Here is a 111,892-nt window from a genome sequence, read left to right on the forward strand (position 1 = left end):
GCGCCGGCCTTGACGTCGCGGCCGCTTCGGGTGCGCCGGCCATTTCGCTCGCCATCCTCTGCAACGCGGCGATGCGGTTTTCTGTGCTCGGGTGAGTGGAAAACAAACTGTCCATGCGCTCGCCGGAAAGAGGATTGATGATGAAGAGATGGGCGGTTGCCGGATTGCGCTCGGCATCCGGGTTGCGGATGCGTTCGGCGCCCCGCGCGATCTTGTCAAGCGCCGAGGCGAGCCACAGCGGGTGTCCACAGATTTCGGCACCGCGCCGGTCGGCCTCGTATTCGCGGGTCCGGCTCACCGCCATCTGCACGATCATGGCGGCCAGGGGCGCAACGATCATCGCCACCAGCACGCCGACGATGCCAAAGGAATTGTTATTGTCGCGGTTGCCGCCGAAAAAGAAGGCGAAATTGCCGAGCATCGAAATTGCGCCGGCAAAGGTGGCGACGATCGTCATGGTCAGCGTATCGCGGTGCTGCACATGGGCGAGCTCGTGTGCCATCACCGCCGCGACTTCTTCATGCGATAGCCGCTCGAGCAGGCCGGTGCTGGCGGCGACAGCGGCATTTTGCGGATTGCGGCCGGTGGCGAAGGCATTGGGCTGCGGATTGTCGATGAGATAGGTTCTCGGCATCGGCAGGCCGGCACGTTGCGCGAGACCCTTCACGATGGCGTAATATTCAGGCGCGTTGCGTTCGTCGACTTCGATCGCACGGTGCATCGACAGCACCATCTTGTCGGCGTTCCAATAGCTGAACAAATTGGTGCCGGCGGCGATCAGCAAGGCAATCATCATGCCGCCGGATCCGCCGACCAGATAGCCGACGCCCATGAACAGGGCCGTCATTGCGGCCAAAAGCATGGCGGTGCGAAGGGTGTTCATCGTCTGCTCCATTTTGGCCCAACAAAGGAGTCGATCCTTGTGGGCCCATCGCTATAGGATGGGAAACAGCGGTTCCCGTTTCAATCGGGGCCTGTTTCAATCTAGCGGAAGATCGCATGTTCGACAAAACCAGCCAAACGCATGCTAACGGCTCGCCGCAAAAGCCGCTGACCCCGGCAGCCAGGCGCGCCTTGGTCGAGGCCGAGGTCCGGCGGGAGAAATATCGCGAGCAGGAAGCCACGCTGCCGAGGGAGATCGGCGGGCGCGGAGGCAAGGAGCCCGGCCGCTACGGCGACTGGGAGGTCAAGGGCCTGACCAGCGACTTTTAGCCCAGGCAGGGTGCTAGTCAAACAGGCAGCGCGGCCCGCTCCACTCCGATGGCAATCCAGCCGCTGGAATCGACGGCGATGCCGATCGCGTCATAGCCGACGATGGCGGCATGCGGCGTCTCCAACGGATGCCGGTGCGTGGCGCTGATCACCACGATTGCAGCGCCCGCGGCTTCGGCCGCCGCTATGCCGGCCGGCGCGTCCTCGAAGACGAGGCAGTCGCCCACATCGACGCCGAGCCGTTCGGCCGCCAGCCGGAAGCAGTCGGGCGCCGGCTTGCCGCGCGATACATCCTCCGCCGCAACAATCACGGCGGGAGCCGGAATACCCGCGGCCTGCAGGCGCAGCAGGGCGAGCTCGCGCGGTGCCGAAGTGGCGATCGCCCAGCTTCCAGGCGGCAGCGACGCCAGGAAGGCCGCGGCGCCGGCAATCGGGCGAATGCCCTCGACATCGGCCGCCTCGGCCTGCAAAAGCGAATCGGCTTCGCGGGCAGGATCGACGCCTGGGAGCGCCAGCCGGCCGATGGTCTCGATCGCCCGCACGCCGTGGATGGTCGGCAGGAATGCGGCGACGTCAAGACCTTGCCGATGCGCCCACGCTGCCCAGACCCTTTCCGCTGCGGCGATCGAATTGAGAATCGTGCCGTCCATATCGAACAGGAAGGCCGCGAATTTTCTGCCTGCAAACATCGGTTTCCCGGGGTCATCTTGGAGGGATTATTTCGAAAGACGCGTGTCAATCGACCGTAACGTTGCCGCGTCCGTATGGGAAGCCGCGAGGCGTCGTTTTTGACGACCACAAGGAACCGCCACGCACTGTCCCGCGTTGATCGGCACTATCTTCCATGACGATCGTAGGGGAGGGCGATGCTGATTCGGCTCGGCTATGAAATTGCCATTGAATGCGTTGCAGCAACGCCGGTCGTTTCATTGCTCGATATCCACAGGGATCGCCAGGCCGACATCAAGCGGCAGACGCGCGTGCTGACCTCGCCGTCGGTCCCGACCAGGGTCTACCACGACCTTTTCGGCAATAGCTGCCGCCGCTTCACGGCGCCGGCCGGAAGCTTTCGCATCCTCTATGACGCGGTGGTCGAGGACAGCGGCGAGACGGACGAAGTCAACACGCTGGCCAGGGAAGTCCCGGTTGCCGAATTGCCGGACGAGGTGCTCGGCTATCTGCTCGGCAGCCGTTACTGCGAGACCGACCATCTCGGCGATCTGGCCTGGCAACTTTTCGGCCAGCTTCCGCCGGGCTGGGCGCGGGTGCAGGCCATCGTCGACTATGTCCACAACCGCCTGTCCTTTGGCTACGGCTATGCGCGCTCGACCCGCACGGCGGCGCAGGCGCATGAGGAACGCGTCGGCGTCTGCCGCGACTTTGCCCATCTGGCGATCACGCTCTGCCGCTGCATGAACATCCCGGCCCGCTACGTGAACGGCTATCTCGGCGATATCGGCGTGCCCGCCGATCCGGCGCCGATGGATTTCTCGGCCTGGTTGGAAGTGTTCCTCGACGGCAGGTGGTACACTTTCGATCCTCGCCACAATGTGCCGAGGATCGGCCGCGTCGTCATCGCCCGCGGCCGCGACGCCACCGACGTGCCGCTGCTGCACAGTTTTGGCCCGCATCGGCTCACCCTGTTCAAGGTCTGGACGCACGAGCAGGAAGGTAATCTGTTCAAGCCGCCTTATCGTGGCGTCGACAAGACGGTCAGCGCACGGATGCTGGCCTAGTCTTTCGGGACACATTCACAGTCCGTGTTTCCATTTCCCGCCACCGCGATCGTGCTGAACCGGTTCGATACATCTCGTCTGTACCGGATTGGGACGCAGTCCAGTCGTCCTGAATTGCGAGCCTGTTCGTGGTAAGCGCTTTGTCAACAAAGCCGTGCCGGCGCAGCTTTCGTTTACCCGCTGTTTACCCTGCCGCCGCTCGAAACCGTTTGGAAACAATGACCTGATCGCGGGCCGGTCGCTTTCCCGGGCCTTGCGGCGCGATCCGGCCGGATTCCTGCAATGCGCGTTCGGACAGCTGCAGGCTGTAGCGAATGGAGGCGGAAGGAATGCGGCGTTTCGGGGGTCTTGGTCAGACGATCGGCGGCTTTGCCGGGGATCGCAGCGGAAATTTCGCGGTCCTTTTTGGGATAGTCGGCTCAGTGCTGGCACTGAGTGTCGGCCTTGCGGTCAACGTGTCCCAACTCTACAATGTAAAATCGAGCCTGCAAGGCGTGGTCGATGCAGCGGTCACCTCGACGGCCCGCGACCTGACAACCGGCGTCATCAGCGAGGCCGACGCCAGCAAATCGGTGCAGGCCTTTCTCGATGCCAACAGCACGGCGGGTATCCTCCAGGACAACCAGATCGTCCTCGACAATCTGGTTGTCGACAGGACAGCCAAGACTGTCCAGGCGGACGTCCATGTCAACGTCAACTACTATTTCCCGCTTTTCAGCACGGTTGGCATGCAACGCGTCCCCGCATCGACGATGGCGCTCTATTCGGACAAGCAGATCGAAGTCGCGATGATGCTGGACGTGACCGGTTCGATGGCCGGCCAGAAAATCATCGATCTACGGGCGGCCGCGGCGAATGCCGTCGACAGTTTCCTGGGCGGCCAGGACCCTGCCAACCCGCGAGTGCGCGTCTCCATCGTGCCCTACGCGAATTCGGTGAATGCCGGCGCGCTTGCCGTCAGCAGCGTCTATGTGGAAACCACCGCCAGTCAACGCAAACAGGCGCCGGCCAATGACGCCGTGCAGTATGTCTCGGGCTTTATCCGTCCCGATAATTGCGCCACCGAGCGCAAGGGGATCTATCAGTATTCGGACGCAGGCCCCGACGCCAGCATGGTCAACCGCGACTACCTGCTGTCGTCCTTCGCCTGGCAAACCGGCACCGCCGCCTGCCCGAGCGCCGCGCTGATGCCGCTGACAGCGGATGCGACGGCGCTCAAGACGGTCATCAAGAATTTCGTCGCCTCCGGCGGCACCGCCGGCCATATCGGCGTGCAGTGGACCTGGTACATGCTCTCGGAGAACTGGGGGGGCATCATGAGGACTTCGCAGCGGCCGGCCAAGATGGATCCAAAAAAGGTCGCCAAAATCGCGATCCTGATGACCGACGGCGAATTCAACCTGTCCTACTTCGATGCGAGCACGGTGAGCGACGTTTACAATGACGCTGGCAAGGAGCCGACCCGCACGGCAGCCAAGAAACTTTGCGCTGCCATGCGCGACAAGGGCATCGAGATCTTCACTATTGGGTTTGACCTAAACGAAACGAATGCCAAGGCGACGCTCCAGGATTGCGCGAGCCCGGACACCGCCAAGATCAAGCACTTCTACCAAGCTGCCAATGGAACCGAACTCAACCAGGCTTTCCAGGACATAGCGCGCAACGTCGAGATGTTGACCGTAACCAAATAAGGGACAACAGCCCAAAAAGGAAAAGGCCGCCGCTTCTTGCGAAGTCGGCGGCCTTCCGTGTTTCCGTCCATGGCGCGGCTCCTGGCGGCGACGGTTGGTCGCCAGCCGCGCATCTCGCGCCTTAACGGGAAGACTGCTTCCCGAAAGTGCAATCCGCTGAGGCCACGTTCTGGAAAACGAAATCACTCGACATCGGATCACCTCCTTTCGATTTGTTGAACACTTCCTCATGATGGGGTGTCATCCGGCAAATGGCAAGGCGCGGCACCCGAAAATCCTGAACAACCGTGCTTGCGCACCCAAGCGGCTTGCGGCCGGCCGATCGGGCAGGCAAGATCGAGCCGCTATTGTTCCGGGCCACTATTTTGCCGGGTAAGGGAGGACGGGGATGGAGGCAGCCGAGAGAGCGGCCCGGATTGTTCGGACGGTCATCGAGACGCTGAAGCCGGGTTTTGCGGTGAGGCTGTGGACAGGCGAGCGGATCGGCCCGGCTGCCGGCCCGGTGCTCACCATCAACGACCAGGACATCGTCTGGCAGATCGTACGTCGGCCCTCTTTATCGACGCTGATCGAGATGTGGATTGCCAAGGCGGTCGACGTCGAAGACGGATCGCTGTTCGATTTCTACGCCTTGCCCACGCAGGGCAAGCTCAGGACGAAGCTCAAGACATTGCCGAAGCTGGCGATCCTGCGCGACCTGCCGGCGGTGCTGTTTTCGCGAAAACAGATGACGACGCGAACCGATCTTTCCGGCCGCAATCCTTTCGTCAGCGGTTCGAGCAAGGAGGCGATCCAGCATCATTACGACATTTCCAACGCATTCTACCGGCTCTTCCTCGACGAGCGCATGGTCTATAGCTGCGGCTACTTCAAGGATTTCGCCAACGATATCGATCAGGCCCAGAGAGACAAGCTCGACCATATCTGCCGCAAGCTTCGGCTGAAGCCCGGCGATAGATTGCTCGACATCGGCTGCGGCTGGGGAGCGATGCTCATCCATGCGGTGAAGAATTATGGCGTCGTCGGCCACGGCGTCTCGCTATCGGAAGCACAGACCGAGCTCGCCCGTGAACGCATCCGCGCCGAGGGGCTGGAGGACCGCATCACCATCGAGATAAAGTCCTATGCCGAGCTGTCCGGCTCCTTCGACAAGATCTCGTCGATCGGCATGTTCGAGCATCTGGGGCTTGCCAACCATGCGGCCTATTTCTCGAGGATCCATCGCCTGCTCAAGCCGGGCGGCATCTATCTGCACCACGCCATCACCCGGCGCGACAAGGGCAGCTTGAAGAAGACGCTGCGCAAGGGGCCGGAATTCAAGGCGCTGATCAAATACATTTTTCCGGGCGGCGAACTCGATACGATCGGCATGACGCTGGGCAATCTCGAGGCGCACGGCTTCCTCGTCTACGACGTCGAAAATTTGCGCGAGCACTATGCGCGCACCTGCAGGCTATGGGCCGAGCGCCTCCACGCACGCTTCGACGAAGCTATCGCCGAGGTCGGCGAAGCCAAGGCGCGGCTCTGGCTGCTTTATCTCACCGGCTGCTCGATTACCTTCGAACGCGCATCGGCGCAGGTTTTCCAGACCGTCGCCACAAGGCGCGCGCGTGGGCCGAGCGGCCTGCCGCCGACGCGGGCGGATTTGTACCGATAGCTACAGGAGGCGCATCGTGGCGCCGATCTCGACGCGGCCCGGTCGATCGACGGTGCAGTAGACGCCGAGGTTATGGGCGTTGTGGCGGACCAGGCTGCGCAGGATTGCCGGGTCGTGGTCGAACCCGTCCTGGCCAATGATGGTGAAGCCGCAGCGGCGGCACGGCTCGGAGATGGTCAGGAGCAGGTCGCCGATTGCCAGCTTGCGCCCGATCCATTCCGTCTCGGGGAACGATCCCTCGACCTCCGGCATATCGACGACGATGTTGGGGCGGAAGCGGCGCGCGTCGGCGGTGCCCTCTGGATGCAGCACTTTCAAACGCGCCAGTGAGGCGGTGGTCAGCAGATGAATAGGGGCTTTGACGTAGCGTTCCGTCAGCAGAGGGCCGGCGTAATCCGGAGCCGCATTTTCCCGACGGAACGGCCGGATGGAAGCCGCAAAGCCGAGATAGGCGCAAATGGCGCGGTCACTTTGCGCGCCAGGTGCCGAAAGCCAGCGTCCGTCGGGGATGGCGACCTCCAGCCTGCCGGCCTGCGACAGCCGGGTGCGGATGCGGGGCACCTTGTGCCATTTCGCTTCGCGGTCGGGCCGTGCGATTTCATCGGTCGAGGTATCGACAAGACCAAACAGGCGGTCGCCTTCGACGGTATGCCAGTCGACGGAGATCGCCTGCTGAAACTCGCCGGCGAGCGAGCTCGCGGGATAGCGCCAAAGCTCGGTGACGGCGCCCAATGCGGGTTGCATCAGCCCTTCTTGTTTTGCCGGTTGGCGATAAGGTCGTCGACGACCGCCGGATCGGCCAGCGTCGAGGTATCGCCGAGCGCGGCAAAATCATCCTCGGCGATCTTGCGCAGGATGCGCCGCATGATCTTGCCGGAACGCGTCTTCGGCAGGCCGGGCGCGAACTGGATCTTGTCGGGCGAAGCGATGGCGCCGATCTCCTTGCGGACATGGGCGACGAGCTCCTGGCGCAATTCCTCGCTTGGCGTCTCGCCGGCCATCAGCGTGACATAGCAGTAGATGCCCTGGCCCTTGATATCGTGCGGGTAGCCGACGACGGCGGCCTCCGAGACCTTCCCATGCGAAACCAGCGCCGATTCGACCTCGGCGGTGCCCATGCGGTGGCCGGAGACGTTGATGACGTCGTCGACGCGGCCGGTGATCCAGTAGTAGCCGTCAGCATCGCGGCGGCAGCCGTCGCCGGTGAAGTATCTGCCCTTGTAGGTCGAGAAATAGGTCTGCACGAAGCGGTCGTGATCGCCATAGACGGTGCGCGTCTGGCCCGGCCATGAGTCGGCAATACAAAGATTGCCGCTGGCTTCGCCTTCGAGCACCTTGCCGTCGGTATCGACCAGCAGCGGCTTGACGCCAAAGAAGGGCCGCGTCGCCGAACCCGCCTTGAGGTCGGTGGCGCCCGGAACCGGCGTGATCATGATGCCGCCGGTCTCGGTCTGCCACCAGGTATCGACGATCGGCACCTTGCCGTTGCCTACGACGTTGAAATACCACTCCCAGGCTTCCGGATTGATCGGCTCGCCGACGGTGCCGAGCACGCGCAGCGACTTGCGCGACGTTTTGGTGACATGGGCATCGCCGGCGCCCATCAGCGCGCGCAACGCCGTCGGCGCCGTGTAGAAGATGTTGACCTTGTGCTTGTCGATCACGTCCCAGAAACGCGACTGCGACGGGTAGTTCGGCACGCCTTCGAATATCAGCGTGGTGGCGCCGTTGGCGAGCGGCCCGTAGACGATATAGCTGTGGCCGGTGACCCAGCCGACATCGGCGGTGCACCAGTAGATATCGCCGTCATGATAGTCGAAGACATATTGGTGGGTCATCGAGACATAGACGAGATAGCCGGCGGTGGTGTGCAGCACGCCCTTCGGCTTGCCGGTCGAGCCGGATGTGTAGAGGATGAACAGCGGGTCCTCGGCGTTCATCTTCTCGGGCTTGCATTCGGCCTTAACCGTGGCGACCTCGTCATGGTACCAGACGTCGCGCCCGGCGGCCCAGCCGGTCTTGCCGCCGGTGCGGCGCACGACCAAGACCTTTTCGACTTTCGTTCCGGCCTTGGCGGCGATCTCGATCGCCTTGTCGGTGTTCTCCTTCAGCGGGATAGGCTTGCCGCCCCGCAGGCCTTCGTCGGCGGTGATGACGAAGGTCGACTTGCAGTCATCGATGCGTCCGGCCAGCGCATCCGGCGAAAAGCCGCCGAAGACGACCGAATGAATGGCGCCGATGCGCGTGCAGGCGAGCATCGCATAAGCGGCCTCCGGGATCATCGGCATGTAGATGGTTACGCGGTCGCCCTTCTTGATGCCGTGCTTTTTCATCACATTGGCGAGGCGGCAGACATGCGCGTAAAGCTCGTTATAGGTGATCTTCCTGTCGTCGTAGGGATTGTCGCCTTCCCAGATGATGGCGGTCTGTTCGCCGCGCTTCTTCAGATGCCGGTCGATGCAGTTCCAGGAAACGTTGGTCTGGCCATCCTCGAACCATTTGATTGAGACCTGGCCGTCGAAGGACGTGTTCTTGACCTTGCTGTAGGGCTTGAACCAGTCGATGCGCTTGCCGTGCTTGCCCCAGAACTTGTCCGGGTTCTTGACACTGTCGGCGTACCATTTCAGGTAGGTGTCGTTGTCAATCAGCGCGTTCTTCTTCCACGCCGGCTGGACGCGATGGACATGAACATCGGACATTTCTTCGCCTTCCTCCCCAAAACCAAACCGCCGGCTTGACTGCCGGCAGGATCGCGGCGATGCGGCCGCGAATTCGCGCGCATTATTAACAGTTCGGCCGCGACGGCAACATTAGACGTTGGATTCGCGCGGCGGGATGCCGCAGGTGCTTTGCCGGGTCGTGTCAGCACTCTCGTGAGGCGGCTGCTAAGCGCATGTTTTTGCGGGAGGAATCTGGTTCGATCATAGAAATATCAATAGACGATTAAGCAAATGGGGTGCACAATTTCAGCCTGGGAGGAAGGAGAATCAACCAGGGGACCGCAATGCGCGACCATTCCGAAATGGACCTGATGCTCAAGGGCTATGGCTTGACCACGGCCAAGATTCTTTATCATTTTCCAGATCATCCGCATCTGCTGCAGAGCTTCATCTGGCAGGATTACGACATCGCCCCGAAATTTCCCGTGCTGATCCGTTTCATCGAGTTCTGGAAGGCCAAGCTCGAAGGCCCGCTGCATTCGGTCAGCTACACGCACCAGAAGCTGATCGCGCCGAACGAATGGCGCAAGGTCGACGGCGAGTTCGTTCTGCATTAGCCGGGCGGGCGGCAGCCTGGGAGCCGCCGCCCAGCTTTTGGAGCGTCAGACTGCGGGCGGGTTCAGCCGGGCAAAACCCTCCTGCCGGCGATAGGGAAAATACGGATAGGGTGCGGTGACCTCACTTGCCGTGTCGAGCTTCTTCATCTGCTCGGCTGTCAACGACCAGCCGACGGCGCCGAGATTCTGGCGCAACTGCTCCTCGTTGCGCGCGCCGACGATGACGGAGGCGACGGTCGGCCGCTGCAGCAGCCAATTGATGGCGATCTGCGGTATGGTCTTGCCGGTTTCCTCGGCGACAACATCAAGCGCGTCGACGACCCGATAGAGATGCTCATCCTCGACGGGCGGTCCGAAGCTTGCCGTGTCGTGCAGCCGGCTTTTCTCAGGCAGCTTCTGGCCACGGCGGATCTTGCCGGTCAGGCGGCCCCAGCCGAGCGGGCTCCACACCAGCGCACCGACACCCTGGTCGAGGCCGAGCGGCATCAACTCCCATTCATAGTCGCGTCCGACCAGCGAGTAAAAGACCTGATGGGCGACGTATCGGGGATAGCCGTATCTGCCCGCCAGGCCGAGCGATTTCATCACTTGCCAGCCGGAAAAATTGGAGACGCCGACATAACGCAGTTTGCCGGCGCGCACGAGACTGTCCAGTGTCGACAGCACCTCCTCGATCGGTGTTGCTGCGTCGAAGGCGTGCAGTTGCAGCAGGTCGATGTAGTCGGTGCCAAGGCGCCCCAGCGCGTCTTCGACGGCCTTGATCAGGCGTGAACGTGACGATCCGGCATCGTTGGGACCGTCGCCCATCGGCAGCGAGGTCTTGGTCGAGATCAGCACGGCGTCGCGGCGGCCCTTGATGGCAGCGCCGAGCACTTGTTCGGAAGCGCCATTCGAATAGACGTCGGCGGTGTCGAACAGGTAGACGCCGGCCTCAAGGCAGATGTCGACCAGCCGCCGTGCTTCCGTCGCATCGCTGTTGCCCCAGGCGCCGAACAGCGGGCCTGAACCGCCGAAGGTTCCAGCGCCGAACGAGAGCGCCGGGACCTTCAGGCCTGATGCGCCAAGATTTCGATAATCCATGGGTTTGCTCCTTGTGGAAGGATGGCTGTTTCAAAGATTGGTTGAGGTTTGCGTTCTATGACCGCGCGATTTCCGGTGTAGCGAGGACAGGATCTCGGTCGAGACGCAGCGCAAACGCCGCCACGGCAAGCGCTGAAAGTGGCAACAGCGCCGCGACCCAGGTGACGGCACCGAGGCCGGGACCATGGGCGATGACCACGCCGCCGAGCCAGGCGCCGGCCGCATTGCCGAGGTTGAAGGCGGCGATGTTGAAGGATGAAGCTAGGCTCTGGCCGGCGCCTTGCGCTTTCTGCAACACCCATAACTGTAGCGGCGCGACGGTGGCGAAGGCGGCGGCGCCGAGCAGGCCGACATAGATAACGGCCATGACCTGGCTGTGCAGGGCGAAGGTCATGGTGCCGAGCACCAGCGCCAGCACGACGAGACTGCCGAGAACGGACGGTACCAACCAGCGGTCGGCGAACTTGCCGCCGGCGAGGTTGCCAGCGATGAGGCCGCCGCCGAAGACCAGCAGGATCGGCGACACCGCTGCCTCGTCAAAACCGGTGATCTCGGTCAGCAACGGGGCGATGTAGGTGAAGACGGCGAAGACGCCGGCATAGCCAAGCACGGTGGTAGCAAAGCCAAGCAGGACCGGCGTGCGGCCGAGCAAGGCGAGATCGGCGCGCAAATTGCTCTTCTCAGGCTCTGTTCGGCTGCGCGGCACCAGCAGCAGAATGATGGCAAAGGCGGCGATGCCGACCAGGGTCACCGCCCAGAAGGTCGCGCGCCAGCCGAAGGCTTGGCCGAGCCATGTGCCGAAGGGCACGCCGAGGATGTTGGCGATGGTCAGGCCGGTGAACATCAGGGCGATCGCCGAGGCTTTCTTGTTGGGCGCCACCAGTCCGGTCGCCACGACCGAGCCGACGCCGAAGAAGGTGCCGTGGGCGAAGGCGGTCAGTACGCGCGCACCCATCAGCGTCCAGTAGTCTGGGGCAAGCGCACAAGCGAGGTTGCCCAGCGTGAAGATCGCCATCAGCGCCAGAAGCACGGTCTTGCGCGGCCAACGGCCGGTCGCGATCGTCAGCAGCGGCGCGCCGATGACGACGCCCAGCGCATAGCCGGAAATCAGCTGGCCGGAAGCCGAGATCGAGACGCCGAGATCAGTGCTGACGTCGAGCAGCAGGCCCATGATGACGAATTCGGTGACGCCGATGCCAAAGGCACCGGCGGCAAGAGCGTAAAGAGCAAGGGGCATGGCGGTTCCCACTTCGATGACGACCAGTTTTGACGACGGGCGCCGTGTCCTCCCACGCCCCGATCCGGAAGATCGTGCCGCGATGTGCTGTGAACCAGCCTTGCATCGGGCACATCGTCTGTGAAATAGATTCACCAATGGCCAGGCCCGACATCAATCGCTCCGGCGAGATCGAAGTGTTCGTCCGCGTCGTCGAGGCGGGCAGCTTTTCAGCCGCTGCCCGCGCGTTGCGGATGACGCCGTCGGCGGTGAGCAAGCTGATCGCGCGGCTGGAGGCGCGGCTTGGTACGCGGCTGGTCAGCCGTTCGACGCGCAAGCTGCAACTGACGCCGGAGGGGGCGGCGTTCTTCGACAGCGGCGTGCGCGTCCTGGCCGACATGGCGGCGGCCGAGCGCGAGGCAGCGGCGGGTGCCGCGCCGCGTGGCCGGCTGCGGATCAACAGCTACGTGCCTTTCGGGCAGCATCGGCTGATCCCGCTTTTGCCGCGTTTCCTAGAGCGCTACCCCGAAATCTCGGTCGATCTGGTGTTGACCGACGATGTCATCGACCTGATGGAGGAGCGCGCTGACGTCGCCATCCGCGCCGGGCCGCTCGGCGAATCACGGCTGGTGGCGCGCAAGCTCGGGCAGAGCCGGGTGGTCGTCGTTGCGGCGCCATCGTATCTCGAAGCGCGTGGCACGCCCAAGACGCCCGCCGACCTCGATCGTCACAACCGGATGGGCTTCCGTTTCGTTCGTCACCTCGAGGGCTGGCCTTTTATCGACGCGGCCGGCAAACCGATCACCCTGTCGATCATCGGAAATACGCTGGTCAGCGACGGCGAGGCGATGCGGCTGATGGCGCTCTCGGGGGCGGGCATCGCCCGGCTGGCACGCTGGCATGTGGAGGCCGACATTGCCGCCGGCCGGCTGCTGCCGCTGCTGGAAGAGTTCAATCCCGGCGACGAGGAACTCACCCACGCCGTCTATGTCGGCCAAGGCAAGTATCTGCCGGCGCGGGTGCGGGCGTTTTTGGACTTTTTGGTCGAGACTGTCCGGCTGACTTGAGCCCAAAAAAAGATCGGGAGCCTGCCGGCTCCCGAAGCATCGAATCGAAGGTAAATTGAACTACTTTTTCGGCACAAAGGGCGCCGGCCGCCGGCCGGCCGCCTGACGCTCCAGCATCCAGCCGGGGTATTCGGCGGGCAGGGCACTGACTTCGTCGAGGCGAACAAGATCATCGGCATCGAGCTGCAACTCGGTGGCTGCAAGGTTCTGTTCCAGCTGCTCGATGCGGCTGGCGCCGATGATGACGCTCATCACGAATGGCTTGGCCAGGACATAGCCGAGCGCCACCGTGGCGACGCTGACGCCGTGCTTGACGGCGATCTCGCGCATGACAGCGACCGCTGCCCAGGCACGGTCCTCATTGACCGGCGGGAAATTGAAGCTGGCGCGGCGGCCCTCGCCATTGCCGGGGGCGCCCGGTCCGTATTTGCCGGAGAGCAGGCCGCCAGCCATCGGCGACCAGACCATCAGCCCGAGCTTCTCCTCGTTGAGCAGCGGCACGATTTCGCGCTCGAGATCGCGGCCGGCGATCGAGTAATACGACTGCACGGTCTCGAAGCGGGCAAAGCCCTTGCGCTCGGCAATACCCAGCGCCTTGGCGATGCGCCAAGCCTGCCAGTTCGAGACGCCGACATAGCGGACCTTGCCGGCGGCAACCAGGTCGTCGAGCGCCCGCAGCGTTTCGTCGATCGGCGTCACCGTGTCGGTGCCGTGCAGCTGGTAGAGATCGATGTGATCGAGCTGCAGCCGCTCGAGGCTGCCTTCGACCGAATCCATGATGTGGCCGCGCGAGGAACCGCGCTGGTTCGGGCCGCCGCCCATGGCGCCATGAACCTTGGTGGCGATGATCACGTCCTGACGGTTGACGCCAAGGTTCCTGAGCGACTGGCCGAGAAGCCGTTCCGAGGCGCCGAAGGAATAGACATCCGCCGTGTCGAAGAAATTGACGCCGGCGGCGAGCGAGCGGGCAACGATCTCGTCGACGCCCTTCTGGTCGAGGCTGGCGATCAGGCCCCATTGGGCATTCTCGCCGGCCGCGCCGAACGTCATCGTGCCGAGGCAAAGTTCGGAGACGAACATCCCCGTATTTCCAAGTTGATTGTAACGCATGGTGGCTCCAGACGGGTTGAGAATAACTCGACCGATATAGGAACGAAACGTTCCGTTTCTATATGCTGGCTTAGTCAATGTCAGCCTGTGGCCTAAGGTCGGCTGCGCCTCATCTGGCGCCGAAAATCGCCGATCCAACCCTGACACTGGTCGCGCCGAAGGCGATCGCGATTTCGTAGTCGCCGGACATGCCCATGGAGAGCTTGTCGACGCCGGCCTCAAGCCCAAGCTTTTCCAGCAGCGCGAAATGCGGACCGGGGTTCTCGTCGGCCGGCGGAATGCACATCAGCCCTTCGATGGCGAGGGCGTGAACCGAGCGGCAACGGGCCACGAAGGCGACAGCCTCGCGCGGCTCGATGCCGGCCTTTTGCGGCTCGGAGCCGGTGTTGACCTGGACATAGAGCCTTGGTGACCGGCCTTGCCTGGCGATCTCCTTGGCCAGCTCTGCGGCGATCTTTTCACGGTCGACGGTTTCGATGACGTCGAACAATGCCACCGCTTCCTTGGCCTTGTTCGATTGCAGCGGACCGATCAGATGCAGCTCGATGTCGGAAAATGCCTCCTTCAGCACCGGCCATTTGGCTTGTGCTTCCTGGACGCGGTTTTCGCCGAAGACGCGCTGGCCGGCCTCGATAATCGGGCGGATGTCGGCGGCGTCGAAGGTTTTCGAGACTGCGACCAGCGTCACCGCTCCGGCCTCGCGGCCTGCCTCGCGCTCGGCGGCAGCGATCCTTGCCTTGACCGTGAAAAGCTGTTCGACGGCGCTCGCCATGCCTATATCCTGCCTGTGTTTGGCTTTTCGCCGGATCGCCGCAGTTGACGGGTCCGGCAATCCATGGTGAACACCGCGACGACATTTCCTGAGCCGCCCGGGCATTGTCCGGCGGCTCGCGCATGCTTTTAAGTGAAAAACACCCGATGGCAACCGAACGATACAATCCGCGCGCGTCAGAGCCCAAATGGCAGAAGGCCTGGGACGCCAAGAAGCTGTTCGAAGCCGACAATGACGACCCGCGCCCGAAATACTACGTGCTGGAGATGTTCCCGTATCCGTCGGGGCGCATCCATATCGGCCATACCCGCAACTATACGATGGGCGACGTGGTGGCGCGCTACAAGCGGGCCAAGGGTTTCAACGTGCTGCACCCGATGGGCTGGGACGCCTTTGGCATGCCAGCCGAAAACGCGGCGATGCAGAACAAGGTCCATCCCAAGGACTGGACCTATCAGAACATTGCCGCCATGCGCGAGCAGCTCAAGGTCATGGGCCTGTCGCTCGATTGGGCGCGCGAGTTCGCCACCTGCGATGTCGACTACTATCACCGCCAGCAGATGCTGTTCCTCGATTTCGTCGAGAAGGGGCTGGTGACGCGCAAATCCTCCAAGGTCAACTGGGATCCGGAGGACATGACGGTGCTTGCCAACGAGCAGGTCATCGACGGACGCGGCTGGCGCTCAGGCGCGCTGGTGGAACAGCGCGAGCTGACGCAGTGGTTCTTCAAGATCACCGATTACGCGCAGGATCTGCTGGATTCGCTCGATCAGCTCGACGACTGGCCGGAAAAAGTAAAGCTGATGCAGGCGAACTGGATCGGCCGTTCGGAAGGGCTGCTGATCCGCTGGCCGCTGGCCAAGACAGTCGGCGGCGAGCATGATCTCGAAGTCTATACGACCAGGCCCGACACCATCTTCGGCGCGTCCTTCATGGCGATTGCGGCCGACCATCCGCTGGCCAAAAAGGCCGCCGAGGACAATCCGGCGGTGGCAAAGTTCATCGACGAAGTCCGCCATATGGGCACTTCGGTGGCGGCATTGGAGACGGCCGAGAAGAAGGGTTTCGATACCGGCATTCGCGTCGTCCATCCGTTCGACGAGAGGTGGACGCTACCCGTCTACGTCGCCAATTTCGTGCTGATGGACTATGGCACCGGCGCCATCTTCGGCTGCCCGGCACATGACCAGCGCGACCTCGACTTCGCCAACAGATACGGCCTTCCGGTCATCCCGGTGGTGATGCCGGAAGGCGAGAATCAAGGAAGCTTCCAGGTCATCGACGAGGCTTATGTCGATGATGGCGCGATGATCAATTCGCGCTTCCTCGACGGCATGAAGCCGGATCAGGCATTCGACGAGGTGGCAAAGCTGCTGGAACAAAGGACCATCGGCAACCGGCCGATGGCAGAGCGCAAGGTGAATTTCCGCCTGCGCGACTGGGGCATTTCGCGCCAGCGCTATTGGGGCTGCCCGATCCCGATGATCCATTGCGAGGATTGCGGCGTGGTGCCGGTGCCGAAGGCCGACCTGCCGGTCAAGCTGCCGGACGACATCGAGTTCGACCGGCCGGGCAATCCGCTCGATCGCCATCCGACATGGCGGCACGTCAAATGCCCGCGTTGCGGCAAGGATGCGCGGCGCGAAACCGACACGATGGACACATTTGTCGATTCGTCGTGGTATTTCGCGCGCTTCACCGCGCCCTGGGCCAATGATCCGACCGATCCCAAGGCCGCGACTGAATGGCTGCCGGTCGACCAGTATATTGGCGGTATTGAGCATGCGATCCTGCATTTGCTCTATTCGCGCTTTTTCACCCGCGCCATGCGCGAGACCGGCCATGTCGATCTCGCCGAGCCGTTCAGGGGCCTGTTCACGCAAGGCATGGTGGTGCACGAGACCTATCGGGTTGGCGGCGCCTCGAACGGCCGCTGGCTTGCGCCAAGCGAGGTCAGGCTGGAAGACGCCGACGGCAAGCGCCGCGCCTTCGAAATCGCCACCGGCGAAGAGGCGGTGATCGGTCCGCTCGAAAAAATGTCGAAGTCGAAGAAGAATACGGTGAGTCCGGAAGAGATCACCGACGGCTACGGCGCCGATACGGCGCGCTGGTTCATGCTGTCGGACTCGCCGCCCGAGCGCGATGTCGAATGGACCGACGAGGGCGCAGCCGGCGCGCACCGCTTCATCCAGCGCATCTGGCGGCTGGTGTCGACGGCTGCCGAATCGCTCGCCGGAGTCCGGCCAGAGGCGGCGAAGGACGGCGAGGCCGGGACAGTGTCCAAGGCCGCGCACAAGATCCTGAAGTCGGTCGGCGAGGATATCGAAAAGCTCGCCTTCAACCGCGCCATCGCGCGCATCTACGAGCTCGCCAATGCCTTGACCGTGCCGCTCAACGAGGCGGCAGAGGGCAAGGCCGGTCCGGCGCTGCAAGCGGCCTGCCGTGAGGCCGTCGAGATCCTGGTGCACCTGATCGCGCCGGTCATGCCGCATCTGGCCGAAGAGTGCTGGGAGACGCTCGGCGGCACCGACCTTGTCGCCGAACGGCCCTGGCCGGTCTACGATCCCTCGCTTGTCGTCGACGCCGAGATCGTGCTGCCGGTGCAGGTCAACGGCAAGAAGCGCGGCGATTTGACAATTGCCCGCGACGCGGACCAAGGTGCGGTCGAAAAAGCGGTTCTGGCCCTCGACTTCGTGCAGAGAGCGCTCGAAGGTAAGGCGCCGCGCAAGGTGATCATCGTGCCGCAGAGGATCGTCAATGTCGTTGCCTGATCCGCGAAAGACAGAGCTGACGCTGCGCCGTATCGTGCTTTGCGGGCTGCTCGCGTCGGTGGCGCTGGTTTCCGCCTGCACGGTGCGGCCGCTCTATTCGAGCGCGCCGCTGGTCGCCGGCTCGCAGGTCGGTGCTGCTGCCGAACTGGCATCTATCTCAGTCAAACCGGTCAAGACCCGCTACGCCCAGCAGGTCCGCAACAATTTGATCTTCGCGCTCGGCCAGGGCGCCGGCGAGCCGGCTTCGCCCGTCTATTCGCTTGATCTCGGCGTCTCCGAACTCGTCGAATCGGCGGCAATCGAGCAGGTCACGACCGACGAGGACGAGCCGACCGCCGGCACTGTAACGCTGACCGCCAACTATGTGCTCAGCGATGCCAAGACGGGCACGGTCATCGCGAGAGGCAAGCGCTCGATTCCGTCGTCATACGACAGGCCGCGCCAGGAATTCGCGTCATACCGGGCCCAGATCGACGCCGAGAACCGTGCGGCGCGCGAGCTGGCAGATGTGCTGCGGCTGTCGATCGCCCAGGATCTGATCAAGCACGGCAAGCCGGCGGCAAGCTAGGTCTTTCCGGAGTGCGCAATCTGCAAAAAAAGGCCGATTGCTCGGCCTTTTTTTGTTCGTAGGATAGTCGCTTCAGCCGATCTTCTGCCCGGTCTTTGCCCAGTCGGCGAGGAACAGTTCCAGGCCCTTGTCGGTCAGCGGGTGTTTGACCAGTGCCTTGAGCGTCGCCGGCGGCGCGGTGATGACATCGGCACCGATCAGCGCCGCCTGCTTGACATGGTTCACGGTGCGCACAGAAGCGGTCAGGATCTCGGTCTGGAAGTCATAATTGTCGTAGATGGTGCGGATATCGGCAATCAGCTCCATGCCGTCCCAGCCGCTGTCGTCGATGCGGCCGACGAAGGGCGAGATGAAGGAGGCGCCGGCCTTGGCGGCGAGCAGCGCCTGGGTGGCCGAGAAGCACAGCGTGACGTTGACCATGCGGCCGTCCGACCGGATGTCCTTGCAGGCTCGCAGGCCGTCGAGCGTCAGCGGCACCTTGATGCAGACATTGTCGGCGATCCTGGCCAGGATCTTGGCCTCCGCCATCATGTCCTTGTATTCGGTGGCGACGACTTCGGCCGAGACCGGGCCCTTGACGATCTCGCAGATCTCTCTTGTGACGTCGGCGATCTTGCCGCCGGATTTCAGGATCAGCGACGGATTGGTGGTTACGCCGTCGAGCAGCCCCAAATCGTTCAGCTCGCGGATTTCCTTGACATCGGCGGTGTCGACAAAAAATTTCATGGCGGTCTCCTGAAGATTTTTCATGTGCACGTCATGCACATTCGGGGTCGGACTTTGATCTAGACCAAAGTCGGGGCAAGGTCACGCCTCATGATCGAAGATTCGCCCTTTGTCGCGGCCGCACCGGTGCTGGTGCCGATGCCCGCCGAGCGCCCCTACACCTATGCCGTGCCGGCTGGCATGCGCGTGGTGCCGGGCTCGATCGTGCGCGTTCCGCTTGGGCCCCGCCAGGTCGCCGGCATCGTCTGGGACGGCGCCGTCGAAAAGGTCGACGCGAAGAAATTGCGGCCGATCGAGCAGGTTTTCGACTGCCCGCCGATCGACCGCGCGATGCGGCGTTTTGTCGATTGGGTGGCGCAGTACACGCTGTCGCCGCCCGGCATGGTGGCGCGCATGCTGCTCAGGGCGCCGGAGGCGTTCGACCCGGAGCCGTGGATCGAAGGGCTGCAGCGCACCTTCGCCAAGCCCGACCGGATGACGGAGGCGAGGACGCGCGTGCTGGAGACGGCCGAAGGCGGACTTGCCTGGACGCGATCCGGCCTGGCGCATGCGGCAGGCGTGTCGTCGACGGTGGTGGACGGGCTGAGGGCGCAGGGCGTATTCGAGACGGTGATGATACCCCCGCGGCCGGTGGTCGCAGCACCCGATCCCGGCTACACCGTGCCTTCACTGATGCCTGACCAGAGCGATGCCGCCGAGATGCTGCGCGCCAATGTCGCGACCGGCACATTCGGCGTCACCCTGCTCGATGGTGTAACCGGATCCGGCAAGACGGAGGTCTATTTCGAGGCGGTTGCGGCCGCGCTCGATCGCGGCAAGCAGGTGCTGATCCTGCTGCCGGAAATTGCGCTGACCCACGCTTTTCTCGAACGCTTCCAGGAGCGGTTCGGTGCCAAGCCGGCGGAATGGCACTCGGATCTGCCGCCAAGGATGCGCGAAAAGGTCTGGCGGCAGGTAGCGGAAGGCGGCGTGCGGGTCGTCGCCGGCGCGCGCTCGGCGCTGTTCCTGCCGTTCAGGGAGCTTGGATTGATCGTCGTCGACGAAGAGCACGATCCCGCCTACAAGCAGGAGGATCGCGTCTTTTACAATGCGCGCGACATGGCCGTGGTGCGCGGCCATATCGGCGGCTTTCCGGTCGTGCTCGCCTCGGCGACACCGTCGGTCGAAAGCCGGGTCAATGCCAGCCGGGGCCGCTACAGCAGGGCGGTGCTTTCGGCGCGCTTTGCCGAGGCGGCACTTCCCGATCTCAAGACGATCGACATGCGCCGCGCGCCGCCGGCACGCGGCGGTTTCCTGTCGCCGGTGTTGCTTGGACAAATGCGGCAGACACTGGCAAAACAGGAACAGTCGCTGCTGTTCCTCAACCGGCGCGGTTATGCGCCGCTGACGCTCTGCCGCGTCTGCGGCCACCGCTTTGGCTGTCCGGTCTGCTCGGCCTGGCTGGTCGAGCACCGCTTTCGCGGCCAGCTCGTCTGCCACCACTGCGGGCACAATGAACGCCGGCCCGAAGCCTGTCCGGAATGCGGCACGCTCGATCATCTGGTCGCCTGCGGGCCAGGCGTCGAGCGCATCGCCGAGGAGGTCGTCGCGCATTTCCCCGATGCCCGCACCATCGTACTGTCGTCCGACCTGATGGGCGGCGTGCGCCGGCTGCGGCTCGAGCTTGAAGCCATCGCCAATGGCGAGGCCGACATCGTCATCGGCACGCAACTCGTCGCCAAGGGCCATAATTTTCCCAACATGACGCTGGTCGGTGTGGTCGATGCCGATCTCGGCCTTGCCAATGGCGACCCGCGCGCCGCCGAGCGCACCTTCCAACTGCTCAGCCAGGTGACCGGCCGCGCCGGCCGCACCGGCAAGAAAAGCCTCGGCCTGCTGCAGACCTTCCAACCCGACCACCCGGTGATGCGCGCGATCGTCTCAGGCGATGCCGAGGCCTTCTACGAGCGCGAGATCGCCGAGCGTGAGCGGGCGGGGCTGCCGCCCTTCGGCAGGCTCGCCGGCGTCATCGTCAGCGCGGCGACACGGGCCGAAGCCGAAGGGCACGCCCGTGGCCTGCGTCGCGCCGCGCCGCAAGCCAGCGACCTGTTCGTGCTCGGCCCGGCCGAAGCGCCGCTGTCATTGATCGGCGGCCGCCATCGCTTTCGCCTGCTGATCCAGGGCGAGCGGCGCGCCGACATGCAAGGATTCATTCGCACCATGTTGGCCGAGGGACCGAAGATAAGGGGCTCGGTGCGAGTCCAGGTCGACATCGACCCGCAGAGCTTCTTGTGAAGGGGCTCAGAGGACAGGCTTCCGCAAATTGCCGATGCCCATCTGGCGTATGTCTCTTGCTTCGCTAGAATGCCGGAAATTTCGACTATGCATTTAAGAGGGGACAAGATGGAATTTGCGTTTCCGTGGCCGATGAGCCAGGGCGAGTGGCTGGCGTGGTCGAGCGCGGTCGCGACCCTATTGCTCGGCCTATTGCTATTCCTGGCGCCACAGCTGGCATTCCGCATCCTGCGGCTGCAGGTCAGACCGGAGAAGGCAGCGGCGATCGCCGAGGGGCGCGGCCGGATGTCGGGCTTCTATCTCGGCGTCAGCCTGTGCTGCATCCTCCTGGCGCAGCCGCTGCTCTATATGGCGCTCGGCTTCTCCTGGCTGTTCACCGCCTTCGGCCGGCTGCTGTCGATGATGTCGGACGGCGCCAACACGCCGTTCAACTGGGCTTCCATTGTCGTCGAACTGGTGCTGGCGGCGCTGCCGCTTGCCTTCGCCTTCGGCTTTTTGCCCTGAATCAGGGATCAATCCGGGGTTGGTTGCTGAACTCGCCCGGCGGATGCGACAATAGTGCCTGAAAACCATGCCGGACGACGCATTGCGGTCTGAAAATGCCTGTGCTAGACGGCAATCGACTTTCGACCGGGGATAGCGGAAGCCGCGCCTCCGTGCTTGGAAAAATGCAGTAAGGTCAAAGATTTAGCCAGAGTTTTTGCTCGCGCCAACAATCTGCGGCCTGTCAGACAAGAGAAAAGACGGTCCGTGGCCCAATCGTCATCGCCAATCTCAGGTGTCGCAGAACGCTATGCGGGTTCGCTGTTCGAACTCGCGCTGCAGACCAATTCGGTCGCCAGCGTCGAGGCCGACCTCAACAGGTTCGAAACGATGCTCGAAGGCAGCGCTGACCTTTCGCGGCTGATCAGGAGCCCTGTCTTCTCCAGCGAGGACCAGGCCAAGGCGATCGCCGCGATCGCCGACAAAGCGGGGATCGCCGGCCTCACCGGCAATTTCCTGCGCGTCGTTGCCCAGAATCGCCGGCTGTTTGCCGTGCCCGGCATGATCAAGGCGTTCCGCCAGATCGCCGCCGAACACCGCGGCGAGACCGCCGCCGAGGTCACCTCGGCGCATGCGCTGACGCCTGCCCAGGAAACCGAGCTGAAAGCAGCGCTGAAAAGCGTCGCCGGCAAGGACGTGGCGATCACGGTCACCGTCGATCCGTCGCTGCTCGGCGGACTGGTGGTCAAGATCGGCCCGCGCCAGATCGATACGTCGCTCAAAACCAAACTCAATTCGCTCAAGCTTGCACTGAAAGAGGTCGGCTGATGGACATCCGCGCCGCGGAAATTTCCGCAATTCTGAAAGACCAGATCAAGAATTTCGGCAAGGAGGCCGAGGTCTCCGAAGTCGGCCAGGTGCTGTCCGTCGGTGACGGTATCGCCCGCGTCTACGGCCTCGACAATGTCCAGGCCGGCGAGATGGTCGAGTTCCCCGGCGGCATCCGCGGCATGGCGCTCAACCTCGAAGCCGACAATGTCGGCGTCGTCATCTTCGGCGCCGACCGCGACATCAAGGAAGGCGACACCGTCAAGCGCACCGGCGCCATCGTCGATGCGCCCGTCGGCATGGGCCTGCTCGGCCGCGTCGTCGACGCGCTCGGCAACCCGATCGACGGCAAAGGCCCGATCCAGGCCACCGAACGCAAGCGCGTCGACGTCAAGGCGCCCGGCATCATCCCGCGCAAATCGGTGAACGAGCCGATGTCGACCGGCCTCAAGGCCATCGACGCGCTGATCCCGGTCGGCCGCGGCCAGCGCGAGCTGGTCATCGGCGACCGCCAGACCGGCAAGACCGCGATCATCCTCGACACCATGCTCAACCAGAAATCGGTGCACGACAACGGCCCTGAGAAGGAAAAGCTGTACTGCGTCTATGTCGCCGTCGGCCAGAAGCGCTCGACGGTGGCGCAGTTCGTCAAGGTCCTGGAAGAGCGCGGCGCGCTCGACTATTCGATCATCATCGCCGCGACCGCCTCCGATCCGGCGCCGATGCAGTTCCTGGCGCCGTTCACCGCCTGCACCATGGGCGAATATTTCCGTGACAACGGCATGCACGCGCTGATCAGCTACGACGACCTGTCGAAGCAGGCCGTCGCCTATCGCCAGATGTCGCTGCTGCTGCGCCGTCCTCCGGGCCGCGAGGCCTATCCCGGCGACGTCTTCTACCTGCACTCGCGCCTGCTCGAGCGCGCCGCCAAGCTCAACGACGAAAACGGCGGCGGGTCGCTGACGGCGCTGCCGATCATCGAAACGCAGGCCAACGACGTTTCGGCCTATATCCCGACCAACGTCATCTCGATCACCGACGGCCAGATCTTCCTGGAAACCAATCTGTTCTTCCAGGGCGTCCGTCCGGCGGTCAATGTCGGCCTGTCGGTGTCGCGCGTCGGCTCCTCGGCGCAGATCAAGGCGATGAAGCAGGTTGCCGGGTCGATCAAGGGCGAGCTCGCGCAGTACCGCGAAATGGCTGCTTTCGCCCAGTTCGGCTCCGATCTCGACGCCGCCACGCAACGCCTGCTCAACCGCGGCTCGCGTCTGACCGAGCTGTTGAAGCAGCCGCAATTCTCGCCGCTCAAAGTCGAGGAGCAGGTCGCGGTGATCTTCGCCGGCGTCAACGGCTATCTCGACAAGCTGGCGGTCAACCAGGTCGGCAAGTTCGAGCATGGTCTGTTGTCGCATATGCGCTCGGCCGGCAAGGACGTGCTCGACGGCATTCGCAAGGAGAAGGCGCTGTCCGACGATCTGCGCGCCAGGCTGAAGGCAGAAATCGACGCCTTCGCCAAGACCTTTGCTTGAGCAGGACGGACGGGATCAGGTTTGAAGCATGCCTTCGTTAAAAGACCTTCGTAACCGTATCGCCTCGGTCAAGGCGACGCAGAAGATCACCAAGGCGATGCAGATGGTCGCCGCGGCGAAGCTGCGTCGCGCGCAGGAAGCGGCGGAAGCGGCGCGTCCCTATTCTGAGCGCATGGGCGCGGTGCTGGCCAATATCACCCAGGCGATCGGCGGCGGCGGCGATGCCCCGGCGCTGATGACCGGCACCGGCAAGGACGACGTGCATCTGCTTGTCGTCTGCACGGCCGAACGCGGTCTGTGCGGCGGTTTCAATTCGCAGATCGCCCGCTTTGCCCGCGACCACATCCGCAAGCTTCTGGCCGACGGCAAGCAGGTCAAGATCATCTGCGTCGGCAAGAAGGGGTTCGACATATTGCGCCGCGACTACGGGGCGCTGATCATCGAGCGTGTCGATCTGCGCGAGGTCAAGACGCTGGGCTTCGTCAATGCCGATGCCATCGCCAAGAAGGTGATCCACCTGTTCAACGAAGGCGGCTTCGACATCTGCACGCTGTTCTATTCGCAGTTCAAGTCGGTGATCAGCCAGATCCCGACGGCGCAGCAAATTGTCCCGGCGGGCGCGCCTGCGGCTGCCGCGGAAGTGAAGGACGGCGGCAGCGCCGTCTACGAATACGAGCCGGAGCCGGGCGAGATCCTCTCCGATCTCATCCCGCGCAACATTTCCGTGCAGGTTTTTCGCGCGCTGCTCGAGAATGCTGCCGGCGAGATGGGCGCCAAGATGAGCGCCATGGACAATGCGACGCGCAACGCCGGCGACATGATCAACAAATTGTCGATCACCTACAACCGCCAGCGGCAGGCGCAGATCACCAAGGAATTGATCGAAATCATTTCGGGCGCCGAGGCGCTCTAGGCACGCCCACAAGGAGGTCATCGACCTCAAGCGTGTGAGAAACAAAGAGACGAAAAGGGTAAAGACGATGGCGAAAGCAGCGACCCCGAAGACGGCAGCCCCTAAGGCCGCGGCACCAGCGAAGGCTCCGGCAGCAGCAAAGGCCGCTCCGGCCAAGAAGGCGGCAGCAACCAAGGCCGCCGCTGTGAATACGCCGGCCGCCACCATCAAGAAAACCGGTCTGGCAGGCAAGGTTCGCCAGGTCATCGGCGCCGTTGTCGACGTCCAGTTCGGCGAACATCTGCCGGCGATCCTGAACGCGCTTGAGACGATCAACGTCGGCAATCGCCTGGTGCTAGAGGTGGCTCAGCATCTGGGCGAAAACACCGTGCGCTGCATCGCCATGGACTCGACCGAAGGTCTGGTCCGCGGTCAGGACGTCTATGACACCGGTGCACCGATTACCGTGCCGGTCGGCCCGGGCATGCTCGGCCGCATCATCAACGTCATCGGCGAGCCGGTCGACGAGGCAGGCCCGGTCGACGGCATCGAGATGCGCTCGATCCACCAGCCGGCGCCGACCTATGTCGAGCAGTCGACGGAAGCGCAGATCCTGGTCACCGGCATCAAGGTGCTCGACCTGCTGGCCCCCTATGCCCGCGGCGGCAAGATCGGCCTGTTCGGCGGCGCCGGCGTCGGCAAAACGGTGCTGATCCAGGAACTGATCAACAACGTCGCCAAGGCGCATGGCGGCTTCTCGGTGTTCGCCGGCGTCGGCGAGCGGACCCGCGAAGGCAACGATCTCTATCACGAGTTCATCGAGTCCGGCGTCAACAAGAAGGGCGGCGGCGAAGGCTCCAAGGCGGCGCTCGTCTATGGCCAGATGAACGAGCCGCCGGGCGCCCGCGCCCGCGTCGGCCTGACCGGGCTGACGGTCGCCGAATATTTCCGCGACCAGGGCCAGGACGTGCTGTTCTTCGTGGACAACATCTTCCGCTTCACGCAGGCGGGCTCGGAAGTGTCGGCGCTGCTCGGCCGCATTCCTTCGGCCGTGGGCTACCAGCCGACGCTGGCCACCGACATGGGCGCGCTGCAGGAGCGTATTACCACGACGACCAAGGGCTCGATCACCTCGGTGCAGGCGATCTATGTGCCGGCCGACGATCTGACCGACCCGGCGCCGGCGACCTCGTTCGCCCACCTCGACGCGACGACCGTGCTCAACCGCGCGATTTCGGAGAAGGGCATCTATCCGGCGGTCGATCCGCTCGATTCGACTTCGCGCATGCTCGACCCGATGGTCGTCGGCGAAGAGCATTACCAGGTCGCGCGCCAGGTGCAGTCGATCCTTCAGCGCTATAAGTCGCTGCAGGATATCATCGCCATCCTAGGCATGGACGAGCTGTCGGAAGAGGACAAGCAGACGGTTGCCCGCGCCCGCAAGATCGAGCGCTTCCTGTCGCAGCCCTTCTTCGTCGCCGAAGTGTTCACCGGCGCGCCGGGCAAGCTGGTCGACCTCGCCGACACCATCAAGGGCTTCAAGGGCCTTTGCAACGGCGACTACGACCATCTGCCGGAGGCCGCCTTCTACATGGTCGGCGGCATCGAGGAAGCGGTCGAGAAGGCACAGCGCCTGGCCGCTGAAGCGGCCTGATGGTGAATGGTCAATAGTGAATTGTGAATGGGGAGTAGCGGATAGGAAATCGGGGCTGAGTGAAGGTCATTCTTTCTGACCGTTCACCATTCACCATTCACCAGTCGCTAAATTGATCATGCCTGAAGCTTTCAAATTCGAACTGGTCTCGCCGGAGCGCCTCTTGGTTTCCGAGCAGGTCGAATCCGTCGTCATTCCGGGCGCCGAAGGCGAAATGACTGTCATGGCGCATCACGCACCGGTCATGACCACAATCAAGCCGGGCGTAGTTACGCTGAAGACCGCGCAAGGCAAGGAAGAGCGCTATGTGGTGTTCGGCGGCTTTGCCGACATCGTTCCGGCCGGCTGCACGCTGCTCGCCGAATCGGCTGTGGCCGTCGGCGACATCGACCGCGCCGACCTTGCCCGCCGCATCCAGGAGGCAAGGGAAGACGCCGCCGACGCCAAGGACGACCAGACCCGCAGCAAGGCCGAGCAGTTCCTCAACCAGCTTACGACGCTTGAAGGTGCGCTGTTGCCGGCGTGAGTTCCGCTCAAATGACTAACTGAAAAAGCGGGCTTGCCCCGCTTTTTTGTTTGGTGGACAGTCTGGCTGCCTTGGCGTGGGGGTTGGCCGATGACAGAACAAGCAGTGCAACAAGAAACTATCTCGCGATCCAGATGGTCGACGGCCCTGGTTTCGGCCTTTGGCGGCCCGTTTGGCGGGTTCCTGTGGATCGGCAGTGGCAAACTGGCGGTCGCCAGCCTGGTGGTGATCAGCGTCGTCGTTTTCGCGCTTATTTACATTGGCTTTCCGGTATTGCCTGGCGTCGATCTTGCTTGGTGGGCCAATTTTTCAGGGATCGGTTTGATGGCCCTGTGGGCAGCGATCGTTGTTCCCTTCGCGCACCGGTTCAAGCCGGACAGATGGTACGCGCGTGGGCTTTCGGTGCTGGTGCTCGTCTTTCTGACCTCGTATCCGGCTGCATTCGCAATACGCGCATTCCTGCTCCAGCCTTTTTCGATTCCCTCCAGCAGCATGGTGCCGACGTTGCAGGAAGGCGACTATCTCTTCGTCTCCAAAATGGCATACGGCTACAGCCGCTACAGCGTGCCGTTCAACTTGCTTCCCGTTGATGGACGTATATTCGGCGCGGAACCCAAAAGGGGAGATGTGGTTGTCTTCAAGTTCCCGCCCGATCCGAGCGTGGACTACATCCAGCGGATCGTCGGCCTTCCCGGCGAGAAGATCCAGATCATCGACGGGGTGCTTCACATCAACGATGTCGCGGTGGGACTCGACGATATCGGCACTTTTTCGTCCGAAGAGTTCTCGAAAGCCAAACTTCAACGCGAAACCTTGCCGGGGGGTGTCACTCATTCCGTTCTCAACCTCACCGACAACTCGATCGGCGACAATACGCGCGTGTTTGAGGTGCCCGAAGGCCACTACTTCGTGCTTGGCGACAATCGCGACAATGCCTCCGACAGCCGGTTCAGTGTCGGGTTTGTTCCCTATGAAAATCTGGTCGGCAAGGCTGTACGGTTGTTCTGGAATTCCAAAGGCACCAATTATTCGTCTCGACAGACGCTGAACGGCCGGGCGAGCAAGTAACTCAGTCGGTCAGCGTCTCTACTGCGCGCATCACGCCGCGCAGTTCGGCAAGGCCCTTCAGGCGGCCGATGCAGGAATAGCCGGGGTTCACCTTCTTGCCGAGGTCGTCGACGATGGCATGGCCATGGTCCGGACGCATCGGCACCTGCCAGTCCGCCCTGCCTGCCGCCTTGCGCCGCCGCTCTTCGCCAATCAGCGCCGACACGACCGCCACCATGTCGGTGTCGCCGTCGAGGTGCTCGGCTTCGTGGAAGGAGCCGTCTGGCTCCTTGGTGACGTTGCGCAGATGGGCGAAATGGATGTTTTCGGCGAAGGCCTTGGCCATTGCCGGCAGATCGTTCTGCGCGCCCGCGCCGTACGAGCCGGTGCACAGCGTCAGCCCGTTGGCCGGCGAAGCGACCGCGTCGAGCAGCGCGCGGGCATCATTGGCGTTGGAAACGATGCGCGGCAGGCCGAACAGCGAAAAGGGCGGATCGTCGGGGTGGATCGCCATCCTGACGCTGGCCTCTTCGGCCACCGGCACGATCTCGCGCAGGAAGGCAAACAGGTTTTCGCGCAGGCCTTCGGTGGAGACGTCCTTGTAGAGGTCGAGGGCGCGGCGGAAGCTTGCCCGATCGAAGATGAATTCGCGCGCCGGGACCCAGCCGATCAGGTTGCGCTCCAGCCTTGCCTTGTCGCTGTCGCTCATCCCTTGCAGTCGCACACGCGCGGCCTCGATACGGGCCGGTGGGTGATCGGCCTCCGCCCCTTCTCGCTCAAGGATGAAGACGTCATAGGCGCAGAGCTCGACGACATCGAAGCGCAGCGCCGTGCCGCCATGCGGCATCGGGTAATCGAGGTCCGTCCGCGTCCAGTCGGTGATCGCCATGAAATTATAGCAGACGGTGTTGATACCGGCGGCGGCGACGGCGCGGATCGAGGCCTTGTAATTGTCGATCAGGCTGCGCCAGTCGCCGCTGCGGGTCTTGATGTCCTCGTGCACGACGATGCTCTCGACCACGTCCCAGGTCAGCCCTGCTGCCTCGATCTCGGCCTTGCGCCTGGCGATCTCGTCTGCCGGCCAGGCGCGGCCGTCGTTGAGGTGGTGCAGCGCGCTGACGATGCCGACGGCGCCGGCCTGACGGACATGGGCAAGCGTCACCGGATCGTCCGGCCCGAACCAGCGCCAGGTCTGTCTCATGGCTTCTCACTCCCTATGCCAAGCGCCGCCAAAGCTGCGGCAGTGCCGCCCCGCCGCAGGCGCTCGAGATGGGCTGCCGTCAGATCGATCAGTGTCATGCGGTGGGCATGGTCCTTGGCGAAGCCGGCGAGATCGAATATCGCTGTCACCGTTTCATCAGCCGGCCGGCTGCCGAGCGCCGTAAGCCGAGCGTCGATCGGGTCGGCAAAATGGGCTTCCGGCAAGGTTTTGCCGCGCGCCTCGCAAGCGGCGATCCAGGCCGCCACCACCAGCATGAGATGCGCGGGCGGGTCACCGGCGCCCAGTCGATCGAGGGCCGAGGCGACGATGCGCTGCGGCAGCTTCTGGCTGCCGTCATTGGCGATCTGCGCCGTGCGATGGGCGAGCGCGGTGTTCGAATAGCGTTCGGCGAGCTGGGCCGTGTAGCCGGCCGTATCGAGCCCGGCGTCCTGCGGCAGCGTCGGGATGGCCTCGGCCCATAGTCCGTCGACGAATTGCCGGATCGCCGGATTGGCAAAGGCGCGGTCGACCGTGTCGTAGCCGCTGAGCAGGCCGAGATAGGCGATTGCCGAATGCGAACCGTTGAGCAGCCGCAGCTTCATGTCCTCGAAGGGCCCGACGTCGCCGACCATGGTGACGCCGAACTTTTCCCAGGCCGGTCTGCCAGCCGGGAAATCGTTTTCGACCACCCATTGGCAGAACGGCTCGGTCATCACCGGCCAGGCATCCTCGACGCCGAGCTCGACGGCGATACGCGCCCGCTCGGCGTCGGTAGTCGCCGGCACGATACGGTCGACCATGCTCGACGGAAAGGCGACGCCGTCGGCAATGTGTGCGGCGAGCCTGGCATCGCCTGAAGTGGCGAGCCTGGCATCGCCTGAAGTGGCGAGCCTGGAATCGCGCAGTGCGGCGAATTCGACCAGCAGGCGGTGCAGCGTGGCGCCATTGGCCGGAAGGTTGTCGCAGCAGAGCACGGTGAAAGGCTGGATGCCGGCGGCACGGCGGCGCGACAGCGCCTCGGTCAGGAAACCATGCGCCGTCCGTGGCATTTGCGGGTTAGCCAAATCATGGGCGATGTCCGGATGGGTGCTGTCCAGACCGCCGCCGGCTGCTCTCAGATAAGCCTTTTCGGTGATCGTGAGCGTGACGATGCGGGTGCGCTGATCTGTCAGAGCGGCGAGCACCGCAGCCGGATCTTCCGGCGCCACCAGCAGCGACAGGATCGAACCGATGACGCGTAGCTCTTCGCCGATGCTGCTCCTGATCGCCAGCGCGTAGAGGCCATCCTGCGGCGCCAGTGCGTCGCGCGTGTCTGGACTGCGCAAGGACACGCCGACAATGCCCCAGTCCGCCTCGCCCGCCGCCAGGCAGTCGTCGACATAGGCCGCCTGGTGGGCGCGATGGAAGGCACCGACGCCGAGATGGACGATGCCAGGTGCGACGCCGCCGCGGTCGTAGCGCGGGGCCGCGACCGAAGCCGGCAGTGCCTTCAGCGTGCTGTTGGAAAGGCGTCTATTGGTCATTGCGCCACGTGTCTGATCGAGATTGTTGGGTCACTGCTGGCAGGCGGCGTAGCACCCGATGCCGTCACGCACAATGGGCAATGGCCGAAAAGTCATCATACAACAACCCAGTTTTTGTATGTTGACATTATTTCTTTTCAACCCTACCGATGTCCGGATTGGGAGGATTTGCGTGGCCGCATTGACGGATCCGGATTTGCTGTTTGCCGCCGAGGCGCGCCCGCTTTCGCTGGCCCGCGATCTCTACGCCACGGTCAAGGACCTGCCGATCGTCAGCCCGCACGGCCACACCGATCCGCGCTGGTATGCGCTCAACGAGGCGTTTCCCGATCCGGCGCAGTTGCTGATCGTGCCGGACCACTACATTTTCCGCATGCTGTTCAGCCAGGGCGTTCGGCTTGAGGAGCTTGGTGTGCCGACGCTTGACGGCTCGCCGGTGGAAACCGACGGCAGAACGATCTGGCGGCGCTTCGCCGAGCATTATTACCTGTTCCGGGGTACGCCGACCCGGCTGTGGTTCGACCATGTGCTTGCCCACCTGTTCGGCATCGACGAGCCGTTGACGGCCGCAACCGCCGACCGCCATTACGACATGATCTCGACCTTGCTGCAGTGGGAGAATTTTCGCCCGCGAGCGCTGTTCGAGCGCTTCAACATTGAAGTCATCGCAACGACCGAAGGCGCGCTCGACGATCTCAGATGGCACCAGATGATCCGCGACAGCGGCTGGGAGGGCCGCGTCGTCACCGCCTATCGGCCGGATGCGATCGTCGATCCCGACTTCGAAGGGTTCTCGGCCAATCTCGACCGGCTTGGCGAGATCACCGGCTGCGACACCGGCAATTGGGCCGGCTATCTCGATGCGCATCGCCAGCGGCGCGCCTTCTTCAAGAGCTTTGGCGCGACTTCCTCCGATCACGGCCATCCGACGGCCGAAACCGCCAATCTCTCGGATGCCGCCGCGCAGGAGCTGTTCAACCGCATCCGCCGGGGCTCGGACGACGAGCGCGAGCGAAAGCTGTTCCGCGCCCAGATGCTGACCGAGATGGCCAAGATGAGCCGCGACGACGGGCTGGTCCTGCAGATCCATCCCGGCTCCTGGCGCAATCATTCGCCGGCTATCTTTCGGAAGTTCGGCAGGGACAAAGGCTTCGATATTCCGACGCGAACCGACTATGTGACGGCGCTGAAGCCGCTGCTCGACTGCGTCGGGCTGGAGCGCGACCTCACCATCATCCTCTTCACCCTCGACGAGACCAGCTATGCGCGCGAGCTGGCGCCGCTCGCCGGCGTCTACCCGGCATTGAAGCTCGGGCCGGCCTGGTGGTTCCACGACAGCCCCGAAGGCATGCGCAGGTTCCGTGAGATGACCACCGAAACCGCCGGTTTCTACAACACCGTCGGTTTCAACGACGATACCCGCGCCTTTCCATCCATACCGGCCCGCCATGATGTGGCGCGCCGGGTCGATTGCGCTTTTCTGGCGCGTCTCGTCGCCGAGCATCGGCTCGGCGAGGACGAGGCGCACGAGCTGGCGCAGGAACTTGCCTATACGCTCGCGAAAAAGGCGTACCGGCTCTAACGGCGCTTGCCGCCATCGTTCAAAAAGGGAGGAAACCAATGCTGCATTTTTCGAGACTGGCGGGAGCTACGCTAGTTGCCGCCGCACTGCTGGCCGGATCGGCAAGCGCCCAGACGGTCCTGCGCTCGTCCGACACCCACCCGGATGGCTATCCGACGGTCGAGGCGGTCAAATATTTCGGCGAGCTGGTGAAGGAGCGCACGGCCGGCCGCTATGTGATCGAGATCTATCCTTCCGCGCAACTCGGCGAGGAAAAGGACACGATCGAGCAGGTGCGTACCGGCGTGATCGATCTCAACCGCGTCTCGATGGCGCCGTTCAACGGGCTCATCCCGGAGACCACCGTGCCCTCGCTGCCCTACATCTTCCGTTCGGAAGAGCATATGCACAAGGTCATGGACGGGGCGATCGGCGACCAGATCGCGGCGGCGTTCGACCAGGTCGGGCTGGTGCTGCTCGCCTTTTACGACGGCGGCTCGCGCTCCTTCTATAATTCGAAGAAGCCGATCAACACTGTAGCCGATATGGCCGGCATGAAGTTCCGCGTCATCCAGTCCGACATCTTCGTCGACATGGTGGCGGCACTCGGCGCCAACGCGACGCCGATGCCGTATGGCGAGGTGTATTCTGCGATCGAGACCGGGGTCATCGACGGCGCGGAGAACAATTTTCCGAGCTACGACACCGCCAAGCATGCGGAAGTCGCCAAGTACTATTCGCTCGACGAGCACACGATGGTGCCGGAAGCCTTCGTCATGGCGAAGTCGAGCTGGGACAAGCTGGCGCCGGAAGACCAGGCGATCTTCAAGGCGGCCGCCAAGGAAAGCGTCGCCAAGCAGCGCGAGCTGTGGACCGCCAAGGTCAAGGAATCGCGCGCCAAGGTCGAGGCGGCCGGTTCGCAGATCACGACGCCGGACAAGCAGCCCTTCATCGACGCGATGGGGCCGGTCTACGAGAAGCACGTCAAGGATGACAAGCTGAAGGCCATGGTCGAAGCCATCAAGGCCGTGCAGTGATCAAGCGGCGGCGCGGACATTCCGTGCCGCCATCCTCCTGGGGAGAAAACCGGTGACTTCCAGCCCAAGACCAACACCGCTCCTGTCCGGCGTCGCGCAAGTGATGTCGCGCGTCAGCACGGCGGCGCTGTCGATCGCCGGCATCGGGCTGGTGCTGATGACCGCCTTCGTCGCCTGGCAGGTGTTCGGCCGCTATGTTCTGAACCGCTCGCCGAGCTGGACCGAGCCGGGCTCGGTGATGCTGATGAGCTGGTTCATTTTCCTCGGCGCTGCCGTCGGTGTGCGCGAGAACTACCATCTTGGCTTCGACGTACTGCTCTACGTGCTGCCGAAAGGCGGCAAGCGCTGGCTGCGGATGATTTCGGATCTTGTCGCGCTCGCCTTCGGCATCGGCATGATCTGGTATGGCAGCCAGCTGGTCGCATTGACCTGGGGCTCCGTCTTGCCGTCACTCGGCATATCGGGGGGCTGGGACTATGTCCCGCTTGTCGCGGGAGGCGCGCTCATCGTGCTCTTCACGCTGGAGCGCATCGTGCTTCGCCTCTCCGGCGCGCCGATCGACGATGCCCTCGATGAACTGCCGCCGGCCGAAGTCGCGGCCGAACTCGACACCGCCAACGTGAAGGTCTGACGCCATGGAACTGTGGATTCTGTTCGGCGTCTTCACCCTGCTGATGCTTATCGGCACGCCGATCGCTTTCTGCCTGGGCGTCGCAAGCCTGGCCACCGTCCTCTATATGGGCCTGCCGCCGCTGATCGTGTTCCAGCGCCTGAATTCCGGCATGAGCGTCTTTTCGCTGCTGGCCATTCCGTTTTTCATCTACGCCGGCGACTTGATGGTGCGCGGCGGCATCGCCAGCAAGATCGTTGCCTTCGCTGGCTCGCTCGTCGGCCATTTGCGCGGCGGCCTCGGGCAGGTCAACATTGCAACCGCTACACTGTTCGGCGGCATTTCCGGCTCCGCGGTGGCGGAGGCAGCGGCGGTAGGCGGCCTGATGATCCCGCAAATGAAGGCGCGTGGCTATGGAGCGGACTACGCCGTCAACGTCACGTCGATGGCGGCACTGATCGCGCTGCTGCTGCCGCCGTCGCACAACATGATCATCTACTCGATCTCGGCAGGCGGAAAGATCTCCATCGCCGATCTGTTCACGGCCGGTATCATCCCGGGCCTGCTGCTGGCCCTGTCGCTGATGGTCACCGCCTATATCGTCGCGCGCTCCCGCGGCTATCCGACCGAGGCGTTTCCGGGCTTCACCGCAGTCGCGCATCTTTTCGCCGTCGCCGTGCCCGGCCTGCTGTTGATCGCGATCATCTTCGGCGGCGTGCGATCGGGCGTCTTCACCGCCACCGAGAGTTCCTGTATCGCCGTCATCTATGCGCTGCTCGTGACCGTCTTCGTTTACCGGCAGATGACCTGGGAAGGGTTCGTTCATGCCACCCATGGCGCCGTGCGCACCACGGCCATGGTGCTGCTCATCATCGGCATGGCGGCGGCGTTCTCGTGGCTGATGGCCTTCCTGAAAGTGCCGGCAGCGCTCATCGCCTCCATGAACGCGATCTCGGACGATCCGCTGGTCGTGCTTCTCCTGCTCAACCTCCTGATGCTGTTCCTCGGCACGTTCATGGACATGGGGCCAACGATCATCATTTGCACGCCTATCTTCCTGCCCGTGGCGCAGGCCTACGGCGTCGATCCGGTGCATTTCGGCGTCATCATGATCCTCAATTTCGGCATTGGGCTGAACACGCCGCCGGTGGGCGCAGTTCAGTTCGTGGCATGCGCAGTGGGCAAGATATCCGTCTGGGAATCGATGCGCTCGATCTGGCCGTTCTATGGCGCAGGCCTCGTGGTGCTGGCGCTCGTCACTTACATTCCGGCCATTTCGCTATGGCTGCCGAGCGTCTTCAAATAGGGGGTGCGACATGGCATCGGACACTGCCGTCGGGCTCCGCGTCGAACGAAGACCGAAGCTTTCGGAAACCGTCGTCGCGGCGATCCGCAAGCAGCTGCAGGCGGGCGAGATCCAGCCTGGGCAAAAGCTGCCGACCGAGGGCCAGCTGACGGAAACCTTCGGGGTCAGCCGCACCGTGATACGCGAGGCGCTGGCCAAGCTTGCCGCGGACGGCCTGGTCGAGCCGCGCCAAGGCGCCGGCGTTTTCGTCACCGAACATATCTCGACAGCGTTCGGTGCTCTGGCAGCGGAGATGGGCAGCAAGGATTCGATTGCCCTCAACGTGCTCGAAGTCAGGTTGGCGATCGAGATCGAATCCGCGGGGCTCGCCGCCATCCGGCGCAACGCCGCGCAGGAAGCGGCAATCCAGGAAGCCTTCTTCGAGTTCGAACGGCTGCTCCTCAACAGCGAGCCGACTGGACCGGCCGACCTTGCCTTCCACCGTGCAATCGCCAGCGCCACCAACAATCCGTTCTATGTCGAGATGCTCGACGTGCTCGGCCGCCGCGCCATTCCTTGCGACGTGACCTCGCCCTGGTCGACCGAGATCGCCCAATCGGACGCCTATCAGCGCGGCCTGCAGCGTGAGCATCTGGTAATCCTCAATGCTATCTCGTCAGGCGATGCCGAAGCGGCGCGGGAGGCGATGCGCGCGCATCTCGGTGCCAGCCAGCAGCGCTATCGCGAGCGCCTGCACGCGCGCCAGGTTTTTTATGCCGACTCGGTCAAGGCCGCGGCAACCGAATGAGCAATTGAGGCAGCAATGATTCAATCTGACGATCACACGGATTTCACCTCCCGCTTCGCCATCGACCCTGTTTCTGCCGCAGCCATGGGAACGGACGAGCTGCGACACAATTTCCTGATCGAGGACTTGTTCCAGCCCGGCCGCATCGGCCTGACCTACACCCATTACGACCGCATGATAGTCGGCGGCGCCATGCCCGCCGGTACACCGCTGCCGCTGCAGGCGATCAAGCCGACCGGGACCAAGAATTTTCTCGACCGCCGTGAGATGATCATCGTCAACATCGGCAGCGCGGGCGTCGTCAAAGCCGGCGGCCAATCCTACGAGCTGCAGGCGCGCGACATGCTCTATCTCGGCATGGGCACCGATGAGGTGTCGTTCGCTGCGACCAATCTGGCTGAGCCGGTTAAGTTCTACCTGCTCAGCGCGCCGGCGCATCAGAGCCATCCCAACCGGCTGATCCGCATCGGCGATGCCAAGCGGCTCGATCTCGGCAGCCAGGCAACCTCCAACGAGCGCTCGATCTTCCAGTTCATCCATGCCGATGGGGTAAAGACCTGTCAGCTTGTCGTCGGCATGACGCAGCTTGCCTCCGGTTCGGTCTGGAACACCATGCCATGCCATGTGCATGACCGGCGCATGGAAGCCTATCTTTATTTCGATCTGCCGGAGGCGGCGCGGGTGTTTCATTTCATGGGCGAGCCGGACGAAACGCGCCATCTCGTCATGCGCAACGAGGAGGCGGTGCTGTCGCCGGGATGGTCGATCCATTCGGGCGCCGGCACCTCCAACTACGCCTTCATCTGGGCGATGGCCGGCGATAATGTCGACTATACCGATGTCGACCTGGTGGCGATGGAGGAGCTCAAGTGAGCGATCTCTCGGCCTTCAGCCTTGCCGGCAAGCGCATCCTCGTCACCGGCGCCAATACCGGCATCGGCCAAGGCATCGCCGTGTCGATCGCGCGCGCAGGCGGCGCGGTCGTCGGCGTCGGCCGGTCGGCGATGGACGAGACGGCGGAGAAGATTGCGGCTGTCGGCGGCCGCTTCGAGGCGGTCCTCTGCGACCTTGGCGACGATGCCGCCGCCCAGGCGATGCTTGACCGCGTCTGGGCGGATACGGGGCCGCTCGATGGCCTGGTCAACAATGCCGGCATCATCCGGCGTGCCGACGCGGTCGACCTCACCGAAGCCGACTGGGACGACGTCATGGGCGTCAATCTGAAGACGGTGTTCTTCCTCAGCCAGAGTTTTGCCAGGCGCGTGCTTGCCGAGCCGGGACGGCGCGGCAAGATCGTCAACATCGCTTCGGTGCTGAGCTTTCAGGGCGGCATTCGCGTCGCCTCCTACACCGCCTCCAAACACGGCGTGCTCGGCATTACCCGGCTGCTGGCATGCGAGTGGGCGGCAAAGGGCATCAACGTCAATGGCATTGCGCCAGGCTATATCGAGACCAACAACACCGAGGCGCTGCGCGCCGATCCCGACCGCAGCGCCTCGATCCTGGCGCGCATTCCGGCGGGGCGCTGGGGCGCGCCGGAAGACATCGGCGACGCAGCCGTCTTCCTGCTGGCGCCGGCGTCGAACTATATGCATGGCGCGGTGATGCCGGTGGACGGCGGCTGGCTGGCGCGATGAACAGCGACGATGAGAGTCTGACGATGACCGGAACCAAAATCTTCTCGCATGCCGGCGAGGGTGCGTGGACGCCGACGCCGGATGGCAACCGCAGGCGCGTTCTCCTGCACACCGATGAACTGATGATGGTCGAGTTTGCCTTCGACAAGGGCGGCGTCGGTGCATTGCACTCGCACCCGCATGTCCAGGCGAGCTACGTCGCCGAAGGCCGCTTCGAAGTCACCATCGACGGCAGGACCGAGATCCTGGAAACCGGCAGCAGCTTCATCGTTCCTTCCAACCTTGTCCATGGCGTCAAGGCGCTGCAGGCGGGACGGCTGGTCGACAGCTTCACGCCGCACCGCGCCGATTTCCTCGACTGAGCTGCGGGCCCGAAGATCAGGCAGCCGGTTCTCAGAAAAAAACCCGCGCCTCCGGAGAGACGCGGGCGTGTTGCCTGGGCGCTTGTGGCGCCGCGGTACTCAAAACATCACCGCAGAACCTGAACCTGCCGAATGATGGTGAAGATAGGATTAACCGCTCCGAGGCGGTGCAATATTCACAGCCAAAGCGAATAGGGGCTGGAACGACGGTCTGATATCGGCCAATGAGAGAGAAGTTCGCCTCAGGCGGTGCCGCGGACAGGACCAGAGGGGTCGATAAATGTTCGAATCTGCTGTCCAGGCAATCACCTGGCGATTCGCCGGGGAATTTCGGCAGGTCGTATCCCCGAAAGTTCTGTAATGCAGGTAGCAGCGAGCATCCCGGCAGAGGATTCCAAGCGGCGCGTCCTCAGGGATGTATTCGGTTTCGATGATTTTCGTCCCGGCCAGGCGCCTGTTATGGAGGCGCTGCTGGCCAGGCGCCATGTGCTGGCCGTCATGCCGACCGGCGCCGGCAAATCGCTCTGCTACCAGGTCCCGGCGCTGGTGCTGGGCGGGCTCACCATTGTCGTTTCGCCGCTGGTGGCCCTGATGCAGGATCAGGTCGCCGCATTGCGCCTTGCCGGCGTGGCGGCCGATACGATCAATTCCTCGCTCGACCGCGATGCCAATGTCGCTGGATGGCGCCGTGTCGCGGCAGGCCAGACGCGCCTGCTCTATCTTGCACCGGAGCGGCTAATGACCGTGCGAATGCTCGAGGCGTTGACCAAGCTCGATGTCCGGCTGATCGCCATCGACGAGGCGCATTGCATCTCGCAATGGGGACCGGCGTTCCGGCGCGAATACGAAGAATTGTCGAGACTACGTGATATCTTCCCGAAAGTGCCGATTATTGCGCTGACGGCTACGGCGGACGAGACCACGCGCACCGACATTGCCGCGCAGCTGTTCGACGGGCGCGTCGATACCGTGGTGCTCGGCTTCGACCGGCCGAACATCAAGCTAGGCATTGAGCCCAAGCAGGACAGCAAGCGGCAATTGCTAAACTTCGTGCAGCGCCATGTGGGCCGCAGCGGGATCGTCTATTGCCTGTCGCGCAAAAAGACCGAAGAGATGGCGGCGTTCCTCGAGCGCAGCGGCGTACGCGCGCTCGCCTATCATGCCGGCATGAGCAAGGACGCGCGTGAAGCGAATCAAAACGCTTTCATGACCTTGTCCGGCGTGGTGATGGTGGCGACCATCGCCTTCGGCATGGGGATCGACAAGCCGGACGTCGCCTATGTCTTCCACACCGACCTGCCGGGCAGCTTGGAGGCTTATTACCAGGAAATCGGGCGCGCGGGCCGCGACGGGCGGGCGGCCGAGGCACATATGCTGTTCGGTCTCGGCGATATCCGCATGCGCCGGCTTTTCATCGAAGACGAGGACGCACCGGCTGAGCACAAAAGGCGCGCGCACGGCCGGCTCGAAACGCTGATCGGTTATTGCGAGACGACGCAGTGCCGCCGTCAGATCCTGCTTGGCTATTTCGGCGAAAGTGCTTCGCCTTGCGGCAATTGCGACAACTGCCTCGACCAGGCGCCGCATGCGGATGGTGAGGCGGAGGCACGGCTCATCCTGGCGGCGATCGCACAGACCGGCGAGCGCTTCGGCGCCGCCCATGTCGTCGATGTCCTGCTCGGCCATGAGACCGAGAAGGTCCTGGACAGGAACCACCACAGGCTTGCCAGCTTCGGCACCGGTGTGGCGCATAAGAAGAATCTCTTGCTGTCGCTGCTCCGCCAACTCGTCGCGGGAGGGTTCCTGACATTGGACTCAGCCGGCCGTGGCGGCCTCGCCATTGCCGAGAAGGGCCGTGCGCTGGCTCGGGGCGAGGCTTCATTCCGGTATCGCTTGGACGCGCGCCAGTCATCGCGAGGCAAGATACGTCCTGAGGATACCGCAGCAGGCACGGAAGGTCTGGATTCGGCGCTGCTGGCGGCGCTCAAGGCTGTACGGCTGCGTCTTGCCCGGGAACGCCAGGTGCCGGCCTTCGTGATCTTTTCGGATCGTACACTGATCGATATGGCCGAACGCTGCCCGCGTGATCTGGACGCCTTCGCCGCGGTCAACGGCGTCGGCGCCGCCAAGCTCAAGGATTTCGGCGAGATATTCCTCGGCGCGATCGCTGCGCATCAATCCGGGGTGGCGGGCTGAAGACCCACTTCAGTGACGCAATCAGCACCGGCTTCGTCTCGCCGCGGCAATCGCAGCCTCCTGCTGCCGCAAGCGCTCGATCTTCGCACTCTGGCGGGCAGCCACGGTCGAGGCGACACGCTGCCCTCCCAACAGCCAGCCCGGAATGTTGGTGTGGACGACTTTGCCACGAGCGATGGCTGTCGCCGACATTTCGTCGGCGACCGCGCCTATCGCCACGTTGAGCTCGACGCAACTCATCTTGTCGTATTTCGCAGCATCAAAGGATGCCGGCAAAGGCGATGCGCAACTTCCGACAAACATGAGGCTGCATATCAGAGGCGCGGCCGTGGAGATCGCCTTCATTCCCTTATCAAGCACGTTGATGCCGGACGGGCGGATTTTCGGAGGGTTCTCGATCTCAGGCCGCGAAGCGCTCCCGAGGTTCCGCGTAACTGAAGCATGTGACCTCTACAATACTCTGTGCTGACCGACCTGTTTGTCGTCAAAGAATTCCGAGAGAGCCGCTGCCGTCTTGTCGGGGTGCTCTTCCGGGAAAAAGTGCCCGCCTTGGACAGCGCGTCCTGCCACTCTGTCGGCCCATTTCCTCCAGATGGCCAGCGGCCCGCCTTCTTGCGCATACCAGTTCTCCAGGGCGCCTTCGCCACTCCATAGCGCCAGTAGCGGACTGTCGATGCGACGACCGTTTGCGCGGTCCAACGCGTCATGTTCACGATCGATCGTCGCAGCGGCGCGATACTCTTCGCAGATGGCATGAATATGCGCGGGATCGCGAAGCGCATCAACATAGGCGTTCCTGACCTCTTTGGAGACCATTTTCGCCGACGATCCCCACTGCGTTATTGCATCGTCGACGACGGCATCGGGAGCCGCGCCGATCAGACGCTCCGGCAGGGGCTCCGGCTGGGCAAGAAGGCTCCAGGGCCAGAAGCCGAGCGCCAGTCTGGCATCCGCCCGATCCCATGTTGCGGCGGTGGGGATGATGTCGAGGACGGCGATTTTGAGCACGTTGTCGGGATGGTCCAGCGCCAGGCGATAGGCAACCCGCCCGCCACGATCATGCCCGGCAACCATGAACCGCTCAAACCCCATTTGCTTCATGGCCTGAACCATGTCGCCGGCCATGGCGCGTTTGGCGTATGGGCTATGATCGGCAGAGGAAACCGGACATCCGCTTTGCCCATAGCCTCGAAGGTCGGCGGCGACCACCGTGAAGCGGAGCGCCAAGGCTGCGGCGATATCCCTCCACATCAGATGCGTTTCTGGAAAACCGTGAAGAAGCAGCAGCGGCGGACCGGTGCCTCCGACCCTTGCGAAAATCGTCGTATCGTCCAGTCGTAGGCTGGTGGCTCTGAAACCTGCAAACACCGTCAGCTTCCTCCGCGCCCTTAGGAAAGCTGCCTAAGGGCGCTAACGGCCGCCTGAGGCGAAAACCCCGGCCGCGATGGCCAGGGTTCAAGCCGGCCAGTTGCTAAAATCGAAACCAGACCCAGACGCGCCTGCGGAAGCACCGCCTGCGCCGATAGCCGTTTCGCCAGTAAACGCGACAGACCCTTCTCCAAGCGCGCCGGCGGCGCCGGCGCGGCATGTGCCACCGGCGATGATAGACTGGTTGCAACTCTGCTTGAGTTTCATCGTCGTCGAAGGTCTCGACATCCGGCGCCTCGAGCTCATCGAGAATGCCGCTTCTGGCAGTTGGAACGCCGGCCACTGCGTTGATTGGCCGAACCGTGCTTGCAAGGGCCGCGGCCCCGGCAATGCCAAACATTCCTGTCAAAAATAGTCGCCGATCCATGGAAACCTCCCAGTCTTCAACCAGCGATAGAACAAGCTAACGATGGGGAGATAGCGCAGTCGGTGCAGACGCCTAGTGCCGCACGGCTATTAGCGGTGGTCCGGTCGGCCGGAGGGTGTTGCCTCGTCCTCGAAGTGGGATGGCTACCTCGATCGACAAACACCCGGAGCTTTTTGAATTGATGGCGGGCCGAAAACAATGAAGATCGAATGAGGTCTACGCCATAGCCACGCAATTCACGCTACTCGCGGTGCAAGGAGGCTTGACTGCCATCCTACCAGAAGGTAGGTAAAAGCATGAGCAACTTGTCTACCACCTCTGACGACATCCTGGCTTGTGCACGTTCACTGATCGTGGCTGGCGGCTACAACGGTTTCAGTTATGCCGACATTGCTGAAGTGGTCGGGATCCGTAAGGCGAGCATTCATCACCATTTCCCAAGCAAGGTCGATCTGGTTCGGACGCTGGTTGCGCGGTATCGCGAAGAAACTGAAGCGGGGATGGCAAATGTCGAACTTCACGAATCCGATCCGCTCGAACAGTTGCGGATCTATGCCGGGTATTGGGAAGCCTGCATCGCGAACGCCAGCGCCCCGTTTTGTATCTGCGCGCTGTTGGCAAGCGAGCTCCCCGTGCTGCCCGAGGAAGTTAGCCTTGAGGTCCGGGCGCATTTCCGCTCGCTGTCAGGGTGGCTTACATCGGTGATGGAGCGCGGCGTGCGGCACGGCCAATTTCGACTGATGAGCACCCCTCGTGCCGAGGCTGAAGCGTTCATGGCGACCGTTCACGGCGCGATGCTTTCAGCACGGGCCTATGGCGATCCGAAGATATTCGGCGTCGTGACAGGCCCACTCCTGGAGCGGCTCGCTCTGCGTTCCCTCCAAATACGACCCTAAGACCTCAACTAACCATAGCCGTAACGACTCTGCGACATTCGTCGAGAGCCCTACCTACTAGTCGAAAGGATGATCCAATGACGATTCACGATGGCGATCTTTCCCGCGCCAGCCAGGAACAATGGCTCAAGCTCTATTACTTCGCTCGGACGGCATTCTCGGCTGTCTGGGTGGCGGCTGCCTTTACGGTGGGACAGCATTCCGGGGTGGTCGCGGCGGTTTTGCTCGTGGCTTATCCTGCATGGGATGCCCTAGCCAATTTTGTCGACGCATCGCGCAGCGGAGGATTGGGACAGAATCGCACCCAGACCATCAACGTCGTGGTCAGTGTGGCGACAACGCTCGCGGTCATTGTTGCGCTGAAGATGAGCATGAATTGGGTGCTCGGCGTGTTCGGCCTATGGGCGATCCTGTCCGGCCTGCTTCAACTCGGCACCGCCGTCCGCCGTTGGAAGAGCTCTGGTGCGCAGTGGGCGATGATCCTGAGCGGAGGGCAATCAGCACTGGCAGGCACGTTTTTCATCGCGCAGACGCGGATGCCGATGCCGCCATCGATCTCCAACGTGGCCGGCTATGCCGCAGTAGGCGCCCTGTATTTCCTGGTTTCGGCGGTGTGGCTGAGCGTGAGCCAATTGCGGCGGAAGGCTGCATAGCGTGCCATCTTAAGCCATTACCGGCGCGATGAGAGATGCTGTTACCTATGGGTCCGGAATGGACACATTCCGAAGTGGCGGAGAGGGAGGGATTCGAACCCCCGATGGGCTTGCACCCATGCCGCATTTCGAGTGCGGTGCATTCGACCACTCTGCCACCTCTCCGCGGTCATGGTCCGCCGTTGCCGGCGCGGCGCACTAGATAACGGCTGGACAGGCAGGTTACAAGGGCCAATCTGCCCCGGCGCCGCAGCTTCTGTCCATGCTTCTTCGAGGCTCCGGTGGCCGTTGCTCGATATTTGCAAGGTCTGGGCTTAACCCATTCGCAGCTTGCCCGCGGCGCTTGCCTTGACTCAAGCCGAACCTTCGGTTAGGGACAGCGCGCAATCGGCGTGGAGGGGTCTTCCGCGCCGCTTGTTTTTTGAACCCGCAGACTGACAAAAAGACGGCCGAACCGCCTGAAGCGGTTCATCAAGGCCGACCGAACAGCGAAAGGCAAAAAATGTTCGCAGTCATCAAAACGGGCGGCAAGCAGTATCGCGTTGCCGCCAACGATCTCCTGAAGATCGAAAAACTCGAAGCCAATGTCGGCGACATCGTCGAGATCGGTAATGTGCTCGCGCATGGCGAAGGCGAAAACGTCACGTTCGGTGCGCCGTTCGTGGATGGTGCGATGGTCACCGCCGAAGTCGTCGAGCAAGGCAAGAACCGCACCGTCATCGCCTTCAAGAAGCGCCGTCGGCAGAATTCGCGCCGCAAGATCGGCCATCGCCAGCTTTTGACCACCGTCAGGATCGCCGAAATCCTGCTGGGTGGCGCCAAGCCGGCGAAGAAGGCCGCCGCCAAGACCGAAGCCAAGGCCGAGGTCGCCGCCAAGACCGAGGCGAAGGCTGAAGCCGCGCCGAAGGCAGCAGCGAAGGCAGAGGCTGCGCCGAAGAAGGAAGCCAAAGCCGAGACGACCGAGGACAAGGCTGCCGAAGCCGCCGCGCCGTTGTTCAAGGCGCCGAAAGGCGAGCCGGACGACCTGACCGTGATCAAGGGCATCGGCCCGGTCGCCGCCGGCCAGCTCAACGAACAGGGCATCACCACCTTTGCCCAGATCGCCAAGCTGTCCGACAAGGACGTCGCCAAGATCGACGAGCACATGCCGTTCAGCGCCGACCAGATCAAGGACTGGCGCGAGCAGGCCAAGGAATTGGCGAAGAAGTAGAACGAACCGGCGCAATCGTCGCCGGATCGGACTTGAAACGGAACGCGAACGCGTTCATAAGATCGTTTAGGCGCCTCGCGGCGCATCGGAGTAGTTAGATGGCACACAAGAAAGCTGGCGGATCGTCGCGCAATGGTCGCGACTCCCATTCCAAGCGGCTCGGCGTGAAGAAGTTCGGCGGCGAAGCCGTGATTCCGGGCAACATCATCATTCGTCAGCGTGGCACGACGTGGCATCCCGGCACCAATGTCGGCATTGGCACGGACCACACGCTGTTTGCGCTCGAAGCTGGCGCAGTCACCTTCAACAAAAAAGCCAATGGCCGAACCTACGTATCGGTGAACCCGATGACGAAGGCAGCGGAGTAGCCGGTTCCGCACGAGAACACCGGCACCCATCTCGGGAACCGGTGTCTGGCCAAGCCAGGAAATGGATCAGGGGAGATGGGTTTCCATCTCCCCTTTTTCTTGTGCCTGGAGGACTTTGATATGGTTGCCGAAGCGGAAGCGACAGACGACGAAAGTTACGCGATAGATTGCCCGGTCCTGATCACCGAGCGGCTAGTCATGCGGCCCCCGCGTGAGAGCGACATCGAGCAATTGGTGGCGCTCGCCGACAACCGCCATGTCGCGGAAATGCTGGCTCGCATGCCGCATCCCTATGGCGAGGCGGAGGCACGCGCTTTCCTGGCCATGACTGCATCGCGCCGGGCCGGAATCGCCTATGCGTTGACGCTGGCCGGCACCGAGACCTTCGTCGGCTGTGCCGGGCTCAACACCACGGATCGTGGGCTGGAGCTCGGCTACTGGATCGGCGAGCCGTACTGGAAACGCGGCTACGCGACGGAGGCAGCGCACGCACTGGTCGACCTTGCCTTCCAGAGAACCACGATCCAGGTGCTGCACGCCTCGACGCGGGTTATCAATCCGGCCTCGCGCCGGGTCATCCACAAATGCGGCTTCCAGTATGCCGGCCAGGGCATGCTGAACTCGATCGTTGCCGGTCAGGTTCCGGTCGAGCGCTACCGTCTCGATCGCAAGACCTGGACCAGCCTGCGGAACTGGGTGCATTTTTGATGGATGCGGCTCACGTCATCTCGAGCCAGACCGGCAAGTGATCCGAACCGGCCGCTTGCCGGTCGACCCACAGGCGCCTCAGCGATTTGGCAAGCGAGGCGCTGGTGAAGACGTAGTCGATGCGCTTGTAGCGGCTGGTATCGCCCGGCCGCTTGGGGTCGACCCAGGTGACGAGATCGGCGCCGGCGGCGCCGAGGCGCGTGGCAGCATCGATGGCGAGGTCGGCGGTCACCGGCATGCCGAATTCATGGTCAGGCTGGCCGGCGAGTTCGACATGTTCCGGCGATCCAGCCAGCATGTTGAAGTCGCCCATGACGACGAAGGCGTCGGGACAAGGCAGGTCCGGCAAGCCGATCTCGGCGACGCCGGAGAGCCCGCCGCCCTCGAGCGGGTATTTCAACAGACGCTGGCGCAGAAAGCGGATCTGGCTCAGGCGTTCAACCGGGCTGCGGTGGTCGAGATGGGTGGAATAGAAGCGGATCGGACCAAGCGGCGTTTCGATCAGCGCCTCCAGCGCGCCGCGCTGGAAGTTCATCGCCTCGACACTGCGGCTGCGCGGCAAAAGGAGATTGCGCGACAGATGGATCGGCGTCCTCGACAGCACCATGTTGCCGAGCTGGAAGGTGGTCGTGATGGCGCGGCCGTTCTCCAGGCGCGAGCCAGCGTCGGCTTCGAAATTGCTGCCGTAGACGGCAAAATAGTCGGGCAGCGCCTCGCCGAGGTCGGCCACCATGTCGCGGCCGCCATTCTTCGGGTTAGCGCGGGTGACCTCCTGCAGCGCGATCACGTCGGCGCCGCGCACGGCATCGGCGATACGGCCGATATCATAGCGGGCGTCGAGGCCGACGCCGTAGTGGATATTGTAAGTTACCAGCTTCATTCCGACATCTCGCGCTTGGAAAGCCGAGGATCGATTTTTCGGCAAGGGTCAACCAAATGGTACGCGTCCAGAGCTACGCGCGACGTTACAGTAGCAAAAACGGCCCTCGCCCTTCGACCCGCCTTGGTTTAGAGCAATCCCGCAAAGCCAATAGCAGAAACCATACAATCCGATGAAATTTCTCGATCAAGCCAAGGTCTACATCCGCTCCGGCGACGGCGGCGCCGGTTCGGTGTCGTTCCGGCGCGAAAAGTTCATCGAGTTCGGCGGCCCGGACGGCGGCGACGGCGGTCGCGGCGGCGATGTCTGGGTCGAGGCGGTCGATGGGCTGAACACGCTGATCGACTATCGCTACCAGCAGCATTTCAAGGCCAAGACCGGGACGCACGGCATGGGCCGCAACATGACCGGCGCCAAGGGTGCCGACGTAACGCTGAAAGTGCCGGCCGGAACACAGGTCTTTGCCGAGGACAATGAGACGCTGATCTGCGATCTGACGGTCGTCGGCCAGCGCTTTCTGTTGGCCAAGGGCGGCAATGGCGGTTTCGGCAACCAGCACTTCAAGACCTCGACCAACCAGGCGCCGCGCCGCGCCAATCCCGGACTGCCGGGCGAAGAGCTCAACATCTGGCTCAGGCTGAAGCTGATCGCCGATGCCGGCCTTGTCGGGCTGCCCAACGCCGGCAAGTCGACCTTCCTGGCGGCGGTCACCGCGGCCAAGCCGAAGATCGCCGACTATCCCTTCACCACGCTGCATCCGGGCCTTGGCGTGGCCCGCATCGACGGTCGCGAATTCGTCATTGCCGATATTCCGGGCCTGATCGAAGGCGCGCATGAAGGTGTCGGCATCGGCGACCGCTTCCTTGGCCATGTCGAGCGCACGCGCGTCCTTCTGCACCTCGTCTCGGCGCAGGAAGAAAATCCGGGCAAGGCCTACAAGACCGTGCGCGCCGAACTCGGCGCCTATGGAAACGGGTTGACCGACAAGGTCGAGATCGTCGCGCTTTCCCAGGTCGACATACTCGATGCCGCCGCGCGCAAGGCGAAAGCCGCCTCGCTGAAACGCGCCGCCGGCCGCGCGCCGATGCTGCTTTCCGCCGTCACCGGCGAGGGCGTCGAGGCGGTGCTGCGCGCGCTGATGGGGGTGGTGGCGGAGGCACGCGAAGCCGTCGCCGCGCCGGTCGAGACGCGCTGGAACGCATAGCCATGGCCGCGCAATCGCTGAAAAATTATCGGCGCATTGCCGTCAAGATCGGCTCGGCGCTGCTTGTCGACCGCACGACGGGCCTGAAGCGCGACTGGCTGGCCTCGCTTGCCGACGACATCGCCGTGCTGGCCAGTGGCGGCGCCGAAATTCTCGTCGTGTCTTCCGGGGCGATTGCACTCGGCCGCACCATCCTCGGCCTCGGCAAGCGGGCGCTGAAGCTCGAGGAGAGCCAGGCTGCTGCTGCCGTCGGGCAGATCGCCTTAGCCGGCGCCTGGTCGGATGCGCTCGGCAAGAATGGCTTGAAATCGGGCCAGATCCTGCTGACGCTCGGCGACACCGAAGAGCGCCGCCGCTATCTCAACGCGCGGGCGACGATCTCGACACTGCTCAAGATGAAGGCGGTGCCGGTCATCAACGAGAACGATACGGTGGCCACCTCCGAAATCCGCTATGGCGATAACGACCGGCTGGCGGCGCGCGTCGCCACTATGATGGGCGCCGACCTTTTGGTGCTGCTCTCCGACGTTGACGGGCTCTACACGGCACCGCCGGCGCGTGACCCGCAAGCTCGATTCATTCAGGTCGTCGACCGCATCACTCCCGACATCGAAGCGATGGCGGGTGCCGCTGCTTCGGAATTGTCGCGCGGCGGCATGCGCACCAAGCTCGACGCCGGCAAGATCGCGACCGCCGCCGGCACCGCCATGATCATCACATCGGGCACGCGGCTGTCGCCGCTGCTGGCAATCGAGCGCGGCGAGCGTGCCACCTTCTTCCGGCCGAGCGCCAATCCGGTCAAGGGCTACAAGACCTGGATCGCCGGGCAGCTCGAACCTGCAGGACGGCTGACCGTCGATGCCGGCGCCATCGGCGCGCTGCTCTCCGGCAAGTCGCTGCTGCCGGCCGGCGTCAAACTGGTCAGCGGCAATTTTGCGCGTGGCGACACGGTGGCGATCCTGTCGCCCGAGGGCCGCGAGATCGCGCGCGGGCTGGTTGCCTATGATGCCGCCGATGCCGTAAGGATCGCTGGCCTGAAGACGGCCGAGATCGAAACCGTGCTCGGCTACGAGGCGCGTTCGGCGATGATCCACCGCGACGATCTTGTGGTGAGCCATGCCGGTGGCGAGCAAGTAGTCGGTGACCAGGTTACATAGCGGAGGATGAGCCATGCTGACGCTGCATGAAAAATCCCGGGATGATACCGTGGCGCTGATGGCCGATATCGGCCGCCGCGCGCGTGCCGCGGCCCGCCCGCTGGCCATAGCTGCGGCCGAGCGCAAGCACGCGGCGCTGTTCGGCATGGCTCAGGCGATCCTTCGGCATGAGCAGGACATCCTCGACGCCAATGCCATCGACATCAGAAATGGCAGGGAGGCTGGCCTATCGGCAGCGTCGATGGATCGGCTGAAGCTCGATCCCGCCCGCATCCGCGCCATGGCAGACGGTATCAGCGAGATCGCCGGGTTACGCGATCCGGTCGGCGATGTCATTGCCGCATGGGACCGGCCGAACGGGTTGCATATCGAACGGGTGCGCACGCCGCTCGGCGTCGTCGGCGTCATCTATGAGAGCCGGCCTAACGTGACCGCCGATGCCGGCGCGCTCTGCCTCAAGGCGGGCAATCCGGTGATCCTGCGCGGCGGCTCGGATTCGGCGAATTCTTCCGCCGCTATCCATGCCTGCCTGGTCGAGGGGCTGAAGGCAGCCGGGCTGCCGGAGGATGCCATACAATTGGTGCCGACCACCGATCGCGCCGCCGTCGGCGAAATGCTGAAAGGACTTTCCGGCAATCTCGAGGTCATCATTCCGCGCGGCGGCCGCAGCCTGGTCGAGCGTGTGCAGAACGAGGCACGGGTGCCGGTCTTCGCGCATCTCGAGGGCATCTGCCATCTCTATATCGACCGATCGGCTGATCTCGACATGGCGGTCAAGATCGCGGTCAATGCCAAGATGCGGCGCACCGGGGTGTGCGGTGCTGCCGAGACGCTGCTGGTCGACCGTGCCGCCGCCGGCACGCACCTGGTGCCGATCCTCGAGGCCTTGCGGGCGGCAGGCTGCGAGATCCATGCCGATGCCGAGGCGCTGAGGCTTTATGCCGATGCCCAGCCCGCGACCGATGCAGACTGGGTGACCGAGTATCTCGATGCCATCATTGCGGTGAAGCTGGTCGACGGCATTGGCGGCGCCATCGAGCATATCGAGACGTTTTCCTCGCATCACACCGAGGCGATCATCGCCGAGGACGCCACAGCGGTCGACCGGTTCTTCAACGAGGTCGATTCGGCGATCCTTCTGCACAACGCCTCGACCCAGTTTGCCGATGGCGGCGAGTTCGGCATGGGCGCCGAGATCGGCATCGCCACCGGCAAGATGCATGCACGCGGGCCGGTCGGCGTCGAGCAACTGACCTCGTTCAAATACCGCGTACGCGGGTCGGGACAGGTGAGGCCTTGAGCGCCGGTCTTACCCTCCCCCTTGTGGGGAGGGTGGCGAGCATCGCGAGCCGGGTGGGGGTGCGACGCTGAACTCTGCAACACCCCCACCCCGCTCCGCTTCGCGGATCGACCCTCCCCACAAGGGGGAGGGTAAGGAATCCGTATCCTCCCACTATCTGCACATGCCGCATGCCGGGAAAGGCGTGGCGGTCGGGCTGTTCGGCGGTTCGTTCAACCCGCCGCATGCCGGCCATGCGCTGGTCGCCGAGATCGCACTCAGACGGCTTGCGCTCGATCAGCTGTGGTGGATGGTGACGCCCGGCAATCCGCTCAAGAATGCCGGAGACCTGGCGCCGCTGGCCGAGCGGCTGCAGCTATCCGAAAAGATCGCGAAGAACCCGAAGATCAAGGTCACCGCATTCGAGGCGGCCCACCGCGTCCGCTTCACCGCCGACACGCTGGCGCTGGTCAAGGCGCGTAACCCCGGCGTCGATTTTGTCTGGATCATGGGCGCCGACTCGCTTCGCGACTTCCACCGCTGGCAGCGCTGGCGCCGCATCGTGATGACGTTTCCGATCGCGGTGGTCGACCGGCCAGGTGCGACGCTGTCGTTCCTGTCGTCGGTGGTCGCCAAGACCTTCGATTATGCTCGCGTCGACGAGGGTGACGCACCGCGGCTCGCCCGCATGACGGCGCCGGCCTGGACCTTCATCCACGGCCCGCGTTCGTCGCTGTCGTCGAGCGCGATCCGCAAGGTGGCAAAGGGATAGGAGCCTCCTTTTCCCCTGTACAAGGGGAGAAGGCAAGTCCGGTGATGTCGCTTTTGCCGCTGCCTTGACCTGCTTGATGGGCGATCCTCGGTCATGACGATTCTCGAGCGCGACCAGGACAAGAACGGTCTACGGCAGCCGGCGCCGTCGATCGCCATTGCCAGCATCCTCTTGTCGATGGCGCTGATCGCCGTCGGCAATGGGCTGATGTTCGCCTATATCCCAGTCCGGCTCGGCGCCGAGGGCTTCGATCCGACATGGGCGGGGCTGATCGTCACCGGCCTTTCGGCTGGCGGCCTTGCCGGCTGCATCCTGACCGGGCCGCTGGTGCGGCGTGTCGGCCATGCCCGCGTGTTCATGGTGCTGTCGGCACTGATCGTGCTGTCCAACGCCGCGGTCGGCGCGGGGCCGCACCCATTGCCATGGATCGCTGCACGAGCGCTCTACGGCTTTGCCATATGCGGCCTGTTCATTGTCGCGCAGAGCTGGCTGAACGATGTCGTCGCCAACGCCATCCGCGGCCGGGTCATGGCTATCTTCTACGTTGCCTATGTCGCCGGACTCGGCGTCGGCTACTCGACGCTGGCGTTGATCGATATCCGCGCGGCCGACGCGCCGCTGATCGGCATTGCCTTCACCGCGCTGTCGATCCTTCCCGTCGGGCTGACGCGGCTCGCGCAGCCACCGGCGCCGCAAGCGGCTTCCGTGGCGCTTAGCCGCGCCTGGCGGATCTCCCCGGTCGGCGTTGCCGGCATGCTTGCCGTCGGCGGCCTGTCGATGACGATCTCGGGCTTTGCGCCGATCCATGCCACAGCCAAGGGCTACAGCCAGGCCGACGTCGCCTTGCTGCTTTCGGCAATGCCAGTCGGCACGCTGATCCTGCAGATCCCGCTCGGCTGGATTTCCGACCGCACCGACCGGCGCTTTGTGCTGATCGCGGCGTCTGCGCTTGCCGCCGCGGCGGGCCTGTTTGCCCTCGGTTTCGACGGCGGCGCGCTGGCGGCGCTGCTCGTCATCTATGTGGTCTGGGACGGCGCCTCGGAATCGATCTATTCGCTTGCCAGCGCCCATGCCGGCGACCGCGCCGGCAAGGACGACATGGTGGCGCTGTCGAGCTCGCTTTTGTTTGCCTGGTCGCTGTCCGGCTTCGTCGTACCCGGCATTGTGACCGGACTTTCCGCCGTCTACGGCACGCAGGCCTTCATCTATGTGGCAATCGTCATTGCCACCGCCTACTGCCTGTTCGTTCTCTGGCGCGTCGTCATGGTCCGGCCGGTGCCCGCCACCGAGACCGGCAGTTTCGCGCCAATGACGGCGCAGGCGCCGTTGCCTGTCGATCTCGCCTTCGCGCCTGAAGATCAGCGCCGGCGCGAAGGACTTTGAACACCCTCCAGCTGGTTTCAAATCCTCTATTGCCGCGTGGCTGAGGCATCCGGCTGAGGCGCTTTCGGTGCCGGCGCCGGGACCGAAAGGCCTTCGGCATCGAATGCCTGCTTGACGCTCTTGGTGAGGTCGATCTGGGCGGCGAAGAAATCGGCAGCCGCCGTCCAGTAGCGCAAGGTGATGGCGACGGTGCTGTCGCCGACAGTCGCGACAAAGGCGATCGGCGCCGGCTGCCGCCTGACGCGCCGGTCGGCGGCGGCGACACCGAGCATGGTCTTCTGCGCAAAATCGATGTCGTTCCAGGAGCCGATGCTGAGCGTGATGTCGCCGCGGCGCACACCGTTGCGGGTGAAGTTGCGGACCGGCTGGTTCCACAGGGTCGAGTTGGGTGCAAGCACGTAGACGCCTTCGACCGTCCTCAGCGTTGTGGCAAACAGCCCGATCTCCTCGACGGTGCCGGATATCGCGCCGACTTCGACATATTCGCCGATGCGGAACGGCCGCAGCGCCAGGAGCATGATGCCGGCGGCAATGTTCTGCAGCGTGCCTTGCAGCGCCAGGCCGATGGCCAGGCCGGCGGCACCGATAGCGGCAATGATCGAAGCCGTCTGCACGCCGAACTGGCCGAGAACCATGATCACGACCAGTCCCAGGATGGCGTAGCGGACGACCTGCGAGAAGAAATGGCGGAGCGTTTCGTCGAAGCCGCTGATATGGCCGAGGCCGGCATAGATCGAACGCTCGGCGAGGCCGGCGACGATGTAGCCGATGACCAGCAGGATGACGGCGCCGACCGCCGAAAGCGAGTAGGAGACGATCAGCGTGCTGAGTTGCGCCAGGCCGGATTGCACGGTGAGGAGGGCGTTCTGGGGATCGATCGGCATGTCGGGATTCCGGTTCGTGGATGAGCCGATAACCGCTGCGGGGCGAGGCGGTTCCGATTTTCTGGCCCGAAAAGCCGGATATTCGGCCGCTGCCGGGTGCCTGCTTGCGAGCGGTGTCTTGAAACTGCAACCTAACTCTGCCTATCTAAGCAGTGTCACCTGATTTCAGAGGTGATTTGGTTGTTCTTGCTGCGAAAGGAAATACACTGAGAACAGCACTGCGGAAGAAGGCCGACATCGTGCCTTCGCCGGCCGGGATCAGCGTAAACGACGCCGTGTCCCGCGCCATCAAGACAGTCCTTGCCAGTCTGGAAGACTCCAAGGCCGAAAACATCGTCTCAATCGACATTCAGGGGAAATCGAGCCTCGGCGACTACATGGTCGTCGCGTCTGGCCGATCGCACCGTCATGTCTCGGCTGTTGCCGATCATCTCCTTAAGGCGCTCAAGGATGCCGGGCTCGGCACTGCGCGCGTCGAGGGGCTGGCTGGCGCCGACTGGGTCCTGATCGATTCGGGCGACATCATCGTCCATGTCTTCCGTCCCGAGGTCCGCGACTTCTACAATCTCGAAAAGATGTGGCAGGCGCCCGATCTCGAGGAGGAGACCCTCCACTGAGCCGTATTCGTCTTGATGCATGTCGTTGTCCGACATGCATCAGCGGCTCTTCGAGGCAGGGATGAAGATTACGGTTCATGCCGTGGGCCGAATGAAAGCCGGCCCCGAGAAGCAGTTGGCCGACCGCTATTTCGAGCGTTTTGCCAGGAGCGGTCCTGCCGTAGGCCTCGAATTCGCCGGGATCGTCGAGATTGCCGAAGGTCGCGCGCAGACGGCCAATGAGCGCCGGCGCGAGGAAGGCCAGAAGCTGCAGACGCACTTGCAACCGGGCACGGCGCTGATGCTGCTGGATGAGCGCGGCAAGAACCTTTCCTCCGAGGATTTCGCCGGCCGCATAGGTTCGCTGCGCGATGGCGGGCGCAAGGCGCTGGTGATCGCCATTGGCGGCGCCGACGGCCATGACCAGTCACTGCGCGACCTGGCTGATCTGACGGTGTCGCTCGGCGCGCTGACCTGGCCGCATCAGCTGGTCCGCGGGATGCTGGGCGAGCAGCTTTACCGGGCGGCCACGATCCTTTCCGGTCACCCCTACCATCGTTCATGAAGTCGGCTCCGTCGGCGAATTGATGCCAGCCGCCCGGATTTTTGCCCCAATGCTCATCGACAGTTTGGCCTCATGGGGTTTGTCGATGACGGCCGGGGCTCGAACATGGTTGATGGTTCGTTAACGAAGCCGCGCATAGAGTTGGGCTTCAATGTCTGAAGACTGGAAATCACGAACGGGCTCCTGGCGCGTGCGCTACGGCATCGCCGTGGCGACGATCGCGCTTTCGCTCGGCGTCGCGCGGGCCGAGAACACGCTCGACCTGGCGCCCAACCCGGACCAGAGCCGCGCCGAATACGAAAAAGTATCGAAAGAGATCACGCTGTCGTCCGAGCGGCTGGCCAAGCTCGCCGCCGACATAGCGGCTGTCAAGAAGGACCACGCCTCGATCACCGCGGCGCTGATCCAGTCGGCGATGACCGAGCAGAAGCTCGGCCAGGACATCGAGGACATTGGCGGCAAGCTGGAAGGGCTGAAGGCGCAGGAGCAGAAGATCCGCGCCTCACTGGCCGCCAGACGCGACGTTCTGGCCGAAGTGCTCGGCGCGCTGCAGCGCATGGGGCTCAATCCGCCGCCGGCGATCCTGGTCAAGCCGGAGGACGCATTGTCGTCGGTGCGCAGCGCCATCCTGCTCGGTGCCGTGGTGCCGGAACTGCGCCAGCAGACCGACATGTTGCTGGCCGACCTCAAGGAGCAGTCGCGGGTGACGGCCTCGATCGAGGCCGAGCGGGCGCGGCTGACGGCAGCTGTCGGCGAGCAGGCGGCGGAAAAAAAGCGGCTCGGCATGCTGCTCGAAGCCAAGCAGAAGCTCGCCGCCGATACGCAAACCGCGCTGGCCGCCGAAAAGCAGCGGTCCGCGACGTTGGCGGCCAAGGCCGGCAGCCTGAAAGAACTGATCGCCTCGCTCGAGGCCGACAGAGCCCGCAAGGCGGCGGATGCGGCCAAGGCAGCCGAGCAAAAGACGGCCGACGCCGACAAGGGCCCGGCATCGGCTGCGGCGCCGACGGAATTGGCCTCGCTGCCGGTGCCGGAGAGCAACAGGCTCACCGCTGCCGCGCCGTTTTCCGCGCTTCAAGGGCAGATCGCGCTGCCGGTCACCGGCAGGATCAAGCGGCGCTTCGGGGCCAACGACGGTAACGGCGCGGTGATGCTCGGTGACATGGTTGCGACACAATCGGGAGCCATCGTCACAGCGCCGGCGGATGGAAATGTGCTTTATGCGGGGCCTTTCCGCTCTTACGGTCAACTCTTGATCCTGAATGCGGGTGACGGCTATCATGTCGTCCTGGCGGGGATGAGCAGAATCAGCGTCGCGTCTGGCCAGTCGGTGCTCGCAGGTGAGCCGGTCGGCGCGATGGGAGAGGCCCGGGTGGCGAGCACCTCGGCATCGAAGAATGGAAATGCCACGCCGGAGCTCTATGTCGAGTTCCGCAAGGATGGAAAACCCGTCGATCCGGCCCCATGGTGGGCGGACCGTTTTTCTGGAAGGACGTGAATGATGCGGAAACTGTCGCTTCTGTTTGCCGGTGCGCTGATGGGTGCATCGGCGATGAGCCTGGTCTATGGCGCGCCCGGCTCGACAGCGAAGGCTGCGGGCTCCGAGACCTATAAGCAACTGGCGATCTTCGGCGATATCTTCGAACGGGTACGGGCGAATTATGTGACGCCGCCCGACGACAAGTCGCTGATTGAAAATGCCATCAACGGCATGCTGTCGTCGCTCGACCCACACTCCTCCTACATGAATGCCGAAGAAGCGCAGGACATGCGCGTGCAGACCAAGGGCGAATTCGGCGGCCTCGGCATCGAGGTCACCATGGAGAACGACCTGGTCAAGGTGATCACGCCGATCGACGATACGCCGGCCGCCAAGGCAGGCGTGCTCGCCGGCGACTATATCGCCAAGATCGACGGCGAGGAGGTCCGCGGCCTGACGCTCAACGACGCTGTCGAGAAGATGCGCGGGCTGGTCAATACGCCGATCAAGCTCACCATCCTGCGCCAGGGCGCCGACAAGCCGATCGAACTGACCGTCGTGCGCGATATCATCAAGGTCAAGGCCGTCAAGTTCCGGGTCGAAAACGACATCGGCTACATGAAGATCACCTCCTTTACCGAAAAAACCTATGACGACCTCGAGAATGCCATCGACACCATCAAGAAGCAGGTGCCGAACGACAAGCTCAAGGGCTACGTGCTCGACCTGCGCCTCAATCCGGGCGGTTTGCTCGACCAGGCGGTGAGCGTGTCGGATGCCTTCCTCGACCGCGGCGAGATCGTCTCGACGCGCGGCCGCGACCCGAAGGACGTCACCCGCTTCGACGCGCGGGCCGGCGACGACATCGGCGGCAAGCCGCTGATCGTGCTCGTCAATGGCGGCTCGGCCAGTGCCTCGGAAATCGTCGCCGGCGCGCTGCAGGATCTGCGCCGCGCCACGGTGGTCGGCACGCAATCCTTCGGCAAGGGTTCGGTGCAGACCATCATCCCGCTTGGCGAGAACGGGGCGCTGCGGCTGACGACGGCGCTCTATTACACGCCGTCCGGCAAGTCGATCCAGGGCAAGGGCATCACGCCCGACATCAAGGTCGACCAGCCGCTGCCGGCGGAACTGCAGGGCAGGGACCTGACGCGCGGCGAATCGGACCTCAAGGGCCATATCAAGGGCGCCGACGAAAGCACCACCGGTTCGGGCTCGGCCGCCTATGTGCCGCCGGAACCCAAGGATGATTTGCAGCTCATCTATGCCGAGCAGCTGCTGCGCGGCCAGAAGACGGATCCGGCGTTCCCGCCGAATCCGCAAAAGGCCGTGTTGAACCAGTAAGGGCAGGCAAGCCGGGCCAAACAGGTCTGGCTGCCTGAGCGAAGCGATGCGATGCTGCCGGGGCCGCGAGGCTCCGGCAGTTTGATTCGGGGGCCGCGGCCGGCATGCTGCGCGTCCAGTGAAGCAAGGGGACGCGCCGACATTTTGGATTTTGCGCCTCCGGAGAAGGTTTCACTTCGGGGATGCGCGCCGGGGGTGCGGGCTTGGCTGATATCGGCAAGGACATAGAACGACCTCTCGGACAGGCGATCCGGCTGCCGCGCTCAGGCAGCGGGATCAGCGCCGGTGCGGTCGCGGCCGCGCTTGTCGTGCTGTCCGTGGTCGGCGTCTCCAGCGCCATCGCCTTGCGAGACAAGCCGTTCCGGAAGCTGCAAGAAGTAGCCGTTTCGACGCCGACGACGCCGGCGGCGGATACCGCCGCCGCGCCCGCCAAGGCGACGCCCGAAATGGCTGCGCCAGGCAACGCAAGCGGGGCCAACATAAGCGGGCCGAAGACGGGCGGTCCGCAGATCATCCATGTCCAGACCGAGGGGGGCGACGGTCCACCCGAGGCGGCCATAGTCATTCGCGACCCTTCGACGATCGGCCAGAACCTCAGGATCGCGCACATTCCCGACAAGGCGCTGGTCGAGGCCAGCGAAACCGGTCCGTTGCCGATCCGCGCCGCCGACGGCAGGCGCCCGTTCGATGTCTATGCGCGGCCGTGGTCCGGGGCTCGCGGTGCACGCGTCGCGCTCGTCATCGGCGGGCTTGCCGTGTCGCAGACCGGCACGCAGGCAGCCATAGCCAAGCTGCCGGCGGAAGTGACGCTGGCCTTCGCGCCGCAAGGCAACAGCATCGGCCGCTGGATGCAGGTGGCGCGGCAGAGCGGCCATGAGGTCATCATGCAGGTACCGCTTGAGCCGTTCGACTATCCGAACGTCAATCCCGGCCGTAACACGCTGACCGTGGCTGCAACGCCGGACGAGAATTTGAAGAATTTACGCTGGGCGCTGTCGCGAACGACCAACTACACCGGCGTCATGAACTATATGGGCGCCCGCTTTTCGGCCGACGCGACGGCGATGGGGCCGTTGATGGCCGAGCTTGGCAAGCGTGGTCTGGCCTATGTCGACGACGGTTCGTCGGCGCGCAGCCTGGCACCCGAACTGGCGCTGAAGGACGGCGTGCCGTTCGTCGGCGGCGATACGGCGATCGATGCGGTGCAGGACCGCGGCGCCATATTGAAGAAACTGGATGGGCTGGAAGCGACGGCACGGGCGAAAGGGTTTGCCGTCGGCATCGGCTCGGCTTTCGACCTGACGGTGGATACCGTGTCTTCCTGGGTGACCGAGGCCAAGAAGCGTGGCATCGAGATCGTGCCGGTTTCGGCGGTGGCCATAGATCCGGAAAAAGGCTGAGATGGCAAAGAACAAGCTCGTTGAGCCCGAGACGCTGCCCTACCGGCCCTGCGTAGGGGTGATGGTCCTCAATGAAGCCGGCCTGGTTTGGGTCGGCCGTCGCATTGCCGAGCCGGACAGCGAATTCGCTGGAACGACGCAGCTCTGGCAGATGCCGCAGGGCGGCATCGATGATGGCGAGGAGCCGCTGCCCGCGGCGGCGCGTGAACTTTACGAAGAGACCGGCATGCGCTCGGTGTCGCTGCTGGCCGAGGCGCCGCACTGGATCAAATACGACCTGCCGGCGCATCTGGTCGGCGTCGCCTTCAAGGGACGATATCGCGGCCAGACGCAGAAATGGTTTGCCTTCCGTTTCCACGGCGACGAAAGCGAGATCGCGATCTTTCCGCCGCCGGGTGGCCACAAGGCCGAGTTCGACCGGTGGGCGTGGCGGCCGATGCTGGAATTGCCGGGCCTGATCGTGCCGTTCAAGCGCAAGGTCTACGAAGACGTGGTGGCGGCGTTCCGGCACCTGGTGGCGTAGCCGCCGGCCTTCCGTTAAAACAGGTCGGCATGAACAACATCTCCAGCAAATCTCTTCCGCCGACCGTCACCCTGGGCGAACCGATCAGCGAAGCCGCGGCAGGGGCGATCCTGACCATCGATCTCGGCGCCGTCCGTGAGAACTACCGGCGGCTGAAGGCGCGGCTGGGCGGCGTCGGCTGTGCTGGAGTGGTCAAGGCCGACGGTTACGGGATTGGCGCGGCGCCGGTGGCGGCGGCGCTGATGGGTGAGGGCTGTAATACTTTCTTTGTTGCGCATTTGGCCGGCGGCATCTTGCTGCGTAAGGCGCTCGGCTCAGACCCGGCCATTTATGTGCTGAACGGCATTCCGCCGGGTGCGGAAAGGGAAGCGGTTGCGGCAGGGCTTTGCACCGTACTCAACAGCGTCAGCCAACTCGCGGCATGGCGCGAGATGGCCGGGCGGGTGGGCCGTAAGTTGCCGGCCGCCCTCCAGGTCGACAGCGGCATGTCGCGGCTCGGCATGACGCCATCCGAGGTGCAGGCAGTCGCGCAGGATCCGCAGGCTTTCGACGGTGTCCAACTGACGTTCGTGATGAGCCATCTCGCCTGCGCCGATGAACCCGAGCAGCCGGCCAACGAGCGGCAGCGGCTGGAATTCGAACGGCTGCGCCGGATGCTGCCGGAAGCGCCGGCTTCCTTTGCCAATTCATCAGGCATTTTTCTCGGGCAGCGCTATCACTACGACCTCGTTCGTCCGGGTGCCGCTCTCTATGGCGTCAATCCGACGCCGGCGAAGGACAATCCGATGCTGCCGGTGGTGCGATTGCAAGCCAAGGTCATCCAGACGCGGATATTGGAGGCCGGCGCCGGTGTCGGCTACGGTCACACTTTCCACACCAAGGCTCCGCTTGCCGCGGCGACGATTTCGCTCGGCTATGGCGATGGCTGGCATCGACTGGCCGCTTCCTCCGCCTGGCTCGAAAATGTGCGGCTGCCCTTCGTCGGCCGGGTTTCGATGGATTCGATCATCCTCGACATTTCCGCATTGCCGCCCGGCAGGCTGAAGGCCGGCGACCTCGTCGAACTCATCGGACCGTCGTCGCAGACGGTGGACCAGGTAGCCGGCCAAGCCGGCACCATCGGCTATGAGGTCTTGACCAGCCTCGGCCACCGTTTCCACCGGCGATATGTGAATGGCTAGGACGCAAGGTTGTTGTCCTCACGCATGTCTTTTCCCTAAGCATCGGCACTTGGCTGACGCCACAGAATCCGGCAGACATGAGGCGGCGATGATCCCGGTCTCGAATCCCGACGAGATGCCGCCGCGGAGAACCAAACGATGAAGATCTTCGTGCTGGGCGGCGGCGTGATCGGGGTCACCACCGCCTATTTTCTTGCCGAGGCCGGTCATCAGGTGACGGTGATCGATCGCCAGAAAGGCCCGGCGCTGGAAACCAGCTTTGCCAATGCCGGCGAGATCTCGCCCGGCTATGCCTCGCCCTGGGCCGGGCCCGGCGTTCCGTTGAAGGCCATCAAATGGCTTTTGATGAAGCACGGTCCACTGGTGGTGCGACCGGCCCTCGATCCGCATATGTGGATATGGCTGGTCAAGATGCTGCGCAATTGCACGGCTGAACGCTACGCGCTGAACAAGGCGCGCATGGTGCCGCTGGCCGAGTACAGCCGCGACACGCTGAAGGCGCTGCGCGAGGCGACCGGCATCGCCTATGAAGAGCGCGCCAAGGGCACGCTGCAGCTCTTCCGAACGCAAAAGCAGCTCGACGGCGTCGGCGGCGATGTCAAGGTGCTGAAGGCCTATGGCGTCCCCTACGAGGTCCTCGACCCCGACGGCTGCATTGCGGCCGAGCCTGGGCTGGCCGGCGTGCGCGAAAAATTCGTCGGTGGCCTGCGGTTGCCCGGCGACGAAACCGGCGACTGCAAGATGTTCACCGACAGGCTTGCCGAGCTTTGCGCGGCACGCGGCGTCACCTTCGAATACGACACGGAGATACGGCGCGTCGTCAAGAAGCGCGATCGCATCACCAACGTCAGCACCAGCAAGGGCTGGATGGTCGCCGATGCCTATGTGATGGCGATGGGCAGCTATTCGGCACGGTTCATGCGCATGCTGAAGCGGCCCATCCCGGTCTACCCGGTCAAGGGCTATTCGATCACCCTGCCGATCAAGGACGCCGCCGCCGCACCGGTCTCGACCGTGATGGACGAGAGCTACAAAGTAGCGATCACCCGGCTCGGCGACCGTATCCGGGTCGGCGGCACGGCGGAGATTTCCGGCTTCGACCTGCGGCTGCACGAATCGCGGCGGCGCACGCTCGAACATTCGGTCGGCGACCTGTTTCCGGGCAGCGGCGACATGCGATCGGCGACCTTCTGGTGCGGACTGCGGCCGATGACACCGGACGGGCCGCCGCTGATCGGCCGCACCGATTTCTCCAATCTCTATCTCAACACCGGCCATGGCACACTCGGCTGGACCATGGCCTGCGGCTCGGCCAAAGTTCTGGCCGACATCATCTCCAGCCGGGTGCCCGAGATCGACGTCGGCGATCTCGGGCCCGGACGATACGCCAAGTAAGACGCCCACCAGCTAAGACAGCCAGCGGCCGGCAGGCTCACGCGAACAAACCCCTGTCCCGTTCGACGGCCTTGGTAATGAAGCTCGCGACGACCTGAACGCGGCGCAGCGGCCTGACCGATTCATGATAGACCAGCCAGTAGGCGCGGCGTATGGGTGCGACGATATCGAGAGGCACCAGCTCCGGCATCGAGCGGGCAACGAAGGTGTGCAGGATGCCGATGCCGGCGCCGGAACGCACTGCTTCGGCCTGGCCGAGCGCGGAGGAAATAGCGAAGCTGGTGCGCCAGTCAGCGCTGAATTCGGCCGCGTAGTCGAGCGAGCGACTGACGATCAGGTCCGGCACGTAGCCGATCAGCGTATGCTGGCCTAGCTCGGCGGCGGTTCCGGGCAGGCCATGGGTGTCGACGTAGGCCCGCGACGCGAACAGGCCGAGCGTGTAGTCGACCAGCTTTCCCGCCACCAGGCGGCCTTCCGTCGGCCGTTCGACGGTGATGGCAATGTCGGCCTCGCGCCGGGACAAAGAGAAGGAGCGTGGCACCGGCACCAGCTGGATGGTGAGCTCACGGTGCAGAGCGGTCAACGCGCCGAGGCGCCTGGCCAAGAAGGCGACGCCAAAGCCGTCCGGCGCGCCGATGCGAACGGTGCCCGAGACGTCGTCGCCTTCGCCTGAAACGGTCGAGCGCGCGGCGATCATGTCGCCCTCCATGCGTTCGGCAATCTCGAGGAAACGCTCGCCCGCCGGCGTCAGCTCGCTGCCGGTGGTAAGCCGGCGAAACAGTTTTGTCCTGAGCGCATCCTCGAGGGCGGCAATGCGGCGCGAGACGGTCGCGTGATTAAGCTCCAGCCGCCTGGCGGCGCCGAGGATCTGGCCGGCCCGCGCTACGGCAAGGAAGATACGGGCATCATCCCAGTTCATGAGGGTGGTCCTGGCGATAACGATCAAAACCGCGTTCCTTCGTGCCCCCCTCTGTCCTGCCGGACATCTCCCCCTCAAGGGGGGAGATTGGCAGTTTCGCCGCAGGCGTCTTTCTTGCCGCGGTGAAGATTTCCGAAGGCGGGCGTGACAGCCAATCTCCCCCCTTGAGGGGGAGATGTCCGGCAGCACAGAGGGGGGCGGTGAAGGAACTCAATCTCAATCCTTGCTGCTGGGGACCTGCATTCTTCCTATTTGCGAGAATTGATGCTCTGCCGTCAACCGCTATCTATTCTCCGCACAACGGTTGCGTTTTCGCTCGCGTTGCCATCGCTCCCGCAAAGGCGGACAATGCCTCATCACGAACCAGGGAGAGAGACCATGATCGAATACGGTCATTTCATCGGCGGCAAGCGCGTCGCCGGAACCAGCGGCCGCAAGCAGGACGTCATGCAGCCGATGGACGGCACGGTGCGCGGCACGGTGGCGCTGGCTTCGCAGGCGGAATTGCGCGCGGCGGTCGAAAACGCCAAGGCCGCACAGCCCGGCTGGGCGGCGACCAATCCGCAGCGACGCGTACGCGTCCTGATGCGGTTCCTCGAGCTGGTCGCCAAGGAGTATGACGCGCTGGCCGAGATATTGGCGCGCGAACACGGCAAGACCATTGCCGACGCCAAGGGCGACATCCAGCGCGGCCTCGAAGTGGTCGAGGTCTGCATCGGTGCGCCGCATATGATGAAGGGCGAGTTCACCGATGGCGCCGGCCCCGGCATCGACGTCTATTCGATGCGCCAGCCGCTCGGCGTCGTCGCCGGCATCACGCCGTTCAATTTTCCGGCGATGATCCCGTTGTGGAAGATCGCGCCGGCCATCGCCTGCGGCAATGCCTACATCCTCAAGCCGTCGGAGCGCGATCCGGGCGTGCCGATGCGGATTGCCGAACTGTTCATCGAGGCCGGTCTGCCGGCGGGCATCCTCAATGTCGTCAACGGCGACAAGGAAGTGGTCGACGCCATCCTCGACGATCCCGACATCAAGGCCATCGGTTTCGTCGGCTCGACACCGATCGCCCACTACATCTATTCGCGCGGCTGCGCGGCCGGCAAGCGCGTGCAGTGCTTCGGCGGCGCCAAGAACCACATGATCATCATGCCCGATGCCGACATGGACCAGACCGTCGACGCGCTGATCGGCGCCGGCTACGGCTCGGCCGGCGAGCGCTGCATGGCGATCTCGGTGGCCGTCCCGGTCGGCAACGACACCGCCAACCGGCTGATGGAAAGACTGGTGCCGCGCGTCGAGAGCCTGAAGGTCGGTCCGTCGACGGATTCTTCCGCCGATTTCGGCCCGCTGGTGACGGCGCAGGCGCTGGAGCGGGTCAAGTCCTATGTCGACACCGGCGTCAAGGAAGGCGCCAAGCTGGTCGTCGACGGCCGCGGCTTTTCCATGCAGGGCTACGAGAACGGCTACTATATGGGCGGCTGCCTGTTCGACAATGTGACCGCCGACATGCGCATCTACAAGGAAGAGATCTTCGGGCCGGTGCTCTCGGTCGTTCGCGCACCGACCTACGAGAACGCAATCAAGCTCGCCAACGAGCACGAGATGGGCAATGGCGTCGCCATCTTCACCCGCGACGGCGACGCGGCGCGCGACTTCGCCTCGCGGGTTCAGGTCGGCATGGTCGGCATCAACGTGCCGATCCCGGTGCCGATCGCCTACTACACCTTTGGCGGCTGGAAGGCGTCCTCCTTCGGCGACCTCAACCAGCACGGGCCGGACGCGTTCCGCTTCTACACCAAGACCAAGACGGTAACGTCGCGCTGGCCGTCCGGCGTGAAGGATGGTGCCGAGTTCGTCATCCCGACGATGAATTAGCCGGACGGTTTTCTGTCTGCGCGTCCTCGCCTTCGGCTTGGGGCGCGCGGGCCGGCGTGAAGGATGGCGCCGAGTTCGTCATCCCGACGATGAATTAGCCGGACGGTTTTCTGTCTGCGCGTCCTCGCCTTCGGCTTGGGCGCGCGGGCCGGCGTGAAGGATGGCGCCGATTCGGCATTCCGACGATGAACTGATCCAAATCGCAGAAAGCAAGAAAAGGCCCGGGCACCAAGCTCGGGCCTTTTTGTCGCGGTCTTCATCGGCATGAACACTAATGTGATGGAACCAAGAAGGCAGCAATCTTCTTAGGTTGCAGTCCTGCCGCGAAGGAGACGCTGGCAGATCAACCAACGGCGCTGGTGACGGCTCCGGGGGATATGTCCGGCGCAAAGGAGGTGTCAGATGACACGTCTCATGGCGACTATAGCTTGCGCTGCGATGGCCCTTTCCGCCGTCCCGGCAATGGCTGCCGAGCAATGCGCGGCTCGCGCCGATATGGTCAAGGCGCTCGGCGAGAAGTTTCATGAAAACCCAAGCGCGGTCGGCGTCGTCAATCCGAATGTGGTGCTTGAAGTCTTCGTTTCCGACAAGGGCACCTGGACCATCCTCGCCAGCGACACAAAAGGTCAAAGCTGCGTGATTTCAGTCGGCGAAGGCTGGGAAAGCGCGATGACGATAGCGGCGCTGCCAGGCACCTGAACGATTTATCACGGGTCTGCGCGCCTCGGCATGGCCGCGCAGCCTGTGGCCCATTCTTTTCGGCGACAGCCGTAAAACGGATCTGCAGGCGCCCGCTTGGGCGCCTGCTTGCGCTTTTCCATTGCCGATACCATATATCGAGAACATAATGGGAACATCTGGAATCGTTCCCACCAATGGCAGACCGGAACACAGAAAGGAACGACGCGATGATGATGACGTCGGAACCGGCCTGAATCGCTCCGGCAAAATGAGGCCGTCAAACCCCTCCTTTGCCGGAACGTGATGGCAAAGGAGGTGCCCTATGGCACGCAAATCGCTGTTGAGATGGGTGAAAACCCTGGTTCTTGCTGGCGCATTGGCGGTGGGTACGAACACCGCAGGCGCGCAATATCAATACTGCGTTGAACATGGCGAGCTCGTCGCCCATTTGAGCGAGAAGTTCCAGGAAAGGCAGTTTGCTTTGGGGCTGATCGGTCATGAGGCGGTCATGGAAGTCTTTGTCGCCGAGACCGGAACCTGGACCATCGTCGTCACCGATATCGCCGGCAGAAGCTGCATCGTCGCGGCCGGCGACAATTGGGAAAACGTGATGCCCCTGCCCGGCCAGGGCGCATGACGAAATGGCAGGCTCAGCGCGTAGCAGCCGCCTCGGCATGGCCGCGCAAAAGCGCCATCAGCCGCTTGGCGTCCTTGGCCGCGGCCTCTTCGTCGCTGGCGAGGATCGAACGGATCAGCGCGACATGATGCTCGGCGGATTCGGCCAATCCGGTATCGGCCTTGTAGCGGAACCAGAAGCGACGGCTATGGGTTTGCAAGGGTGCCGCCAGGCGCGCGGCGAACGGGTTGTCGGCAGCCAGCGCCAGCGCCTCGTCGAGCGCCTTGTCGGCCTGGATGAAGTAAAACACATTTTCCGAAATCACCGCTTTCTGCATGGCCAACGCTGCGTCATGAAACAGGTCGGCGGCCTCGCGGGTGACGAAGCGGGCGGCCGAGCGGGCAAGCACCACCTCGACGCCACGGCGGGCGTCGAGGACACGCAGCCAGTCGCCAGGGTGAAGCGGGGCAATGGCAATGCCGGCACGCGGCCGGACCTCGAGCAGCCCCTCCCAGGCCAGCCGCTGGATCGCTTCGCGCACCGGGGTGCGGCCGAGGCCAAGCCTGTCGATCAGCGCCCCCTCGGTGATGAAGCTCGCCGGCGCCAGTTCGAGAGTTACGATCATGTGCTCGAGCCTGCGGTAGGCCTTCGCGGTCGCCGGCTCGGAGCCAGGTCTGTCATATACCAATGCGAACATCTCCTGATATATTGTTGATATATCACATCAGATTCAACGTTGACAGCCGGCTTCTTAAGAAATATACGGCTGATATATCAGATGGAGCGATCGACATGTGGGCCGGAGTCTTCCCCGCCGTTACGACCAAATTCACCGAGGACGACGGCCTCGACCATGCCGAGATGGAGCGCTGCTTTGCGCTGCAGATGGAGGCCGGCTGTGACGGCATCATCGTCTGCGGGTCGCTCGGCGAAGGCCCGATGCTGTCGCACGACGAGAAGATCGCGGTGCTGAAGACCGCGCAGAAGATCGCCGGCAACAAACCGGTGCTGTTGACGGTCAACGAGGCCGGTACACGCGAGGCGGCGGCGATCGCGCGCCGCGCCGCCAAGGAAGGCGCCAATGGTTTGATGGTGGTGCCGAGCCCGATCTACCATACCAATGCCGAGGAGACGGTCGCGGCACTCAGCGCCGTCGCCGCGGCCGGCGACCTGCCGGTGATGATCTACTCCAACCGGCTTGCCTACCGCGTCGACGTCACCGTCGACCAGATGGAGGAGTTGGCGAAGGACCAACGCTTCGTCGCCATAAAAGAGTCCTCCGACGACATCCGCCGCTCGACCGAGATCATCAACCGCCTCGGCGACCGCTACGACCTGTTCACCGGCGTAGACAATCTCGCCTTCGAGGCGCTGTCGGTCGGCGCCATCGGCTGGGTGGCGGGCCTGGTCACCGCGTTCCCGCGCGAGACCGTCGCCATCTACCAGCTGATGAGACAGGGCCGCCGCGAGGAGGCGTTGAAGATTTACCGCTGGTTCCGGCCGCTGCTCGACCTCGACGTCTCGACCTATCTGGTGCAGAACATCAAGCTCGCCGAAGTGTTGGCGATCAACACCAACGACCGCGTGCGCATGCCGCGCCAGCCATTGTCGGGCGAGCGGCGCAAGGCAGTCGAAAAGATCGTCAGGGATGCGCTGGTGGTGCGGCCAGAGCTGCCGACATTCTGATCCGGTCGCTTTGAAGGCATTTGCAGATGTGCAGCGCGGCGCATGGCAATGAATGATAATGCTACGCTCGATGTCGCCATCATTGGTGGCGGCATCATCGGCATCTGCGCCGCCGCCTTTCTGGCCGAGGCGGGGCGAAACGTCACGATCTTCGATCGGACGGGGATCTGTGAGGAAACCAGCTCCGGCAATGCCGCTGCCTTTGCCTTCTCCGATGTGCTGCCGCTCGCCCACAAGGGCATGATCAAGCAGTTGCCGAAATGGCTCGCCGACCCGCTCGGCCCGCTCAGCATCCCACCCGCGTATCTGCCGAAGCTGCTGCCCTGGCTGGTCCGCTTCTGGCGCGCCGGCCGAAGCGACCGCTATGAAGCCGGCCTTGCCGCGCAGGCCGGGATGATGAAGCTCGCCGAGGCGGAATGGATGGGCTTGCTCGACCGTTCCGGCACACGGCCGATGCTGCATGAGGACGGCTCGCTCGAACTCTACGACAGCGAGGCCGAGTTCAAGGCCTCGCTGACCGGCTGGGCGGCAAGGCAGCGCTTCGGCATCGGCTTCAGCCATGTCGAGGGGAGCGCTCTCACAGCCCTGCAGCCCGGTCTGTCGCCGCGCTTCGTCAAGGGAACGTTCGTGCCGGGGTGGAAAACCGTTGCCGATCCCAAGCTGCTTGGAAAGGCCTTGTGGGCCTATGCCGAGAGGTTGGGCGCCGGGTTCGAAAGGGCCCGGATCGAGCGTGTCAAGGCGGGACAGGACGGCGCGATCTTGACAACGGCCGACGGCACGCGGCGACGGGCGAAGCACGTCGTCATCGCTGCCGGGGCCTGGTCGCATCTGCTGGCGAGACATCTCGGCGACGGAATCCCGCTGGAGACCGAGCGTGGCTACAACACGACGTTGCCGAAGACTGCCTTCGACGTAAAGCGGCAATTGATCTTCTCCGGGCATGGCTTCGTCATCACGCCGCTCGAGACGGGCCTGCGCGTCGGCGGCGCGGTCGAACTCGGCGGCCTTGAGAGGCCGCCCAATTATGCGCGCTCGAAAGCGCTGCTCGAAAAGGCGCAGAAATTCCTGCCGGGACTGGATCCGGCCAATGGACGCGAATGGATGGGGTTCCGGCCGTCGCTGCCGGATTCGCTGCCGGTGATCGGGCGGTCGCAACAAACGCCGTCGGTGGTGTATGGTTTCGGCCACGGTCACCTCGGCCTGACCCAGGCTGCGGCGACCGGGCGCTTGATCCGCGAGCTCGTTCTCGGGCAGAATCCATCGCTCGATCTCGGCCCGTTCAGCCCGCAACGGTTTTGAGTTCGAAGACATTCAGTTGGGAGCCGGCATGGCCAAGAATTCCTTCTTCTGCATAGACGGCCACACCTGCGGCAATCCGGTGCGGCTGGTCGCCGGCGGTGGGCCTTTGCTCAAGGGCTCAACGATGATGGAGCGGCGAGCGTATTTCCTGGCCGAATATGACTGGATCCGCACCGGGCTGATGTTCGAGCCGCGCGGCCATGACGTGATGTCCGGCTCGATCCTCTATCCGCCGACGCGTGAAGATTGCGACATCGCCATCCTGTTCATCGAAACCTCGGGCTGCTTGCCGATGTGCGGCCACGGCACCATCGGCACAGTAACTTTTGCCGTCGAGCATGGGCTGATCAAGCCGAAGACACCGGGCGTGCTCAGGCTGGATACGCCGGCGGGCCTGGTCGTAGCGGAGTACAGCCAAGTCGGCGACTATGTCGAGGAGGTGCGCATCACCAATGTGCCTTCCTTCCTCTATGCCGAGGCACTGACGGTCGAATGCCCCGGGCTCGGCGAGATCAGCGTCGATGTCGCCTATGGCGGCAATTTCTACGCCATCGTCGAACCGCAAAAGACCTATCGCGACATGGCCGACCATTCGGCCGGCGAACTGATCGCCTGGAGCCCGGTGGTGCGGCAGCGGCTCAACGAAAAATATACTTTCGTGCATCCGGAGAATCCCGGCATCAACACGCTGTCGCACATATTGTGGACCGGCGCGCCGACCAACCCGCAAGCCGATGCCCGCAACGCCGTCTTCTACGGCGACAAGGCAATCGACCGGTCGCCCTGCGGCACCGGCACCTCGGCGCGGATGGCGCAGCTTCACGCCAAGGGCAAGCTTGGGGTCGGCGACGACTTCGTCCATGAATCGATCATCGGTTCGTTGTTCAAGGGCAGGGTCGAGAAAGAGGTCACCGTCGCCGGCAAGCCGGCAATCATTCCGTCGATCGGCGGGTGGGCGCGGATGACCGGATTGAACACGATCTTCATCGACGACCGCGACCCGTTCGCGCACGGCTTCGTCGTCAAATAGAGAAAACGCTGACGCAGGGGAAAGAAAGAGAGCGCAAACGGATTGCCTTCGACGGCGCAACGATCCCGCTCATCAACTTATTTTGACGGCGATTTCTTCGAAATGGAGCGCATGCTGCGATTGAATCGTCAAAGACATTGCGTTAGGCCAATGGTAGGGTCCGCGATGGTCCAGGGGCCGGATAGGAAAAAACGGGCAATCCGATGGCGTGCGACGAAAACACCCATGGCGATTGAAAAATCACGTTGCAATCCGGGCTCGAAACTTTACGACTAGGGGCAATACGAAAAGGAATGCGTCTGCATGGGCGACATTCCAGGGGAGCCACGACAGCATGCAGTATTTTGTCCAGCAGCTTATCAATGGGCTGACGCTGGGATCGATCTATGGGTTGATTGCGATCGGCTACACGATGGTGTACGGCATCATCGGCATGATCAATTTCGCCCATGGCGACATCTTCATGGTCGGCGCTTTCACCGCCCTCATCGTTTTCCTTATCCTCGGTGCGTTGTTCTATTCGGTGCCGATCGTCGTTGCGCTGCTGATCATGATGATCGTGGCGATGCTTTTGACCGGCCTCTACAACTGGACTATCGAGAAAGTGGCTTACCGGCCGCTGCGCGGTTCGTTCCGGCTGGCGCCGCTGATCACCGCCATCGGCATGTCGATTGCCCTGTCCAATTTCGTCCAGGTCACGCAAGGGCCGCGCAACAAGCCCGTCCCGCCGATGGTCTCCAAGGTTTATTCGATCGCGGGCATCAGCGTGTCGCTGAAGCAGATCATCATCGTCCTGGTCACCATAGTCCTGCTGGCGCTGTTTTGGTATCTGGTCAACAAGACCTCGCTCGGCCGGGCGCAGCGCGCCTGCGAGCAGGACCGCAAGATGGCGGCACTGCTCGGCGTCGACGTCGACCGCACCATCTCGATCACCTTCATCATGGGCGCCGCGCTTGCCGCCGTCGCCGGCACGCTGTTCCTGATGTATTACGGCGTGGTGGTGTTTTCCGACGGTTTTACGCCCGGTGTGAAGGCGTTCACCGCCGCGGTGCTCGGCGGCATCGGCTCGCTGCCCGGCGCCGTGCTCGGCGGGCTGATGATCGGCTTCATCGAGAGCATGTGGTCGGCTTATTTCTCGATCGACTACAAGGATGTCGCCGCGTTCTCGATCCTGGCGATCGTGCTGATCTTCCTGCCTTCCGGCATTCTCGGCCGGCCAGAAGTCGAAAAGGTCTGAGATCATGGCGGTTACCGTGTCTCCGGAAAGCACCGTCGTCGCCACCCCGGTCCAGCGCGCTTTTCGCGAAGCGCTCTATGCCGGCGCCGTCGCGCTTGGCCTGTTCGTGCTGTTCATCGGCCTGAAGACCGACCAGAACATCTCCAACGAGTTGATCCTGGTGCAGCGCTGGGGCCTGCTCGCCGCCGTGGTGATCGCCACCATGATCGGCCGGTTCCTCTACGTCGCCTATGGCCAGCCTTTCATGGCCAACCAGAAGATCGCCGATGTCGCCACCGGCCTGCTGCCAGACAGTGTGGCGACGCGGTTCTTCCGGTTACCATATTTCTTCGCGGCGATCGGTATTGCGGTCGTTCTGATTCTTCTGGCCAGCTCCCTTGACGGGCTGGTGGGGCCGGATCTTGCAGGTTATGCACGTTTCGTGCGAGCGCTAGCGATCATCTATGCGCTGGCTTGGGTGATCTACTATTTCCGTGCCTTCATCCATGCCCATTTTTCGGCGCTCGGCATAACCGCGCTGGCGCTCTATCCGATCATCGTCGTGCTGGTGCTTGCTCTCTATACGGGTTCGATGGTGGGCGGCTTCCAAGGCTCGCTGAAATGGGTCGACAATTTCGGCATCCAGATCCTGATCTACGTGATGCTGGCCTGGGGACTGAACATCGTCATCGGCCTCGCCGGCCTGCTCGATCTCGGCTATGTCGCTTTCTACGCCGTCGGTGCTTACGCCTACGCGTTGCTCGGCACGCATTTCGGCCTGTCGTTCTGGATCCTGCTGCCCGCCGCCGGCCTGATGGCTGCGTTCTGGGGCGTCATGCTCGGCTTCCCGGTGCTGCGCCTGCGCGGCGACTATCTGGCCATCGTGACGCTCGCCTTCGGCGAGATCATCCGGCTGGTGATCATCAACTGGCGCGAAGTGACCAACGGTTCGGCCGGCATATCCGGCATCCCGAAGGTTTCATTCTTCGGCCTGATATCGTTCAATGTCTCGGACCCCAACTACATCGCCAAGGTGTTCGGCATTGCCCAATCGGGCGCCTATTACAAGATCTTCCTCTATTACCTGATCCTCGGGCTCTGCCTGCTGACCGCCTTCGTCACAATAAGGCTGAGGCGCATGCCGGTCGGCCGCGCCTGGGAAGCGCTGCGCGAGGACGAGATCGCGTGCCGCTCGCTCGGCATCAACACCACCACCACCAAGCTCACCGCCTTTGCCACGGGCGCCATGTTCGGCGGCTTCGCCGGCTCGTTCTTCGCCGCACGGCAAGGCTTCGTCAGCCCGGAATCCTTCGTCTTCCTGGAATCGGCGATTATCCTCGCCATCGTCGTGCTCGGCGGCATGGGCTCGCTGGTCGGTATCGCCGTCGCCGCGCTGGTGATGATCGGCGGCACCGAAGCGCTGCGTGAACTCGATTTTCTGAAGCGGATATTCGGCCCCGATTTCACCCCGGAACTCTATCGCATGCTGTTGTTCGGCATGGCGATGGTCATCGTCATGCTGTGGAAGCCGCGCGGCTTCGTCGGCAGCCGTGAACCGACAGCCTTCCTCAAGGTTCGCAGGGCCGTGTCGGGGTCCTTCACCAAGGAGGGGCACGGCTGATGAACGCGAGCCCCTCCGTGACCGACGCCATCCTCCAGGTCGAGCATCTGTCGATGAAGTTCGGCGGTCTCGTCGCCATCGGCGACCTGTCCTTCCAGGCCAAGCGCGGCGAGATCACCGCGCTGATCGGTCCGAACGGCGCCGGCAAGACCACTGTGTTCAATTGCATCACCGGTTTCTACAAACCGTCCGAAGGCATGATCACGCTCAACCGGCGCGACGGCTCCAGCTTCCTGCTCGAACGTCTGCCGAACCATGAGATCCCGGCGCGCGCCAAGGGGGCGCGCACGTTCCAGAACATCCGCTTGTTCTCGGGCATGACGCTGCTGGAGAACCTTCTCGTCGCCCAGCACAACAAGCTGATGAAGGCGTCCGGCTATACCATTCTCGGCCTGTTCGGCTTCAGCGGCTATAGGCAGGCCTCGGCGGAGTCGGTCGAACTGGCCAGGCACTGGCTGGAGAAGGCCGATCTTGTCGAACGCGCCGACGATCCGGCCGGCGATCTGCCCTATGGCGCACAGCGGCGCCTCGAAATTGCGCGCGCCATGTGTACCGGCCCCGAGCTTCTGTGTCTCGACGAGCCGGCCGCCGGCCTCAATCCGAAGGAATCGGCGGCGCTCAATGCGCTGCTGATGGACATCAAGAAAAACACGTCGATCCTTTTGATCGAGCACGACATGTCCGTGGTGATGCAGATTTCCGACCACGTTGTGGTGCTCGAATATGGGCGCAAGATCTCCGACGGCAGTCCGCAATCGGTGCGGACCGATCCGCGCGTCATCGCCGCGTATCTCGGTGTTGACGACGAGGAGGTCGAGACAGTGCTGAGCGAAGTCGGCGACGAAGACGTCATCGAGCAATTGGATACGGGTCCGGATGCCGCCCACGGCCCAGGCACATCGTCTTCGTATCTCGCCGGACCGGTTACCGACACGGTCGGCCACAGCGAGGGCGAGCGCGTCACCGTGTCAAAGGGCGCTTCGAAGGCCGGCCAGATCGATGCAAGGTCGAGCGCTGCTGCAAAGTCCGGATCGCCGGCCAAAGCCAAATCGGCCGCGAAATCTTCCACGGCAAAGCCGGGCAAGGCTCCGGCGAAGTCGAAAACTCCCGGCACCTCCAATCGGCGTGGAGGGCGTAAATGATGGCCGGCACAACGCTGCTCGATATCAAGGGCGTCCAGACCTACTACGGCAACATCAGGGCGCTGAACGGCGTCGACGTCACCGTCAACCAGGGCGAGATCGTGGCGCTGATCGGCGCCAACGGCGCCGGCAAGTCGACGCTGATGATGACCATCTTCGGTGCTCCCCGCGCCCGCGCGGGTACCATCACATTCGCCGGTACCGACATCACCCAACTGCCGACGCATGAGATCGCGCGCATGCGCATCGCCCAGTCGCCGGAGGGTCGGCGCATCTTCCCGCGCATGACGGTGATGGAAAACCTGCAAATGGGCGCCAGCCTCGACAACCTCGAGCATTATGACGAGGACGTCGAGAAGGTGTTCACGCTGTTTCCACGCCTCAAGGAACGCATTGCCCAGCGTGGCGGCACGCTGTCCGGCGGCGAGCAGCAAATGCTGTCGATCGGCCGCGCGCTGATGGCCCGGCCGAAGCTGCTCTTGCTGGATGAGCCGTCGCTTGGCCTGGCGCCGCTGATCGTCAAGCAGATCTTCGACGCCATTCGCGAGCTGAACCGCACGCAGGGCCTGACCGTGTTCCTGGTCGAGCAGAACGCCTTCGGGGCGCTAAAGCTCGCCACGCGCGGCTATGTCATGGTCAACGGCAATGTGACGATGAGCGGCACCGGCAAGCAACTGCTTGCCAATCCGGAAGTGCGCGCCGCCTATCTCGAAGGCGGTCACCACTGAGTTCAGGAGACATCAATCATGCAGGGCATTCTCTATGAGGAACCCTCGATCTGGCAATTCTTCTTCGTCACCTGCCTGCTTGGCGGGTGGGCAGTGTGGATGACGGGCAAGGCCAGTGCCCAGACATGGCGCGGCTTTGGGCATTTGTTCGCCTATATCCTAGGCCTGGGCATCGCCGTCAGGTTCATTCACCACGCGCTGTTCGGCGGCACGATGTTCTCGCTGCATTATTATGTCGTCGACACCATAGTGCTGATGATATTGGGTTTCGTCGGTTATCAATACACGCGCACCAATCAGATGGTAACGCAGTATAATTGGCTCTATGAAAGAGCATCGCTTTTGAGCTGGAAACCAAAAGGTGACGTTCATCATTAACGTCGTCTCGGGGATGAATCGGCGTGACAAGTGCCTGAAAATCGGCAAAGTACCTTTTCTGCGAGTAAGAGTGGGCATCGCATGAAAGAAACATCCACGCCCACTCGGTAAATGGGAGCGTTTTACATGAAAAAGTCACTCTTGTCCGCCGTCGCCGTGATCGCGCTTGTCGCGTTCAGCGGCAGCGCGTGGGCTGACATCCTGATCGGCGTTGCCGGTCCGATCACTGGTCCGAACGCAGCATTCGGCGCGCAGTTGCAGAAGGGCGCCGAACAGGCTGCCGCCGATATCAACGCGGCTGGCGGCATTAACGGCGAGCAGATCAAGATCGAGGTCGGCGACGACGTGTCGGATCCGAAGCAGGGCATCTCGGTCGCCAACAAGTTTGTCGCCGATGGCGTCAAATATGTCGTCGGCCACTTCAATTCGGGCGTCACCATTCCGGCGTCAGAGGTCTATGCCGAGAACGGCATTCTCGTCATCACGCCTTCCGCTACCAACCCGAAGCTGACCGAGCGGGGCCTGTGGAACACGTTCCGTACCTGCGGACGCGACGATCAGCAGGGCAAGGTTGCCGGCGACTACCTCGCCGCGCACTTTAAGGACGGCAAGATCGCCGTCGTCCACGACAAGACGCCTTACGGCCAGGGTCTCGCCGACGAAACCAAGAAGGCACTCAATGCTGATGGCGTGACCGAAGCCATGTATGAGGGCATCAATGTCGGCGACAAGGACTTCTCGGCGTTGATCGCCAAGATGAAGGATGCCGGCGTCAACGTCGTCTACTATGGCGGCCTGCACACCGAGGCCGGCCTGATTATGCGCCAGCTCGCCGATCAGGGTCTCAAGGCCCAGTTCATGTCCGGCGACGGCATCGTGTCGAACGAATTGGCCTCCATCGCCGGCGATGCCGTCGACGGCACGCTGATGACGTTCGCTCCCGATCCGCGCAAGAACCCGAACGCCAAGGAACTCGTGGAGAAGTTCCGCGCCGCCGGTTTCGAGCCTGAAGCCTATACGCTCTACTCCTACGCCGCGCTGCAGATCGTCGCCGCCGCCGCCAACAAGGTCGGCTCTTCCGACGACGCGCAGAAGGTTGCGGAAGAGATCAAGAAGAGTGGCCCGTGGAAGACCGCCATCGGCGACATCGGCTATGATGCAAAGGGCGACATCACCCGTCCCGACTACGTCATCTACACTTGGAAGAAGGGTGACGACGGCAAGTACACCTACTTCGAACAATAAGCCGGCAAACGCCTGCAGCCCAAAAAATGCCCGGCGCCTCGCGCCGGGCATTTTTCATTTGTCTTTTGCTTCATCGCAATGGGCGCAAGATTTTAAATCGGTTTAGCCGACGTCTCCATTTTTGTTTGCACTGCAGCATTTTCGCGCTAATCATGTCCGGCAGTTCCCTTCCCCGCGTCCGGAGCCCTGTCCTTGGCAATCTCGAAGATCCTTGTCGCCAACCGCTCCGAAATAGCCATCCGCGTCTTCCGCGCGGCAAACGAGCTCGGCCTCAAAACCGTGGCGATCTGGGCGGAGGAGGACAAATACTCCCTGCACCGCTTCAAGGCCGACGAAAGCTACCAGGTCGGGCGCGGGCCGCATCTGGCCAGGGATATGGGGCCGATCGAGAGCTATCTGTCGATCGAGGAGGTTATCCGCGTCGCCAGGCTTTCTGGCGCCGACGCCATCCATCCGGGCTACGGCCTGCTGTCGGAAAGCCCGGAATTCGCCGAGGCCTGCGCCACGGCCGGCATCATCTTCATCGGGCCAAAGCCGGATACGATGCGCAGGCTGGGCAACAAGGTCGCCGCCCGCAATCTCGCAATCGAAGTCGGTGTGCCGGTAATTCCCGCTACCGATCCCTTGCCGGACGACATGGCGGCGGTAAAGGAACTCGCCAAGACGATCGGCTACCCGGTGATGCTCAAGGCGTCCTGGGGCGGCGGCGGCCGGGGCATGCGCGCCATCCGCTCCGAGGCCGATCTCGCGCGCGAGGTGATGGAAGGCAAGCGTGAGGCGAAGGCGGCTTTCGGCAAGGACGAGGTCTATCTCGAAAAGCTGATCGAGCGCGCGCGCCACGTCGAGGTGCAGGTGCTGGGCGACACACATGGCAACGCCGTGCACCTGTTCGAGCGCGATTGTTCGATCCAGCGCCGCAACCAGAAAGTGGTCGAGCGGGCGCCGGCGCCCTACCTCGAAATGTCACAGCGCGAGGAGCTTTGCGGCTACGCGCTGAGGATCGCGCGCGAGACCAGCTATATCGGCGCCGGCACAGTCGAGTTCCTGCAGGATGCCGATACCGGAAAATTCTATTTCATCGAGGTCAATCCGCGTATCCAGGTCGAGCACACCGTCACCGAACAGGTGACCGGCATCGACATCGTCAAGGCGCAGATCCACATCCTCGATGGCTTTGCCATCGGCACGGCGGAATCGGGCGTTCCGGCGCAGAAGGACATCAGGCTCAACGGTCACGCGCTGCAGTGCCGCATCACCACGGAAGATCCCGAGCATAATTTCATCCCCGACTATGGCCGCATCACCGCCTATCGCGGCGCCACCGGCTTCGGCATCCGCCTTGATGGCGGCACCGCCTATTCGGGCGCGGTCATCACCCGCTTCTACGATCCGCTGCTGGAAAAGGTGACGGCGTGGGCGCCGACGCCGGCCGAGACCATTGCCCGCATGAACCGGGCGCTGCGCGAATTCCGCATCCGCGGCGTGGCGACCAACCTCACGTTCCTCGAGGCGATCATCAATCACCCGAGCTTCGCCGACAATTCCTACACCACCAAGTTCATCGACACGACGCCGGAACTGTTCGCCAGTGTGAAGCGGCAGGACCGCGCGACCAAGCTGCTCAACTACCTTGCCGACGTTTCGGTCAATGGTCATCCCGAGACGCGCGGCCGGCCGCAGCCAAAGGCCGATGCGGCGCCACCGGTGGTGCCATATCTCAACGGCAATGTGCCTCAAGGCAGCAAGCAGAAGCTCGACGTGCTCGGGCCGGAGAAATTCGCCGCGTGGATGCGCGAACAAAAAGAGGTGCTGGTCACCGACACGACAATGCGCGACGGGCATCAATCCTTGCTCGCGACGCGTGTGCGCACCTATGACATTGCCGGAATTGCCGGCACCTATGCGCGTGCTCTGCCGCAGCTTTTGTCGCTCGAATGCTGGGGCGGCGCCACATTCGACGTCGCCATGCGCTTTCTCACCGAAGACCCATGGGAGCGGCTGTCGCTGGTGCGCGAGGCAGCACCCAACCTTGTGCTGCAGATGCTCCTGCGCGGTGCCAACGGCGTTGGCTATACCAACTATCCCGACAATGTCGTCCAGCATTTCGTCCGCCAGGCCGCTGCCGGCGGCATCGACCTGTTCCGGGTCTTCGACTGCCTGAACTGGGTCGAGAACATGCGCGTGGCCATGGATGCGGTCGGCGCCGAGGGCAGACTGATCGAAGCGGCGATCTGTTATACCGGCGACATACTCGATCCGGCGCGGGCCAAATACGATCTGAAATACCATGTCGACCTGGCCAGGGAATTGCAGTCGGCAGGCGCCCATATCATCGCCGTCAAGGATATGGCCGGACTTTTAAAACCGGCGGCGGCCCGCGTGCTGTTCAAGGCGCTGCGCGAGGCGACGGACCTGCCGATCCACTTCCACACCCACGACACATCCGGCCTGTCGGCGGCAACCGTGCTGGCGGCGGTGGAGAGCGGCGTCGACGCCATCGACGCGGCGATGGATTCGCTATCCGGCAACACCTCGCAGCCGTGCCTCGGTTCGATCGTGGAAGCGCTGAAGGGCACCGAGCGCGATCCGGGCCTCGACCCGCAGTGGATCAGGAACATCTCGTTCTACTGGGAGGCGGTGCGCAACCAGTATTCAGCCTTCGAAAGCGACCTGAAGGGGCCGGCATCGGAGGTCTATCTGCACGAAATGCCGGGCGGTCAGTTCACCAACCTCAAGGAACAGGCGCGCTCGCTCGGGCTGGAGACACGCTGGCACGAAGTGGCGCAGACCTATCACGACGTCAATCTGATGTTCGGCGACATCGTCAAGGTGACGCCGTCGTCCAAGGTCGTCGGCGACATGGCGCTGATGATGGTGAGCCAGGACCTGACCGTCGCCGACGTCGAGAATCCGGCGAGGGACATCGCCTTCCCGGATTCGGTGGTGTCGATGTTGCGCGGCGATCTCGGCCAGTCGCCGGGCGGCTGGCCAAAGCCATTGCAGAAGAAGGTGCTGAAGGGCGAAAAGCCGATCACGGTGCGGCCGGGTTCGCTGCTCAAACCGGCGGACCTCAAGGCCAGTCGCGCGGAGGTCGAGGAAAAGCTCGAGCGCAAGCTCAGCGAGTTCGAGTTCGCGTCGTGGCTGATGTATCCGAAGGTGTTTTCCGATTTTGCCGCCGCGCAGGAGACCTACGGGCCGGTCAGCGTGCTGCCGACGCCGACCTATTTCTACGGCATGAAGCCGGAAGACGAGATTTTCGTCGACATCGAAAAAGGCAAGACGCTGGTGGTGCGCTGCCTTGCCATCGGCGATGTCGACGAAAAGGGCATGGTCACCGTATTCTTCGAGCTCAATGGGCAGCCGCGCCGGGTGAAGGTGCCGGACCGGGCGCATGGCGCGTCCGCTGCCAAGGCACGGCGCAAGGCGGAGCCGGGCAATGAGGCGCATGTCGGCGCGCCGATGCCTGGCGTCGTCTCGGCGCTTGCGGTCGCTGCCGGCCAGGCGGTGAAGGCTGGCGACGTGCTGCTGTCGATCGAAGCGATGAAGATGGAAACGGCGTTGCATGCCGAACGCGACGGCACCATAGCCGAGGTGCTGGTCAAGGCCGGCGACCAGATCGATGCCAAGGATCTGCTGATCGCGTTCGGGTGAAATAGGCCGCCGTCAGACAGCTTTGTCGGCGCCTGGCAGCAGCCCTTCATGCCGCATCGATAGCACCTTGACCCGCCGCGCCCGGTCGGGCATCGAACCGCTGCAATTCGCCGCTCGGGTCACCCCGAGTCGCGGTGAGAAAACGACGCGGAGAGAAGACTATGGCCGACGACATCACCGAGACCAGCCAGACTGTTGCCGCCGGCCAGCTGCGCGCCTTCATCGAACGCATCGAGCGGCTCGAGGAAGAGAAAAAGACGATTGCCGACGACATCAAGGAAGTGTTCGCAGAGGCCAAGGGCACCGGCTTCGACACTAAGGCGATGCGGTCGATCATCCGGCTGCGCAAGAAGGACCAGGCCGAGCGGCAGGAAGAGGAATCCATTCTCGATCTGTACAAGGCCGCGCTCGGCATGGTGTAAAAGCCAGCCTCGGCGCCCGAGACGATCGCGGGAGAAGCGGTTCTGACCATGGATTCCAGCCATGAGCGAATTCGATTTTGGCGCCCGCCGCGCCTCTGAATTCCGCCAACGCAGCTTCTGGACGTTGTTCGCGGAACGGCATCCGGATGAAAGGGCTCTGCTGGCGAGGCGCGGACCGTGGTTCTGGCAGCGTGGGCTGCCCGATTTCGCATTGGTCCTTTCCATGTACGTCGCGCCTGCGCAGAATCATGTCGGCGTCTTCTTCGGCCGCAACGAGAAGTTCGGTGCCACGCAAGCCTGGTCGCGGTTGAAGCCGTTCCAGCCGGCCATCGAAGACAGGCTGAAGCTCAGGCCAGAACAAAGTTGCGACGGCCTAGGCATCAATTCGATGTGGCGGGTGAATTGTTTTGCCGAGGACAATTGGCCGGCGATGACTGACTGGCTGGTGACGGAAGCCTCACGTTTCGAGCGCGCGATTGCCGAAGTTCTGGGTCAGGAATAAAGCAGGGTTTCCAGACGCAATCCTTGTGGAAGGGTTGCTCTGGTGAGCAGAGCGAGGGAGCCGGTCGATCGATGACGATCATGTCGGGCGTTGCCGCCTTCTTCCGCTCACGCTGGTTCGGCGGCGTGCCGCTCGATCGGCTGTTCTGGCGCGACCTGGTCGTTGTCGGCACAGCGATCAACGTCGCGTCGTCGGTGGCGGCACTCATTCTGCTCGGGCTGAAGCTGCCGCTTGCGCTCGTCCTGGCGGTGCATTTCGCGCCGGTGCCCTACAATATCTTCCTGACCTTTGCCGTTTGGCGAACTGCCGGAAAATCGAGTGGCGTCATGGCCTCGCTGATGACGCTTGGCGCCACGTTGTGGCTGATCCTGGTGGTTGTGGCCTGACGATCAGGCGGCCGGCTCGAATTTGAGCGCCACGCCGTTGATGCAATAGCGCAGACCGGTCGGTGGCGGGCCGTCCTCGAAGACATGGCCGAGATGGCTGCCGCAGCGGGCGCAATGGCATTCGGTGCGGACCATGCCGTAGCTGCGGTCGACGGTGGTCTCGACCGAACCCGGCACTGGGTCGTTGAAGCTCGGCCAGCCGGTGCCGCTCTCGAATTTCAGCTTGGATTCAAACAAGGGCTGGTCGCAGCCGACGCAGGAGAAGGTGCCGGCGCGCTTCTCGTGCAGCAGGGCGCAGCTTCCCGGCCGCTCGGTGCCGTGGTTGCGCATCACCGCATATTGCTCGGGCGTCAGCCGGGCGCGCCATTCGGCATCGGTGCGGGTAACGGGGTAGGTGTGGCTGTCCATTTTTTCCTCTTAGCTTATGTCGCTATTTGGGTTGCCTTCCCAACTTCGCCTGAAATAGGCATTTGTTACGGCGTTTGCTCGTATTTCCTATCCTGCCGCGAAGAATCCCTCAGGCGATGGCGGCGAGATAGCGCGCAACCGATGCTGAAAATGCCGCCTTTGCGTCTCCGATGACGTTCTGGTTCCACCATGCGCCGTAGATATGGTCGAACGCGAAAGGCTCCAGCGCGGCCTTGATGCCGAGCACTTTCGTCGCGTTGAGCGGGATATAGTTCGGATAGCTGTACATGAAGCTGACATGACGGCGGGTCGGCGCCACCTGCAGGATGTCGCCGGCCAGGATGGCATTGCCGCCGTCGCGCTTCCAGTGCAGTACCTGGCCACCGGCAAAGTGGCCGCCGCAGCGGATGAGCGTCAGCGACGGGTTTATGGCGCGCATCTCGCCTTCCCAACTGATGATTGCCGGATGCGGCCGCATGATCCACTGACGATCATCGGCGTGCAGATAAATCGGCACGCCGCCAAACGCCTCGCTCCACTCGACCATTGCCGAATAATAATGGCAGTGCGAAATGGCGATGGCGGCCAGGCCGCCCCGGCGGTTGATCTCGGCCACCGCCTCGTCGCTGACCATCGAGATGCAGTCCCACAGCACATTGCCGTGCGGCGTTTGCGCCAGCAATGCGCGCTGGCCGATAGCGAAGCGTGGCTCGATGCCGAAGGCGAGCACGCCGGCATCATCCTTGATCACGACCCGATGGCCGGCGGCGAGCTCTTCCGGCGTGGTCCAGGCCTGACCCTCCCAGCGCACATATTGCCGCTCGTCCTCGCAGATCGGGCAATGTCGCGGCGGCGTCGCTGTCGCCGCGAACTGGACACCGCATTGCAGGCAAAGGAAACAGGTCGACCGTCCTGTTTTGCGTGGATCCATTCAGTGCTTCCTTGAAAGTTGCTTCGTCGCGGCTTCGAGGCCGGCGAGCGTCAGCGGAAACATGCGGCCGCCAAAAATATCGCGGATCATGGCAATCGAATGGGTAAAACCCCAGTTCTTCGCGTCTTCCGGATTGAGCCAAATGGCGTTCGGCCATTGCTGCAGCAGCCTGCCGAGCCAGACGGCGCCGGCCTCCTTGTTCCAATGCTCGACCGAGCCGCCGGGTTGAGCGATCTCATAGGGGCTCATCGAGGCGTCGCCGACGACGATCACCTTGTAGTCGGGGCCATATTTATGGAGGAGATCGAAGGTCGGAATCACCTCGGCATGGCGGCGGCGATTGTCCTTCCACACGCCCTCGTAAAGGCAGTTGTGGAAATAGAAATATTCGAGCTGGCGGAACTCGGCGCGGGCGGCCGAAAACAGCTCCTCGACACTCCTGACATGGTCGTCCATCGAGCCGCCGACATCGAAGAACATCAGCAGCTTCACGGCATTGCGACGTTCGGGTTGTGTCTTGATGTCAAGATAACCGTGCTCGGCGGTGGCGTGGATGGTGCCAGGCAGGTCGAATTCCTGTTCGGCGCCTTCGCGCACCCAGCGGCGCAAGCGCTTCAGCGCGACCTTGATGTTGCGGGTGCCGAGTTCGACGGCGTCATCGAAATTCCTGAACTCGCGTTTGTCCCAGACTTTTACCGCGCGGCGGTTGCGGCTTTCGTGCTGGCCGATGCGCACGCCTTCGGGATTGTAGCCATAGGCGCCGAAGGGCGAGGTGCCGCCGGTGCCGATCCATTTCGAACCGCCCTGATGCCGGCCGTTTTGCTCCTCCAACCGCTTCTTCAGCGTCTCCATCAGCTTTCCGAAGCCGCCCAGCGCCTCGATCAGCTTCTTCTCCTCGTCGGTCAGGTGCTTTTCGGCGAGCCTCCGCAGCCATTCCTCCGGGATGTTTGCGACATCGACCGCGTCTTCGTCAGTCAGCGCCTCGACACCTTTGAAGATGTGCGAAAAGACCTGGTCGAAGCGGTCGATGTGGCGCTCGTCCTTCACCAGAGCGGCGCGGGCGAGATAGTAAAAGCCCTCGACATCATAGTCGACCAGCCCGGCCTCCAGCCCCTCCAGCAGCGACAGATATTCGCGAAGCGAGACCGGAACCCGCGCTGCCTTCAATTCGAGGAAGAAGGGGATGAACAATTGCTATCTGTGCCTCACAATCACGGCGGATTCACCCCCGGAACTGTCGATTTCGCCGGATCGCAGCAAATCCGCTACCGTACTTGGGTTGGGCATGGGTAAGTGCTTTGCAATACGTGCTTCGACCCATTCGCGCGTGGCGGACGTCGCGTCGGCGATTGCTTCATCAGGACTTGCGCCGCCGCCGTGGCAGCCGGGAAGATCGGGCACCCGCACTCCCCAGACGTCATTGACGCTATCCAGAATTCCGAAATAGCAGATCATTCAGCTCGTCCTCAGGTATTTCAACCGCTCTCATCACAGCAGATCATATTCGATGAAGCCGGTCCTGCGCGCCACGTGGTCGTAGAGCTTGCGTGCGGTGGTGTTGGTCTCGTGGGTCATCCAGTAGACGTTCTTGACACCGATCTTGCCGGCTTCCTGCTTGACCGCTTCGATCAGGGCGGCGCCGACGCCCTTGCCGCGCACATCGGGGTCGGCGAACAGGTCCTGCAGGTAACAGTTGTTTATCTGCGACCAGCAGGAGCGATGGTAGAGATAGTGCGTCAGGCCGACGGCCTTGCCGTCGAGGGTGGCGATGAAACCCTTCGGCTCGAACTCGCCCGCCGTGAACAGCCGCTTCCAGGTGACGGCGTAAACCTCTTCGGGCAGCTTGGTTTCGTAAAAGGTGAGATAGGCGGTCCACAGGCGCCGCCAGTCGGCATGGTCGGATTGCGCCAATGGGCGGACGGTGATCTCGGTCATTTCATTTCCCTCTGAAGTCGGCAACCCGAAGCTGCCTTCACGCCTCGCTGGCGGCAACGGTCCAGCGACGGGAAAGCGCTGTCCGGCGGCTTTCGTCGGCCCTCACCCCTGCCGTCTCGCCATGAAAGCCAGGCGCTCGAACAGATGCACGTCCTGTTCGTTCTTCAGCAAGGCGCCGTGCAGTTTCGGCCGCGCGTTCTTCGGGTCGGCGCGCAGGTCCTCGGGCGCGATGTCGTCGGCGACCAGCAGGCGGATCCAGTCGAGTGCCTCGGAGGTCGACGGCTTCTTCTTGAGGCCCGGCACGTCACGGATTTCATAGAATTGCCTGAGTGCGGCGCGCACCAGGTTCTGCTTGATGCCGGGATAGTGCACGTCGACGATTTTGTGCAGCGTCTCGACGTCGGGAAAGCGGATGTAGTGGAAGAAGCAGCGGCGCAGGAAGGCGTCCGGCAGCTCTTTTTCGTTGTTGGAGGTGATGATGACGATCGGCCGGACGGTGGCACGGATGGTCTCGCCGGTCTCGTAGACGAAGAACTCCATCCGATCCAGTTCCTGCAACAGATCATTGGGGAACTCAATATCGGCCTTGTCGATCTCGTCGATCAGAAGCACGACTTTCTTGCCGGCAGCAAAGGCGTCCCACAGCTTGCCGCGCTTGATGTAATTGCGGATGTCGTTGAAGCGCTCGTCGCCGAGCTGGCTGTCGCGCAGCCGCGAGACGGCATCATATTCATAGAGGCCCTGCTGCGCCCGCGTGGTCGATTTGACGTGCCATTCGATCAGATCCAGGCCGAGCGCCGCCGCCACCTGGCGGGCAAGTTCGGTCTTGCCGGTACCGGGCTCGCCCTTGACCAGCAACGGCCGCTCCAGCGCGATCGCCGCGTTGACCGCCACCATCAGATCCTTGTCGGCAACATAGGCTGCCGTGCCTTCGAAACGCATTTTTGCTCCCGGGTTCATCGCGCGACCCTAAGGACGCGGCCTTCGCGGTGCAAGGCGCTGCTGGTAAAGCGGGGATCTTGCCGGCGCGACCCTCGTCGAGCGGTTCTGCGTCGATTTAAGACTCGAAACATGTCGTCTCTCTGGCGCTTGGTCTGCCGTCTGCCTATATTGGCGGAGACGGTCTGCGCTTCCCGGCAGGAGAACATTTTCCCCGGGGCCTTAATGATCCCTAGGGAGCTGTCCCTGGGAAGACCCGTGGGTTTTCTCATACGGCGCCCACCTACTTTGTAGGTTCCCGGGATCGCTCTCTCCACCGGTTGTGTGGATCGTCACCTATCGAAAAGACCATCTCTGGCGGATCTTGTCGTCGCGCCGCTTTGTGGGGTGCTCTCACGAACGAAAAGTTCGCCCCGCTCCTCCAAAACGTCGCTCGTAAAACTCCATCCAAATCTGACCTTTTCTAACGTCGGCGCATGACATCCCCAAAAGACCTGAAAAAAAATCTCCGCAACCAAGCCCTCGGGCGCCGCGACGCGCTCGATCCTTTCTGGCGGGTGGAGGCAGCACTCGAAATGGCCGAGACGGCGCGCGACGGGATCACGGTCGAGCCGGGCCAGATCGTCTCAGGCTTCTGGCCGATGCGCTCGGAAGTCGACGTCCGGCCGCTGATGTTTGCCTTGCGCGAGAAGGGGGCAAGACTCTGCCTGCCGGCCATTCTGGACAAGACCACCATCGTCTTTCGCGAGCTGGTGCGTGGCGCGCCGATGATCGACATGGGGTTCGGCACCGTCGGGCCGCACGAGGAAGCCGAGGTACTCGACCCCCAGCTCATGCTGGTGCCGCTCGCCGCCTTCGACGCGCGCGGCCACCGCATCGGTTACGGCGCCGGCTATTACGACCGGGCGATCGTGCGGCTGGCCGACAAGGGACAGCAGCCGCGGCTGATCGGCATTGCCTTCGACTGCCAGGAGGTGGCCCTGGTGCCGGACGAGCCGCATGACGTGATCATTCCGGAAATACTCACCGAGAGCGGGTTGCGCCGCTTCGCGCCGAAATTGTAGATAAGTTCCTGGACGCATGGTCTTTTGCGAAAGTCATGCAGCTTTTTGCTTCGCTGACCTTCGGTTCGGGATCACGCTTATATGAGACTTCTCTTCCTCGGCGACATGGTCGGCAAGACAGGACGTACGGCGGTGTGGGAACAACTGCCTGGCCTGATCTCGGATTTCAAGCTCGACTTCGTCATCGTCAATGGCGAGAACGCCGCCGGCGGCTTCGGCATCACCGAGGAGATTTTTCGCGAGACGATCTCGGCCGGCGCCGATGTCGTCACCACCGGCAACCATGTCTGGGACCAGCGCGATGCGCTGATTTTCGCGCCGCGCGAAGAGCGCTTCCTGCGTCCGTCCAATTTCCCCAAGGGTACGCCGGGGCGCGGCTCAGGCGTCTACATCGCCAGGAACGGCGCGCGCGTGCTGGTCGCCAACATCATGGGCCGGGTGTTCATGCATCCCGAGCTCGACGATCCGTTCCAGGCCGGCGAGCGCGAACTTGCCGCTTGCCCGCTTGGCGAGCAGGCCGATGCGATCGTCATCGATTTCCATGCCGAGGCGACCTCGGAAAAAATGTGCTTCGCTCATTTCGTCGACGGCCGTGCCAGCCTTGTGGTCGGCACCCATACGCATCAGCCGACCGGCGATCACCAGATCCTCAATGGCGGCACCGGTTATATTTCCGATGCCGGCATGTGCGGCGATTACGATTCCTCGCTCGGCATGGACAAGGAGGAGCCGCTCAACCGGTTCTTGTCCAAGGTGCCGAAAGGCCGCTTCGAGGCATCGACCGGACCGGCGACATTGTGCGGCGTCGGCGTCGACATTTCCGACCGTAGCGGCCTGACCGAACGGATCGCGCCGTTTCGCCGCGGCCCGCGGCTGGAGGAAACGGCTCCATCCTTCTGGTCGTGACATTGATATAGACGCTTGCAATACCCAATTGCCGGCGAAACTGCTCTAGATCGTAGAGGGGACGACCTCCATGCAGCTAGTCGAATTCCTGGCGCCGCATTTCGCCTTTGTCTCCGACCCGACGGCATGGGTCGCGCTGCTGACGCTGATCGTGCTGGAGGTCGTGCTCGGCATCGATAATCTGATCTTCATCTCGATCCTGACCAACAAATTGCCGGTAGCGCAGCGGGCCCGCGCCCGGCGGCTCGGCATCTCGGCCGCGCTGGTGATGCGGCTGATCCTGCTGGCCACCATCTCGATCATCGTCCAACTGACGACGCCGATATTCACCGCCTTCGGCCACGGGTTTTCATGGCGCGACCTGATCCTGATCGCCGGCGGCCTGTTTCTCGTCTGGAAGGCGACCAAGGAGATCCACCACACGGTCGATCTCGATGATCACCAGGACACCATGATGGGCGAGACATTGCAGCTGTCGCTGGCCGGCGCGATTTTCCAGATATTGCTGCTCGACCTCGTCTTCTCGATCGACTCGATCATCACCGCCGTCGGCATGACCGACGAAATCGCGATCATGTACATCGCGGTGATCGTGGCGGTGAGCGTGATGATGCTGGCGGCCGGGCCGCTGGCCGATTTCATCGCCAGGAACCCCAGCATCGTCATGCTGGCCCTCGGCTTCCTGCTGATGATCGGCACGACGCTGATCGCCGACGGCATGGGTTACCACGTGCCGAAAGGCTACATCTACGCCGCCATGGGTTTTTCGGCACTGGTCGAAGGGCTCAACATGCTGGCGCGGCGGCGGAAGAAGGCAAAGGGCGGGGGCGGGCATTGACTTGACTCTTACAGAATTGTGCGTACAATTTTGTAAATAACGGTGCCGCCATATTGCGATTTGAATGGGATCCCGAGAAGGCCAAGCGCAACCGTGCCAAGCATGGTGTTGAGTTCGATCTCGCCAAAGATGTCTTCAAGGATCCGCTTCATCTGATTGTGCCTGACCGGTTTGAAGATGGCGAGCAAAGGTGGCATGCGATCGGGATGATCCAAGGGCTGGTGGTACTGCTCGTTGTTCACACTTATCCCGATCTCGAAGATGAGGAACGAATTCGGATTGTCGGTGCCCGGAAAGCAACGCCGCATGAAAGGAGGCGCTATGAGCAGGAAGGAACTTAGCCAAGATCAGCGCAACCAGCTCGCCAATTTGGCAGATTTGCCTGACAGCGAAATTGACACGTCCGACATTCCGGAAACTTCGGCCGAGAATTGGGTTCATGCTCGCCGAGGGCACCTCTACCGGCCACTAAAGCAGCCGGTGACCATTCGGCTTGACGCTGATGTGCTGTCCTGGTTCAAGGAGCATGTCGAAGGCGGTGGCTATCAAACGGAGATCAACCGCGTGCTCCGCCGTCATGTGCTAGAGCAGGAAAAGCGGCGTTCCTGAGCATTCGCGGTCTGTTGCCAGCCGATCTTGGCTCGCCGTTGCTTAATTTGCTGGAACGCCCTTCGGATGACGGTCGCCGATCAGGCCGAGCATCACGCCTTGCTCCAGCCACGCCTTGGCGCCGGCGAGCACCAGCGCAAAACCGCCGGTCGAGCCGATCGCCTGCTTGACCTGCTCATCGGGGCTACCGACAAAGCCGAAATTGCGGACCTCGACAAAGGTCGTGCCGCCCGGCATCTCGGTAAATGTCAACACCACCGTGGTCGGCGGATCGCTCCATTGCATGACGATCTTCTTGTTATCGACGATCTCACTGACATTGACCGTCGTCGAGACGCCATACATGCGCCATTCCCAACTGATTTCCTTGCCGCTGTCCAACCTGTCGCTGCCATGGGTGAACCAGAATTTCGTCGTGATCGCCGGATCGACGAAGGCTTCGAATACGTCGGCGACCGGCCGCCTTATCAGCATGCCGGCTTCGGCGGTCGGTGTTTCACGGATTTTCATAGCGTCCTCCTTTCCACGGCGCCGCCCTGTTCACCAGGCATCGGGTTCGCGTACGAGGTGAATGATGTTGGCCGGATTGGTGATCCAGCCGCCGCGAAAGCCTTCACCCAGTGCCTCGATGGCATCGCAGCGCACGACGCCGGCCTCGGCGAGATGCTCCGCAGCGGCCGGAAAATCATCGGTGAACAGTTCCAGCCAGATCTCGGCCTGGCTCATCATCGGCGCCTCGTCGATCCACAGTCGATTGGGACCGAGTTCGAACCCGACGGCCGGCGATTTGGCCGTGAATGGCTTCAGGCCGATGACGTCGCGATAGAAGGCGATCGTTGCCTGGTATTGATGCGGCGGGACCTTCATGGCGATGTTGATGCCGCCGGTGATCTTCGCGGTCATTTGCTGACTCCATTGCCGTGTTCAGGTTCGATTGGCCGGTTCGGTCCAGAACTCGCTATGCCAAATTGATTTGCCAGGAGACTCCGAACCTGTCGTTGAGCCATGCAAACCGGCGGCTGAAACCATAATTGTCCAGCGCCATCAGAAATTTGCCGTCCTTGGCCAGAGCCTCGACAATGTCGTTCAGCTCTGCCTCCGTGGAGCAATTCACATACAGCGAGACCGACGGCGTGAACGTGAAGGCATGGTGCACGGGGCTGTTGTAGACCATCACTTCCAGACCGCTTATGGACACGCGCGCCAGCTTGACCGTTCCTTCCGGGCCGTCTTCGCCGGAGCCGTAACGTGTGATGTCAAGGACGCTGCTGTCGGGGATCGTCTCGCAATAGAAGGTCATTGCCTCTTCGGCCTTGCCCTCGAACATCAGAAATGGCGTCACTTGCTTCATCGCAGGCCTCCGTCATCTTGGTGGCTTTTCAGATGTTGTTCTCGTTGGCCGGCTCGCCCTTCATCTCGCTGCGGTAATAGCCGTCGCGCAGATTGATGCCGTATTCGACATAGGCCTTCATGCAGGCCAGCATCTGCGACCAGCCCTCGCAATTGAGGTAGGACTTCTTCAGGCCGACCGCGTCCTCGTGCCAGCCGGTTTCGGCGATGGTGACAAAGGTGCCGCCATCGTCGAGCGGTTCGAAATTCATTTCGATGCGGGTCTTGTAGGTCGGCTTGCCGTCGGCGTCGGTGGCATCCCAGCGCAGCACGATGCGGCTGTCTTTCTTCACCTCGTCGACCTCGACCGGAACCTTGCCCCACCAGATGACGGTGGCGCCCGCCTCCAGCAGTGCGCTGGCGCCGCCGATCGTGGTGAAGTAGCCGCTGAGTTTCTTCGGATTGACGACCGCATCGAAGACTTCGGCGACGGGTTTGCCGATGCGGCCAGAAACCCTGAATCCAAGAGACATATCCACAGCTCCTTCCTTGAATGGCTCAAGGATATGTTATAGAAATATAACATGTCAAGCCAATCGCGAGACGACAATGTTTTCAAGGCGCTGGCGCATCCGCGCCGGCGTGCGTTGCTGGACCGGCTGAAGGATGCGCCGCAGACCACCGGCATGTTGTGCGATGCCTTCCCCGACATGGACCGCTGCACGGTCATGCTGCACCTGAAGGTGCTGGAGGAGGCCGACCTGGTCGTGGCGCGGCGCGAGGGGCGCGAACGCTGGAACCATCTCAACGCGCTGCCGATCAAGCACATCCACGACCGCTGGATCAGTCAATATGCCACGCACGCGATCAGCATCCTCGACCGGCTGAAATCCGATCTTGAGGGATGAAAGGTTTGCCGAAGCCTGCCGATTTTCGGATCTTGAAACCCTTGCGTGCCGGCAGCAATGGCGCGGCTGGACGAATTGAGCCGATTTATCTATAAGCCGGCCATTCCGACAGCGAGCGCCGTCCGTCCGTCAGGGACGCAGCAGGACGTTCTGAAATTTTGAATTCGAGCATTTTGCAAGATGCCGGGTGGTTCACCAGGCGGCAGATGCTCTAGCCGAGAAGATGACAGGGGTGCCATGGCTGGCCATTCACAGTTCAAGAACATCATGCACCGCAAGGGCCGCCAGGATGCGGTGCGGTCGAAAATGTTTTCCAAGTTGGCGCGCGAAATCACCGTTGCCGCCAAGAGCGGCACGCCCGATCCATCGATGAACCCGCGCCTGCGCCTTGCGGTGCAGAACGCCAAGGCGGTGTCGATGCCGAAGGACAATATCCAGCGCGCCATCAACAAGGCGTCGATGGGTGATGCCGAGACCTACGAAGCCGTGCGCTACGAGGGATACGGGCCAGGCGGTGTCGCGCTGATCGTCGAGGCGCTGACCGACAACCGCAACCGCTCGGCGTCGAATGTGCGCGCTGCCTTCACCAAAGCCGGCGGGGCGATGGGCGAGACCGGCTCGGTATCGTTCATGTGGGACCGCGTCGGCGAGATCTACTATCCGGCATCGGCCGGCAGCGCCGAGAAGGTGATGGACGCGGCGATCGAGGCCGGTGCCGACGACGTCCAGTCGGACGAGGAAGGCCACACGATCTACTGCGCTTTCGAGAATCTCGGCGAAGTGTCGAAGGCGCTGGAAGGCGCGCTTGGCGAGGCTGAATCGGTGAAGCCGATCTGGAAGCCTCAGACCAATATCGCGGTCGACGAGGAGCGGGCGCAATCGCTGATGAAGCTAGTTGCGACGCTCGAGGACGACGACGACGTGCAGAGCGTCTACGCCAATTTCGAGGTCGACGAGGAGACCTTGGCGAAGCTCAGCGCGGCATGATCCAAGACACGCTGCCCACCGTCCGCATCACCTATTGCACCCAGTGCCTGTGGCTGCTCAGGGCCGGCTGGATGGCGCAGGAGCTGCTGTCCACCTTCGGTACCGATCTCGGCGAGGTGACGCTGGTGCCCGGCACCGGCGGCATCTTCACCATTTCCTGCAATGACACGCTGGTCTGGGACCGCAAGCGTGACGGCGGTTTTCCCGACGCCGCAAAGCTCAAGCAGCTGGTTCGCGACGTCATCGATCCGGATCGCGATCTCGGCCATGCCGATCGCAAGGGCCATAAGCCAAAAGATCCTGCCTGAAGGCCTTTTACGCTTCCGTCCTGCATTCACCGCCATGCGAAGATGAGGCAGCCCAGCGCCACGATGGCGGAGATGGTGCGGACATGATTCCACATCACCCAGTCCTTGAGATAGGTGGCCCACACGGCGGCGCCGTTGGCGCTTGCCGGATCGACCGCAGCCAGGGCGTTGTTGAGCGGCACGTTGAACATCATCGTCACGATCGGATTGCCGACGACATAGATCAGGGCGCCGGCGAGAAGCCAGAACGAACCCGGTTGGCTCCAGCCGATAAGAGCGCCGGCGGCGAGGACAAGACAGACCAGCCCGGTGCCGAAAAGTGCGGTCATGAATGCCGGCGTGATCACGGTGATGTTGATCGAATTCATGGCGGCGATGCCGCCTGCGGCAGGCAAGCGGGCGAGCGCCGGCACGATAAAGTTGGAGAAGGCGAAGAAAACGCCGCCGACAACGCCTGAGCCAATGGCAGCGACGAAGGTGAGGGTGGGAAGCAGTTTCATGATCATGTCAGTTGCTCCGGTTTCGGGGTTCGAGCAATTTGATTGGCGTGGCGTTTAGAAAATGTGAGCGATCCTCATATTTGCAAAACGTGATAAACCCTCGTATTTTGTCAGTCAAGCCATTTTTCTGGAGACAGTCATGGAAGGCACCGCTGCACCGGGTTCCCGCAATGAGCAGACCGCATCGCCGCGCCGGGCGCCGAGCCAGCAGCGCAGCCGCGAGCGGGTCGAGCGGATGCTGGCCGCCGCCTCGGCGCTGATCGCCGAGCAAGGCAGCGACGCCATGCGCATGGGCGAGGTGGCCGAGAGGGCCGGCGTGTCGATCGGCTCGCTCTACCAGTTCTTCCCCGACAAGCGGGCGCTCATCTGGGCGCTGGCCGAACGCTACACCGCCGAAAGCCAGGCCTGCATTGCCGCGGCACTGGCGGAGGTCAGTGACGCCGACGGCCTGCGCCGGGCATTTTCGGAACTGGTGAATATCTACTACGGAATGTTCCTGGCGGAGCCGGTGATACGCGACATCTGGTCGGGCACGCAGGCCGACAAGGCGCTACGCGAACTCGAGCTTGCCGATAGCCGGGCCAACGCCGAATTCCTTACAGCCGTGCTGAAACGGCTGCGGCCATCCGCCGATCCGGAAGCGCTGGAAACGACGGCGTTTCTCATCTGGCAGATGGGCGAGGCCGCAATGCGGCTGGCGATCTCGGTCGGGCGGCAAGAGGGCGACCGGCTGGTTGCCGCCTACAAGCGGATGGCGCTGCGCGAGCTGGTCGGCGAATAGGGCCAAAAACCCGCCACGAAGGCGGGTTTCTCGATCTGCGAAACGCCAATGCGGCTTAGAGGCCGAAACCTTCGAAACGCTTCTTGAACTTCGACAGGCGGCCACCGCGGTCGAGCAGGGTCTGCTGGCCGCCAGTCCAGGCCGGATGGGTGGTGGGGTCGATATCGAGGTTCATCGTATCGCCTTCCTTGCCCCAGGTCGAACGGGTCATGTATTCGGTGCCGTCGGTCATGACGACCTTGATGGTGTGGTAGTCGGGATGAATATCGTTCTTCATGGGTCTGTTCCTGGCTTGCCGGGTGCTGCCGACGGGCTAAAGCCTGCGTCGATGCGCCCCTTTTTAAAACTCGAAGCCGCAGCTATTGAGGAGCGACGGCTTCTAAAACGGTCGGCGAGCCTATACATCAGCCGGAATTGAATCACAAGGCCGCGGCAAGCGCATATTGATGGCGCAAGCCTCATAGGGCCAAAGGAAACGGTCATGGCGAACATCAGCGGCGATGCAGACGAGCGCAGGCGCTCGCTGAGGCCGCTGCAGCGCCTGTTTCCCTACATTACGCATTACCGCAAAATGGTCATCGGCGCGATCGTCTCGCTGGCCGTCGCGGCGGCGACGACGCTGGCGCTGCCGCTGGCCGTGCGGCGGATGATCGACCACGGTTTTTCCGCTTCCGATTCCAGCTTCATTGCCGAATATTTCGCCATGCTGGTGGTGATGGCCGCCGTTCTGGCGGCGGCGTCGGCCAGCCGCTACTATTTCGTCATCACACTCGGCGAGCGCGTCGTTGCCGATATCCGCCGCGATGTCTTTGCCCACGTCACAACGCTGTCGCCATCCTTTTTCGACACGGCCCAGTCGGGCGAGATCGTCTCGCGGCTCGCCGCCGACACGACACAGGTCAAATCGGCCGTCGGTGCCACCGCCTCGGTGGCTTTGCGCAACGTCATCCTCGGCCTGGGCGCCGTGGCGATGATGGTCTTCACCAGCCCAAAACTGTCCGGCCTGGTCATCGCGGCCATTCCGCTGATCGTGCTGCCGCTGGTCGCCTTCGGCCGCTCGGTGCGGCGCAAGTCACGGCTGGCGCAGGATACTCTGGCCAATGCCACCGCCTACGCCAGCGAGCAGATCGGCGCGGTGCGCACCCTGCAGGCCTTCACCAACGAGAAGCTTGTGACCGGGTATTTTTCGTCCGCCGTGGAAGCAGCGTTCGAAGCGGCGCGGACCTCGATCTTTGCCCGCTCCTTTCTCACCTTCGTCGCCATCTTCATGATCTTTTCCTCGGTCGTGGCGGTGCTGTGGTTCGGTTCGCGCGACGTGCTCGACGGCACGCTGTCGCCGGGCACGCTCGGTCAATTCCTGCTCTATTCGGTGTTCGCCGCCGGCGCGCTCGGCGCCCTGTCGGAGGTCTGGGGCGAACTGTCCCAGGCAGCGGGCGCTGCCGAACGGCTGACCGAGATCCTGGCCGAGAAACCCGCGATCCAGGCGCCCGCCGATCCGAAGCCGCTGCCGGCAAAGGCGAGAGGCGCGATCAGCTTCGACGATGTCTCCTTCTCCTATCCGGCCCGGCCCGACCGCGCCGCCGTTCATGGCCTGAGCTTTCAGGTCAAACCCGGTGAGACGGTGGCGATCGTCGGGCCATCCGGCGCCGGCAAGAGCACGGTGTTTTCGCTGCTTCTGCGCTTCTACGATCCGGAGGCCGGCAGGATCGTCATCGACGGGGTCGATCTGCGCGAGGCCGATCCGGCGGCGATCCGCGCGCGCATCGCCATCGTGCCGCAGGACGTCACCATCTTTGCCGCAAGCGCGCGCGACAATATCGGCTTTGGCCGGCCTGGCGCCAGCCAGGCCGAGATCGAGGCGGCGGCGAAGGACGCGCTTGCCGACGAGTTCATCCTGAAACTCGAAAAGGGCTATGACAGCCAGGTCGGCGAGCGCGGCGTGACGCTGTCGGGCGGCCAGCGCCAGCGCGTGGCGATCGCCCGCGCCATTTTGCGCGATGCGCCCATCCTGCTGCTCGACGAGGCGACCTCGGCGCTAGATGCCGAAAGCGAGACGCTGGTGCAAACGGCGCTGGACCGGCTGATGAAGGGCCGCACCACGATCGTCATCGCCCATCGGCTGGCAACCGTGCTGAAGGCCGATCGCATCCTGGTCATGGATGGCGGCCGCATCGTCGAGGAAGGCACGCATCAGAGCCTGGTCGCCAAGGGCGGCATCTATGCGCGGCTGGCCAAGCTGCAGTTCGATACCGGGGCGAATGCTTTCAGGGGTGCGGCCGAGTAGCATTGCTCCATCCCGATGAAATCGGGATGAGGCTCCATCTTCTTGTTTGACCATGATCTTTTCCGAAAACCGGCATCCACTTTTCGGGATCATGGTGCCCAGCGGCGGCCGAGATTCTTCAGCTACCGAAAGCTCGGCGTTTGCCGCGTCGATAGGCGATGAACAGGGGAACGCCGACAAGCAACGACAACAAAAGCATGCTGGCGACGGTCTGTCGCTGCTCCTTTGCCGGATCGCTGAGCTGCACATCGGCAGGCGGCTCTTCATAGGTAAAATCGTACTGCCAGCGAATTTGGTCTGCGAGGTCATCGACGGTTTTCAGATAATCGGCAATCGCCTTGGCCGGTACTTCAGTCGCCAGCGTCTGAAAGTTCCATTCAACTTGCAATTCGGTGGGCGTGTTGGACCAGGATGCCTTGAGAGACAGATAGGGCGTCACGACGTTTTTCATCGACTCGCCGGAAAACCTCGCCTTGAGGTTGCGCACGGTCACCTTGTGGCGGCGGTAGAACTGGGGGCCGAGGGAGACGGGCCCGGTTCGGTCGACGATTGTCGGGGTTGGAAGAGAGTTGTTGCCGAGATCGGCCGCGCGGATCGGGAAATTCTTTGCCAGATCGTTGGCCGCCAGCGCCTCCGCCGGCAAGCGATAACTTTCCTTCACGCTCACTATGTTGCCGTCGCGGCGATCCACGATTTCCGGCTTGGCGATGGTTTGGATGCCCGGATATTGCTTGTTGTAGTATTTCAGGTAGGCGTCCGACACCTCGCTCAGCGACCGGCTGGCGAAATTGCCGCGCATCCAATCGGCATCGGCGTCCTCATATGTCGAGAAGACCGTCAGCACGAGGGGATCGCCCGGTTTCCGCGGAAAGTCGAATTCCTCGGCGATCTGGATCGATGGGCTGCTAAGCACAGGGCTCGGCATCTTCTCCAACCCGCCGGTGCTGGAAAGCGGCAGCGCGAAGCCGTAGTCCGGCTGTGCGAGATTGTGCGCCCTGCCGCCCTGAAGATAGTTCGTGGCGTCCAGCCAATATGTCTTTGCTCCGATCCTTGCCTTGACGATGGCATGGTCGAAATCGCGGAGCGCCGGCAGATGCTGGTCCAGGGCCCGTCCCTCGTCGAGATCGGCCAAGGCGACCTCGGCAGCAATGCCAAGCCGCACAAGCGACGAAACCAGCAGCAGGGCCTTGTCCTTGCAGTCACCGAACCCGCTCAGGATAACCGTCGCGGGATCACGCGGAACGTAGGAACCGGCACCCATCGACAGGCTTACATAGCGGATCTGGTCCTGCACCAACCGCATTGCCTCGACCATCCGGTCTTCGGGCACCGGATGCCGCAGAGCGATGTCGTCGAGCTTTGCGGCAAAAGCCGGGGGAAAAACGGTCGCTGGCTTGTAATAGGGCGCAACGGCATCGACCACACTTTGCCAATTCGCGGTAGACGCGACATCGATGGAGCCCCAGCCTGGATAGGTCACGGGCAGGTTGTCCTCGACATTGACCGGTTTCGGGTTTGGAACTTCCCATAGATAGGTGGTGTCCGGCCCAGTCGGGGAGATTGACGGCTTAAGTCGGGTTCCCCTTGTCTTGATCTGGAGCGGCTGGCCCGAAGGCCAAATGATGCTTGTGCGGATAAGCGCTACCGGCTCTTCCCATTCGGTGGAGAAATTCTTGAAGAAAAGGTCCTTGCCGACCAGCGGCGTTATCTCATAGGTCGACCCGTAGTCGACGATGTCGCCGGCACGCACGTCATCGATGTTGACATGTGCTGTCAGCCAGCCGTCGAAGACGCCTTTCTCGGCGTCTCTTTCCCTGCGGAAGATGTCGAATTCGACGCCTTCCAGCCGGTCCAAAACGGCACCATCGCGGATGATGTGAAGATGGTTGAGCGTGACCTTGTGCCGGGACGGATCGAACTGCAGATCGATACTCGCGCCACGATCCAGGCCGGGACGGTCGACGATTTTATAGACGGTGCGCGAGTACTCGACATAGCCGCCGGCGCGATGCTTGATCTGGTCGTCCGAGAGCAGCCATGAAACGCCATTCTTGATTTGATCCGATCGGGTGGGATCGGCAGCCGGAATATCAAGCTGCTTTACCCAGCTTTCTGCCGGACCCTTGAGAACCATGTCGTCGGACATGGCCGGAGAACTCAGGCCGATCAATAAGATGAAAAATACCAAGCGGAGCCAGAAAGACTTCATCCTATGAAAACTGTAACAGACAGACATCTACGCTCGCCCAACTTGGAAGAACTCCTTTTTCAGAGGCTTTCCCACCAAAGTAAAGGCCAGTTTCGCGGATTTCTGCAGTCACCGCGGCAAGAACCTGGAATAGACGAAGCGGCTCAGTTCCCGTACCGCTTCTTCAGATGGTCAGTGAAATGTGCGGCATCGAGCTTTTCGCCGGTAGCGCGTTCGAGCAGTTCCGGTGTCGACCAGCGCGAGCCTTGCGACCAGATCCTTTTGCGGCGCCAGTCGTTGATCGCCGCGAAATCTCCCTTGGCGAGGTCTTCGTCGGCTGAAGGATGATCCCTGGTCAGCGCCGCCCATTGCTGCGCCGCCATCATGGCGCCGAGCGTGTAGGAGGGGAAATAGCCGAAGGCGGCACCCGGCCAGTGGACGTCCTGCATCGGACCGTCAGCCGGATTGTCTGATGTCGACAGGCCGAGATAATCGCGCATCTTGGCATCCCAGGCTTCGGGCAGGTCGGCTGCTTCCAGCCGTCCCGAGACAAGCTCCTGCTCCAGCTCGTAGCGCAGGATGACGTGCAGCGGATAGGTGACCTCGTCGGCATCGACGCGGATCAGGCCGCGCTCGACCCGGTGTACATGCGGCAGGATGTCGTCGATCGTCCAGCGCTCGCCGAGGTGTCTTTCGACCACCGGCAGCGCCCAGCGCCAGAATTCTGGATTGCGGCCGATCTGCTTTTCGACGAACAGGCTCTGGCTTTCATGCACCGCCATGCCGCGCGCTCTGCCCAGAGGCCAGTGCGCCCACGCCTTCGGCAGGTTCTGCTCGTACAGCGCATGGCCGGTCTCGTGCAGCACGCCCATCAGCGCCGACAGGAAATCCGAGGTCTTGTAGCGGGTGGTGATGCGCACGTCGCTCGGCACGCCGCCGCAGAAGGGATGGTGCGAAACCGACAGCGAGCCGTGGGTGAGGTCGAAGCCGACCGCCGCCATCATGGCGAGGCCAAGCTCGCGCTGCTTGTCCAAGGGGTATCTGCCGGAAAGCGGCTTCAGCGGATGTTTCGCCAGCCGCTCTTCCTGCACGGCCAGTGCCTCCGGCACGAAGCCTTTCAGGAAGGTCTTCAACTCGACAAACACAGGCATGATGTCGGCGGCGCGATTGCCCGGGTCATATTGCTCCATGAGCGCGTCGTAAGGCTCGAGCCCGAGCACCTCGGCGCGAAGGGCCGCCTCCTCGCGGACCAGCGCCACGACGCCTTCGAGCGCCGGTAGGAAACCGGCCCAGTCGTTCTTGGCGCGCAGGTCGCGCCAGAGCTGCTCGGAGCGCATGCGCGCGGTCGTCTGGCGCTCGACGAACTCGACCGGCAGGCAGGTCAGGTTGGTGTATTGCCGGCGGAATTCCCCGACCGCGGCCTGCTGCTCTTCGTTCAGCGCCTCCTGCTCGGCCGCCGCGATCCAGTCGGCAATCTCCGGCGCAGTCGCCCGGGCATGGTGCATGCCGGCAAGCGCCGACATTGCCTCTGCGCGCTTCTCGCCGCCGCCGACCGCCATATGGGTCGCCTCGTCGGCGCCGAGGATAGCGAGGGCGTGTTCCAGCGCTTCGAGCTTGTGGCCGAGGTCGTCGAGTTTTTGAAAGGACATTGTGGGTTCCGCTGATTTGACGGCGGGAAAAGATACCAATGCAAAACTGTTGGCAACCCCGAAGCCGTCCGCGATCGACGCATTGACTGCCGGCTGCAACGGCCGAAAAGCATCTTGTGAAAGCGGTGGCGTGCGTGATCAATGTCGTCCGGCGGCGGCAGACCGCGATGGGGGAGACGAAAAATGATCGCCAACGTGCTGGTCGGGCTGGTGGCCGTGATCCACCTCTGCATCGTCTACCTGGAGATGGTGCTGTGGGACACGCCGCGCGGCCATATGGTATTCAGGCTGACGCCGGAATTCGCCAGGGCCTCGAAAGTGCTTGCTGCCAATCAGGGGCTTTACAACGGCTTTCTCGCAGCCGGCCTGACCTGGGGGCTTTACCTCGGCGAAGCCGGTTTTCAGTAGTCTTCTTCTTGCTCTGCGTCGCCGTCGCCGGCCTTTACGGCGGCAACGGCGGGCCGCAAAATCCTGTTCATCGAGACAGTGCCGGCAGTGCTGGCGCTGATTGCACTGGCGTTGGGCTAGCGCATGATCCCCGAACCGAAAGCTGGAAAAGGATCATGCGCAAAATCCATTGCCACACTGCCGGGCACTGCGGCCGATTTCAGCCGCCTGGATAAGTTGGGCCGTAGCCGTTGGGATAGTATCCGCCATCGGCGCCGTTGCCGATGAGGAAGGCACTGCCGGTGTCAGCGCGCAGCTTTTGGCTGACATCGTCGAGCTGCGCCAGCAACTGCTGATATTGCGTGCTCGGCATGGTTCCATCGCGTGCGGCCCTCTGGGCGGCCCGATCGAGTTGAGCGACCTGCGTGCGCAAGTCACGTGCCTCGCCCGACTCGAGCTTGTTCGCCCGGATGGCGCCCTGGATACCCGTCTCCACACTCTGGATCTGATTGATCAAGGCCGTCGCACGCGGGCCGGCGTAAGCGCCAGCAAACGGAACGGCGAGGAGCAGTGTGGCGAGCGTAGCAGTCCTGAGATTCGTGGGAGCGAAGAAGCGCATGGTTGCGTCTCCTTTACTGGGGAAGGCGGTGGTTGGGAGGGTCTTGCCTTCCGGCCGCGGGCCGTCAGGTTCCGTCGCGTCGCGATGAGCGGTTCCACCGCCGGCGGTTCTCGGCCCATGACCAAGGCTAAAAGGCCATGGCGGCAAAGTGTAATTAAAAAAAGGTAATTTTTTCAGTTCTTGCCGCTGCCGCACCAGTGCCCTAAATGCCGCCGACTTGAGCCGGCTCGACCTGGCGCATGATACAAGCCAAAGGCTTGCAGATCACCGCTCGGTCAGCTTCAACTCGATGCGGCGGTTCTTGTTGCGCGCCTCCTCGGTATCGGCGGGGTCGAGCGGCTGGAATTCGCCGAAGCCGGCCGCGACCAGCCGATTGGCCGGCACGCCGTTCTCGATCAGGAACTTGACCACCGATGTCGAGCGCGCCGTCGACAATTCCCAATTGTCGCGGTAGCGGCCGGTGCCGGAGAGCGGCTTGTTGTCGGTGTGGCCATCGACGCGCAGCACCCAGTTGATCTCCGGCGGGATTTCCTTTTGCAATTCGATGATGGCATCGGCGAGCTTCTTCATCTCGACCTTGCCGGCATCGTTGATCACCTCGGAGCCGGTCGGGAAAAGCACTTCCGACTGGAAGACGAAGCGGTCGCCGACGATGCGGATGTTCTCGCGGTCGGCAAGAATTTCACGTAAGCGGCCGAAGAAATCGGAGCGGTAGCGGTTTAGCTCCTGCACGCGTTGCGCCAGTGCGACGTTGAGGCGACGGCCGAGATCGGCGATCTTGGTGTTGGATTCGCGGTCGCGCGTTTCGGACACGTCGAGCGCTTGTTCGAGCGCTGCGATCTGCCTGCGCAGCGCCGAAATCTGCTGGTTGAGGATCTCGACCTGGCTCAGCGCCTGCTGGCTGATCTGGCGCTGGCTGTCGAGCTCGCCGGAAAGTGCCGTCGCGCGCTGGTTGGCGGCATCGCCGGCACCGGCGCCTTGCGCCAGCAATTGCTCGAGCCGGCTCTTTTCCGCCTCCGATGCAGACAGCGATGCCTGCAAATTGGCAAGGGTGTCCTCCTTGTCCTGCGTCGTCGAGCGCTCCAGCGCCAGAAGCTGGGTCAACTCATTGATCTGCGAATTGAGGCGGTTGAGCACCGTGTCCTTGCCGGAGATCTCGCGGCCGAGCAGGAACTGCGCCAGCACGAAAACCGTGAGCAGGAACATGATCGCCAACAGCAGCGTCGACAGCGCATCGACGAAGCCCGGCCAGTAATCGATGCGGCGGTCGGAGCGCCGGCCTCGTGCCAACGCCACGTCAATGCACTCCAGGCTTCTTCAAGGCGTCGGCGATCTTCTCCAGGGTGTTGCGCATCGCCTTCTGCTCGTCGGACTGGGCCTCGACCCAGTCGCGCATGATCTGCTGTTCCGAGCGCATGTTCTTGACCAGGCCGGAAATGCCGTCGGCGAGATTGGCCATGGCGGTGGCGACGCGCGGATTGGAGCCGCCGCCATTCTCCTGCAGAGTGCGCAGCTTTTCCGACAACAGCCGGATTTCCTCGGAAGGTTCGGTCTTGGCCGCGTCGGCAACGACGATGTCGGAGGACAGGTCGGTGACCGAGGACAGCCAGTTTTCGAGTTCGGTATAGAAGCGCGTCTGGGCGCGGCCGGCCTGCAGGTCGAGGAAGCCGAGCACCAGCGAGCCGGAGAGGCCGAACAGCGAGGACGAGAAGGCGGTGCCCATGCCGGCCAACGGAGCGGAAAGCCCCTGCTTCAGGGATTCGAGCACGGCCGCGGCATCGCCGGTGCCGGGATCGAGCGACTCGATGGTTTCGCGGATCGAGCCGATCGTGTTGAGCAGGCCCCAGAAGGTGCCGAGCAGGCCGAGGAACACCAGCAGTCCGACAAGGTAGCGCGACGTGTCGCGGCTTTCGTCGAGGCGGGTGGCGATCGAATCCAGCATGGTGCGCATCGAACTGGTCGAGAAAGCAATCGTCGAGGAGCGGCCGATCATCGCCTTCATCGGCGCCAGCAGCACCGGTTCGGTGGTTTCGGAACCGGCGCGGAACGAGTTGACCCAGCGCACCTCGCGGAACAGCCGGCCGACCTGGACGAAGGCCAGCAGGATGCCGACCGCCAGCACGCCGATGATCAGGCCGTTGAGGCCCGGATTGGTGACGAAGGCGGTCGAGATCTGGCGGGTCAGGATGGCGGCGATGAAGGCCACGATGAACAGAAAGATCACCATGGTCAGCAGAAACACCTGCGGGCTCGACAATTTGTGCGGGTCGTAGATCAGAACGTCGGAGCGCCTGCCCATGCCGAAGGATCTGAGAAGAGTCATCCGTGCCCCGTTTCCGATGCCGTCGCCGCCGATCAATTTGTGTTTGCGACTCTAAACGGAATTGTGACGAAATTGAATGGCGCTTGGCAATATTGCCACTGTCCGCGACCGGAGGTCAAAGCCGGTTGATGACCAGGCAGTCGACCATGGCGGCCAGATGCAGGCCGGCGCCGGTGACGACAAAGCCATGCCACAGCGCATTGTGGAAACGCAGGCCCTTCCAGGCGAAGAAGATCACGCCACAGGAGTAGACGATGCCGCCGGCAACGATGAGCGCGATCGAAGTCGCCGGCAGCGTCCGCACGAGCGGCTCCACCAGAACGATACCGCTCCAGCCGATGGCTAGGTAGAAGACGATCGCCAGCCGGTCGAAACGGCCGGGAAGAAAGACCTTGATGGCGATGCCGACCGCCGCGGCGGTCCAGACCAGGACAATCATGGAAACGGCCAGCGGCGAGCCGCCGAGTTGGGCCAGGAAAGGCGTGTAGGTGGCAGCGATCAGCAGATAGATCGCGGCATGGTCGAAGCGCCGCAATATCCATTTTGCCGGCGACGACACCGGCCAGACATTGTAGGCCAGCGAAACCGACAGCACGGTGAGCAGCGATACTACATAGAAGGCGGCGGCGACGTATTCGCCGGGGCCGGTTCGATAGGCGGCCAGTGCCAGCAGCGTCGAGCCGGCAGCGATCGCCAGCACGATGCCCACGGCGTGGACAATGCCGTCGGCGATGATCTCGGCGCGCGAGTAATGCCAACGCCCCATGAAGGGAATGTCGAGCTGGGAGAGTTCGCTCTGGGGTTGGGGCCGGCTGTTCGTCATCGATGATCCTGCGCCACCTTATCTGGGCGGCAGCGGGACAGTATTTCAAGCTTTGGTTGCGGTTTTGCGACTGCGGCGGTTCAGCGCGGCGTGCCTCTATCAGCCGGCTGAGAGTGGCCTTTTGATAGTCTTCAACAGCGCGCGCTGGATGAGTTCGTTGCCGGCGACCAGTGAACCGGCGTTCAGCACATCCTGTCCCCCGGCGAAATCGGAGACGAAACCGCCTGCCTCGCGGATCAGCAAAATGCCGGCGGCGACATCCCAGGCCGACAGGCCGGTTTCCCAGAACCCGTCCATGCGGCCAGCGGCGACGTAGGCGAGATCGAGCGAGGCGGAGCCGAGACGGCGGACGCCAGAGACCTCGGCCATGACATTGCGCAACTCGATGAGGAAATTGCCGTGCTGGCCACGCCCGAGATGCGGCATGCCGCAGCCGATCACCGCATCGACCAGCTTGGTGCGGCCGGCGACGCGCAGCCGGCGGTCGTTCATGAAAGCGCCGCCGCCGCGCTCGGCGGTATAGAGCTCATCCATCGCCGGATTGTAGACGACGCCGGCGACGATCTGGCCCTGGCGCTCCAGCGCGATCGAAACGGCAAAGAGCGGAATGCCGTGCAGGAAATTGGTGGTGCCGTCGAGCGGGTCGACGATCCAGCGGTGCTGGCCGTCGTCGCCCTCGATCACGCCGCGTTCCTCCATCAGGAAGGCGTAGCCGGGCCGCGCCTTGGAGAGTTCGGCAAAGACGATGTCTTCGGCCTTGCGGTCGGCCTGGCTGACATAGTCGCCCGGCCCCTTCATCGAGACCTGCAGGTTCTGCACTTCGCCGAAGTCACGCGACAGCGAGCGGCCGGCCTTCATTGCGGCCTGGACCATGACATTGAGGATCGCGGAACGCGCCATTGCTGTTCTTCCTGTCGCTGCGCCTATTTGCCTTGACGCATGATCTTATCCAAAAAGTCTGCAACTCTTTGGGATCACGCCTTAGTCGGCGCGGCGCACGTAAGTGATTTCGTTGGTATCAACGATGATGCGCTCGCCCGAGCCGATGAACGGCGGCACCAGCACGCGGATGCCGTTTTCGAGTATCGCCGGCTTGTAGGACGAGGCTGCCGTCTGGCCCCTAACCACCGGGTCGGCCTCGGTGATGGTCAGCGTCACCTGGTCGGGCAGCGAAATGCCGATCGGCCTTTCGTCATAGAGCTGGACCGTCACCATCATGCCGTCCTGCAGGAAGGCGGCGCGATCGCCGACGAACTCCTTTTGCAATTCGAGCTGCTCGTAGCTTTCGGTGTCCATGAACACCAGCGCGTCGCCCTGCTCGTAGAGGAAGGAAAAATCCTTCAGATCGAGCCGGATCTGCTCGACCGTCTCGGCCGAACGGAAGCGCTCGTTGAGCTTGGTGCCGTTGATCAGGTTCTTGAGTTCGACCTGGTTGTAGGCGCCGCCCTTGCCGGGCTTGACGGTGTTGGTCCTGACCGCCACCCAAAGGCCGCCATCATGCTCGATGACGTTGCCGGGACGGATTTCGTTGCCATTGATCTTGGCCATGGTGAGGTGATCCGGAAATGAGATGATCGCCGCAAAGGGCAATTTGGCGCCTCCAAGACCACAAATCGCCAGCAGAGGCAAGGAGCGCCTTCCGATGAAGCGGGAACGAAGCTGGCCCGGCAGCGCGGCGTGGTGGCCTCAGTCCGCCCTGACAGTCGCGGTGACGGCCTCGGTCACCGCGTCGGCGACCTCTCTCAAAAGATGCAGGTGCGGCGAACGCAGCACGACAATTCGCAGCGACAGCTCGAGGCCGGGAGCGTCGACCAGGGCAATGCCCTCAAGCAGCTTTTCCCGCAGCAGCCGCCTGGGCAGCAGGCCAAGGCCTTGGCCTCGACGAACCCAGTCGATCTGCAGCGCGCCGTCCTGAATCTCGGCGCCGACCATCAACCTGTGGCCGCCCTCGGCCAGGGCAGCCGCCAGCCGCCGGCGCGCGTCGCAGGGTTCAGGGCTGAGGACCCAGGGCGTGGTCTTGACGTCGGCTTGCCGGCTGGTGTTTTCGGCAGCGATGATGCCGAGGGGCTCGGTTCCGACAACGCCGTCTCCAGTTTTGGAATTGCTGCCGTCCAGGATGAAGGCGAGGTCGAGCTGTCCGCGCTTGTGCTGGTCGGCCAGCTCAAGACTCCAGCCGCTCTTCAGACGCAGCGAAATCTTCGGAAACCGCGCCACGGCATCAGCAATGGCGGCGGCCACGGCTTTGTCGCAAAGTCCATGCGCGAGGCCGAGCCGCAGCAGGCCCTCCGGCTCGTTGCCCTTGGCGAATGATCTCAGCGCGTCGACGGCGGCGAGAATGTCCTTGCCGCGTGCCAGCACCTCTACGCCGGCCGGGGTCAGTCGCGACGGCTTTAGCCGGCGGTCGAGCAATTCCGTGCCGAGCATCTCCTCCAGCCGCTGGATCTGGCGGGTGACGGCCGGCTGCGTCAACGGCAGGCGTCGAGCCACCTTCTGAATCGAACCCTCCTCGGCAAAGAGGGCCAGTGTTTTCAGTTCTTCAAGCACGACACACCCGAACATGTCATAGAGGCATAATTATTCTGAACATTATGAATTTGAAATCCGACGGATGGCAAGCGATTTTCCTCCGGCAGGACCCAGCTGGAAAGGAACGACGATGAAGGCGATCGAATTGCAGAGCCCGGGCGGCCTCGAGAACCTCAGAATGGTCGAGCGGCCGATGCCTGAGTCAGGGCGCCAGGAGATGATTGTGAAGGTCAAGGCGACGGCGCTGAACTACCGCGATGCCGAGATCGTCCGCGGCAGCTATCACACGAAGTTTGCATTGCCGCTGGTGCCGCTGTCGGACGGCGTCGGCGAAGTCGTTGCCATCGGCGCCGAGGTCAGCCGGTTCAAGATCGGCGACCGGGTCTGCGGCACGTTCTGGCAGCGCTGGGTCGGCGGCAGTTTCGCGATGGCCGAGCCATCCTATCAACGCGGCGGCCCGATCGACGGGCTGCTCAGCGAATTTGCCCGGCTCGACGAACAGGCGGCGGTGCTGGTGCCGGCCAATCTGAGCGACCTCGAGGCGGCGACGCTGCCATGCGCCGGCGTGACGGCATGGCACGCGCTGTTTACGGAGGGCAGCGTCAAGCCCGGCGACACCGTGCTTTGCCTCGGCACCGGCGGCGTTTCGCTGTTTGCGGTGCAGTTCGCCGCCGCTGCCGGGGCGCGCGTCATCGTGACGTCGAGCAGCGACGAGAAGCTTGCGCGGGCAAAGCAACTTGGCGCGCAGGATGGCGTGAACTATCGCAGCGTCCCCGATTGGGCATCGGCCGTGCTGGGATTGACGGATGGCCGCGGCGCCGACCATATTATCGAGGTTGGCGGACCGCAGAGTTTTGCACAATCGCTGAGGGCAGCGGCGCGCGGCGCCCAGATCAACGTCATCGGCTATCTCGGCGGCAGTGACGGCGCCGTCAACCCGCTCGACATCTTCCGCCGGCAGGTCAGGGCGCGAGGCATACCGGTGGGCTCACGCGAATCCTTTGAAGAGATGAACCGCGCTATCGCCGTCAACCGTTTGAAACCGGTGATCGACCGGGTCGTGCCATGGAGCCGGGCCGCCGAAGCCTTTCGGTACCTTGAACACGGCTCTCTCTTCGGCAAGGTCGTGCTCGATCATACGCAATGAGCCCGCCTGACGAGCCCGGTGCGATGAGTCGCGAGATCGCGGTCAGGGCAGGCGGTTGGCCCGTTGCAGCGCCTGCTGCGTCTGCTCGTCGGTCAGGCCCTGCAGGAAATCGTCCATCTCTTGGTCGATGAGCCCGGCGCGGCGGGCGACAACATACCAGGCGCCGGCGAGGATGAGATCCGGGTCGGTGCCGATGCCGTTCATGTAGAGCTTGGCGAGACGGTTCTGGGCGGCGACATTGCCCCCTTCGGCGGCCTGCTTCATCCAGTTGAAGCCGGATTTCAGGTCGCGGGCGCCGCCGCGCCCCTCGATCATCCAGGTTGCGAGATCGATCTGTGCCGTGTCGTAGTTCTGCCGCGCGGCCTGTGCCAGCAGGCCGCGGGCGCGGACATCGTCGCGCGGCTTGCCGCCGGCGCCATTGGCGTAGACCTGTGCCATCGCATATTGTGCGTCGGCAAGCCCGGTCGCGGCAGCGCGCTCGTAATAGGATACGGCTTTGGCAATACCGGCATCGCCGGGCTCCTGTTCGACCATCAGCTGCGCAAAATTGAACTGCGCCAGGCGGTTGCCGGCCTCGGCGGCGGCCTGCATCAGCGCATAGGCCTCCTTCTCGTCCTTTTTGACGTAGCGGCCGTCGAGCAGCATCAGCGCATACTGGAATTGCGATTCCGGGACGCCCTGCTCGGCGGCAAGCGCATACCACTTCGCCGCCCCTGCCGCGTCGACCGGCACGCCGAGGCCGCGCGACAATATCTCGGCCACCAGCGTCTGTGCCGCCGGATCGCCGTTTTGAGCGCGCGAAAGCGCAAGGTTGTAGGCCGTCTTGTAGAGTCCGCGCTGAAAGGCGCCATAGGCAGCGTCGGACGGCTTTGCGCCGAAGCGGTCGGGGTTGATGGTATCGGCCGACGGCAACGGGGCGGTGGTGGCGGGCTGCGGCAATTGTGCGGCGATCGGCTTGTCGGCAGGTTCGCTGGAATCCGGCCTGGGCTGCGGCAGAGGAACGGGTTCCGCCGCTATCGCCTGCGTCACGGCCGTTGCGAGAAAGGCGCTGAAAAGGATTCTCCGCGAGAGCACGTCAGTCCTCGAAACGCGGCGCGGTTTCGTCGAGCAGCGCGTTGGCGGCGGCAACCGCCATCTTCGGATCGACGTCGTCGGCGAAGACGGCGCTGGACAGCGCCACGAATTCAGCGCCGGTGGCGGCGACCGCTTCCACCGAGGCAAGATCGGATCCGGCCATGACGATGCAGGGGATCTGGATGACGTCCGCCCACCATTGCCCGAGCGACAGGTTGCGCGGGTGCGGCTCAGGCTTGTTGTCGTAGCCGAAACGGCCGAAGAAAATGTAATCAGGCCTGACTTCGCCGAGTTCCAGCGCATCGTCGCGGGTCTTGGCGCCGCCGGTGCCGACCATCATCCTGGCCTGGAAGTGTTGGATCGTTTCGGCGAGCTCGTCCTTGCCGACCTCGACATGAATGCCGTCGGCCTGGACGCGGCCGGCGATGCGGGTGTCGCCGGCAATGATGACGGCAATGCCGGCCGCTTGCGCCACCGGCACGATCTGCTCGGCAAAGGCTTGGAAAGAGGCCTCGTCCATACCGTTTTCCGGCAGGATAAGCGAGGCGACGTCACCGCCGTCGAAGGCCGCGGCGATGCGCTCGGCCGGCACGTTCGGCGGCGCGATCAGCACGATGCGGCAGCGGTTGGGCGGCGTTGCGTCATTCATTGGTGTTCGGTCCCGGTTATCGCCTATGCCGGGCGAAGATGGTTGCATTGCGGCATAGAGCAAAGTGCGGGAGTTGAACAGGCGGCAGGGGGATCACGATTGCCGTCAACGATTTTATGGGGCTCGGCGCATGGCTGCCGTTGGCCGAAATTCTCCCCGCCGGTCGCTTGCGGCCCCTACGCAGGCACCTTCGATTTCCACAGCGACCAGCCGAGATTCATGCCGGCGGCGGCGACCAGGATGGCGGCGGCGCCGACGATCTGCGCCGGATGCAGCCGGTGGCCGAAGGCGACGACGTCGACGAGGATGGCGACGACTGGGTAGATGAAGGACAGCGATCCCTGCAGATGCGTCGGCAGCTTCTGGATGGCGCCGTACATGAGGATGTACATCAGACCGGTATGGACGATGCCGAGTGTCGCCAGCATGACCCAGCTCCGCGCATCGACGGGAAGGTGGGTGAGATTGGCGAAGGGTGCCAGCATGAGAACGCCGACGCAGACCTGGATCAGGGCGATCAGGTGCGGCGGCGTGCCTTTGAGCTTCTTGGTGACGATAGCCGCAACGGCCCAGAAGAAAGCCGCGGCCAGCGCCATCGCAATGCCGGTAAAGTAATCCGTACCATGATCGCCTGCATCGGGCGCGGCCTGCACGATCAGCAGCATGCCGGCGAAGGCGATGCCGAGCCAGGTCAGCTTGGTCATCGTCAGCCGTTCGGAGAAGAAGAGCGCGCCAAAACCCACCAGCATGAAGGGCTGCGTGTTGTAAACGGCCGTGGCGATCGAGATCGACGCGCGGGAAAACGCGCTGAACAGCAACAGCCAGTTGATAACGATGGCAGCACCGCCGAGCGCCGCGATCGTGACGATGCGAAGCGACAGCCTGCCGCGCAGCAGCCCAAGCGCCGCGCAGATGATCAGTAGCGTTACCGCACCGAAAGCACAGCGCCAGAACACCACGTCCATGATGGGCTGGCCGGAAAGGACGACGAACCAGCCGATCGTGCCGAGGATCGCCATCGCCGCCGTCATTTCGATCGTGCCGCGTACCGTGCTGTCCATGGGTGCTCCTGAAACTCGTTGAGATTTTATAATCCCACAGCGGATCGGGTCTTTCCATGACTTCTAGCTGGTGATATGCAGGGCAAACCTAATTAAATTAGGTAAGAATCGGCTTTTTCTTGGAATTGTAAAATGCTGGACGAGCTCGATAGAAAGCTCCTCGATATCCTGGTCAAGGATTCACGGACCTCGCTGAAGGAACTGGCGCTGCAGGTCGGGTTGTCGTCACCAAGCGTTTCGGAGCGGCTTCGGCGGCTAGAGGATCGCGGCGTCATCCGCGCGTTCACCATCGACATCGATCCGCAGGCGCTCGGCTACGCCTTGCAGGCGATCGTTCGCATCCGGCCATTGCCGGGCAAGCTGCACATCGTCCAGAAGCTGATCGAGGAAATCCCGGAATTCGGCGAATGCGACAAGGTGACGGGCGATGACTGCTTCGTTGCCCGGCTGTTCGTCCGCTCGATCGGCGAGCTCGACGGGATTCTCGACCGCATCGCCGACAAGGCCGAAACCAGCACCGCCATCATCAAGGCGCAGCCGATCCGGAGACGCCCGCCGCCGCTCGACATGCCAAACATGTGACGGATTTCGGTCGCGTGGCCCACATATTTGCGGTCGCGGTCTGGCCATTTCTGGTTTATTCCAGAGATCACTTTCCCTCCAGCGTCCCTTCCCCATGTCAGGCCTGCTCGTCGATCCCTGGTTCTATGCCGCGGCCATTCCGGCCGTCATCCTCGTCGGCCTGTCGAAAGGCGGCTTCGGCGGCGCCGTCGGCTTTGTCGGCGTGCCGTTGATGGCGCTGACCATGCCGCCGGTTCAGGCTGCCGCAATTCTTCTGCCAATTCTGTGCCTGATGGACATTGTCTCGGTGTGGACGTGGTGGGGCATCTTCGACCGCAAGATGCTGGCCGACATGATGCCGGGCGCCGTGATCGGCATTGCCCTTGGCTGGCTGACGGCGGCACTTGTAACCGAAGAGATGGTGCGGCTGATCGTCGGCGCGGTTGCCCTGATCTTCGTGCTGCGCTGGCTCTATTTGCAGCTCCGCCACGGTGCCGGCCACGCGGCGGAGCCCAACCGCGTCGCCGCGGGCTTCTGGGGAACCGTTGCCGGGTTCACCAGCTTCGTCGCCCATGTCGGCGGCCCGCCTTTTCAGGTCTATGCGCTGCCCATCAGGCTCGATCCGAAGGTGCTGTCGGGCACCGCGGCGATCTTCTTCGCCGTCACCAATGCGCTGAAGCTCATCCCTTATTTCGCGCTCGGCCAGTTCGATACCACCAATTTGACTGCGTCGGCGGTGCTGATGCCGCTGGCGC

General features: G+C 63.1%; 112 protein-coding genes, 1 tRNA gene, 1 other RNA gene and 2 pseudogenes (2 of these 116 running past the window's edge). 74 read left to right on the top strand and 42 right to left on the bottom strand.

Translation table 11 applies throughout. The features are described 5' to 3' along the window. Window positions 1-883 carry the 5' portion of a zinc metalloprotease HtpX gene (gene htpX / locus NKI97_RS04735; RefSeq protein ID WP_352832905.1) on the bottom strand. It extends 134 nt beyond the left edge of the window, so the window shows 883 of its 1,017 coding nt (coding positions 1-883); it begins with the start codon at window positions 881-883; the stop codon falls past the left edge of the window. 116 nt (window positions 884-999) lie between these two features. Between htpX and NKI97_RS04740 the strand changes: the two genes are divergently transcribed. After that, on the top strand, window positions 1,000-1,212 hold the full coding sequence (locus NKI97_RS04740) for a DUF1674 domain-containing protein (RefSeq protein ID WP_352832907.1): 213 nt from the start codon (window positions 1,000-1,002) through the stop codon (window positions 1,210-1,212). Between the two features lie 17 nt (window positions 1,213-1,229). Here the strand turns inward: NKI97_RS04740 and NKI97_RS04745 are convergent, their stop codons facing one another. Further along, window positions 1,230-1,901: an HAD-IA family hydrolase gene (locus NKI97_RS04745; RefSeq protein WP_352832910.1), complete on the bottom strand. Its 672-nt coding sequence runs from the start codon at window positions 1,899-1,901 to the stop codon at window positions 1,230-1,232. A gap of 177 nt (window positions 1,902-2,078) precedes the next feature. Here NKI97_RS04745 and NKI97_RS04750 point away from each other — a divergent pair, with 177 nt between their 5' ends. From NKI97_RS04750 to NKI97_RS04760, 3 genes are all read left to right on the top strand, one after another. Further along, a complete protein-coding gene (locus NKI97_RS04750) occupies window positions 2,079-2,948 on the top strand; it encodes a transglutaminase-like domain-containing protein (RefSeq protein WP_352681794.1) in 870 nt (289 codons plus the stop codon). A 329-nt stretch (window positions 2,949-3,277) separates the two neighbouring features. Further along, window positions 3,278-4,639: a pilus assembly protein TadG-related protein gene (locus NKI97_RS04755; RefSeq protein WP_352832913.1), complete on the top strand. Its 1,362-nt coding sequence runs from the start codon at window positions 3,278-3,280 to the stop codon at window positions 4,637-4,639. Window positions 4,640-5,027: 388 nt separating this feature from the next. Further along, a complete protein-coding gene (locus tag NKI97_RS04760) occupies window positions 5,028-6,296 on the top strand; it encodes a class I SAM-dependent methyltransferase (protein WP_352742879.1) in 1,269 nt (422 codons plus the stop codon). On the opposite strand, the gene NKI97_RS04765 is transcribed toward NKI97_RS04760, so the two are convergent. Next, window positions 6,297-7,040: an MOSC domain-containing protein gene (locus tag NKI97_RS04765; protein WP_352742881.1), complete on the bottom strand. Its 744-nt coding sequence runs from the start codon at window positions 7,038-7,040 to the stop codon at window positions 6,297-6,299. It lies immediately after the preceding gene. Then, window positions 7,040-8,995: an acetate--CoA ligase gene (gene acs / locus NKI97_RS04770; RefSeq protein WP_352749367.1), complete on the bottom strand. Its 1,956-nt coding sequence runs from the start codon at window positions 8,993-8,995 to the stop codon at window positions 7,040-7,042. Before acs ends, NKI97_RS04765 begins: the two co-directional genes overlap by 1 nt. A 305-nt stretch (window positions 8,996-9,300) precedes the next feature. On the opposite strand from acs, the gene NKI97_RS04775 reads away from it, so the two are divergent. Then, window positions 9,301-9,573: an usg protein gene (locus tag NKI97_RS04775; protein WP_023678111.1), complete on the top strand. Its 273-nt coding sequence runs from the start codon at window positions 9,301-9,303 to the stop codon at window positions 9,571-9,573. Between the two features lie 45 nt (window positions 9,574-9,618). Here the strand turns inward: NKI97_RS04775 and NKI97_RS04780 are convergent, their stop codons facing one another. Further along, window positions 9,619-10,653, bottom strand: a complete 1,035-nt coding sequence (locus tag NKI97_RS04780; protein ID WP_352832916.1) for an aldo/keto reductase — start codon at window positions 10,651-10,653, stop codon at window positions 9,619-9,621. Between the two features lie 55 nt (window positions 10,654-10,708). Continuing rightward, on the bottom strand, window positions 10,709-11,890 hold the full coding sequence (locus NKI97_RS04785; protein WP_352742886.1) for an MFS transporter: 1,182 nt from the start codon (window positions 11,888-11,890) through the stop codon (window positions 10,709-10,711). 137 nt (window positions 11,891-12,027) lie between these two features. Between NKI97_RS04785 and NKI97_RS04790 the strand changes: the two genes are divergently transcribed. Further along, window positions 12,028-12,936 (top strand): LysR family transcriptional regulator, encoded by a 909-nt coding sequence (locus NKI97_RS04790; RefSeq protein ID WP_352450906.1) that lies wholly within the window; start codon window positions 12,028-12,030, stop codon window positions 12,934-12,936. A 60-nt stretch (window positions 12,937-12,996) separates the two neighbouring features. Here NKI97_RS04790 and NKI97_RS04795 read toward each other — a convergent pair whose 3' ends face one another. After that, a complete protein-coding gene (locus NKI97_RS04795) occupies window positions 12,997-14,046 on the bottom strand; it encodes an aldo/keto reductase (protein ID WP_352450905.1) in 1,050 nt (349 codons plus the stop codon). Window positions 14,047-14,155: 109 nt separating this feature from the next. Continuing rightward, window positions 14,156-14,818, bottom strand: a complete 663-nt coding sequence (locus tag NKI97_RS04800) for a YggS family pyridoxal phosphate-dependent enzyme (protein ID WP_352450904.1) — start codon at window positions 14,816-14,818, stop codon at window positions 14,156-14,158. A 146-nt stretch (window positions 14,819-14,964) separates the two neighbouring features. On the opposite strand from NKI97_RS04800, the gene leuS reads away from it, so the two are divergent. Together leuS and NKI97_RS04810 are read left to right on the top strand one after the other, a co-directional pair. Next, on the top strand, window positions 14,965-17,589 hold the full coding sequence (leuS, locus tag NKI97_RS04805) for a leucine--tRNA ligase (protein WP_352450903.1): 2,625 nt from the start codon (window positions 14,965-14,967) through the stop codon (window positions 17,587-17,589). Beyond that, the gene (locus tag NKI97_RS04810) at window positions 17,576-18,157 is read left to right on the top strand and encodes an LPS assembly lipoprotein LptE (RefSeq protein ID WP_352450902.1); all 582 of its coding nucleotides are present in this window, start codon (window positions 17,576-17,578) and stop codon (window positions 18,155-18,157) included. Before leuS ends, NKI97_RS04810 begins: the two co-directional genes overlap by 14 nt. A gap of 72 nt (window positions 18,158-18,229) precedes the next feature. On the opposite strand, the gene fsa is transcribed toward NKI97_RS04810, so the two are convergent. After that, window positions 18,230-18,883, bottom strand: a complete 654-nt coding sequence (gene fsa / locus NKI97_RS04815; RefSeq protein WP_023678103.1) for a fructose-6-phosphate aldolase — start codon at window positions 18,881-18,883, stop codon at window positions 18,230-18,232. A gap of 90 nt (window positions 18,884-18,973) precedes the next feature. Between fsa and NKI97_RS04820 the strand changes: the two genes are divergently transcribed. From NKI97_RS04820 to lepB, 8 genes are all read left to right on the top strand, one after another. Continuing rightward, window positions 18,974-21,157, top strand: coding sequence for a primosomal protein N' (locus NKI97_RS04820; RefSeq protein ID WP_352450901.1), 2,184 nt, complete (start codon window positions 18,974-18,976; stop codon window positions 21,155-21,157). A 108-nt stretch (window positions 21,158-21,265) separates the two neighbouring features. Continuing rightward, window positions 21,266-21,661 (top strand): AGROH133_08824 family phage infection protein, encoded by a 396-nt coding sequence (locus NKI97_RS04825; protein ID WP_023719708.1) that lies wholly within the window; start codon window positions 21,266-21,268, stop codon window positions 21,659-21,661. A 246-nt stretch (window positions 21,662-21,907) separates the two neighbouring features. Next, window positions 21,908-22,468, top strand: a complete 561-nt coding sequence (locus NKI97_RS04830; RefSeq protein ID WP_352450900.1) for a F0F1 ATP synthase subunit delta — start codon at window positions 21,908-21,910, stop codon at window positions 22,466-22,468. Further along, window positions 22,468-23,997 (top strand): F0F1 ATP synthase subunit alpha, encoded by a 1,530-nt coding sequence (gene atpA / locus NKI97_RS04835; RefSeq protein ID WP_352450899.1) that lies wholly within the window; start codon window positions 22,468-22,470, stop codon window positions 23,995-23,997. The genes NKI97_RS04830 and atpA overlap by 1 nt, the downstream gene beginning before the upstream one ends. Before the next feature lie 28 nt (window positions 23,998-24,025). Then, entirely contained in the window at window positions 24,026-24,910 is an 885-nt protein-coding gene (locus tag NKI97_RS04840) for a F0F1 ATP synthase subunit gamma (protein ID WP_352681769.1), read from the top strand. A 67-nt stretch (window positions 24,911-24,977) separates the two neighbouring features. Further along, window positions 24,978-26,543, top strand: coding sequence for a F0F1 ATP synthase subunit beta (gene atpD / locus NKI97_RS04845; RefSeq protein ID WP_023678097.1), 1,566 nt, complete (start codon window positions 24,978-24,980; stop codon window positions 26,541-26,543). A gap of 118 nt (window positions 26,544-26,661) precedes the next feature. Next, window positions 26,662-27,069, top strand: coding sequence for a F0F1 ATP synthase subunit epsilon (locus NKI97_RS04850; RefSeq protein WP_023678096.1), 408 nt, complete (start codon window positions 26,662-26,664; stop codon window positions 27,067-27,069). 90 nt (window positions 27,070-27,159) lie between these two features. After that, window positions 27,160-28,137, top strand: coding sequence for a signal peptidase I (gene lepB, locus NKI97_RS04855; RefSeq protein WP_352749347.1), 978 nt, complete (start codon window positions 27,160-27,162; stop codon window positions 28,135-28,137). 1 nt (window position 28,138) lies between these two features. Here the strand turns inward: lepB and uxuA are convergent, their stop codons facing one another. Together uxuA and NKI97_RS04865 are read right to left on the bottom strand one after the other, a co-directional pair. Next, window positions 28,139-29,317 (bottom strand): mannonate dehydratase, encoded by a 1,179-nt coding sequence (uxuA, locus tag NKI97_RS04860; protein ID WP_352450896.1) that lies wholly within the window; start codon window positions 29,315-29,317, stop codon window positions 28,139-28,141. Further along, entirely contained in the window at window positions 29,314-30,840 is a 1,527-nt protein-coding gene (locus NKI97_RS04865; RefSeq protein ID WP_352450895.1) for a mannitol dehydrogenase family protein, read from the bottom strand. The genes uxuA and NKI97_RS04865 overlap by 4 nt, the downstream gene beginning before the upstream one ends. A gap of 172 nt (window positions 30,841-31,012) precedes the next feature. On the opposite strand from NKI97_RS04865, the gene uxaC reads away from it, so the two are divergent. The 9 genes from uxaC to recQ all read left to right on the top strand — a co-directional run bounded on the left by uxaC (window position 31,013) and on the right by recQ (window position 40,336). Beyond that, complete coding sequence (gene uxaC, locus NKI97_RS04870) at window positions 31,013-32,422, top strand: glucuronate isomerase (protein ID WP_352450894.1); 1,410 nt, start codon at window positions 31,013-31,015, stop codon at window positions 32,420-32,422. A 38-nt stretch (window positions 32,423-32,460) separates the two neighbouring features. Continuing rightward, on the top strand, window positions 32,461-33,438 hold the full coding sequence (locus NKI97_RS04875; RefSeq protein WP_352832922.1) for a TRAP transporter substrate-binding protein: 978 nt from the start codon (window positions 32,461-32,463) through the stop codon (window positions 33,436-33,438). Window positions 33,439-33,541: 103 nt separating this feature from the next. Continuing rightward, a complete protein-coding gene (locus NKI97_RS04880; protein WP_023719697.1) occupies window positions 33,542-34,069 on the top strand; it encodes a TRAP transporter small permease in 528 nt (175 codons plus the stop codon). Between the two features lie 4 nt (window positions 34,070-34,073). After that, window positions 34,074-35,354, top strand: coding sequence for a TRAP transporter large permease (locus NKI97_RS04885; RefSeq protein ID WP_023678089.1), 1,281 nt, complete (start codon window positions 34,074-34,076; stop codon window positions 35,352-35,354). Window positions 35,355-35,364: 10 nt separating this feature from the next. Beyond that, a complete protein-coding gene (locus NKI97_RS04890; RefSeq protein WP_352613286.1) occupies window positions 35,365-36,141 on the top strand; it encodes a FadR/GntR family transcriptional regulator in 777 nt (258 codons plus the stop codon). A 15-nt stretch (window positions 36,142-36,156) separates the two neighbouring features. After that, entirely contained in the window at window positions 36,157-37,014 is an 858-nt protein-coding gene (kduI, locus tag NKI97_RS04895; protein WP_352749337.1) for a 5-dehydro-4-deoxy-D-glucuronate isomerase, read from the top strand. Continuing rightward, window positions 37,011-37,778: a 2-dehydro-3-deoxy-D-gluconate 5-dehydrogenase KduD gene (gene kduD, locus NKI97_RS04900; RefSeq protein WP_352814822.1), complete on the top strand. Its 768-nt coding sequence runs from the start codon at window positions 37,011-37,013 to the stop codon at window positions 37,776-37,778. Before kduI ends, kduD begins: the two co-directional genes overlap by 4 nt. 23 nt (window positions 37,779-37,801) lie before the next feature. Beyond that, window positions 37,802-38,140, top strand: coding sequence for a cupin domain-containing protein (locus NKI97_RS04905; RefSeq protein WP_352814824.1), 339 nt, complete (start codon window positions 37,802-37,804; stop codon window positions 38,138-38,140). Between the two features lie 360 nt (window positions 38,141-38,500). Then, window positions 38,501-40,336 carry a DNA helicase RecQ gene (gene recQ / locus NKI97_RS04910; protein WP_352832925.1) on the top strand — a complete coding sequence of 612 codons (1,836 nt, stop codon included), beginning with the start codon at window positions 38,501-38,503 and terminating at the stop codon, window positions 40,334-40,336. Between the two features lie 21 nt (window positions 40,337-40,357). Here the strand turns inward: recQ and NKI97_RS04915 are convergent, their stop codons facing one another. Beyond that, a complete protein-coding gene (locus NKI97_RS04915; RefSeq protein WP_352594357.1) occupies window positions 40,358-40,612 on the bottom strand; it encodes a hypothetical protein in 255 nt (84 codons plus the stop codon). A gap of 174 nt (window positions 40,613-40,786) precedes the next feature. Continuing rightward, window positions 40,787-41,704 (bottom strand): alpha/beta fold hydrolase, encoded by a 918-nt coding sequence (locus NKI97_RS04920; protein ID WP_352814828.1) that lies wholly within the window; start codon window positions 41,702-41,704, stop codon window positions 40,787-40,789. Between the two features lie 723 nt (window positions 41,705-42,427). Here NKI97_RS04920 and NKI97_RS04925 point away from each other — a divergent pair. Continuing rightward, the gene (locus NKI97_RS04925) at window positions 42,428-43,027 is read left to right on the top strand and encodes a TetR/AcrR family transcriptional regulator (RefSeq protein ID WP_352817555.1); all 600 of its coding nucleotides are present in this window, start codon (window positions 42,428-42,430) and stop codon (window positions 43,025-43,027) included. Window positions 43,028-43,104: 77 nt separating this feature from the next. Continuing rightward, window positions 43,105-43,680: a DUF308 domain-containing protein gene (locus NKI97_RS04930; protein WP_352450884.1), complete on the top strand. Its 576-nt coding sequence runs from the start codon at window positions 43,105-43,107 to the stop codon at window positions 43,678-43,680. 75 nt (window positions 43,681-43,755) lie between these two features. Here the strand turns inward: NKI97_RS04930 and NKI97_RS04935 are convergent. Then, window positions 43,756-43,845, bottom strand: a tRNA-Ser gene (locus NKI97_RS04935). A 337-nt stretch (window positions 43,846-44,182) separates the two neighbouring features. Here NKI97_RS04935 and NKI97_RS04940 point away from each other — a divergent pair. The 3 genes from NKI97_RS04940 to NKI97_RS04950 all read left to right on the top strand — a co-directional run bounded on the left by NKI97_RS04940 (window position 44,183) and on the right by NKI97_RS04950 (window position 45,966). Continuing rightward, window positions 44,183-44,890, top strand: a complete 708-nt coding sequence (locus NKI97_RS04940; RefSeq protein WP_352450883.1) for a 50S ribosomal protein L21 — start codon at window positions 44,183-44,185, stop codon at window positions 44,888-44,890. 98 nt (window positions 44,891-44,988) lie between these two features. Further along, window positions 44,989-45,258, top strand: a complete 270-nt coding sequence (rpmA, locus tag NKI97_RS04945) for a 50S ribosomal protein L27 (protein ID WP_023678077.1) — start codon at window positions 44,989-44,991, stop codon at window positions 45,256-45,258. Window positions 45,259-45,378: 120 nt separating this feature from the next. Beyond that, complete coding sequence (locus NKI97_RS04950) at window positions 45,379-45,966, top strand: GNAT family N-acetyltransferase (protein ID WP_352613307.1); 588 nt, start codon at window positions 45,379-45,381, stop codon at window positions 45,964-45,966. A 10-nt stretch (window positions 45,967-45,976) separates the two neighbouring features. Here NKI97_RS04950 and NKI97_RS04955 read toward each other — a convergent pair whose 3' ends face one another. Continuing rightward, on the bottom strand, window positions 45,977-46,846 hold the full coding sequence (locus NKI97_RS04955) for an endonuclease/exonuclease/phosphatase family protein (protein ID WP_352683292.1): 870 nt from the start codon (window positions 46,844-46,846) through the stop codon (window positions 45,977-45,979). Window positions 46,847-47,018: 172 nt separating this feature from the next. On the opposite strand from NKI97_RS04955, the gene obgE reads away from it, so the two are divergent. The 5 genes from obgE to NKI97_RS04980 all read left to right on the top strand — a co-directional run bounded on the left by obgE (window position 47,019) and on the right by NKI97_RS04980 (window position 52,641). Continuing rightward, window positions 47,019-48,050 (top strand): GTPase ObgE, encoded by a 1,032-nt coding sequence (obgE, locus tag NKI97_RS04960; protein ID WP_352504902.1) that lies wholly within the window; start codon window positions 47,019-47,021, stop codon window positions 48,048-48,050. Window positions 48,051-48,052: 2 nt separating this feature from the next. Then, window positions 48,053-49,207 (top strand): glutamate 5-kinase, encoded by a 1,155-nt coding sequence (proB, locus tag NKI97_RS04965; protein WP_352504903.1) that lies wholly within the window; start codon window positions 48,053-48,055, stop codon window positions 49,205-49,207. Between the two features lie 13 nt (window positions 49,208-49,220). Next, entirely contained in the window at window positions 49,221-50,507 is a 1,287-nt protein-coding gene (locus tag NKI97_RS04970) for a glutamate-5-semialdehyde dehydrogenase (protein ID WP_023678072.1), read from the top strand. Window positions 50,508-50,670: 163 nt separating this feature from the next. After that, on the top strand, window positions 50,671-51,258 hold the full coding sequence (locus NKI97_RS04975; protein WP_031212055.1) for a nicotinate-nucleotide adenylyltransferase: 588 nt from the start codon (window positions 50,671-50,673) through the stop codon (window positions 51,256-51,258). A gap of 93 nt (window positions 51,259-51,351) precedes the next feature. Further along, entirely contained in the window at window positions 51,352-52,641 is a 1,290-nt protein-coding gene (locus tag NKI97_RS04980) for an MFS transporter (RefSeq protein WP_352742927.1), read from the top strand. A 26-nt stretch (window positions 52,642-52,667) separates the two neighbouring features. Here NKI97_RS04980 and NKI97_RS04985 read toward each other — a convergent pair whose 3' ends face one another. Continuing rightward, a complete protein-coding gene (locus tag NKI97_RS04985) occupies window positions 52,668-53,525 on the bottom strand; it encodes a mechanosensitive ion channel family protein (RefSeq protein ID WP_352745856.1) in 858 nt (285 codons plus the stop codon). A 239-nt stretch (window positions 53,526-53,764) separates the two neighbouring features. Here NKI97_RS04985 and rsfS point away from each other — a divergent pair, with 239 nt between their 5' ends. From rsfS to NKI97_RS05025, 8 genes are all read left to right on the top strand, one after another. Beyond that, entirely contained in the window at window positions 53,765-54,142 is a 378-nt protein-coding gene (rsfS, locus tag NKI97_RS04990) for a ribosome silencing factor (RefSeq protein ID WP_023678068.1), read from the top strand. A gap of 61 nt (window positions 54,143-54,203) precedes the next feature. Continuing rightward, window positions 54,204-54,686, top strand: a complete 483-nt coding sequence (rlmH, locus tag NKI97_RS04995) for a 23S rRNA (pseudouridine(1915)-N(3))-methyltransferase RlmH (protein ID WP_352832929.1) — start codon at window positions 54,204-54,206, stop codon at window positions 54,684-54,686. 151 nt (window positions 54,687-54,837) lie between these two features. Next, window positions 54,838-56,181 (top strand): murein hydrolase activator EnvC family protein, encoded by a 1,344-nt coding sequence (locus NKI97_RS05000; protein WP_352832932.1) that lies wholly within the window; start codon window positions 54,838-54,840, stop codon window positions 56,179-56,181. Then, on the top strand, window positions 56,182-57,507 hold the full coding sequence (locus tag NKI97_RS05005) for a S41 family peptidase (RefSeq protein ID WP_352832935.1): 1,326 nt from the start codon (window positions 56,182-56,184) through the stop codon (window positions 57,505-57,507). Window positions 57,508-57,710: 203 nt separating this feature from the next. Continuing rightward, entirely contained in the window at window positions 57,711-58,907 is a 1,197-nt protein-coding gene (locus tag NKI97_RS05010; protein WP_352832938.1) for a divergent polysaccharide deacetylase family protein, read from the top strand. Window position 58,908: 1 nt separating this feature from the next. Next, window positions 58,909-59,430: an RNA pyrophosphohydrolase gene (locus NKI97_RS05015; protein WP_352742931.1), complete on the top strand. Its 522-nt coding sequence runs from the start codon at window positions 58,909-58,911 to the stop codon at window positions 59,428-59,430. 29 nt (window positions 59,431-59,459) lie between these two features. Next, entirely contained in the window at window positions 59,460-60,611 is a 1,152-nt protein-coding gene (alr, locus tag NKI97_RS05020; RefSeq protein WP_352742932.1) for an alanine racemase, read from the top strand. A 138-nt stretch (window positions 60,612-60,749) separates the two neighbouring features. After that, window positions 60,750-62,006: a D-amino acid dehydrogenase gene (locus tag NKI97_RS05025; protein ID WP_502894785.1), complete on the top strand. Its 1,257-nt coding sequence runs from the start codon at window positions 60,750-60,752 to the stop codon at window positions 62,004-62,006. Window positions 62,007-62,043: 37 nt separating this feature from the next. On the opposite strand, the gene NKI97_RS05030 is transcribed toward NKI97_RS05025, so the two are convergent. Further along, window positions 62,044-62,925, bottom strand: coding sequence for a LysR family transcriptional regulator (locus NKI97_RS05030; protein ID WP_352742934.1), 882 nt, complete (start codon window positions 62,923-62,925; stop codon window positions 62,044-62,046). A 378-nt stretch (window positions 62,926-63,303) separates the two neighbouring features. Here NKI97_RS05030 and NKI97_RS05035 point away from each other — a divergent pair, with 378 nt between their 5' ends. The 3 genes from NKI97_RS05035 to NKI97_RS05045 all read left to right on the top strand — a co-directional run bounded on the left by NKI97_RS05035 (window position 63,304) and on the right by NKI97_RS05045 (window position 66,118). Next, complete coding sequence (locus tag NKI97_RS05035) at window positions 63,304-64,800, top strand: CoA-acylating methylmalonate-semialdehyde dehydrogenase (RefSeq protein ID WP_352704739.1); 1,497 nt, start codon at window positions 63,304-63,306, stop codon at window positions 64,798-64,800. 402 nt (window positions 64,801-65,202) lie between these two features. After that, on the top strand, window positions 65,203-65,499 hold the full coding sequence (locus NKI97_RS05040) for a hypothetical protein (protein WP_352450871.1): 297 nt from the start codon (window positions 65,203-65,205) through the stop codon (window positions 65,497-65,499). A 304-nt stretch (window positions 65,500-65,803) separates the two neighbouring features. Further along, window positions 65,804-66,118, top strand: coding sequence for a hypothetical protein (locus NKI97_RS05045; RefSeq protein WP_352450870.1), 315 nt, complete (start codon window positions 65,804-65,806; stop codon window positions 66,116-66,118). A gap of 13 nt (window positions 66,119-66,131) precedes the next feature. Here NKI97_RS05045 and NKI97_RS05050 read toward each other — a convergent pair whose 3' ends face one another. Next, window positions 66,132-66,722 carry a GntR family transcriptional regulator gene (locus tag NKI97_RS05050; protein ID WP_502900811.1) on the bottom strand — a complete coding sequence of 197 codons (591 nt, stop codon included), beginning with the start codon at window positions 66,720-66,722 and terminating at the stop codon, window positions 66,132-66,134. A 167-nt stretch (window positions 66,723-66,889) separates the two neighbouring features. Between NKI97_RS05050 and NKI97_RS05055 the strand changes: the two genes are divergently transcribed. From NKI97_RS05055 to NKI97_RS05120, 13 genes and pseudogenes are all read left to right on the top strand, one after another. Continuing rightward, a complete protein-coding gene (locus NKI97_RS05055) occupies window positions 66,890-67,783 on the top strand; it encodes a dihydrodipicolinate synthase family protein (RefSeq protein WP_352450868.1) in 894 nt (297 codons plus the stop codon). A gap of 48 nt (window positions 67,784-67,831) precedes the next feature. Further along, window positions 67,832-69,082, top strand: a complete 1,251-nt coding sequence (locus NKI97_RS05060; RefSeq protein WP_352833019.1) for an NAD(P)/FAD-dependent oxidoreductase — start codon at window positions 67,832-67,834, stop codon at window positions 69,080-69,082. 28 nt (window positions 69,083-69,110) lie between these two features. Further along, a complete protein-coding gene (locus NKI97_RS05065; protein WP_352742939.1) occupies window positions 69,111-70,112 on the top strand; it encodes a 4-hydroxyproline epimerase in 1,002 nt (333 codons plus the stop codon). Window positions 70,113-70,446: 334 nt separating this feature from the next. Continuing rightward, window positions 70,447-71,349 carry a branched-chain amino acid ABC transporter permease gene (locus tag NKI97_RS05070; RefSeq protein WP_352450865.1) on the top strand — a complete coding sequence of 301 codons (903 nt, stop codon included), beginning with the start codon at window positions 70,447-70,449 and terminating at the stop codon, window positions 71,347-71,349. Between the two features lie 82 nt (window positions 71,350-71,431). After that, window positions 71,432-72,949: pseudogene (livM, locus tag NKI97_RS05080) on the top strand (high-affinity branched-chain amino acid ABC transporter permease LivM); the annotation flags it as partial. After that, window positions 72,949-74,091 (top strand): ABC transporter ATP-binding protein, encoded by a 1,143-nt coding sequence (locus NKI97_RS05085; protein ID WP_352832941.1) that lies wholly within the window; start codon window positions 72,949-72,951, stop codon window positions 74,089-74,091. The pseudogene livM and the gene NKI97_RS05085, both read left to right, overlap by 1 nt. Beyond that, window positions 74,091-74,819, top strand: a complete 729-nt coding sequence (locus tag NKI97_RS05090) for an ABC transporter ATP-binding protein (RefSeq protein WP_352450909.1) — start codon at window positions 74,091-74,093, stop codon at window positions 74,817-74,819. The genes NKI97_RS05085 and NKI97_RS05090 overlap by 1 nt, the downstream gene beginning before the upstream one ends. 18 nt (window positions 74,820-74,837) lie before the next feature. Continuing rightward, on the top strand, window positions 74,838-75,197 hold the full coding sequence (locus NKI97_RS05095; protein WP_352450863.1) for a DUF6867 family protein: 360 nt from the start codon (window positions 74,838-74,840) through the stop codon (window positions 75,195-75,197). 126 nt (window positions 75,198-75,323) lie between these two features. After that, on the top strand, window positions 75,324-76,442 hold the full coding sequence (locus NKI97_RS05100; RefSeq protein ID WP_352450862.1) for a branched-chain amino acid ABC transporter substrate-binding protein: 1,119 nt from the start codon (window positions 75,324-75,326) through the stop codon (window positions 76,440-76,442). A 192-nt stretch (window positions 76,443-76,634) separates the two neighbouring features. Continuing rightward, window positions 76,635-80,093 (top strand): pyruvate carboxylase, encoded by a 3,459-nt coding sequence (pyc, locus tag NKI97_RS05105; protein WP_352832944.1) that lies wholly within the window; start codon window positions 76,635-76,637, stop codon window positions 80,091-80,093. A 161-nt stretch (window positions 80,094-80,254) separates the two neighbouring features. After that, window positions 80,255-80,515 (top strand): DUF2312 domain-containing protein, encoded by a 261-nt coding sequence (locus NKI97_RS05110; RefSeq protein ID WP_023719653.1) that lies wholly within the window; start codon window positions 80,255-80,257, stop codon window positions 80,513-80,515. Between the two features lie 61 nt (window positions 80,516-80,576). Continuing rightward, window positions 80,577-81,017 (top strand): hypothetical protein, encoded by a 441-nt coding sequence (locus NKI97_RS05115; RefSeq protein WP_023719652.1) that lies wholly within the window; start codon window positions 80,577-80,579, stop codon window positions 81,015-81,017. 71 nt (window positions 81,018-81,088) lie between these two features. Further along, the gene (locus tag NKI97_RS05120; RefSeq protein ID WP_352832947.1) at window positions 81,089-81,403 is read left to right on the top strand and encodes a hypothetical protein; all 315 of its coding nucleotides are present in this window, start codon (window positions 81,089-81,091) and stop codon (window positions 81,401-81,403) included. Between the two features lie 3 nt (window positions 81,404-81,406). Here the strand turns inward: NKI97_RS05120 and msrB are convergent, their stop codons facing one another. The 6 genes from msrB to NKI97_RS05150 form a co-directional block, all read right to left on the bottom strand. Beyond that, window positions 81,407-81,811: a peptide-methionine (R)-S-oxide reductase MsrB gene (gene msrB / locus NKI97_RS05125; protein ID WP_027152870.1), complete on the bottom strand. Its 405-nt coding sequence runs from the start codon at window positions 81,809-81,811 to the stop codon at window positions 81,407-81,409. A gap of 109 nt (window positions 81,812-81,920) precedes the next feature. Then, a complete protein-coding gene (locus NKI97_RS05130) occupies window positions 81,921-82,742 on the bottom strand; it encodes an MBL fold metallo-hydrolase (protein ID WP_352832950.1) in 822 nt (273 codons plus the stop codon). Then, complete coding sequence (locus NKI97_RS05135) at window positions 82,743-83,933, bottom strand: vWA domain-containing protein (RefSeq protein WP_352832953.1); 1,191 nt, start codon at window positions 83,931-83,933, stop codon at window positions 82,743-82,745. A gap of 3 nt (window positions 83,934-83,936) precedes the next feature. Beyond that, complete coding sequence (locus tag NKI97_RS05140; protein WP_352832956.1) at window positions 83,937-84,197, bottom strand: type II toxin-antitoxin system HicB family antitoxin; 261 nt, start codon at window positions 84,195-84,197, stop codon at window positions 83,937-83,939. 33 nt (window positions 84,198-84,230) lie between these two features. Next, window positions 84,231-84,677 carry a GNAT family N-acetyltransferase gene (locus NKI97_RS05145; protein WP_352832959.1) on the bottom strand — a complete coding sequence of 149 codons (447 nt, stop codon included), beginning with the start codon at window positions 84,675-84,677 and terminating at the stop codon, window positions 84,231-84,233. Between the two features lie 102 nt (window positions 84,678-84,779). Continuing rightward, window positions 84,780-85,619 (bottom strand): AAA family ATPase, encoded by an 840-nt coding sequence (locus NKI97_RS05150; protein WP_352832962.1) that lies wholly within the window; start codon window positions 85,617-85,619, stop codon window positions 84,780-84,782. Between the two features lie 176 nt (window positions 85,620-85,795). On the opposite strand from NKI97_RS05150, the gene ssrS reads away from it, so the two are divergent. The 6 genes from ssrS (at window position 85,796) to NKI97_RS05180 (ending at window position 89,033) form a co-directional block, all read left to right on the top strand. After that, a non-coding RNA gene (ssrS, locus tag NKI97_RS05155) (6S RNA) lies at window positions 85,796-85,951 on the top strand. Between the two features lie 141 nt (window positions 85,952-86,092). Then, window positions 86,093-86,680, top strand: coding sequence for a 5-formyltetrahydrofolate cyclo-ligase (locus NKI97_RS05160; RefSeq protein ID WP_352832965.1), 588 nt, complete (start codon window positions 86,093-86,095; stop codon window positions 86,678-86,680). 81 nt (window positions 86,681-86,761) lie between these two features. After that, window positions 86,762-87,586, top strand: coding sequence for a TIGR00282 family metallophosphoesterase (locus tag NKI97_RS05165; RefSeq protein ID WP_023678036.1), 825 nt, complete (start codon window positions 86,762-86,764; stop codon window positions 87,584-87,586). Between the two features lie 70 nt (window positions 87,587-87,656). Beyond that, window positions 87,657-88,424, top strand: coding sequence for a TerC family protein (locus NKI97_RS05170; protein WP_352450854.1), 768 nt, complete (start codon window positions 87,657-87,659; stop codon window positions 88,422-88,424). Window positions 88,425-88,477: 53 nt separating this feature from the next. Then, entirely contained in the window at window positions 88,478-88,765 is a 288-nt protein-coding gene (locus NKI97_RS05175; protein WP_352450853.1) for a BrnT family toxin, read from the top strand. Next, window positions 88,746-89,033, top strand: coding sequence for a BrnA antitoxin family protein (locus NKI97_RS05180; RefSeq protein WP_352450852.1), 288 nt, complete (start codon window positions 88,746-88,748; stop codon window positions 89,031-89,033). The genes NKI97_RS05175 and NKI97_RS05180 overlap by 20 nt, the downstream gene beginning before the upstream one ends. Before the next feature lie 42 nt (window positions 89,034-89,075). Here NKI97_RS05180 and NKI97_RS05185 read toward each other — a convergent pair whose 3' ends face one another. The 4 genes from NKI97_RS05185 to NKI97_RS05200 are packed head-to-tail and all read right to left on the bottom strand — an operon-like array spanning window position 89,076 to window position 90,895. After that, the gene (locus tag NKI97_RS05185; protein WP_352450851.1) at window positions 89,076-89,543 is read right to left on the bottom strand and encodes an SRPBCC family protein; all 468 of its coding nucleotides are present in this window, start codon (window positions 89,541-89,543) and stop codon (window positions 89,076-89,078) included. Window positions 89,544-89,573: 30 nt separating this feature from the next. Continuing rightward, window positions 89,574-89,936, bottom strand: a complete 363-nt coding sequence (locus tag NKI97_RS05190; protein WP_023678033.1) for a VOC family protein — start codon at window positions 89,934-89,936, stop codon at window positions 89,574-89,576. Window positions 89,937-89,991: 55 nt separating this feature from the next. Continuing rightward, window positions 89,992-90,384 carry a VOC family protein gene (locus tag NKI97_RS05195; protein ID WP_352450850.1) on the bottom strand — a complete coding sequence of 131 codons (393 nt, stop codon included), beginning with the start codon at window positions 90,382-90,384 and terminating at the stop codon, window positions 89,992-89,994. Window positions 90,385-90,412: 28 nt separating this feature from the next. Further along, complete coding sequence (locus NKI97_RS05200) at window positions 90,413-90,895, bottom strand: SRPBCC domain-containing protein (RefSeq protein WP_352450849.1); 483 nt, start codon at window positions 90,893-90,895, stop codon at window positions 90,413-90,415. A 51-nt stretch (window positions 90,896-90,946) separates the two neighbouring features. On the opposite strand from NKI97_RS05200, the gene NKI97_RS05205 reads away from it, so the two are divergent. From NKI97_RS05205 to NKI97_RS05215, 3 genes are all read left to right on the top strand, one after another. Then, on the top strand, window positions 90,947-91,270 hold the full coding sequence (locus NKI97_RS05205; protein WP_023678030.1) for an ArsR/SmtB family transcription factor: 324 nt from the start codon (window positions 90,947-90,949) through the stop codon (window positions 91,268-91,270). 237 nt (window positions 91,271-91,507) lie between these two features. After that, entirely contained in the window at window positions 91,508-92,257 is a 750-nt protein-coding gene (locus tag NKI97_RS05210; protein ID WP_023678028.1) for a YebC/PmpR family DNA-binding transcriptional regulator, read from the top strand. After that, on the top strand, window positions 92,254-92,565 hold the full coding sequence (locus NKI97_RS05215) for an Rdx family protein (RefSeq protein ID WP_352450848.1): 312 nt from the start codon (window positions 92,254-92,256) through the stop codon (window positions 92,563-92,565). The genes NKI97_RS05210 and NKI97_RS05215 overlap by 4 nt, the downstream gene beginning before the upstream one ends. Window positions 92,566-92,591: 26 nt before the next feature. Here NKI97_RS05215 and NKI97_RS05220 read toward each other — a convergent pair whose 3' ends face one another. After that, a complete protein-coding gene (locus NKI97_RS05220; protein WP_352450847.1) occupies window positions 92,592-93,071 on the bottom strand; it encodes an anthrone oxygenase family protein in 480 nt (159 codons plus the stop codon). Window positions 93,072-93,204: 133 nt separating this feature from the next. Between NKI97_RS05220 and NKI97_RS05225 the strand changes: the two genes are divergently transcribed. After that, on the top strand, window positions 93,205-93,846 hold the full coding sequence (locus NKI97_RS05225; protein ID WP_352450846.1) for a TetR family transcriptional regulator: 642 nt from the start codon (window positions 93,205-93,207) through the stop codon (window positions 93,844-93,846). Window positions 93,847-93,901: 55 nt separating this feature from the next. Here NKI97_RS05225 and rpmE read toward each other — a convergent pair whose 3' ends face one another. Next, entirely contained in the window at window positions 93,902-94,123 is a 222-nt protein-coding gene (gene rpmE / locus NKI97_RS05230) for a 50S ribosomal protein L31 (protein WP_352450845.1), read from the bottom strand. A gap of 204 nt (window positions 94,124-94,327) precedes the next feature. Between rpmE and NKI97_RS05235 the strand changes: the two genes are divergently transcribed. Continuing rightward, a complete protein-coding gene (locus NKI97_RS05235) occupies window positions 94,328-96,130 on the top strand; it encodes an ABC transporter transmembrane domain-containing protein (protein ID WP_352450844.1) in 1,803 nt (600 codons plus the stop codon). A gap of 118 nt (window positions 96,131-96,248) precedes the next feature. Here the strand turns inward: NKI97_RS05235 and NKI97_RS05240 are convergent, their stop codons facing one another. Both NKI97_RS05240 and NKI97_RS05245 read right to left on the bottom strand, forming a co-directional pair. After that, the gene (locus NKI97_RS05240) at window positions 96,249-98,276 is read right to left on the bottom strand and encodes a DUF3857 domain-containing protein (protein WP_352832969.1); all 2,028 of its coding nucleotides are present in this window, start codon (window positions 98,274-98,276) and stop codon (window positions 96,249-96,251) included. A gap of 206 nt (window positions 98,277-98,482) precedes the next feature. Continuing rightward, window positions 98,483-99,967 (bottom strand): carboxypeptidase M32, encoded by a 1,485-nt coding sequence (locus NKI97_RS05245; RefSeq protein ID WP_352832972.1) that lies wholly within the window; start codon window positions 99,965-99,967, stop codon window positions 98,483-98,485. Between the two features lie 183 nt (window positions 99,968-100,150). Here NKI97_RS05245 and NKI97_RS05250 point away from each other — a divergent pair. Further along, window positions 100,151-100,495: pseudogene (locus NKI97_RS05250) on the top strand (DUF1304 domain-containing protein). Window positions 100,496-100,574: 79 nt separating this feature from the next. Here NKI97_RS05250 and NKI97_RS05255 read toward each other — a convergent pair. From NKI97_RS05255 to NKI97_RS05285, 7 genes are all read right to left on the bottom strand, one after another. Beyond that, window positions 100,575-100,973, bottom strand: a complete 399-nt coding sequence (locus NKI97_RS05255; protein ID WP_352450841.1) for a hypothetical protein — start codon at window positions 100,971-100,973, stop codon at window positions 100,575-100,577. Window positions 100,974-101,237: 264 nt separating this feature from the next. Beyond that, window positions 101,238-102,269: a peptidoglycan -binding protein gene (locus NKI97_RS05260; protein WP_023678020.1), complete on the bottom strand. Its 1,032-nt coding sequence runs from the start codon at window positions 102,267-102,269 to the stop codon at window positions 101,238-101,240. A 1-nt stretch (window position 102,270) separates the two neighbouring features. Further along, a complete protein-coding gene (locus NKI97_RS05265) occupies window positions 102,271-103,296 on the bottom strand; it encodes a MotA/TolQ/ExbB proton channel family protein (protein WP_023678019.1) in 1,026 nt (341 codons plus the stop codon). A 115-nt stretch (window positions 103,297-103,411) separates the two neighbouring features. Further along, a complete protein-coding gene (trhA, locus tag NKI97_RS05270; protein ID WP_023678018.1) occupies window positions 103,412-104,119 on the bottom strand; it encodes a PAQR family membrane homeostasis protein TrhA in 708 nt (235 codons plus the stop codon). A 99-nt stretch (window positions 104,120-104,218) separates the two neighbouring features. Then, entirely contained in the window at window positions 104,219-105,019 is an 801-nt protein-coding gene (locus tag NKI97_RS05275; RefSeq protein ID WP_023678017.1) for an inositol monophosphatase family protein, read from the bottom strand. 81 nt (window positions 105,020-105,100) lie between these two features. Further along, a complete protein-coding gene (gene efp, locus NKI97_RS05280) occupies window positions 105,101-105,667 on the bottom strand; it encodes an elongation factor P (protein ID WP_023678016.1) in 567 nt (188 codons plus the stop codon). Window positions 105,668-105,805: 138 nt separating this feature from the next. Further along, window positions 105,806-106,663, bottom strand: coding sequence for a LysR family transcriptional regulator (locus tag NKI97_RS05285; protein WP_352832975.1), 858 nt, complete (start codon window positions 106,661-106,663; stop codon window positions 105,806-105,808). Window positions 106,664-106,775: 112 nt separating this feature from the next. Here NKI97_RS05285 and NKI97_RS05290 point away from each other — a divergent pair, with 112 nt between their 5' ends. Next, entirely contained in the window at window positions 106,776-107,792 is a 1,017-nt protein-coding gene (locus NKI97_RS05290) for a zinc-dependent alcohol dehydrogenase family protein (protein ID WP_352832978.1), read from the top strand. Between the two features lie 42 nt (window positions 107,793-107,834). On the opposite strand, the gene NKI97_RS05295 is transcribed toward NKI97_RS05290, so the two are convergent. The 3 genes from NKI97_RS05295 to NKI97_RS05305 all read right to left on the bottom strand — a co-directional run bounded on the left by NKI97_RS05295 (window position 107,835) and on the right by NKI97_RS05305 (window position 110,576). Continuing rightward, entirely contained in the window at window positions 107,835-108,866 is a 1,032-nt protein-coding gene (locus tag NKI97_RS05295; RefSeq protein ID WP_352832980.1) for a tetratricopeptide repeat protein, read from the bottom strand. Between the two features lies 1 nt (window position 108,867). Continuing rightward, a complete protein-coding gene (locus tag NKI97_RS05300; RefSeq protein WP_352683358.1) occupies window positions 108,868-109,515 on the bottom strand; it encodes a thiamine phosphate synthase in 648 nt (215 codons plus the stop codon). Between the two features lie 176 nt (window positions 109,516-109,691). Further along, window positions 109,692-110,576, bottom strand: coding sequence for a DMT family transporter (locus NKI97_RS05305; RefSeq protein WP_352450836.1), 885 nt, complete (start codon window positions 110,574-110,576; stop codon window positions 109,692-109,694). 132 nt (window positions 110,577-110,708) lie between these two features. Here NKI97_RS05305 and NKI97_RS05310 point away from each other — a divergent pair, with 132 nt between their 5' ends. Further along, a complete protein-coding gene (locus tag NKI97_RS05310) occupies window positions 110,709-111,158 on the top strand; it encodes an Lrp/AsnC family transcriptional regulator (protein WP_023678010.1) in 450 nt (149 codons plus the stop codon). 94 nt (window positions 111,159-111,252) lie between these two features. Beyond that, window positions 111,253-111,892: the 5' portion of a sulfite exporter TauE/SafE family protein gene (locus tag NKI97_RS05315; protein WP_352450835.1), read on the top strand. Its footprint extends 131 nt past the window's final position; 640 of the gene's 771 nt are visible here — the first part of the coding sequence; the start codon lies at window positions 111,253-111,255; its stop codon lies beyond the right edge, outside the window.

This window comes from Mesorhizobium sp. M0296, from assembly GCF_040321675.1.
Taxonomy (GTDB): domain Bacteria; phylum Pseudomonadota; class Alphaproteobacteria; order Rhizobiales; family Rhizobiaceae; genus Mesorhizobium.

Bases quoted from the DNA above. Each gene is read 5' to 3' on its own strand.
- NKI97_RS05185 (WP_352450851.1), bottom strand. From the start codon at position 89,543: ATGAAAATCCGTGAAACACCGACCGCCGAAGCCGGCATGCTGATAAGG.
- NKI97_RS04950 (WP_352613307.1), top strand. From the start codon at position 45,379: ATGGTTGCCGAAGCGGAAGCGACAGACGACGAAAGTTACGCGATAGAT.
- NKI97_RS05090 (WP_352450909.1), top strand. From the start codon at position 74,091: ATGGCCGGCACAACGCTGCTCGATATCAAGGGCGTCCAGACCTACTAC.
- NKI97_RS05195 (WP_352450850.1), bottom strand. From the start codon at position 90,384: ATGAAGCAAGTGACGCCATTTCTGATGTTCGAGGGCAAGGCCGAAGAG.
- NKI97_RS04755 (WP_352832913.1), top strand. From the start codon at position 3,278: ATGCGGCGTTTCGGGGGTCTTGGTCAGACGATCGGCGGCTTTGCCGGG.
- NKI97_RS05225 (WP_352450846.1), top strand. From the start codon at position 93,205: ATGGAAGGCACCGCTGCACCGGGTTCCCGCAATGAGCAGACCGCATCG.
- atpA (WP_352450899.1), top strand. From the start codon at position 22,468: ATGGACATCCGCGCCGCGGAAATTTCCGCAATTCTGAAAGACCAGATC.
- fsa (WP_023678103.1), bottom strand. From the start codon at position 18,883: ATGAAATTTTTTGTCGACACCGCCGATGTCAAGGAAATCCGCGAGCTG.
- NKI97_RS04850 (WP_023678096.1), top strand. From the start codon at position 26,662: ATGCCTGAAGCTTTCAAATTCGAACTGGTCTCGCCGGAGCGCCTCTTG.
- NKI97_RS05165 (WP_023678036.1), top strand. From the start codon at position 86,762: ATGAGACTTCTCTTCCTCGGCGACATGGTCGGCAAGACAGGACGTACG.
- NKI97_RS05255 (WP_352450841.1), bottom strand. From the start codon at position 100,973: ATGCGCTTCTTCGCTCCCACGAATCTCAGGACTGCTACGCTCGCCACA.
- efp (WP_023678016.1), bottom strand. From the start codon at position 105,667: ATGGCCAAGATCAATGGCAACGAAATCCGTCCCGGCAACGTCATCGAG.
- NKI97_RS05290 (WP_352832978.1), top strand. From the start codon at position 106,776: ATGAAGGCGATCGAATTGCAGAGCCCGGGCGGCCTCGAGAACCTCAGA.
- NKI97_RS04885 (WP_023678089.1), top strand. From the start codon at position 34,074: ATGGAACTGTGGATTCTGTTCGGCGTCTTCACCCTGCTGATGCTTATC.
- NKI97_RS05145 (WP_352832959.1), bottom strand. From the start codon at position 84,677: ATGACCGAGATCACCGTCCGCCCATTGGCGCAATCCGACCATGCCGAC.
- NKI97_RS04880 (WP_023719697.1), top strand. From the start codon at position 33,542: ATGTCGCGCGTCAGCACGGCGGCGCTGTCGATCGCCGGCATCGGGCTG.
- NKI97_RS05305 (WP_352450836.1), bottom strand. From the start codon at position 110,576: ATGGACAGCACGGTACGCGGCACGATCGAAATGACGGCGGCGATGGCG.
- rlmH (WP_352832929.1), top strand. From the start codon at position 54,204: ATGAAGATTACGGTTCATGCCGTGGGCCGAATGAAAGCCGGCCCCGAG.
- NKI97_RS05070 (WP_352450865.1), top strand. From the start codon at position 70,447: ATGCAGTATTTTGTCCAGCAGCTTATCAATGGGCTGACGCTGGGATCG.
- NKI97_RS05205 (WP_023678030.1), top strand. From the start codon at position 90,947: ATGTCAAGCCAATCGCGAGACGACAATGTTTTCAAGGCGCTGGCGCAT.
- kduI (WP_352749337.1), top strand. From the start codon at position 36,157: ATGATTCAATCTGACGATCACACGGATTTCACCTCCCGCTTCGCCATC.
- NKI97_RS04840 (WP_352681769.1), top strand. From the start codon at position 24,026: ATGCCTTCGTTAAAAGACCTTCGTAACCGTATCGCCTCGGTCAAGGCG.
- NKI97_RS05240 (WP_352832969.1), bottom strand. From the start codon at position 98,276: ATGTCCGACGACATGGTTCTCAAGGGTCCGGCAGAAAGCTGGGTAAAG.
- NKI97_RS05100 (WP_352450862.1), top strand. From the start codon at position 75,324: ATGAAAAAGTCACTCTTGTCCGCCGTCGCCGTGATCGCGCTTGTCGCG.
- trhA (WP_023678018.1), bottom strand. From the start codon at position 104,119: ATGACGAACAGCCGGCCCCAACCCCAGAGCGAACTCTCCCAGCTCGAC.
- NKI97_RS05170 (WP_352450854.1), top strand. From the start codon at position 87,657: ATGCAGCTAGTCGAATTCCTGGCGCCGCATTTCGCCTTTGTCTCCGAC.
- NKI97_RS05140 (WP_352832956.1), bottom strand. From the start codon at position 84,197: ATGATCTGCTATTTCGGAATTCTGGATAGCGTCAATGACGTCTGGGGA.
- NKI97_RS04825 (WP_023719708.1), top strand. From the start codon at position 21,266: ATGGAATTTGCGTTTCCGTGGCCGATGAGCCAGGGCGAGTGGCTGGCG.
- NKI97_RS04795 (WP_352450905.1), bottom strand. From the start codon at position 14,046: ATGCGTTACAATCAACTTGGAAATACGGGGATGTTCGTCTCCGAACTT.
- acs (WP_352749367.1), bottom strand. From the start codon at position 8,995: ATGTCCGATGTTCATGTCCATCGCGTCCAGCCGGCGTGGAAGAAGAAC.
- NKI97_RS04785 (WP_352742886.1), bottom strand. From the start codon at position 11,890: ATGCCCCTTGCTCTTTACGCTCTTGCCGCCGGTGCCTTTGGCATCGGC.
- NKI97_RS05275 (WP_023678017.1), bottom strand. From the start codon at position 105,019: ATGGCGCGTTCCGCGATCCTCAATGTCATGGTCCAGGCCGCAATGAAG.
- NKI97_RS04940 (WP_352450883.1), top strand. From the start codon at position 44,183: ATGTTCGCAGTCATCAAAACGGGCGGCAAGCAGTATCGCGTTGCCGCC.
- NKI97_RS04955 (WP_352683292.1), bottom strand. From the start codon at position 46,846: ATGAAGCTGGTAACTTACAATATCCACTACGGCGTCGGCCTCGACGCC.
- NKI97_RS04780 (WP_352832916.1), bottom strand. From the start codon at position 10,653: ATGGATTATCGAAATCTTGGCGCATCAGGCCTGAAGGTCCCGGCGCTC.
- NKI97_RS04765 (WP_352742881.1), bottom strand. From the start codon at position 7,040: ATGCAACCCGCATTGGGCGCCGTCACCGAGCTTTGGCGCTATCCCGCG.
- atpD (WP_023678097.1), top strand. From the start codon at position 24,978: ATGGCGAAAGCAGCGACCCCGAAGACGGCAGCCCCTAAGGCCGCGGCA.
- NKI97_RS04875 (WP_352832922.1), top strand. From the start codon at position 32,461: ATGCTGCATTTTTCGAGACTGGCGGGAGCTACGCTAGTTGCCGCCGCA.
- NKI97_RS05130 (WP_352832950.1), bottom strand. From the start codon at position 82,742: ATGGATCCACGCAAAACAGGACGGTCGACCTGTTTCCTTTGCCTGCAA.
- NKI97_RS05220 (WP_352450847.1), bottom strand. From the start codon at position 93,071: ATGATCATGAAACTGCTTCCCACCCTCACCTTCGTCGCTGCCATTGGC.
- NKI97_RS05030 (WP_352742934.1), bottom strand. From the start codon at position 62,925: ATGAACTGGGATGATGCCCGTATCTTCCTTGCCGTAGCGCGGGCCGGC.
- NKI97_RS05160 (WP_352832965.1), top strand. From the start codon at position 86,093: ATGACATCCCCAAAAGACCTGAAAAAAAATCTCCGCAACCAAGCCCTC.
- rpmA (WP_023678077.1), top strand. From the start codon at position 44,989: ATGGCACACAAGAAAGCTGGCGGATCGTCGCGCAATGGTCGCGACTCC.
- NKI97_RS04790 (WP_352450906.1), top strand. From the start codon at position 12,028: ATGGCCAGGCCCGACATCAATCGCTCCGGCGAGATCGAAGTGTTCGTC.
- NKI97_RS04925 (WP_352817555.1), top strand. From the start codon at position 42,428: ATGAGCAACTTGTCTACCACCTCTGACGACATCCTGGCTTGTGCACGT.
- alr (WP_352742932.1), top strand. From the start codon at position 59,460: ATGAACAACATCTCCAGCAAATCTCTTCCGCCGACCGTCACCCTGGGC.
- NKI97_RS04750 (WP_352681794.1), top strand. From the start codon at position 2,079: ATGCTGATTCGGCTCGGCTATGAAATTGCCATTGAATGCGTTGCAGCA.
- NKI97_RS05025 (WP_502894785.1), top strand. From the start codon at position 60,750: ATGAAGATCTTCGTGCTGGGCGGCGGCGTGATCGGGGTCACCACCGCC.
- obgE (WP_352504902.1), top strand. From the start codon at position 47,019: ATGAAATTTCTCGATCAAGCCAAGGTCTACATCCGCTCCGGCGACGGC.
- NKI97_RS05120 (WP_352832947.1), top strand. From the start codon at position 81,089: ATGACGATCATGTCGGGCGTTGCCGCCTTCTTCCGCTCACGCTGGTTC.
- NKI97_RS04740 (WP_352832907.1), top strand. From the start codon at position 1,000: ATGTTCGACAAAACCAGCCAAACGCATGCTAACGGCTCGCCGCAAAAG.
- NKI97_RS04980 (WP_352742927.1), top strand. From the start codon at position 51,352: ATGACGATTCTCGAGCGCGACCAGGACAAGAACGGTCTACGGCAGCCG.
- NKI97_RS05110 (WP_023719653.1), top strand. From the start codon at position 80,255: ATGGCCGACGACATCACCGAGACCAGCCAGACTGTTGCCGCCGGCCAG.
- NKI97_RS05015 (WP_352742931.1), top strand. From the start codon at position 58,909: ATGGCAAAGAACAAGCTCGTTGAGCCCGAGACGCTGCCCTACCGGCCC.
- NKI97_RS05190 (WP_023678033.1), bottom strand. From the start codon at position 89,936: ATGACCGCGAAGATCACCGGCGGCATCAACATCGCCATGAAGGTCCCG.
- leuS (WP_352450903.1), top strand. From the start codon at position 14,965: ATGGCAACCGAACGATACAATCCGCGCGCGTCAGAGCCCAAATGGCAG.
- NKI97_RS05050 (WP_502900811.1), bottom strand. From the start codon at position 66,722: ATGATCGTAACTCTCGAACTGGCGCCGGCGAGCTTCATCACCGAGGGG.
- NKI97_RS05310 (WP_023678010.1), top strand. From the start codon at position 110,709: ATGCTGGACGAGCTCGATAGAAAGCTCCTCGATATCCTGGTCAAGGAT.
- NKI97_RS05265 (WP_023678019.1), bottom strand. From the start codon at position 103,296: ATGACTCTTCTCAGATCCTTCGGCATGGGCAGGCGCTCCGACGTTCTG.
- NKI97_RS04760 (WP_352742879.1), top strand. From the start codon at position 5,028: ATGGAGGCAGCCGAGAGAGCGGCCCGGATTGTTCGGACGGTCATCGAG.
- recQ (WP_352832925.1), top strand. From the start codon at position 38,501: ATGCAGGTAGCAGCGAGCATCCCGGCAGAGGATTCCAAGCGGCGCGTC.
- NKI97_RS05235 (WP_352450844.1), top strand. From the start codon at position 94,328: ATGGCGAACATCAGCGGCGATGCAGACGAGCGCAGGCGCTCGCTGAGG.
- NKI97_RS05065 (WP_352742939.1), top strand. From the start codon at position 69,111: ATGGCCAAGAATTCCTTCTTCTGCATAGACGGCCACACCTGCGGCAAT.
- NKI97_RS05115 (WP_023719652.1), top strand. From the start codon at position 80,577: ATGAGCGAATTCGATTTTGGCGCCCGCCGCGCCTCTGAATTCCGCCAA.
- NKI97_RS04890 (WP_352613286.1), top strand. From the start codon at position 35,365: ATGGCATCGGACACTGCCGTCGGGCTCCGCGTCGAACGAAGACCGAAG.
- NKI97_RS04775 (WP_023678111.1), top strand. From the start codon at position 9,301: ATGCGCGACCATTCCGAAATGGACCTGATGCTCAAGGGCTATGGCTTG.
- NKI97_RS05215 (WP_352450848.1), top strand. From the start codon at position 92,254: ATGATCCAAGACACGCTGCCCACCGTCCGCATCACCTATTGCACCCAG.
- lepB (WP_352749347.1), top strand. From the start codon at position 27,160: ATGACAGAACAAGCAGTGCAACAAGAAACTATCTCGCGATCCAGATGG.
- msrB (WP_027152870.1), bottom strand. From the start codon at position 81,811: ATGGACAGCCACACCTACCCCGTTACCCGCACCGATGCCGAATGGCGC.
- NKI97_RS04865 (WP_352450895.1), bottom strand. From the start codon at position 30,840: ATGACCAATAGACGCCTTTCCAACAGCACGCTGAAGGCACTGCCGGCT.
- NKI97_RS04985 (WP_352745856.1), bottom strand. From the start codon at position 53,525: ATGCCGATCGATCCCCAGAACGCCCTCCTCACCGTGCAATCCGGCCTG.
- NKI97_RS04800 (WP_352450904.1), bottom strand. From the start codon at position 14,818: ATGGCGAGCGCCGTCGAACAGCTTTTCACGGTCAAGGCAAGGATCGCT.
- NKI97_RS05060 (WP_352833019.1), top strand. From the start codon at position 67,832: ATGAATGATAATGCTACGCTCGATGTCGCCATCATTGGTGGCGGCATC.
- NKI97_RS05000 (WP_352832932.1), top strand. From the start codon at position 54,838: ATGTCTGAAGACTGGAAATCACGAACGGGCTCCTGGCGCGTGCGCTAC.
- NKI97_RS04905 (WP_352814824.1), top strand. From the start codon at position 37,802: ATGACCGGAACCAAAATCTTCTCGCATGCCGGCGAGGGTGCGTGGACG.
- rpmE (WP_352450845.1), bottom strand. From the start codon at position 94,123: ATGAAGAACGATATTCATCCCGACTACCACACCATCAAGGTCGTCATG.
- proB (WP_352504903.1), top strand. From the start codon at position 48,053: ATGGCCGCGCAATCGCTGAAAAATTATCGGCGCATTGCCGTCAAGATC.
- NKI97_RS05180 (WP_352450852.1), top strand. From the start codon at position 88,746: ATGAGCAGGAAGGAACTTAGCCAAGATCAGCGCAACCAGCTCGCCAAT.
- NKI97_RS05085 (WP_352832941.1), top strand. From the start codon at position 72,949: ATGAACGCGAGCCCCTCCGTGACCGACGCCATCCTCCAGGTCGAGCAT.
- NKI97_RS04975 (WP_031212055.1), top strand. From the start codon at position 50,671: ATGCCGCATGCCGGGAAAGGCGTGGCGGTCGGGCTGTTCGGCGGTTCG.
- NKI97_RS05035 (WP_352704739.1), top strand. From the start codon at position 63,304: ATGATCGAATACGGTCATTTCATCGGCGGCAAGCGCGTCGCCGGAACC.
- NKI97_RS05245 (WP_352832972.1), bottom strand. From the start codon at position 99,967: ATGTCCTTTCAAAAACTCGACGACCTCGGCCACAAGCTCGAAGCGCTG.
- uxuA (WP_352450896.1), bottom strand. From the start codon at position 29,317: ATGAGACAGACCTGGCGCTGGTTCGGGCCGGACGATCCGGTGACGCTT.
- NKI97_RS05040 (WP_352450871.1), top strand. From the start codon at position 65,203: ATGACACGTCTCATGGCGACTATAGCTTGCGCTGCGATGGCCCTTTCC.
- NKI97_RS04930 (WP_352450884.1), top strand. From the start codon at position 43,105: ATGACGATTCACGATGGCGATCTTTCCCGCGCCAGCCAGGAACAATGG.
- NKI97_RS05005 (WP_352832935.1), top strand. From the start codon at position 56,182: ATGATGCGGAAACTGTCGCTTCTGTTTGCCGGTGCGCTGATGGGTGCA.
- NKI97_RS05150 (WP_352832962.1), bottom strand. From the start codon at position 85,619: ATGCGTTTCGAAGGCACGGCAGCCTATGTTGCCGACAAGGATCTGATG.
- NKI97_RS05045 (WP_352450870.1), top strand. From the start codon at position 65,804: ATGGCACGCAAATCGCTGTTGAGATGGGTGAAAACCCTGGTTCTTGCT.
- NKI97_RS04745 (WP_352832910.1), bottom strand. From the start codon at position 1,901: ATGTTTGCAGGCAGAAAATTCGCGGCCTTCCTGTTCGATATGGACGGC.
- NKI97_RS05210 (WP_023678028.1), top strand. From the start codon at position 91,508: ATGGCTGGCCATTCACAGTTCAAGAACATCATGCACCGCAAGGGCCGC.
- NKI97_RS04810 (WP_352450902.1), top strand. From the start codon at position 17,576: ATGTCGTTGCCTGATCCGCGAAAGACAGAGCTGACGCTGCGCCGTATC.
- NKI97_RS05095 (WP_352450863.1), top strand. From the start codon at position 74,838: ATGCAGGGCATTCTCTATGAGGAACCCTCGATCTGGCAATTCTTCTTC.
- NKI97_RS05055 (WP_352450868.1), top strand. From the start codon at position 66,890: ATGTGGGCCGGAGTCTTCCCCGCCGTTACGACCAAATTCACCGAGGAC.
- NKI97_RS04970 (WP_023678072.1), top strand. From the start codon at position 49,221: ATGCTGACGCTGCATGAAAAATCCCGGGATGATACCGTGGCGCTGATG.
- NKI97_RS04820 (WP_352450901.1), top strand. From the start codon at position 18,974: ATGATCGAAGATTCGCCCTTTGTCGCGGCCGCACCGGTGCTGGTGCCG.
- NKI97_RS05200 (WP_352450849.1), bottom strand. From the start codon at position 90,895: ATGTCTCTTGGATTCAGGGTTTCTGGCCGCATCGGCAAACCCGTCGCC.
- NKI97_RS05300 (WP_352683358.1), bottom strand. From the start codon at position 109,515: ATGAATGACGCAACGCCGCCCAACCGCTGCCGCATCGTGCTGATCGCG.